Origin of the sequence: Leuconostoc rapi (assembly GCF_016908715.1) — a bacterium.
In the GTDB taxonomy this organism is placed as follows: Bacteria; Bacillota; Bacilli; order Lactobacillales; family Lactobacillaceae; genus Leuconostoc; species Leuconostoc rapi.
The window spans coordinates 1-115,343 of the sequence record NZ_JAFBEK010000006.1 but is presented as its reverse complement, the minus strand read 5'-3'; the positions used below and the strand labels follow the sequence as shown (position 1 = coordinate 115,343).

The following is a 115,343-nucleotide window of genomic DNA, read 5'->3' as shown; positions in this document are numbered from 1 at the left end:
ACATCTTTGTTTTCCAAGGTTCTGAAATTAACGATACAAACAACCCTGTAACAGTTAACGACAAACCCTTAACATTGAAATCAGCTTCTGAAATTGAAGCTGCTCGTGGTGGTAACAATGCAGCTGCTGTCAAGGCATTAGCTGATGCACAAGCCAACTTGACAAACGTCAAGACAGCTAATGCTCAAAAGTTAGCTGATGTACGCACAAACAACAAGCAAGCATTAGACAACATCAACACGAAGTATGCCAAGATTGTTGCCGACATTACAACATCTCACGATGCAACAGTGGCTAACAATGCAAAGTCATATGCTAGTGACGTTGCTCGCATTAAGCAACTCGCAACCGCACAACATGATGAGAATGCCACAAAGTTAGCCGAAACATTGGCAACACTAAAGGACAATTATGATGCCAAGTTAGCCAACATCAAAGATGTACCGGCTGACGAACTAGCAGCCAAGAAAGCAACAGACAAGGCAAAGTTTGAACAAAGCCAAGTCCAAGAATTAGCCGCCTTCAAGGCCAACCAAGCAAAAGCTGAAAGTGCCTTAGAAACAAAGTTAGCTAATGAATTAGCATCATTCAAGGCACAATTAGATGCTGATGTCGCAAGTAAAGCAGAAACAGGAGCCAAGAATCTTGACGCCTTAAAGGCATCAAATGACAAGGCATACAACGATTTAGTTGCGACCAACGCCCAAGCATTATCAAACTTGAAGACATCAAATGCCAAGAGTTATGCCAAGGCACAAGCTGACAGTCAAGCCTACTTAGATAGTATCAATCCAGCAAATGCAAAGCCTGAAACGCCTAATAAGCCTTCAGACAAGCCAACGACGGATACGCCTGACGACACTAAGACGCCTGTGAAGACAGGTGATGAGGGGGATTCTGGTTCAGTTGGATCAATGACATTAGATGAATACTATGCAAAGCTTAAAGAAACAGCCATCAAGCCAACAACAGGCGCAAGTAATAGTTCAGCTAAGCCATCAACGAACCAACAAACGTCAACTAACACTGACAATAAGACACAAGCTTACTTTGATCGACTTATTCAGTTAGATAAATCAACCCCGTCAGTTGGTGGTTCAAACCAGACAACTAATAAACAGGCTAATGTGACAACAACAGTTGCTAAAAATCAATATAACGATCATGTTGTCTATGATGCAAGCGCCAAAGTGCTGAACACGATAACAACGGCTCAACACAAAAATAGTATAGCGACCTTACCTAGCAATGGCACTGTTTCACATGTGACACAATCATCCGTTGCTTTGCCAAAGACAGGGGTGGAATCATCGTCCAAGTCACTTGCTGTATTAATCAGTATGGTTGGTTTACTCGGTATATCCGTCTATGTACCAAAGCATATGAAAAATAAACGAGTATAACGTCGGCTTGAGGGCTTCGTTGTTTAGCGTATTAAAATTATAAACACTAAAAATATTATGTTGTACGGTTTTGATTTCTAGATATATAGTAGAGAAAATCAAAATAGGCAACATAATATTTTGTTATTTAATAGTATTATTGTTTTGAATGTTAAAAAGATTTTGATTAACGTTAATATTTATATTATAATAACTAACGTATTGTTTTTAATAAAAAAAGTAATGATAGGGAGAAAATAGATGGCAACAAAGAAAGAATGGACAGAATATTTTGAACTTATCAATGATCGTCAGCCTAACGCAGAAGAGGTTTTGGCGGCGATTGAAAGTGGCGAGATTTCAGTGCACACCAATGATACCCAAACCAATAGCAAAGCGCCTAAAGCAGAATTGTCTGAGGATGCCAATCGCGTATACACGAATGCCAAGCAACATGCAGGTAATTATTGGACGTGGATTAAGCCAATCCTAGCGCATCCGAGTGAACAAATTCATGTCAATGGCAATATTTTCTTATGGTTAACCTTTGCTATTGCAACGATTACAGGTGCCTTTTCATTTTCAAATGTTGTGCGACGAGGTCTTAATACTGCTTACCAATCGTATTCATCATTTAGTGGTAGTGAGGCTACCACAGTCCGTCAACAATTAAGCTCATTCAACACGCAATTATTTTTCTATGCGGTTGTTATATTTGCTATTTTGTATTTAGCTGCTATACCCGGTTTGTTATTGATCAATAGACAAGCTTTTGACCTCAAGACAAACGTATTAAAATACTTAAAGTGGTTTGCACCATTAGCTTTGATTAACATCATTGGTGCTATTTTATCATTTTTAGTACCTATTCCATCGCTTTCTATCTCATCAATAGATGATGTTTCATCAATCATGCAAACTATTTTTAGCTCATTTGGCATTATAGCAGCGGTTATTGTGATTGGTATTGCGATCTTAACTAGTGGACAACAATTTATGGTGACCGAAGCGCATCAAGGGAAGCAAAAAATAGATGCCATTTGGTTAGTATTAGGTCAGTGGATCATTACGATTATCGTTATTGGTATTGAATTGAAGTTTATTATCGGACCATTACTAGAGACATTATCAAAATCAATTGGAAATGTGTGAGGTGAGATAAAATTAACATGGATCAGAAAAAAGTTTGGTTAGCTGCATTTAAAGCCGCTAACCATCGTAACCCAACAATAGAAGAGGTCAGCAAAGCCGCAGAACAGGGTTTTGTTTTACCAAATGATGACGTAACAAAAACAAGTCAGGCCGATGAGACAGTAGCGCCAGCCACACCTTTAGTGACACCAGCAATAGCATGGCGTGAAAAGTTTAAATCAGACAATGGGCGTGAACCTAGTCTTGATGAAGTACGTGACGCAAAGCAAAGTGGTTTTCAAAGTACGACACCATTAGCACAGCCAACATCGGAACCTGTGAATGCAGTACCAAGAACACCAATGGCAAAAGGTAAGAAAATTGCCTTGACTGTTGGTATTGTCGTTGTCGCTATTATTATCGGCCTCTTTATTTGGGGTAATAAGTATTATGCTAAGACAGCCACAGCCAACCGCACGTTAACGGTATTGAAGTCTGGCAGTGCAACAAAATATGCTAAAAATATTGTATGGTCTGATACTAAGAAGGCGATTAAATCAAATGAATTGGCCCCATTTGTTGATTACATGAATGATGATAGTTGGTCAAAACAACGTCAAAATAATGTCTATGATCAATTGATGTCTGGTGCAAGTACAGATGGTTATGCTTTCACGCAGGTCGGCAAACATTTCTTGTTCTTCCCTGATTATAAGCTAACAATCAAGCCAGTTGATTTTGATGTCGCAACCAATAATAAAGATATTACGCTCAAAATGAATGGTAAAACAATTGGCACATCTGATTCTGATAGCTATTCAAAACCTTTAAAGAGACAAGTAAGTGGTTTATATAAATTTACTGCTACCGGAAAAATTAATGGGCAAGATGTTGCAACAAGTGATGAACGGCCAATCAGCAGTAACACCAATGTTAACTTAGCCATTGATATGATTAGTTTTGATGTGAATTCAAACTTAATGTCAGGTGATCTATACATTGGTAATACGAAGATTGATACGTTGAAAGATGGGCTATTGCAAGTTAAAAATATGCCAATTAGCAAGGGCGCAACAGCCTACGTTGAAGCTAAATTTGGTGATCAAACAATCAGATCAAGTAAAATGAGCTTGAAGGATTTGTATGATGGCGAGAGTATTGACTTAGATGCGAAGGGCTTGATGACTGAAAGTGACGCTGATAATACGATTTCATCTATGTACAATGCGTTAGGTTCTTACGCATCCGATGAAGAAGACAGTGATAGCTTGACAATGTTTAAAAATGGTGCCAACAATAAGGCTTATCAAGATTATAAGCAGATGATTCGCCATAATTTACATGATGCTAAACGTAATGCTGACTCTGTGTCATTTAACACGCCAGATGTGAAGTCTGTTAAGCAAACAAGTCTGACGACAGCAGATGCGGTTTACCAAGTTAAGACTGATTTTTATTATGCTTCAGATACCGATAAAGATGGTGATACATCTGGTGATTTGACGCAAACGTTCGAATTAACTGCGCATTTAGTTTATGACAAACGAAGTGATACATGGCAGATTGATTCGATTGATCCTGATCAAAAGAAAATTTCAGAAGATAGTACAGTCGACTAAAAAATGACCCAATACATACAGTATTGGGTCATTTTTATTTCACTTGACTGGAAATCGTGACTTTAGCAGTTTTATAATCGATTTGAATGCCTGGTTGGACATTGAAAATCCAGTAGTTGAAGTTCAATGTCTTGCCATTGTCTTGAACTGATTTAGCCATATAATGCACGCCACGTGCCAAGCGGTCGTCACCAATATAAAGTGGGGTCACTTGCGCACGGATTTTTATATTTGGGTGTTTTTTTATGGCGTTACGAATATCATCTTCAGGAACGAGTTGACCAGGATAAGCATTTTGTACACGGGTACCAGTTGTCATATTTTCAGTCACCATCGTTGGCATACCAAAGAATTGATAACCGACAATGTGTGATTTGTTCCATAGTGCTTGCTTGCCGTTGCCTAGTTTGACATTAGGATTATTATGATAACCACCAACCCACTTTTGACCATCAAAGCGATCGTTGATGAACCAACCTGAGGGACGGACATCATAGCCAATTCTTTCTGGACGCGCAGTTACTTTGCTGATAGCGGATTGGCTAGCCACAAAGTTGCCTTGTTGTGAGCGGCCTTGATTATCAAGTGGGGATAAACTAAGACCATCAACAGGGCGTAATTTTGAAGCTTGTGATGGAAATGTTTGTGTCAATTCTGCCTGTGTGAAAGTCGCTTGATTATTATTGATATGGACAATGTCACCATCTAGTGTGCCATCCCATTTCAAATTTAAGAGTGCTTGATTATTTGTAGCGGTTGCTTTGGCATACTTTGATGTTGGCACGGACGTTTCATGAGTAGGTTGCTGACTTTGCCAAAAATAAAAACCAAATAGAGCAATGACGATAATTAAAGATAATAATTTATTTTGTGGGGATTGTTTGCGTTTATAGGTTCGTTTTCTTGCCATATTTATTCTCCGTATCAAATCTTTTAAAATCATACCATTTTTAACACAAAATAAAAACCAGACCATGCTGTTTAATTAGCATGACCTAGGTTGATTAAATCATTTTGACAAATCCCATTCTGCTTTAAATTGTTCGAGGAAATCAAGCATGAATTGATGACGACTGACAGCAATTTGACGTGCAGTTTCAGTGTTTAAACGGTCTTTGATCAGTAATAATTTTTCATAAAAGTGATTAATTGTTGTACTATCATCGTTACGATATTGCGCTTTATTTTTCGCAATGCGCGGGGCAATATTTGGATCATATAAGATACGGTTTTTGACAGCGCCATAAGTAATTGCACGTGTGACGGCAATCGCACCAACAGCTTCTAATCGATCGGCGTCTTGTACGATTTGACCATTGATATCAAGTGGCTTGGCCTGACCCTCAAGTGATTTTGACCAAGACATGTTGTCAATGATTTCAATAATACGATCAATCGTATTTTGCGAAATTTCAAGTGACTGTAAAAAACGAATGAGGTTTTCTTTGGCAGCTAAGGCTTCGGATTCAGTTTCAAACAGTTTATCATCATAAACATCATGTAACAATGCAGCAGCGTGAACGATAAAAGGATCAGCGCTTGGTTCATTGCGTAAAATTTTGTCAGCTAAAGCAACAACGCGGTCAATATGGTCAACGCTATGACCTGAGTTATCTTTAGCAAGTGCTTTTTGCATATAATCCGTTAATTGTGCTATTTGTGTCATTTGAATTTCCCCAATTATCAATAATTGTTGTTACTCGCTTACTCTACCAGTTTTAATGCTTAAAGGAAAGGTCTAAAATTGTCTCATGTTCGTTATGACGGTTTAATTTCAGAGAAAAACTATGAAAAACACGTAAACTTCGTTATAATTATCTTATAAACTAGGCCTCATATGGCAGGAACACGTATCATTAATTGATGACGTGATAGAAAGAGAGACTCATATGTCAGAACCAAACAACATCCTTTTTAACACAGCTAATCTTACAGATTCAGCAGTCGTTTATGATAAATTCTCAAAAGCGGAACAACAATTTTCTGTAAAGAAAGATAAAACTTTCTATATTACGACACCAATTTATTACCCTTCCGGTAAGTTACAACTTGGCAATACTTATACAACAGTATTAGCAGACGCAGCTGCACGGTATCATCGTTTGCTTGGCGAAGATGTTCATTTTTTGACAGGTACAGATGAGCACGGTCTTAAAATACAACAAAAAGCTCAAGCTGCAGGTATATCTGAGATTGATTATTTAGATGGTATGGCTGAAGGTATCAAAAAACTTTGGTCACTGATGGATATTTCATATGATGATTTTATTCGTACAACAGAAGATCGTCATGAAAAAGCGGTTCAAAAAATATTTACAACGCTTCTTGAAAATGATGATATTTATAAAGGAGAGTATGAAGGCTGGTATTCTGTTTCTGATGAAGAATACTTCACAGAATCACAATTAGCTGAAGTATTCCGTGATGAAGCTGGCAATATGATTGGTGGTAAGGCACCATCAGGACATGAAGTTGAACTAGTCAAGGAGGAGGCATACTTCTTCAAGATGAGTAAGTATGCTGATTGGTTGTTAGAATATTACAAGTCACACCCAGAATTTATTCAACCAGAAGCACGTATGAATGAAATGATTAATAATTTCATTGCACCAGGGTTGGAAGATTTAGCGGTTACGCGAGCATCTGTGGATTGGGGGATTCCTGTTCCAGGTGATGAAAAACATGTGATTTATGTTTGGATTGATGCCTTGTCTAACTATATTACAGCACTTGGCTATGAGTCAGACAATACGGAAGCATTCAAAAAATTCTGGCCAGCAAATGTTCAATTGGTTGGTAAAGAAATTGTTCGTTTCCACACGATTTATTGGCCAATTATGCTACATGCGCTTGGTCTTGAATTGCCTAAATCTGTCATTGGTCATGGTTGGCTAGTGATGAAGGATGGTAAGATGTCTAAGTCTAAGGGAAATGTGATTTATCCTGAAGTGCTAGAAGCACGTTATGGTTTAGATGCTGTCCGGTACTACTTATTACGTGCGATGCCTTTTGGCAATGATGGCGTCTTTACACCAGAAGATTTTGTGGCACGTGTTAATTTTGATTTAGCCAATGATTTGGGTAACTTGTTAAATCGAACTGTTGCAATGATTAATAAGTATGAGGGCGGCATTGTCCCTCAACTACAAACTGGTCAAACTGACTTTGACGAAGATCTTGTGCGTACGGTAGAAGAAGCTATCGTATCTTATAACCAGAATTTCCAGGAAATGCGCACAGCTGATGCTTTAGAGAATGTTTGGATAATTATCAGACGTGCTAACAAGTACATTGATGAAACACAACCATGGGTACTAGCTAAAGACGAGACACAAAAAGCTGTGTTGTCAAATGTTATGGCACATTTAGCCGGTGCTTTGCGTATTGTGGCTGTACTGCTACAACCAGTGTTAACACAAGCACCACGTAAAATATACGAACAACTTGGTTTTGAGTATCCTGAAAACGGCGTACGCATTGCTGGATTAACATTTGGGCAGTTGCCAACTGGTGGCACAGTTGTCAAAAAGGGTGAGCCTATTTTCCCTCGTCAAAATGTTGAAGAAGAAGTAACCTTTATTTCTGGTTTGGTGTCCAAAGACACTAAAGGTAAGGGCCGCGCTGTAAAAGAAGAAGCCAAAAAAACAGCAGTCACTGAGGAACCAGCACGTGATTTGATTACTTATGATGATTTTGCAAAAGTTGAGATTCTAGCTGCTAAAATTATAGCGGGTGAAATTGTTGAAAAATCTGAAAAGCTGTTAAAATTCACACTTGATGACGGTTCAGGTAAGCCAAGACAAATTTTGTCAGGTATTCGTAAGTGGTATGCTGACCCATCTGAACTGGTTGGTAAGACAGTAGCTATCGTGGCTAATATGAAGCCACGCAAAATGGCTGGTGAACTATCAGAAGGCATGATTCTGTCAGCCGAAAAAAATGATATTGTGACAGTAACCATTTTGCCAGATTCAATAGCAGCAGGCTCTGGTATTGAATGAAACCTGTTCGTATACTGGTTTCAAGTAGTCGCAAATATCAAATAGGTTGAATCAAAAGAATTAAACCTGGTGATATAAAGTTTACTAATTCACAACCAGAAAAGCGCACTAAGCAATATCACTTGTTCTATAATGATTATCTTGTTAAAATAACCTGATTCTGAGTGCCATTCACAAGTGATAAGCTGAACGATATGTGCTATTCATATTCGCCCAGTGGCTGAGTTTGTGCTATAATATGGTTGTTGACAAAAGTCAAAAACAAAATCTTTGGAGGATCTAAACACATGACTGTTAAGATTGGTATTAACGGATTTGGACGTATTGGCCGTTTGGCTTTCCGTCGTATCCTTGAATTATCAGATAAGGCTTCAGATATTGAAGTTGTTGCAATCAACGATTTAACTAGTCCTGATATGTTGGCATACTTGTTGAAGTATGACTCAATTCATGGTACTTTACAAGCTGAAGTTTCATCAGATGACACTGGCATCATTGTTAACGGCAAGCACTATTCAGTTTATGCAGAACGTAACGCTGCAGATTTGAAGTGGGTTGCTAATGATGGCGTTGACTATGTATTAGAAGCTACTGGTTTCTATACATCAGCCGAAAAGTCACAAGCACATTTGGATGCTGGTGCTAAGAAAGTACTTGTTTCAGCACCAGCCGGTGCTGTACCAACAGTTGTTTATGGTGTTAACCAAGACATCTTAACTGCAGATGACACAATTGTTTCTGCTGGTTCATGCACAACGCAATCATTGGCACCAATGGCTAATGCATTGAACAAGGAATTCGGTGTTAAAGCTGGAACAATGACAACAGTGCACGCTTATACAGCTTCTCAAGCTTTGCAAGATGCACCTAAGTCAGGATTTGCTAAGCGTCAACAAAATCGTGCTGCAGCAAATACAACATTGCCACACTCATCAGGTGCTGCCAAGGCTATCGGCTTGGTTATCCCTGAATTGGATGGTCGTTTGCAAGGACACGCATTCCGTGTACCTGTTATCGATGGTTCAGTAACTGAATTAACAGCAACTTTGGACAAAGAAGTCACTGTTGATGAAGTGAACGCAGCAATGAAGAAGTACGAATCGGAATCATTTGGTTACAATGGTGATGGTCTTGTATCAACAGATATCATTGGCGACACACACGGAACAGTATTCGACCCAACACAAACTGAAATCACTACTGGTAACGGTTCACAATTGGTTAAGATTTCTGCTTGGTATGATAACGAATACGGTTTCACTTCAAACATGATCCGTACATTGTTGCACTTTGCTACTTTGTAAAAAATAGATTTAATGAGTTTTTACTCATTAATCCTAATTCATTCCAGTCTGCTTCGGCAGGCTTTTTTTTTGCTTACAAACTTTTTTGTGTCATATATGATATACTTTATACAGTTATTTGAAAGAGGTTTTGCCGTGAAAGTTGCATTTTCATCAGACAATCATTTTGATTTAAATAAAATAGATGTTAAACGTGCAATGCATATACAAGCGTTGTATTTATTAAATCACGACATTAATTTGTATGTTATTGCCGGTGATTTATTTAATGATTTTAATAAATCACTCGCATTTGCGCGTGACATGCAAGATGTTCTGGGTGACAAAGTGCTGATACGTTTTATTGCTGGTAATCATGATATGGGGAACGGTGTGACCTATGAAGAGCTCGAAAGCGATATTGACCCACTCTATTTCCACAATAAATTTATTGATTTGACACCAACCGTCAGGTTAATTGGTAACAATGGTTGGTACAACTATGATTTTGTTGGCGATGATTATACAGAAGCGCAAATTCAAAGCTTTAAGAAATCATTTTGGTACGATCGTCGAATTAAACAACCTGTTTCGGATAAAGAACGTTTTAATCGTAATATGACTCAAATAAAGTCGCAATTAAACAAAGCTGATCACAAACAAACAGTGGTTGTGTCACACTTTGTACCAAGAATTGATTATATCAAGCGGTTTCCTAACGGTCTGTCGCGTTTAGATATGGCAAACGCACTATTAGGTAGTAAACAATTTGGCCAAATACTAGATCATTCCTATACGATTGACACGATTACAGGGCATCTGCATTTGCATCCAGCACCACTAAAAGTGGGGAACAATACGTATTATAATGCGGCTGTTGGTTATAACACCGCACGCGTACACGAATGGGCAAGCGATGATTTTATAACAGAGTGGCAAAATCATTTGGTAATATTAGAATTTTAAGATGCTGGCAACGGCGTTTTTTTTATTGCTTTTTTAAAATTAGTTTGACTATCGAAATAAATCATGAGATAATTTTGTTATTATATATTTCGATAGTCGAAGTATTAGACGAAAGGAAATGTGTTTGGCAAGCATTCGTATCACGACTGATCCATCTACTGCCAAGCACGCTTATACATTATGCCAGTGCTTACAACAACAGAAATTATGGCCCTTATCCCAAACCGTTATCCTATTCTTTATATGGATTACGTTGAGGAAATGGTGCCTGATGAATCAATTGTTGCGGTTAAAAACGTAACAATTAACGAACAGTTTTTCCAAGGACATTTCCCAGGAAATCCTGTCATGCCAGGTGTGCTTATTATTGAATCATTAGCACAAGCTGCTTCTATATTAATTTTATCATCACCACAATTTAAGGGTAAGACAGCCTACATGACAGGCATTGATAATGCTAAATTTAAAAAGATGGTTGTGCCTGGAGATGTCTTAAAACTACATGTTTCCTTTGGCAAGCTACGTTCAAACATGGGGAGTGTTATCGTTGAAGCTAAAGTTGATGGCAAAACAGCAACATCTGCTGAATTGATGTTTGTTGTTTCACCAGATGAAACAGAATGAACGAACCATTATTAGAAGATTTTGAAGAATTAAATAATGAACTTGTTTCCGTGTTTAATAATGTGATGTGGATAGAAGAAGCTGCCTTGAAGCAAAGTTATTTTTCAGATATTACATTAAAGGATATGCATACAATTGATGCGATATCTATGTATTCTGAAAAAAGTGCTTCGCAAGTAGCTAAAATAATTCACTTGACGCCAAGTGCCATGACAACTGCTATTGATCGATTGGTTGATAAGGGGTACATTGAAAGACGACGTTCTAATACAGATCGTCGTGTTGTCCGCTTGGGTTTAACGCATAAAGGACGCGTTGTTTATCGTGCACATCAAGGCTTTCATCGTGATTTAACACACAACCTTCTGGACAATATGCAACCATCAGAAGCTGAAACAGTCAAACGGGCAATTCATAATTTAGTGAGCTATTTAGCAAATGTCATTAAACAATAAAGGGGAGCTATGGAAAAGTTAAAAATTGTGGCGTCAGCGCGACAACTTCCAGAGCAGCAAGTTACGAATCAAACATTGAGTCAAATCATGGATACTAATGACGATTGGATCTTTAGTCGTACAGGAATTCATCAACGACACATTGTGACCAATGAAAACACCAGTGATTTAGCAATAAAAGTAGCTACGCAACTACTTAATAAAACAGGGATTGCAGCTGAAACATTAGATTTTATTATCGTCAGTACGATGTCACCAGATAGTTTATCACCAAGTACTGCAGCTATTGTGCAAGGCGCCATTGGTGCTAATAATGCGTTCGCATTTGATTTGAGCGCAGCTTGTTCAGGTTTTGTTTACGGCATGAGCGTGGCTTCTGGTTTGTTATCTACAAGGTACCATCGTGGTATGGTTATTGGCGCAGAGGTATTATCTAAATTAGTGGATTGGCAAGATCGTACCACAGCGGTATTGTTTGGTGATGGCGCGGCAGGCGTACTTGTCGAGACAACACAAGATCATGTTGGGTTACTGGCAGAAGAACTTCAAACGTTTGGTAACAAAGGAGATAATCTCATTGCAGGTCGATTTGCCAACAAAAATCCATTTGCTGGTGAGATTAGTCCTGAAGATCCATATTTCCATCAAAATGGTCGTGAAGTTTATAGTTTTGCGACACGTGAAGTGCCGAATGTTCTACAAGTTGCATTAGATAAGGCAAATGTTTCGGCAGATGATGTTGATTATTACTTATTGCATCAGGCTAATGCGCGTATTGTATCTTCAATCGCTAAGCGTTTTGGCCAACCGGCAGATAAATTTCCAACAAACATGGCCACAAACGGTAATACGAGTGCAGCAAGTGTTGGTTTATTGTATGATGAACTTGTTGCTTCTGGTCAAGTACATGCGGGCCAAACCATTGCGTTCGTTGGTTTTGGTGGTGGCTTGACAGTTGGTGCGCAAATTTTTAAAATTTAATTTCCCGGTGTAGACGGCTGCACCGTAAAAATCTAACGAAAATACATAATACAAGAATAGTAGGAGAATAAAGTTATGACAGATGCAGAAATTTTTGACAAAGTTAAAGAAATATTGGTTGATCAATTTGATTTAGAAGAAAATGAAGTGACTTTAACAACAGATTTGACAAACGATATTGATGCAGATTCATTGGATTTGTTTGAAGTTTTGAACCGTGTTGAAGATGATTTTGACATTAAGTTGGCTGTTGCAGAAAACATTAAGACAACACAAGACTTGGTTGACAAGGTTAAGGAACAATTGGCAGCTTAAATGTTACATGTGATCAGTCATTGGTCACGTACATAGTTTATTTAAAGGAAAAAAGATGGCAACTAACGTAGATAACCCAATTTTTAAAAAATTAGGCATGAAGTATCCCATTGTTGAGGGTGGTATGACTTGGGCTGGGACAGGCGCCTTGGCTGCTGCGGTTTCTGAAGGTGGCGGTCTGGGATTTATTGGTACCGGCTACTGGCATGGTGAAGATGTGCGTAAAGAAATTCAGCGTGTTAAGTCACTCACAGACAAACCATTTGGTGTTAATGTGATGCTACTTAGTCGTCATATTCGCGAAGTCTTTGATGTTATTATTGAAGAAGGTGTTGCAGTTGTAGCTACCGGCGCTGGCGATCCGTCACCGTTTTTAGACGAATTACATGCTGCTGGTATTATTGTTATGCCGGTTGTGCCTTCTGTTTCATTAGCTCAAATGATGGAAAAAAAGGGTGTTGATGCCGTTATTGCTGAAGGTATGGAATCTGGTGGTCATATTGGTATGTTAACGACCATGACTTTAGTGCCACAAGTTGTTGATGCTGTTAATATTCCAGTGATTGCTGCAGGTGGTATTGGTGATGGTCGTGGTGTTGCTGCAGCATTTATGTTAGGCGCAGCAGGTGCTCAAATGGGTACGCGGTTCTTAACGGCAACTGAATCTGAAGTGCATGACAATTTCAAAGCTAAAATTATTAAAGCTAAGGATATTGATACGATTGTAACTGGTAACATCATGGGTAACCGTGCACGTGTATTAAAGAACAAAATGGCTAGAAATTTTGTTAAAAATGAAGTGAATGAGTTACAAAAAGAAAAGCCCGATGCAGCAGCTATTGAAGCACTTGAATCAGGAACATTGCGTCGTGCTGTCCAAGAAGGCGACAAAGAAGGTGGCGCTTTCATGGCCGGTCAAGTATCTGGTATGATTAAAGATGAAAAACCAGCAGCTGATATTTTGTCGGATATATGGACACAAGCAACTGACTTGATGGGAATTGAAAATAAAACACTGTCATAATAACCGACAATCGTCGGTTTGATTGTAAGTAGATAGTATATGGGGTTTAATTAATATGAAACTAGGTATCTTATTTAGTGGTCAAGGTGCACAACAAGCTGGCATGGGTTTCGATCTGTATCAGGCCTTACCAGAATATAAAGCAACAGTTGATCAGGCTTCCAACATTTTAGGGTATGATTTACAAGCGGTTGCTAACGATGAGAATAAGATCAAACAAACAGCTTACGCACAACCTGCTATTTTAACAATGAGTCAAGCAATAATTAATGCGTTAGGTACTGCCTTACCAGCACCAGTAGCTGGGTTAGGGTTGAGCTTAGGCGAATATTCGGCTTTGTCAGCTAGCGGTGCCTTAACATTTGATCAAGCTGTAGCGATTATTAAGGATCGTGGTATCTACATGCAATCAGTTGGGGATGCTAATCCAGGTAAGATGGTCGCTGTTATGGGTGATAATCAAAAACTTGTTGAAGACGTCTTGTCTGATTTACAATTAGAAGGTAAACGTGTCTATCCAGCTAATTATAATACTTTTGCACAGTTGGTTATTGGTGGCGTAGCAGCTGATGTGGACATTGCAGTTGATGCATTGACTGTAGCTGGTATAAAGCGCATGGTAGAATTACCAGTATCAGGGGCATTTCACACGCCGTTGCTAAAAGATGCAGCATTACAGTTAACAACGCGTTTAGCTGGTGAAACATTCAATAACATGACATACCCAGTATATTCAAATACTACAGGTGAGTTGTTCACACCAGAGACATTGTTTGATACATTGACAAAACAAATTATTTCACCAACTTATTTTGCACAAGCCATGCAAAAGATGTTAGATGCTGGTGTTGATACTTTCTTAGAGATTGGGCCATCAGAAACACTGGTCAAATTTGCTAAAAAAATTGCGCCAAAAGAAGTTAAGCGCTATGCGATTACTGATTTAGATAGCTTTAACGCCGTACGTGATATCTTGCTAACGGAAGGAAAGGAAGTTTAACATGACGGATTTTACAAATAAAACAGTCTTAGTGACTGGTTCATCGCGAGGCATTGGACTCGCAATTGCAAAAGCTTTTGACGCTGCTGGTGCAAATTTAATTTTGCACGCACGGTCAGAAATCAAACCGGAAGTATTGGCTGAGTTCCAACAAACGCCACAAACATTGCAATTTGATATTACTGATGCAGACGTTGCAGAAGAAAATATTAAAGCATTGTATAAGCAAGAAGGATTCACTGGAATTGATGTATTGGTCAATAATGCTGGTATCACAAAGGATCAGTTAGCCATGGCAATGTCCCCTGCTGATTTTGCTAGTGTTGTGAATGTTAATTTGAACGGCACTTTCAATGTGACACAACCTATCTTCAAAAAAATGATTCGCCAAAAACATGGTGCGATTGTTAATTTAAGCTCAGTCGTTGGTTTGATGGGAAATATGGGTCAGGTCAATTATGCAGCTTCAAAGGCCGGTATTATTGGTTTTACAAAGTCTTTGGCAAAAGAAGGTGCACGTCGTGGTATTCGCGTGAATGCGATTGCGCCAGGCATGATTGTGTCTGACATGACAGCAGTATTGCCAGAAGCTACACAAGCTGATATTTTGAAGAATATCCCGTTGTCACGTTTCGGTGAGGCCAGTGAAGTTGCTGAAGCCGTATTATTCTTAGCTGATAGTGCTTATATCACAGGTCAAACACTGACTGTTGATGGCGGCCTATATATTTAATTAAAGGAGAAACATATGTCACGAGTAGTAATCACTGGACTTGGTGCAGTTACACCACTTGGAAATGATACAGAAACATTTTTGAATGGTATCTTTAACGAAGAAATCGGTATCAAGCCTATTACAAAATTTGATGCTTCAGAAACAGGCATTACAGTTGCTGGTCAAGTAGATGGTTTTGATGCAGCTAAGCGTGTTGGCAAAAGAGACGCGCGTAAGTTAGATTTGTTTTCTCAATATGCGATTGATGCTGCGGACCAAGCATTGGAAAACGCTGGATTAAAATCACCAGAAGGTTCAGAAAATCCAACGACTGTTGAAGATCCTAATCGTTTTGGGGTCATCTTGGGAAATGGTATTGGTGGTTTGACAACAATCCAAGAACAAGTTATTAAAATGCATGACAAGGGGCCACAACGTGTTAGTCCGTTGTTTGTACCAGAATCAATTCCTAACATGGTGTCTGGTAACGTATCAATTCGTTTTGGTGCCAAGGGTGTTAACTATACAATTGTTACAGCATGTGCTTCAGCAACGAATGCCATTGGCGAAGCTTTCTGGCGTATTCAATCAGGTAAAGCAGATGTTATGCTAACTGGTGGTGCAGAAGCGACTGTCAATGAGATTGGTATTGCAGGTTTCGCTGCATTAACTGCGTTATCAACAGAAGAAAATCCTGCTGAGGCCTCAAAGCCATTTGATAAAAACCGTCATGGTTTCGTTCTTGGTGAGGGGTCTGGTATACTGGTTATCGAAAGTTTGGAACATGCACAAGCGCGTGGTGCAAATATTTTAGCTGAAGTAGTGGGTTATGGTTCATCATCTGATGCTTACCACATGACATCACCAACGCCTGACGGCGAAGGTGCTGCACGTGCATTGGTAGATGCCCTGACAGATGCTGACTTAAAGCCAGAACAAATTTCATATATCAATGCCCATGGTACAGCAACTGGGGCTAATGATTCAGGTGAAGCACACGCCATAGCAACTGTCTTTGGTGCAAATTCATTACCAGTTTCATCAACAAAAGGTATGACAGGACACCTATTGGGTGCCGCGGGTGCTATTGAAGCTTTGATTTCAGTTGGCGCATTAACACGTGGCGAATTACCTGTCAATGTAGGTGTTGATGAACAAGATGATGACACACGTGTTATCAATTTGGTTACCAAAGAAACGAAGCATCAAGCACCAGAATATGTTTTGAGTGCGAATTATGGTTTCGGTGGTCATAACGCTGCTGTTATTTTCAAAAATTGGCACAATGAGGCTTAATCCATGAGTTTAAATATTAATGAAATCCATGAGTTAATGAACGATGTAGAGAATAGTTCATTACGCGAATTTAAAATAATTGATGGTGATTTTAGTTTACATTTGTCAAAAAATGAAAACCCAGCAATGGTTAACACATCAATTTCAACGCCAACTGCACCAGCACCAGTAACGGCTGACGCACCATCTGCAGATCATCCTCTGGCGCAACCAGCCAATGATGGCGTAGAAATCGTTGCGCCAATGGTTGGCACAGTTTATCTCCAACCAAAACCTGAGGCACCAATGTTTAAAGCGGTGGGAGACAAGGTTACTGTTGGTGAAACGGTTGCCGTTATTGAAGCCATGAAATTGATGACAGAGATTCATAGTGATGTTGCAGGAACAGTTTCAAAAATTCTTGTTGAGAATGAAGAAGTTGTTGATTACAATAAACCTTTGTATATTATTGAAAAAGATTAAAACATGCGGACTTTCCGCGTACATATTTGAAGAGGAGGAGCGCAAAAAATAATGTGGCGTCATATATTGTTTTTTGCCTAAATGAAAATGACCGTATTAAATACCCAACAAATTATGGAGATCATACCGCATCGTTATCCAATGCTGATGCTAGATACAGTTGAGGAACTAGTTCCCGGTGAAAAGGTTGTCGCTTTTAAGAATATCTCAATTAACGAAGAAATCTTCCAAGGGCATTTTCCAGGAAATCCAACATTTCCTGGTGCGTTAACTGTTGAAGCATTAGCGCAAGCTGGTGCTGTTGCCTTATTGTCATTACCTGAGTACAAAGGGAAAACTGCCTACTTTGGTGGGATTAAAAAGGCACGTTATCGCCAAATGGTACGTCCAGGTGATCGTCTAAAACTAGAAGTGACAATTGAACGCCTTCGTGGACCAATTGGTACAGGTAAAGGGATTGTTTGGATTGGTGACAAAAAGGCAACAACTGCGGAACTAACATTCATCATTGGAGATTAACTGTGTTTAAAAAAGTATTGGTTGCAAATCGTGGTGAAATCGCGGTACGCATTATTCGGACGTTAAAAGAAATGGGTATCGCATCAGTTGCTATTTATTCAACAGCTGATAAGGATAGCTTGCATGTGCAAATTGCTGATGAGGCAATTTCAGTAGGCGGTCCTAAGCCAAAAGATTCTTATTTAAATATGAAAAACATATTGAGTGCAGCGTTGCTTTCTGGTGCTGAGGCCATTCATCCTGGTTACGGCTTTTTAGCAGAAAATGCTTTATTTGCTGAAATGGTTGGTGAAGTAGGCATTAAGTGGATTGGCCCACGCCCAGAAACAATTGAACTCATGGGTAATAAGGCAAATGCGCGTGAAGAAATGCGGCGTGCTGGCGTTCCAGTTATTCCGGGTTCTGATGGCTTTATTCGCGACTTTGATGAAGCTAAGGAAGTTGCAGACCGCATCGGTTATCCACTACTCCTAAAAGCTGCCGCTGGCGGCGGTGGTAAGGGTATGCGATTTGTGTACGGTGAAGATGAACTGTCTGATAAATTTGACGACGCACAAAATGAAGCACGGTCTTCTTTTGGTGATGATCACATGTATATTGAAAAAGTCATGGAACGTGTGCGTCATATTGAAATGCAAGTATTTCGTGATGACAATGGCCATGTTGTTTATTTGCCAGAACGTAATTGTTCGTTACAGAGAAATAATCAGAAGGTTATGGAAGAATCGCCAGCTACAGGTGTAACACCTGAAATGCGTGCACATTTGGGTGATATTGTCACTCGCGCAGCGCAAGCATTACGTTATGTAAATACTGGAACGATTGAGTTTTTGCAAGATCGTAATGGCGATTTTTACTTCATGGAGATGAATACGCGTATTCAAGTTGAACATCCAGTTTCTGAAATGGTAACCGGATTGGATTTAATTAAACTACAAATTTCTGTAGCTGCGGGTGAGGATTTACCTGTTTCACAAAAGGATGTTGCAGTTCAAGGACACTCAATTGAGATTCGTTTGACGGCAGAAAAACCTGAGAAAAACTTTGCGCCAAGTGCCGGTACGGTAGAATTTGTGTTCTTACCAACTGGTGGCCCTGGTATTCGTATCGATTCAGCAATGTTTAATGGTGATAAGATACAACCATTTTACGATTCAATGATTGGTAAACTAATTGTACATGGCGCTGATCGTGTGCAGGCAATGGCTAAAATTTATCGTATTGTTGATGAAACAGTTATCCGTGGTGTTGAGACGAGTCGTAGCTTTCAAAAAGCGCTATTAGCTGATCCTCAGGTTCAGCGTGGCGATTTTGATACACGTTACTTAGAAACTGAATTTTTACCACGTTGGGTGCAAAGCTTACCAAGCGGTGAATAAATATATACCGCGTATGGTGACATATGCGGTATTGTTGTGTTAAGGATGCCATGAGTATCTTTAATTTACTATGAATAATGAGGAGGCATATGTTAACTGTTTAATAATTGTTCTTCAGTATAGGCTGTGTTTTTGATTTGACATCGACGCAGTTAATGACCTTAAACAGTTAATAGAATACTAATTATGGATTTATATGATAATCAAAAATCAACCTCGCGAATTAAACGTGACGCCTCGGTTAATGACCGTATCCCGGATGGTTTGTTCTTAGCTTGCCCATATTGTGGTGTACAGCTTTATAATAAACAATTAGGACGTTATCGTGTGTGTGCGCACTGTGGTTATGGTTTCCGTTTGCAAGCCCGTGAGCGAATTGAATTACTGACGCAGTCGTTTGAAGAGATGGATTCAGAAATTGAGATGACAGCGCCAGACTTTCCAGGATATGCTGAAAAATTAGAACGGGCTAAATCACAAACTGGTCTGGGTGAATCTGTACTAACAGGTCTTGCAACAATTGAAGATGAAAAAGTAGCGCTTGGCGTGATGGATTCATATTTCATGATGGGTTCTTTGGGCACAATGACTGGTGAAAAAATTACGCGGTTATTTGAGTATGCAACAAATCGTTCGTTACCTGTTGTCTTATTCACAGCTTCTGGTGGTGCTCGAATGCAAGAAGGTATTAATTCTTTGATGCAAATGGCTAAAGTGTCAGCAGCTGTTGCAGCCCACCAAGAAGCAGGACTATTATACTTGGTTGTTCTAACTGATCCAACGACGGGTGGCGTAACAGCAAGTTTTGCTATGCAAGGGGATGTTACTTTCGCTGAACCGCATGCATTGGTTGGTTTTGCGGGTGCTCGCGTTATTGAATCAACAATTCATGAAAAACTACCAAAAGATTTTCAACGTGTTGAAACGTTACTAGAAAATGGTTTTGTGGATCAAATTGTACCACGAGCTGAACTTAACAAAATGATTGCAAGGGTGGTCAAGTTGCATCACGTGAGGGAGGTTTAAAATGGCAGTAAATATTGGATTGAAATTATTTAAGCGAGAGTTAACACCGTCCGAGGTTGTGAAAAAATCTCGAGAAGATAGGTTTTTGGCTCGCGAAATTATTGATGGTATTTTTACAGATTTCGTTGAATTACATGGTGATCGGTTGAGCGGTGATGATTCATCTGTGATCGGTGGCATTGCTGCTTTAAATGGTACGCCAGTGACAGTTATTGTCATTGATAAAGGTATTGATATTCACGATAAGCTGAGCAAACGAAATGGGTCACCTGAACCTTGGGGTTATCGAAAAGCACAGCGTTTGATGCAACAAGCAAATAAGTTCCACCGACCTATTGTGACGTTTATTAACACACCAGGTGCTTTTCCAGGAAAAACTGCTGAAGCACAAGGTCAAGGCGAAGCAATCGCGCAATCTATTTTAAAATCTATGAAGCTGACGGTGCCGATGATTGCGATTATCTACGGCGAGGCCGGTTCCGGTGGTGCATTAGCTTTAGCAGCCAGCGACCAAGTTTGGATGTTCCAGAATGCGACCTATTCAATTTTGTCACCAGAAGGTTTTGCGTCAATTTTGTGGAAAGATAGCAAACGTTCTGATGAAGCAGCAGCAGTTATGGGGCTAACGCCAAAGGATTTGTTGGGAAAAAATGTCATTGAATATATTATTCCAGAATCGCGTAATCATCCACGTGTGTTTAATTTAATTCGTAAGCGCCTTGATGATGAGTTTAGAACATTAAATACATTAACACCTCAGGAGTTGGTAAAACAACGACGTGCCCGCTTTAGAGCGTTTTGATGTGTTATAATAGATTGTGAGCTGATTAATTTTCGAATAAAATACATAGAACCATTGTATTTTTATTTTTGGGGTCGTTCTTGGAATTCGACAGGTCGTTTAGGGCATGGACTGCGTTTCGCCAACCGGGCGTAAAAACGGGCAGACTTTTTAACTGCAAAAAATGAAAACTCTTTCGCAATCGCTGCTTAAAACACAGTGATGCGTAACTTAATCTTGGTCTCTGACATCTGAGGTTAGGTCATAAAAGGTCAGATCGCGTATGATTTTACATCTGGAGAGCATACGTTAACTTAATCAGATTAGTGGTTAGTAGCTGCCTGGCGTTGTGGCGTAACTAATCATGAAATTTAAATGACAACACTATAAGCGTAGAGGTTCATGTACCGGGCGGTTTGGACAGGGGTTCGAATCCCCTCGGCTCCACTAAGCATTTCATGGCGTTGCATCAGGTTTCAAAAACCTTGATGTAGCGCCTTTTCTTATGAAAAACGTTGCACTGTATTTCATAGCATTTCACACAAAATGGGAAACTTTTAACACAATAAAACCCCGAAAGTTGGTTTAACTTTCGGGGTACACATCATGGTTTTATAATTTTAAATAATATGGACGCGATATAGGATATTAGCGATTACAATAAGAGTCTATTTAATTTTTTTCATTTTGAAGGGCGAAGTTAGTTACACTAAATGAAGTTATTTTGATCGTATGACTTCTGAATTTGTAACATAGTTAGTTTAAAATAAGTACGGAAATTGATAAATATGTAGCGAATAGTAACCATAATAAGTAAGGGACTAATAGTAGTTTAATGCGTCGTTTATCTATCCAGATAATAGCAATAACCAAAATATCCATTACTACGATCATTATTGTAGCTAACAAAAAATTTGAAAACGAGAAGAATACAACAGTCCAAAATATATTTAGTGCTAGTTGCACATACATATAGGTGTAGAGTGTTTGTCGATTGTTCTTCACAAAACTGAGGTTAGCACAATAAATGCCAAGTAAAATATAGAGTAGGCCCCATGCTGGACCAAACAGCCATTTTGGTGGTGCTAGTGGTGGTAAATTAAACGTGCCATATATGTCGCCTATTGACACACCACGTATCCATGTCACACTGAATGATGATAGCGTGCCAAGAATTAAAATAACTGCAATAAAGGCTATAGCTTTTATTGTGACAGAACTTTTCTTCATGTTAAAACTCCTTGTTTAATTTCAATGTACTAATAAATTATATATTGCTAAAAATAGTATTAATTTGTGCATTTATTTTCTCAGAATGATGCTGTTTTTGTAAGTTTCATTCCGTATTTTCAGAAAGTAAATTAGTTATCTTCATCAATATCTGGGCGCCGTATAATCACAATCTTTTTATCTAATGTTACTGTTATTCCTTGTTCAAAGTAGCCGCTAGATTCAACTGTAGCCTCATTCTCGCTAACTTTTAGCATGATTAGGGGGCCGCCTCTAAAGTTATCTGAAGTATCTCCAATAGCTATATTGCCTTGGTCATTATCCATAACGATTGTGTTTTCAGGCAAGACTAGTTGCCAACCATAAGCCACTGTTTGCGTCTTATTTTTTTGAGTATATTCGGCCATGCTTAATTCTCCTAATAGTTTTATTGAGTAGGTGTCATGCTGTTAAAGTGTTTCTGCACGTACACACGAATTGTTTTGAGTGCTTTTTATTTTAACGTATGTACCATAAAACTTATAATACCAATGACTAATAAAATACTACCAATGTACTTTTGATAGTTTTGAAGTGGACTTTGTTTTTTTGAAGCTCTAATTAATGAAAGACCAGTGAGTAAAAAAATAATTTGTAGCACTGTGCTCATGTTTTATCCTTTGTCATGATTTTATCGTTGTTCTGTATGTTATGCGATATGAGTATTTGAATAAAGTAATTTAAGTAAACGTAAAATATTATCTAACAAAATAACATCCGACAATCAAAACAGCATAACGTTACTAATCGATAAATGGCAATAAGATTGTAACTTGTTCAGTTATTAGGTATACTATTTAGTAAGTCAAAGCTGGGAGAAGTATCTTGGTAACAATTATTTATTGGATCGTTATGTTAACATTGATTGTCACAGGTGTTATTACAGGGTATCGCAGTTATCGTTATGCAAATTTAAAATTACATTGGTATACTTACCTCTTATATGTTGCTATATTTTTGTGCTGGATAACTGTCAGACCACAACTGAATGTTAACTTCGTATTAAATCTAAGTTCTGTTTTAGCAGTATTATATTTAATTACCACAATGCAGCGCCAATCGTAGGAACGGACATAAAAAGCGACCTCAAGGGTTCACATCGGGGGTCGCTTTTTATGTTGTCCACATATCCTGTTGGAAACCAGCAAGTTATGAATATCATTTTAATCATAATCTGCAATTACAATGATCTATGTGACAACTCACTAGTTTTTCCTAATAGAATTTGTTCAACCTCAGTGGCAAACAGACTTCTTGGAATAGAACGTAAATGATTGAAATAAGGGATTCTTCGTAACTTGTAAACCATCAAACCTGGTAAATAGGAAGATAACCGAGCATGATCGAAAATAATGCCAGGGTAAACCATAAACGCTCGTTGCGCTAATTTAGCTGCTGCCATTTGTTCGACAGTTGATTTAGCGTTTAAATAAGGTTTCATGAAAAAAGGACCCGTATTAGCCGAAATAAATAGAAAATTTGGGCGCTTTTCTTCTAATAAAACATCTATAATCTGCTTAGCTGGTGCAACACTATTATTCTGGTATGATTGATGCTTCAATGGATTGGGAAATAAAATACCAACTGCATCAATAACCCAATCAGCATCAGAGACAATGGTGCGCCACTGTGTAGGGTCGCTCAAGTCAACGGCATGGTATGTTGTGGCGTCTTGGTTTGCAGGCGAAAATGCATGACGGGATATGCTGTGAACGTCGAATAATTTCGAAGAGAGATGTTTAATTAAACCTTGACCGACAAAGCCAGTCCCCCCGACGATAACGATTTTTTGTTGCGTTGATTTGTCCATGTGGTTGCCTCTCTGTTCAGTCAGTGGCATGTCAATTAATGCTACCGTTATTGTTATTGTATCAAAAAGATGACGTAATATAAATGACTACCTTAAAGCGTGCAAAAACTAAGTTATTAAAGCTGGCTTAAGAACTAAAAAATTAGTTGTGTCACGCATCATTTTTAAGTATTCTAAGTGAAACAAGAACATATTGCCTCATAAGTAAGGAGAACATGATGATTGATAAGCAAACTTTTTCTGATATTGAGCGTGAGGCCATGCATGAGCGTGCACTAGAACTACGTCAATCAAAAAATACAGAAGCGGATGTTTTAGATAAAATTGCTGAAATGCCTGCGAATGAGGCATTTCTGGCGATGGCGATTCATCGCATAGTCAAAGAAGTCGCACCAAAATTAAAACCAAAAACTTGGTATTCAATGCCTGCTTATGCAAATGATCAAGGTAAAGTGGTATTGTTTTTTCAATCGGCATCTAAATTCAAGTCTCGTTATTCAACACTTGGCTTTAACGATACAGCGCACTTAGATTCCGAGGATTTTTGGGCAACATCTTTTGCAATACGTGAAATGACAACAGAGGTTGAACAACAAATCAGATGTTTAATTAAAAAAAGTATCAGTTGACTAACAAATACTAATTATTTGTTTTTATCTACTTCTTCAAAATGGCCATCAAACGTGCTGTCCGTTGTCTGGTTTTTGGGTGGTTTTGTAAAATTTTTTCTAATCCAAAAGGCTAATATGATTAATATCAAAACACCAACAACAGCAAAGAAATTTTTGATAACAAACGTGACTAATAGTACCAGAATGATTGCTAATATTAATCTAGAAACGACACCAAATGTATTAAAGAAAAGCGCTGCTAAAAAATAAATAATGAGAAACAAAATTAAAAGGGTAATAAAAAGTAAATTAAGCATATGGAAAGCCTCCGTTATTTAGTTAATGATTGGGAAAATTATAATAGATTAGTCGCTTTTTGAGTATTTGCAAAATGTAGTTTAGCGTAGTGACGCAATGGTTTACCTTGTCTCAATAGTTCTGCAGCGACCTTATCGACTTCGCGACCAGCACCGATAGGTAAGATAATGCCAGCTTCCTGACTTAAAGAAGCCATAGAATCTAGCTCAACGACTCGTGCTAAGATCGAAGCAGCTGCGACGCTAAGATGATGCTGTTCGCCTTTTGTTGTGAAATAAACATTTTGGCGAATAACTTGTGGCTGTTTGGCACGTTGTAAATAGTTAAAATAGGTACTTTCTTGTGCGAACTGATCGATAAGAATACCGTCAGGGCGTGTCGGACTTATTTTTTCCAATACCTTACCAAGGACAAAATTGTGAGAAATTGCTTTAAGCTGATTCACATTATTAGTTGGCTGCAATTGATTATACTTCTCGGGCATTAAATTAACAACATGGTGAGGTAAACGGGCAATAATTTCTGGTGCAATTTGTCTCATTTTGTCATCAGTTAATGTTTTGGAATCAGCAATACCTAATTGTCGTACCCAATCAAGGTCTTTTTGAGACACAAAAACAGCTGCAGTGGTGAGTGGCCCAAAATAAGCACCAGCACCTACCTCGTCAGAACCAATGACAGACCAATTCGAAAAACCATCAGGTAAGTTAGCACCAGAACGAGTGACTGGTTTATGATTAGGCTGAATTGTTTTCGGTTTGACAGGTTGCCAAAGTGCGGCTTCTTGTGAGAATCCCGGACCTTGAAACATCACTTTGCCAGATCGGTAGCCAGTAATTGTGGCGTTCACATTTTTAGCTGAAAAAACGGCACCGGCAGGTAGTGACAGTGTCTGATTTTTAGCATAATAGTTAACCATTTTTTGAAGTATTGTAGGTGTCACTTGTATAACTGTTTGCATATACTAAGTATATCAGTTTTTGTTATCGGAAATATGGTGTATAATTGATTAAATATACTAAGGGAAAAAACGATGGTTATTCAAAACGAGAAAAAACACTTTAAAGCTAATTTAGCTGGTAAAGACTATACAATTTCAGGACATGCGACATTACCACATGTCAAGGCAACTGAAACAATTTTCAACAAACAATGGCAGCAGATTAAAACTGTCGCGCCAAACTTATCGCCAAATGATCAAGCCGTGTTATTAACTTTTAACACGCTCTCTGATCAGTTATACAAACAGGCGGAAATTGACAAATTACAAGCGCAAGTTTCAGCATTACAAGATGCTTTGGAACAAGAGAAAAAAGAACAAAAATCCAATTTGAAACGTGGGGCTAAGAGTGCAATTGGTTCAATCATTGATGATGCCAAAAATGAAAGCCAAGCGCGCGCAACTGATAAATTATTTAAGCAAGGAACACATGTATGATATTACTGATTATTGGCTTTATTTTTATATTAAGCTGGATTATTTCTGGGTACCGTCACGGTTTCGTTAATGGTCTGCTGCGTTTGGCACTTTGGTTTATTGTTTGGTATATTGCTATTAAATTTTCCAGACCAGTTGGTGCTGTGTTAACTCAGTTTGTGGATGGCCAATTTGTTCGCACGAGTGTGCCTCAACATGTGGTTAATCAGGGGTCACAATTTTTGGCTTCTGGTTTAGTCTTTAGTTTACTGATTATGCTCGGCGGTGCAGTCAGTCATTATGTTTTACGCTCATTAAAAATTATTCGTCATATACCATTATTAGGATGGGTTGATGGCGCACTTGGCGCTTTTTTGTATGGTGCAATTGGTGCAGTCATTGCTTTTTTTGCTTTAGAAATATTGTCAGTTGTGCCCAATGTTTGGATACAAGATCAGTTTTTAAATACACCAGAGCTAAACCAGTTACTTGATCATGCACCTTTTTTTGCGCAACAAATATACCAGTGGTGGCTATAACAATTAGCAGCTTAAGATTGTAATATGTAGGTGTTGGAGCCCACAAAAATAATGAACAAAAAAGTATTAAAAACCTTAGAATACGATAAGATTAAGTTACAATTACGCCAATTTTTGTCAACACCTGTTGGCTTACGAGAAGCAGAGAACTTATATCCCGAAACAAATATTGAGACAATTAACTATTGGCTGCTTGAAACAGCTGATGGTGTTTTAATTGATCGCTTGAAGGGCGGCATTATACTGACAAAACTAGCTGATATTACACCGCATCTTAAGCGATTAAATATTAGTGCCAGTTTAAGTGCAACTGAATTATCAGAAATTAGCAATGTTTTGCGAAATACCAATAGCGTTGTTAATTTTTTTGCTCAGATGAGAGATGAAACAATTGGTGAGTCGCTACAAGTATTACCAGAACAAGCGGATCGTTTAGTTGCATTGCCTGATGTCACACGCCAAATACAACAAGCTATTGATGTCACTGGCCGTATTAATGATGAGGCTTCTTTTGATTTGAAGGCTATTCGTGGCAAAATTACAGGTCATGAACAAGCTGTTAAAAATAAAATGCAAGCCTATACCAGAGGAAAATCGGCACAATATTTAAGTGACCCAATTGTGACAATTCGTAGCGATCGGTATGTTTTGCCAGTTAAAGCGGAGTATCGCAATCAGTTTGGCGGCGTTGTGCATGATCAAAGCCAAACAGGGCAAACACTTTATATTGAACCTCAAGTTGTTGTTGAGCTTAATAATAAATTAAGTGAGTTACGGGTGAAAGAGCAAGCTGAAGAGCAACGTGTGTTACAAGACTTATCTGCCATGTTGGTGCCTTATACCGTTGAATTATCGCAAAATGTGACTATTTTAGGTCATTTTGATTTTGTTAATGCTAAAGCACGATTGGCTGCGCGGTTGGATGCTATGCAACCAATTGTTAATATGACTAATTTTGTTGATTTACAACAAGCATGGCATCCGCTGTTGGATAAAAATATTGCTGTTGCCAATGATATTGCTCTAGGAGAAGACTATAAAGCTATTATAATCACAGGACCAAACACTGGTGGTAAAACAATTACGATTAAAACGTTAGGCTTATTACAATTGATGGCCCAGTCTGGTTTGTTTATTACGACAAAGCGCCCTTCAACTGTTGGCGTTTTTAATGAGGTCTTTGCTGATATTGGAGATGAACAGTCAATTGAACAAAGTTTATCTACATTTAGCTCACATATGGCAAATATTGTATCGATGATCGACCAGATTGATAGTCGGACTCTGGTTATTTTTGATGAACTTGGCGCAGGAACAGATCCATCTGAAGGTGCTGCATTGGCTATGGCAATTTTGGACAAAGTGGCTAGTTTAGGTGGTTATGTTATTGCAACGACACATTACCCAGAGTTAAAACTCTATGGTTACAATCGACCTGAAACGTTAAACGCATCTATGGTTTTTGATGTTGAGACATTGCGTCCAACCTATCAATTCCTAATGGGCGTGCCAGGACAATCAAACGCATTAGCAATTGCCAAAAGGTTAGGTTTAGGAGCAGATGTCATTGGTGCAGCAACGTCACTTACTGATAAATCAGACCAAGATCTAAATCATATGATTCTTGATTTAGTGACACAACGCGATGCGGTTAAAAAACATAATTTAGAATTAGAATTACGTTTAAAAACAACAAAAGAACAGTCGGAAGCATTATCCGAAGAGCATCGACAACTGGAACAAAAAAGGGCACGCATTATTTTGGATGCTAAAAATGATGCCAATCATATTGTGGCCGCAACAAAAAAGCAGGCTGACCAGTTAATATCAGAAATTCGCAAAGAACGCTTAAATGCTGGTCAGCAAGCTGGCAAATTAAGTGAGCAAGATCTACAGGCCAAAAAAGGACAATTAGATAAACTGAAACAAAACGGTAGTTTAGAAAAGAACAAGGTTCTCCAAAAAGCTAAACGTGCTAAAGCATTAGCTGTTGGGGATGAAATTGTGGTAAAGTCATACAACCAGCAAGGTATCTTAGTTAAACAGCACAGTAATGGCCAATGGGAAGTTGAAATGGGCATATTAAAGATGTTAGTTGATGATGATGACATTGTCAAAACTGAGGCGACGGCTAAGGCACAACAGGTCAAAACGAAACAAAAAAGACAAAAAGTGACTAAGACGAATATAGCAGGTGGCTCATCACGTCGCACGGCTAGCGCAAGTTTGGATTTGCGAGGTGTACGCTATGAGGCTGCTATAGCCGAACTTGATCGTTATCTAGATACTGCTGTTTTGGCAAATCTTGGTGCCGTAGAGATTATTCATGGCAAAGGGACTGGTGCATTACGAAAGGGTGTAACAGAATTTCTGCGTTCAGACAGACGTGTCAAATCATTTCATTTTGCAAACGCAAATGCTGGCGGAGACGGCGCAACAATTGCTGAACTCACTTAATTAATAAAAAGTAGAAGACGTTATCCATACGTCTTCTACTTTTTTGTCACGAATATAAGCTGTTTTTTGTGTTACGAAGAAGCATACAGATGTAATGTGGTAAAATTATTAATAGCAACAAGGCTAAAAATGAGTCGATCAGTTATTATTTTAAAATGACAACTATAAATATCAGGGGGCTATGGTATCATATGCCAGAATTACCAGAAGTTGAAACAGTACGTCGTGGTTTAGAAAAATTGATTATCGGTAACCAAATTAAACAGATTAAGTTGCCATATCCCAAAGTAATTACAGGTGATTCACAAGCCTTTGTAACGGGCGTTTTAAATGCGACATTTAAAGCAATTGATCGTCGGGGGAAGTATTTATTGATACGGCTATCTAATGGTCATACAATTGTGTCACACTTGAGAATGGAAGGACAATATTCAGTTGAACCACTTGGTACATCACCTTATAAACACACAGAAATCATCTTTGAATTAGATGATCAGCGCGCCGTTTTTTACAATGATACGCGCCGGTTCGGTCGTATGGTACTGACTACTACAGATCACGAAGCAGTTGAAGTCCAGTCTCTTGGAAAGTTGGGACCAGAACCGACCGACATGTCACTAACATTGGCCTATATGGTAGATATTTTTTCACGTTCCAAAAAACCGGTTAAAAGTTTTTTGTTAGATCAAAATAAAATCGCCGGTATTGGTAATATTTATGCAGATGAGGTATTATGGCAGAGCAAAATCCATCCAGAAACGCCAGCAAATGAATTGTCTGAAATCGAACTCGCAACCTTGCGTCAAAATATTATCAGTGAGATGAAAATGGCCATTAAAAATCATGGCACAACTGTGCACAGCTTTAGCAATGTATTTGGTGAGGTTGGTCAATTTCAAAATAAGTTAGAGGCTTACGGTCGCGTTGGTCAGCCATGCCTCCGTTGTGGTGAGCCGTTGGTAAAAATAAAAGTAGGTCAACGAGGCACAACATACTGTCCTGTTTGCCAAGTAAAGTATTCTAGGAGAACTAATGAAGTCAGTGGAACCAATTAGTATTAGTGGTGTTAAGCGTGAGGCACGTGCATTGTATCATGGGCGTTTTAAAGCTGCAATTAAGATTAATCTCATCCCCATCGTCACGACAGTTTTAACGATGTTGGCTACGGCAATACTTGTCTACTCAATTTTTACAAATCTTTCGGTTACTAGCGATGTCTCAGTTGACAATACAGATAGTAGTTCAACCCAAATCTATTCTGTTTTAAGAAGTATCTTGAGTGACGCCGTGCAGTTACTCTTTTTGTGGACGAGCAGTTGGACGTTAATTGATTGGTATGAAAACCCTAAGGCTACACCAAGCTTAAGGGACAGTTTTCAAATCTTCAGACGTGGAAATGTTTGGCATACTTTGCTGCTCGCAATCGTGCAAAATATGTTGCTTTTCTTATGGACGTTGGTATTTATTGTTCCAGGTATAATCAAAATTTTTTCTTATTCTCAAACTTACTTTGCTTATAAAATTGATATTGAAAATCATGCAAGGCAACCACAACTAACAGATTATATAACCGTTAGTCGTCGGATAATGGCCGGCCGTAAGTGGGAGTTGTTTTTGTTAGAATTAAGCTTTATAGGCTGGCACTTGTTAGGAATACTTACTGCTGGAGTGGCTTACATTTACGTGGTGCCTTACTTGAATGCAACACGAGTGGCTTATTCACGACATTTATTCACTTTGGCAATGACAGAAAGTGTGGCAAAATAATATGTTGATTGTTGGGTTAACTGGCGGGATTGCTACTGGGAAATCGACTGTTAGTAGGACATTACGAGAGGCTGGTTTTCCTGTTGTTGACGCGGATGTTGTGGCACGTGAAGTAGTTGAACCAGGGACACGAACATTAGAAAAAATCAAATTAGCTTTTGGACCGGATATCATTGAAAATGGGATGTTGAATCGTGCTAAATTGGGGCGCATTGTTTTTGGTAACCAGGCTGAATTGACACGATTAAATACAATTATGCAGCCAGCCATTCGTTCAACGATGTTGGATAAAATTGCTTTTTGGCGAACACAGCAAGTCCCTATTTTAATTATCGATATGCCACTCTTGTTTGAACGTGGTTACGATAAGAAAGATATAATCGATAAAATTGTTGTCGTTCATACGACCGAAGCCATTCAAAAATCCCGTTTGGAAACACGGGATGGGTTAGACAGTACTCAGGCTCAAAATCGCATGAAGTCCCAGATACCAACAGCTGACAAAATTGCTGGTGCTGATTATATTTTGGACAATAATGGTGATAAAATGTCTTTAGCAGTACAAATTGAAAAGTTGATAATAGAATTAAAGGAACTTGCACCAAAATATGACACAAAATGACGATACAATTGAATTTCATGCAACAGCGGGTGCCTTTTTTCAGGCTGATCATTTAATTACGCCTGATGATTTATCTCGTGTTTTTAATTTGTACTTACCGTTTATTGGTGCAACCAGCTATGCATTGTATCACTTATTAGTGAATGAATTGCCTTTTAATCATGAACAACTTAAACGACAAGATCATAACTTCATTATTGATAGTTTGAATATTAGTTTACCCAATTTTGTTAAATGCCGCCGCCGTTTGGAAGCTGCTGGACTAATGAAAACGGTTTATGAAAAAGATGCTATGGGTGAAGTTTATGGTTATCGATTATTAACACCCTTGGCATCTGATAAGTTTTTTAAAGAACAATTGTTGTCAGGCCTGCTGTATAAATTTGTTGGCGAAGAGCGTTATTTAATACTCGAAAAGCGTTACGGTATACAAGGGCAAGAACAACTCTCCGGTAAAAATATTTCAGCAAGATTTTTACAGGTTTTCCAAAATAAAAATGATCTAAGCGTACCGAAAACACCATTAGTTTATCAAGAGGCGACGATACAACCAGACGAAACGACCTTTAAGTTTGACGACTTTACAGAGATGATTCGTGGCACGCGTGTAGCTACAATTGAAAAACATCGTAATTTTTTAGTTGCCATGCACATAACATATGGTGTTGATGAGATTACCCTTGCAGGATTTGTAAATCAAAGTATCACACTAGATACACATGAAATTAATGAACAAGAGGTGCAGCGTTTGTTGAGACAACAAGTGACACGCAATGTTTCTGTCAATAAAGTGTCTCCTGAACCGCAACAAGCACAAAATGTACCCGAAATTAAAAATACTGAAGCCCGCGCTTTGATTGAAATAGCTAGTACGACAAACGCGCAAGACTTTTTAGGATATGTGAAAACAACGCTCAAAAGTGGTTTGGTACTCAAAAAAGAACGTGATTTGGTAGATTATTTAATAGCACAAAGTACGCTAACAATGCCAGTTGTGAATATTTTAGTACATTATGTCTTAATTGGTTTACAAAATGATAGTTTAAAAGCTGCTTTGGTGACAACAATTGCTGATTCATGGACGCAAAATAGGGTCGATACACCTGAAAAAGCATTGATTCAGATTCAGCAACGTCAAAAGGCCAATCAGGAGCGCCAAGAGAAACGATTTAGTCGTCACGCGAAACCTGAAAAAACGACGCCGAAATTTGTAACTAAGCCAAGTACCAGTAATGATACGATATCAAATGTAACCGTTGAAACTGACAGTGCCGCTGCTGCTTTAGCAAAGCTGAAGAATATAAAGACGAAAAACTAATATGCAAAATTTAGCAGAAGTATTAAAAAAAATACAACAAAAGTATCCCAAAATTGAAGAAACACAGTTAGCTGATGTTGTGCAGCAGATTGCAGATGATGAAGATGTGCGTCTTTTTTGGGAAACGCATCAAAATGAACTACGTCAAGACGCATTTCAATTAAAAATGATGGATCTTCATGAATTTGTACAACAAAAGCAGCGATTGGCTCGTGGGGAAAAACCACTTTATCCAGGTTATTATCCACAACTGGCTATTGAAAAGGGTTATCCTCATGTCCGTTATGTTGCTGATGAATCTACGAAGTTGCAACTCATGCAAGCGGAAAAACTAACATCATATAAAATGCCAAAGGCCATTCGTGATGCTGATTTACAAACTATTTCAGTTGATTCAGGTCGAGCGAGTGTTGTCACTGCCATTGTAGATATTTTGACACGTTTACTTGAAAACAATGAGACCTATGTTCGTGGCCTTTATTTGTATGGTCAATTTGGTGTTGGAAAAACATATCTTATGGGTGCACTAGCCAATGCTTTGGCAGCTAATAGCATTGGGGTGATGCTTGTTCATTTTCCATCTTTTGCAGTTGATTTAAAGAACACGATTGGTAAAGATAATGCCAATCGTGAGCGGTTAGTTAATCAAGCCAAAACCTCACCCGTTTTGATTATAGATGATTTAGGGGCTGAAAATTTAAGTATGTGGATTCGTGATGATATTCTCGGTGTTATTTTAGAATATCGTATGCAAAATGAGTTAACGACGTTCATAACCTCAAATTTTGATATGGATGAGATGGAGAAATACTTATCTGAAACACGTGATGACCGTGATCCTGGAAAAGCTGCACGATTAATGCAACGTATTAAATTTCTCACACAACTTGCCGAAGTCAGCGGTAAAAATCGACGGTTAGAGCATTGACGTTTATTAAAAAAACAAAAAAATATTGGCTTATTGTTTTAGTAGTGATGTTATCTTGGTTTTTTTTACGTCATGATGCAGTATTGTATACCAATCCAGTTGGACAAGTGGTGCACGTCAGTGACAAGGTAACTCAAAAGGTAACCGACGAACATAATAATTCAGATGTGATTCGAACGCAGGTGCTAACCGTTCGATTGTTGAATCGTCGTGGGACAATCAAACTATCAAATACTTATGCACAGTCTCAAGTTATTTCTAATCAATATCGCGTTGGTGACCAATTACTTCTGGAAAACATTGACAACAATATGCATATTTTATCGCTAAAACGAGATGCCGTTGTAGGTGCGTTAGCAATGTTGCTTGTGGGATTACTAGTTATTTATAGTAAGTGGCGTGCGACCAGCTGGTTATTGCTAAGTATGTTGATTAATATTGGTTTATTTGGTATCGCTGTTGTTTTGAATGTACACGTAAAAAATGTCAATGTTTTTTTGCTGTTTAGTGTATTGGCTATATTATTTGCTACAGCTAGTTTGGCGCTTGTGTTAGGTAAAACGCTACAAATGGGGATTACACTATTAACGACATTAACGACAACTGTACTGACAATTGGCCTATTGGTAGCTGTTTTGCGGTTAACAAATAATGCGGGAGTTCATTTTGAAACGATGTCATATGTCACGCAAGTGCCAGTAACATTATTTATGGCGCAGACGATTATCGGTGTTTTAGGTGCTGTGATGGATGAAGCCGCAGATATCGTGGCTATGCAATTTGGCATGCAACGTGAAAATGCGACGCGGCAATTTTCTGACTATTGGCACGCAGGTATGTCAGTTGGTCGTGATATTATGGGGACATTGATTAATGTGCTATTTATGATATTTATCGCGGAAACCTTGCCAATGGTGTTTTTGATGTTACGCAATGGCAACCATTGGACTTATATTATGGATCAAATTATGAATTTAGGCATTCTGCAGACAGTAATTTCTGGTATTGGCATTGTTTTAGCAGTTCCTGTGACTAGTGCATTGGTTGGCTGGATAATGTCAAGGAAGGTGGGCACAAAATGAACGCAATTGGTCTGCTAGTGATGATTTTATTCGTACTCATGGTTTTTGTTGGTAAAGGCCAAGGCGTGAAGGCATTTGTAGGGTTGGTATGTAATTTTCTGGCTATTTTTATATTAATGATTTTGATTAATTGGCAGTTTAATCCGTATATTGTGACAAGTATTATGAGTTTGATTATTTTATCTGTCGCGATTTATTTGGGGGCTGATAATACCAATGTCACAAATATTGCATTTAAAACCAGTGTCATTGTAGTGGCGATTATCATGATTTTGACAATTATCATTCAGTATTTTGGTCAGTTTCAGGGCTTTACAACGGAAAACTCGGAAGAACTAGAGGGACTCTCCTTAACGGTAGGGCTATCATTTAGTCATATTGCAATGATTGCGATGGTTATTTCTGTTCTGGGGGCAGTCGCCGAGGCATCTATGGCAATATCTGCAGATTTAACAGAAGTCATTGAGCGGACACCAAATATGACGAGCATGAGATTATATGCTCATTCACGTATCATTGGTGGGCAAATATTAGGCACGGCGATTAATACATTGTTTTTCGGCGTGTTGGGCGCCAACATTCCTCTGTTAATTTGGTTTGTGCGCTTACGCTATCCTATTGCTATGTTTGTTAATGCAAAATTATTGATGGTAGAAGTTGTGACAATGTTACTGGGAATGTTAGGGATTCTATTAAGTATCTGGGTAGCTAGTTGGTTAGTTGTACGAACGCATGTTAAACAACAAAAAGTGGTGATAAAAAATGAAAGAAACATTTAATCTCATTGAAGAGATCACAAGGAATGATGGTTCAATTTATTTTGAACTGGGAAATATTACACATAATGGTCGTTCGGAATATGCTGCAGAGCATGGCTATATTAAAAGTGTCCGGATTTTAAAAATGAATATAGCACGATCTGCTGCAGTTGAATCCTTGGAAAACTATATTAATACACACTATGATTTGTTGCCGTTAGAATATGATGGTTGGGAAGAATGGCAACGGACACCAGAAATGTCCGAACATATGACGCAAATTTTATTGGAAAATAAATTGGCTTAGGAACCTTATTTGGTCTTCGTTAAATTGTAAGGTATAATAAGGTTAGTGAATTCTGAAAGGAGACTTATTCTGTTATTGGCTTGTACGATTCATTGATAACAGAGTAGGCAAAAATATATGCGTTCAGTATTTAATCAACCCGAAGCGGTCGTTCTTGCTTCCAAGCATCTCACAGACGGCACGGGCAATTTAAGATGGATATATCGTGAATTAGCCCCCACACTACCACAAGACACTGGTTGGTTATTGTTTGCGGATAATGATACAGCCAAGTGGAATGAAAATTCTGATAATTTTGTACCTATTGTTATTCAAACGGCATTGGCCATCGAATCAAGTTTAGAAAATGTCTTAGATTTACCCTATGGCACCGATTTGATGTTAGATAAGCGGGTAAATACAACAGGTTGGTGGGATCCTAAAACCCATACACCTGTTTGGTTATCTGACGGGACAGTGCAACCAAACATTACGGTTTCAGATGGTCAAGTCGTCGAAAATAAGGAAAATTAACAAAGTGTTTGTAATTTGAGTGATTTTCACATATAATTATAAACGTTGTGATGTTTGAAAAAATAACAAGCTGTTATTGGCTATTAATCACAGGTTATCTTGTTTGGTTAATGAAACACAACAATGGTGTTTATAATGGTAATATAGCCAAGTGGTAAGGCAACGGTCTGCAAAACCGTCATCGCCGGTTCGACTCCGGTTATTACCTCTAAAAAAGCAAAGGATTTATGATCAAATTTGATCATAAATCCTTTGCTTTTTAATTTAATTGCTGTAGTGTTTGGCGTGTATATATACCAAGGCGCAAGTTTTTCGAAATTTTTTTAATATTTGTTTGCCACACAAGATATTGTTGGCGATCAATTTGTTTTAATTCGCTTGCTAGGTCATCTAAATTATTAATAACGAATCCAATATGATGCGCCATAATCAATTGACCCAGTGCGCTTTGGGACCAAGCAATTAATGGTAATTCGGCACGTAAGTACAAGCTTGCTTTATGTGGTGCGTTGTATTTTGTATAGGTTTGATAGGTTTTGTCATCAAAATCATTGTCCCAGATTAGACCAAAACCATCATGTAAATAAGATACGATTTGATCAGGATCAAAATTACCTTGATAGTCAATTGTAGTTGGTAAACTGATGTGCTGCCATTTTTTTGGTTTTGAACCAAAAAGTGTTAAATGAGGGCCTGTATATGTTTGTAACCATGGTGATTTTTGAAAGGTGCCGGCAAAGTTAATGCGCTGGCTGAACTGTGCCGCTGGAACAGGGTCACTAAGATAATCAAATAAGGGTTGAATAATAAATTGGCTTGTAATGCCTGCTGTCTGTAAACGCGTTTTCATAGTTTCAGAATGAACAATAATGGTGTCATATTGGTTCAACACGTCAAATTCCCAAGTGTTAGTTTTGATTAAACGCAAGGGTTCAATGTCGTGAATTAAAACAGCAGATCGTATGTTATTTTGGCGCAATTTGGTTGCAAAGGCACTTTCTAAGTCAGCGCTCATATAAGTTGGAAATTGGTGGAGCACAAGGTCGTTTGACTGAACAGGTGCTAGCCAATCATTAATGTGTTCTAGACGGATGTTATCGCTATATCGTGTATCATTATAACGTTGAATTGGTAATGCTGTCCAACCAGAAGCAACGGCAATTTTAGCGTAGTCCGATTTTGCTTTTAATGCACCTAAAGGCATCCAAGGTTCAATTGTATGGGTTATAAATTGTGTCATAAACATATTCTACCAAAATCCGAACCATATTTGAAAAAAACTTAAAAATAACGAACTAAAAATAAAATAAAACAATATTATTCGTGTTTATCGTGTTATTTTAATGATTTTATCATGGTTCTGGGTTTTAAATAGCGCATAATAAAGGTATAAATTTGAGAGGAGAAGCATAGGTGATTTTTAGGCGCCTATGCACAACATCATTATGCAGCGTTCAGCACAGATTGGTATTGGTATTTTAGCAATTGCGGTTATTGGTGGTGGTATTTACGCAACAACCCGAGGTGGCAAACAGGCTACTAATAAGAATAATTATACGGTCGCATTAGTAACAGATAGTGGGGGTGTTGATGATCGTTCGTTTAACCAATCAGCGTGGTCTGGATTAAAAGCCTATGGAAAAAATAGCCAACTTAAACAAGGTACAAAGGGTTTTAATTACTTCCAGAGCACAGATGCATCAGATATTAAAACAAACCTTCAAACAGCTGTAAAAGGTGGCTATAAGTTAGTTTACGGTGTCGGATTTACTGCAGCACCAGCAATGACAACAGTTGCTAAGGCAAACCCAAAAACAAGTTTTGCGATTATTGATGCTGTTGTGCCTGAGAAAAACGTTGCTTCTTTGATGTTCAAGTCAGAACAATCTTCATATTTAGCAGGAGTGGCTGCCGCAAAGCAAACGAAATCGCATACGATTGGTTTTATTGGCGGTATACACGGAGATATTATTGATACTTTTGAAGCTGGATTTAAAGCAGGTGCAAAAGCAACTGACCCTAATATTAAAATAGTGACACAATACGCTGACTCATTCGCAGATGCGGCTAAAGGTAAGACGATTGCAGCTTCAATGATAGCTGGTGGTGCTGACGTTATTTTCCAAGCTGCAGGTGGCACGGGTTCTGGGGTTTTTTCTGAAGCAAAGGCGACAAATCAAAATTTAACAGCTGATTCAGATAAAAAGGTTTGGATTATTGGTGTGGATATGGACCAAAAGCAAGACGGTGAATATACGGCAAAAAATAATGATAAGTCTAATTTCACACTTGTATCAGCTATTAAACGCGTTGATAACGCCGTTAAGGAATTATCAACACAAGGCCGTGATGGTAAGTTCCAGGGTGGTAAGACAATCACCTATGGTCTGAAAGAAAAAAGTGTTGATTTAGCTAAAGATTCGGCCTCGAGTGAGGTATGGTCAGCAGTTAAAACGGCGCAGAAGAAAATTATTTCCGGTGACATTAAGGTACCAGTACATCCTTAAGCCGTTGTATGGTATATCATACACATGAAAGCTATGTTAAAAAAGCTAACATGAATTTGATCCTTTCTCAGTACTTTCTGATAGAATGAAGCTATTATGAAAAAAACAAGAAAATTTTTGTTAGTCGTTGTACTGACCGCTTTAACTATGTTTGGTCTGACTATTGACGCACATGCCGCCAAGGTGCCAAATTACGTTATTACGACTGATGCAACGTATCCACCTTTTGATTTTCAAGATAAAAATAATCAATATACAGGCATTGATCAAGAAATTCTGAAAACAATTGCTAAGCGAGAGGGCTTTACCTATACATTAAAGCCTATGAGTTTTAACGCTGCCACGCAATCGGTTTCATCTGGACAAGCAGATGGTGTTATTGCCGGCATGTCGATCACTGATGAACGTAAAGCAGTGTTTGATTTTGGTACGCCTTATTATCGGTCAGGTATTGGCTGGGCTGTTAAAAAAGGGTCAAGTATTAAATCATTAAGTGATTTAAAAGATCAAACAGTGGCGATAAAAACAGGGACATCTGGCGCAGATTATGCCCTATCTATTCAAAAAAAATATGGTTTTAAAGTCACTTATTTTAATGATTCAGATACACTTTATAACGACGTTATTAATGGTAATGCTCAAGCGACATTTGGCGATTTACCAGTCATTCAATACGCTGTCAAAAACGGTACGCAGTTAAAAGTCATGAATGCCAAATCACCTATTCAAGCAGGTTGGTATGGTTTTGGTGTTCAAAAGGGGAAAAACGCACAGTTACTCAAGTCATTTAACAAGGGTTTTGCTGCCATTAAAAATGACGGCACATATGACAAAATTGTTGCTAAGTACTTAGGGGCAAGCGCTGCAACTTTTACTGGCGATAAAAAAGCTAATAATTCCGTGATTGGTATCTTAAAAGCCAATGACAGCGCATTTCTAAAGGGCTTGTGGCAAACTTTACTCTTGACTATTGTTGCAATTATCTTGGCTTCGGTGTGGGGTATTTTACTCGGAGTCATGGGTGTTAGTCAGAATGCTGGTTTGCGTGGCTTATCTACGACACTGATTTATATTTTCCGTGGCCTACCACTGATGGTACTAGCATTCTTTATCTACATTGGTTTGCCTAGCGTTATTGGTATGAAGATACCGGCATTCACTGCTGGGCTCGTGACATTAATTTTGAATGAGGGTGCTTATACGGGTGCATTTGTTCGTGGTGGTTTTGAGGCGGTGGATCGTGGCCAAATGGAAGCAGCACGGTCATTAGGATTATCCTATGGTAAATCTATGCGGAAAGTCATTGTGCCGCAAGGGTTAAAAATAATGATTCCAAGTTTCATTAACCAGTTTATTATTACGCTGAAAGATACATCTATTTTATCAGCAATTGGTATTTTAGAGTTAACACAAACAGGTTCGCTGATTGTTTCTCGTAACTCGCAAGGTTTTCGTGTCTGGGCAATAGTAGCTGTGATATACTTGATTGTGATTACGTTACTGACATGGTTGAGTAACTGGGTAGAAAAGAGGACGCGTGCATGACTGAGGCACAAAATAAAGTAAAAGTACATGTTGAAAAAGTTAATAAATCATACGGTGAGAACCACGTCTTACGTGATATTTCCATAGATATTGCTGCAAATGAAGTCGTTGTTATGATTGGCCCCTCAGGATCAGGAAAATCAACATTTTTGCGCATGTTAAATCAGTTAGAAACGCCTGATAATGGCACAATTGTCGTAGATGGCTTTGATATTTCGGACAAATCAACTGATATTAATAAAGTCCGCGAAAATATTGGTATGGTATTTCAAAACTTTAACTTATTTAATAACTATACGGTTTTAGAAAATATTATGTTAGCACCGGTTGAATTAGGTAAAATGGACAAGGCTGCGGCTGAAAAAAAGGCCCGTGAATTGCTCGATGTTGTTAATTTGGCGGACAAAGCAGATGTATCAGTAAATTCTTTATCTGGTGGACAAAAGCAACGCATCGCTATCGCTCGTGCTTTGGCCATGTCACCAGATGTGATGCTGTTTGATGAACCAACATCAGCATTAGATCCTGAAATGGTTGGTGATGTTCTGGAAGTTATGAAGAACTTGGCAGGCACAGGCATGACCATGATTATTGTGACACATGAAATGGGCTTTGCTAAACAAGTTGCCGACCGTGTTGTATTTTTTGAATCTGGTAAAATTCAAGAGTCTGGGACACCAGAACAAATATTTAATGCACCAAAAAATGCACGTTTGCAAGAATTCTTAAGCAAGATTATGCATGCATAGTTTAATGTGACGTGATAGGAATAATTTAGGTGTGTTCAACCATTTAAAAAGCCGGCCACATGGTCGACTTTTTTATGGCGTATAGGCAGTAGAAAGAGGGGAGAATTTTATCAACATGTTTAAAAAATATTTACTGGGATTAGTTGCACTGGTTGCTTTATTGACCTTTGTTCCGACTGCCAAAGCAGCGGAACCACATTATATTATCACAACTGATGCGACTTACGCGCCTTTTACATTTCAAGATAAAAACAATAATTATGTGGGTATTGAACAAGATACCATGGCGGCAGTTGCTAAACGAGAAGGCTTTACATATACCATGCGGCCAATGAGCTTTAACTCTGCGGCACAACTCGTGTCTAATGGTCAAGCAGATGGTATTATTGCGGGTATGTCTATTACACCTGAACGTCGCGAAGTCTATGATTTTTCGACACCATATTATAAAACAGGGGTTGCTTGGATTGTTAAAAAGCATAGTAAGATTAAATCTTTGGCTGATTTAAAGGGTCAAACGGTTGCATTGAAAACTGGGACGGCTGCTTCAGAATATGGGAAGTCCTTGCAATCAAAATATGGTTTTAAGATCAAGTATTTTAATGATACTGATACAATGTATAATGATGTTTCAGTCGGTAATTCTGCAGCAACATTTGAAGATATGCCAGTGATACAATATGCAATTAAAAATGGTATGTCTTTAACAGTAATGAATGCTAATAACCCAGGTAATGCTGGATCTTACGGCTTCGCTGTTGAAAAAGGTCAGAACAAGGCCCTTCTTGCTTCATTTAATAGGGGATTTGCCGCTATTAAAAAAGATGGTAGCTATGATAAAATTGTAACCAAATATTTAGGTGCTAAGCAGGCGACTTTTTCAGGAAGTAAAAAAGACAATAGTTCGATTTTAGGCATCCTAAAATCGAACCAAAACGCTTTACTAAAGGGTCTGTGGCAAACAATTAAATTAACTGTTATAGCTATTGTATTAGCTTCTTTGTGGGGAGTTTTACTTGGTGTGTTGGGTATTAGTGAGTTTAAGTGGGTTCGCGGTATTTCAACGACGATTATTTATTTGTTCCGTGGGTTACCTTTGATGGTTTTGGCATTTTTCATTTATATTGGCTTGCCTGGCGTGACAGGAATTAAAATTCCCGCCTTTACGGCAGGTATCATCACTTTGATTTTAAATGAGGGTGCCTACACTGGTGCTTTCGTACGTGGCGGTTTTGAGGCAGTAGATCGTGGTCAGATGGAAGCAGCACGATCATTAGGTTTACCGTATGGTCATGCCATGCGTAAAGTCATTATGCCACAAGGTTTACGCATTATGGTGCCAAGTTTTATTAATCAATTTATCATTACGCTGAAAGATACGTCTATTTTATCAGCGATTGGCTTGTTAGAATTAACTCAAACAGGTACGTTAATCGTTGCTCGTAATTCACAAGGATTCCGTGTCTGGGCGATTATTGCAATCATTTACCTGATTGTCATTACGCTGTTAACTTGGTTAAGCAACTGGGTAGAAAATAAAATAAAGTAATTTCGTCAAAAGCACGTCTAATTCGTATAATGAATTGGAGGTGCTTTTATGATTATTGCGCTTAATCAGGATAGAAAATATATTCTTGCAACAGAAGCTAATAAACAACAACAATTCTTATGTCCTGGGTGCCAAGAGAGAGTCATCCTTAGAAGTGGAGAAATTAATCAAAAACATTTTGCACATCAAAATAATTCTAATTGTGCGACTTTTTCAGAGAATGAAACGGCACAGCATTTATCAGGAAAATTACAGTTAGCAAGTAAATTACAACCGTATGGCGAAATTGTCATTGAAGCCGTCTTGCCTGAAATCAATCAACGACCTGATATTCTCATTAAACGAAAGGAAAAGTATATTGCAATTGAATATCAATGCAGCCCTATTTCACAAAAAAGACTTGATGAACGAAATGCAGGCTATAAGAGTCAAAATATTCATGTTGTTTGGTTGTTGGGGCAAAACTATTTTGTTAAAAATATGACACAAAAAACTATTTTTAAATTTTTAGCGCAAAATAGTATCCGTTTTTATTTACCTGATATTGGCAAATTCGTATATCGTACAAACTTTGTGAAATATGATTTTGAACGCGTACGGTATACAGAAAAATATAGTGAACAGTTAAGTCATCCCAAACAAATCGCACAAATAGTGACAACAAACACGCAAAAGCAAATCTATAAGTTACAACATCTTGTGTTTCAAAAGCGTGTGGATGAAAAACTGGTACGGTATCTTTATGAAAGTGGGCGGTTACTCTTAACTGCGCCGGTCTGGATTCATCAAGGAAATACTTTTGGGTTACTTATTCCTAATTGGCATTGGCGCTTATTGATGGTGTTAATGATTGAACATGTTGGGGTCGGGCATGTTGTTCATCAACAATATATCATTATGAAATTAACCCAATATTTACGGGGGGATGTGGCGTTCAAATATGAGCAAATCGCCTTAATAATATTCGATCTAGAACAGCGCAATATTATTTTTAAAAAAGGGCAATATATACTAGTTCGCCAATTATTGACATGGTACCCTTCATTACAAGAAAAACTAGGTAAAGTGAGAAAATAGTGATAAAATGAAGTAACATATCGTTAAAAGGAGAAATATCAGTACGGCGGATAGTTTACATATCCCAGTACTGAATATCAAAACTATGGCACAACTATTACGTAATGAAGTACCTGAAAAATTAACTTGGGATTTAAGCACTATTTTTGTGTCTGATGAACAATGGGAAATCGCCTTTAGTACAATACAACAAGATTTAAAAGAGTTAAAACAATTTGTGGGCCATGTTGGTGATTCTGCAACGATACTTCAAGACGCTTTAGAAGCCGATCTTAAGATAGAACGTCAGTTAGAAAAGGTTTATGTGTACGCACATCAAATTTACGACCAGGACACGACTAATCAAACGTATGCGGCTTTTAATACTCGGGTACAGGGGCTTTGGGCAGAAGTCAGCGAAGCAACAGCTTATTTTCAGCCAGAGGTCTTAAATATATCAGATGATACTTTGGCACGCTTTTTAACAACAGAGGGCTTGCAACCATATACACATTTGTTTGAGACGTTACAAGCACAAAAACCACATACATTACCCGCAGATCAAGAAGGATTGCTAGCAGGAGTGAGTGATATTCTCAGTGCATCAGAAAATACATTTGGTGTGCTAGACAATTCTGACATGACATTTGCTGATGTGCACACAGAAGATGGTGAAATTGTACCTTTAACTAATGGATTGTACAGTTTATTGCTTGAATCTAAGTCACGTAATTTGCGTCGTGAAGCCTTTGAAACTTTGTATGATAGTTATATTAAGCTGCAAAATACGTTTGCATCAACATTGTCGTCACATGTTAAGGGACATAACTTTTTAGCAAAAGTACGTCATTATAATTCTGCACGTGAAGCAGCTATTTTACCGCACAGCTTGCCAACATCTGTTTTTGAGACGTTAAGGCAAACAGTAGATGAAAATCTACCACTGTTACATCGATTTGTTGCTTTACGTCGAAAGATACTAGGCGTTGAAGATGTTCATTCTTATGATTTATATGTGCCGTTGGTCGATGAGGTTGAATTTGAAGTGACATATGATCGTGCGAAAGAAATTGTCCTGGCTGCATTGGCGCCATTAGGTCAAGACTATCTTGAAATTGTTCAAAAAGCATTTGATGAGCGTTGGATTGACGTCGTAGAAAACAAAGGGAAACGCTCAGGTGCTTATTCAAGTGGCACTTATGATACAAAGCCATTTATTTTATTAAATTGGCAAAATAATTTGAATAATGTCTATACGTTAGCCCATGAAATGGGGCATTCGGTGCATTCTTATATGACACGTCATCAACAAGCTTATCATTACGGTGACTATCCGATTTTTCTTGCAGAAATTGCTTCTACAACGAATGAAAGCCTATTAACTGATTATTTGCTCAAAACAAATGATGATCCTAAGTTTCAAGCTTATGTTTTGAATCAGTATCTTGACGGCTTTAAAGGGACGGTATTTCGTCAAACGCAATTTGCAGAATTTGAAGACTGGATTCATGAGCAAAGTGCTGCAGGAGAAGCCCTAACTGCCGATAAAATGAGTACTTACTATGCGGCTTTGAATCAACGATACTATGGGCCAGATTTGTTCCCAGATGAAGAAATAGCCTACGAATGGACGCGTATACCACATTTTTATTATAATTATTATGTTTATCAGTATGCAACTGGAGAAGCAGCAGCAACAACATTAGCCGACCGTATTATTAACAATAATGGCGCAGAAGCTTACAAAACTTATTTGAAGGCAGGGTCTTCTGATTATCCACTAAATATTATTTCACGCGCTGGTGTAGATATGAATCGATCTGATTATTTAAAACAGGCCTTTAGCGTTTTTGAATCACGTCTTGATCAATTAGAAAAGTTATTAGTAAAATAATTGAAATTTAATAGTTTACATGGAAAATAATCTAATTTTAAGAAAATATAATAATCAAAGTGTTTTTTTTAAAAAACACGATTTTATGAAATGGATCGACAACAAATGATGACTAAAAAAACTGCGCCACGTGAACTAGTGACTGTTGCCTTAGAGGCACTTGATCACACTTATACACCGTATTCTCATTTTCCAGTCGGTGCTGCACTATTGACGGCATCTGGCGAAATATTTAAAGGCATAAATATTGAAAATGTGTCATTTGGTTTAACAAACTGCGCGGAACGTACAGCAATTTTTAGTGCAATTGCGGCAGGAAACCAACAATTTGAAGGGTTGGTAATTGCTGGTCGGACAGATGAACCCATCGCGCCATGTGGTGCCTGTCGGCAAGTAATGGTTGAATTCTTTGATCCGAAAATGCCCATTTGGCTGATTAATGATTCAGGCAAAGAAATTCAAACGAATATCGCTGAATTAATGCCAGGATCATTCAGTATATTGAAATAAAAAATATTAGAGGAGGAATCATGAAAAAAGTATTAGTGTTTGAAGGTATTACACAATCTGTTGTGACATATCTCGAGTCGAATCATATTGAAGTGATTATCAATAAGCAGCAAGAGGTAAGTGACTTTACGGACTATCCAGATGTTGATGGTATGATATTGATGATGCATCCTGTCGCAGATGCCATCATGTCAAAGTTGCCACAACTCAAGATTATTGCGCGTTTTGGTGTTGGGTATGATAATGTTAATTTAGAAGATGCCTCTGCACATCATATTGTGGTTACAAATACACCAGGTGCTAATGCAACAGCCGTTGCAGAAACAGCAGTTATGCACATGCTGATGGCAGGTCGTGCATTTTATCAACAACGGCAAAGTATTACTGAAACCCTAGGCAATGTACCAATTAGTCAGGAAATAACTAACAAAACAATCGGGATTATTGGCTTTGGTGCTATTGGGCAAAAAATAGACGAATTACTAACTGGTTTTAATGTTAACGTTTTGGCCTATGCACGACATGATAAACTGGTTAAAAATGGGCACATGGCCACATTAGAAGAAATTTATACAGAATCTGATTTTATCGTTTTGGCGTTACCCTCTACACCAAAAACGTATCATATGATCAATGCTGATGTTTTTGAGAAAATGAAAACAAACGCTGTCTTGGTTAACATTGCTCGTGGATCCGTTGTGGACGAACAGGCACTAATAACTGCGCTTAAGTTGGGTACGATTGCTGGTGCTGGTTTGGATGTTGTTGAAAATGAGCCTATTGCCAGTAACAATGAGTTGTTGGCATTGCCCAATGTTTTTGTAACGCCGCACGTTGCAGCTAAATCGCGTGAGGCGTTTGATAAAGTGGGGCTTGTCGCAGCTCAAGAAGTTGTACGTGTTTTAAATAATGAAGCGCCACATTTTAAAGTGAATGATTAAAAATAAAATATCCCCAAACATCAAATCAAGATGTTTGGGGATATTTTTTTAAATCATTCTGGTATGTGTAATTTAACGGGTAAGACATTGTTTGATAGCGCTGGTTCATTATTGATTTCATTGAAAAGTGTATCAATTAAACGTTGAGCAGCTTCATGGATGGGCTGGATAATTGTTGGTAGGTCCGGATGAAGTAATTGCACAATGGGCGAACCATCATAGCCAACAACGTTCACGTCCTCTGGTACACGTAAATTAGCTTTACGAAGTGCATTTTGAAGTTGAATGGCCATCATATCGTTAAAGGCGAAGATGCCATCAATTTTATTGTCAACAACAATATCAACAATAGCTTGCATATCGCCACCGTTGGATACAAGGTTTGAATCGAAATCAAATGTTGTTAAATGACTTTTGTTGGACGTTGCTTCGGTAAATCCTTGATACCGCTTTGCAGTGGGTGAATTGGAATTATCATCATCACGTAGCATTAATATGTTTTTTGCACCAGTTGATACAAGGTACTCGCCAAGGAGATGACCACCGCGATAATTATCTTCAGAAACGATTGGAATCGTATCTGAAAGGTAACGATCATATGAAACAATAGGCAAGAAACTGTCTTTGTAACTGTCAATATTTGGATTGTGAGAAGAAGTAATAATTCCTTCAACTTGGTTAGCAGCTAACATTTGCAAATATTGCTGTTCTTTTTCAATATCATTTGAGCTTGTGGCAATAATAACTTTGTAGCCTTTTGCAAATAGCAGTTCTTCAATTTCAGCTACTAAAGCTGTGAAAAAAGGGTTTTCAATATTAGGAAAAATCAATCCAATAAACTGTGAGGATTTTCCTTGCAATGAACGCGCCATAGCATTAGGTTGATAGCGTAGTTCACGCATTGCTGCGTGAACTTTATCAATTGTTTTTTGACTTAATGAACCGTAACTGTTAATCACACGTGATACTGTTGTTACTGAAACGCCAGCTAATTCAGCGACGTCACTTAGTTTTGCAACCATAATAGGCCTCCATACTGTTGGAGATAATAATCTCTAGATTTTTGCTTTCATTCTATACCATTATACACTGTTTTTAGTTATATTTTTGGAATGTTTTGATTTTCCTGAATAGCGCTTGACAAATAAAAATGTAAGGTTTAGTATTGTCCATGTAAGTTACAGTAATCACAAACAGAAAAAGGAGATTATCATGGAAGCATTAGTATTAACAGGCATCAAGTCGCTAGAGTTACAAGACATTAACCAACCAGAAGTTAAACCAAACGAGGTCAAGATTCATACAGCCTTTGCAGGTATTTGTGGTACAGATCATGCCTTGTACGCTGGTTTGCCTGGTTCAGCACCAGCCGTTCCTCCCATCGTTTTGGGACATGAAAATTCAGGTGTTGTCGCTGAAATCGGTTCAGCAGTTACAAATGTTAAAGTGGGTGATCGCGTAACAGTAGATCCTAACATTTATTGTGGACAATGCAAGTACTGCCGTACAGGACGTCCAGAATTATGCGAAAACTTATCAGCTGTTGGGGTTACACGTGATGGTGGTTTTGAAGAATACTTTACAGCACCAGCCTCAGTTGTTTATCCAATTCCTGATAACGTATCATTGAAGTCAGCTGCTGTTGTTGAACCCATTTCATGTGCCGTTCATGGTATTCAATTGCTTAAGGTAACACCTTATCAAAAGGCGTTGGTTATTGGTGATGGCTTCATGGGTGAATTGTTCGTACAAATTTTGCAAGCATATGGTATCCACCAAGTTGATTTGGCTGGTATTGTTGATGAAAAGCTTGCAATGAACAAGGAAAAGTTTGGTGCTAAAAATATCTTCAACACAAAGAACGGTGACAAAATTCCTGATGCTGAATATGATGTTGTCATTGAAGCTGTAGGTATGCCACAAACACAAGAAGCAGCTATTGAAGCAGCCGCACGTGGCGGACAAGTGTTGATGTTTGGTGTCGGTGGTCCTGATGCTAAGTTTGAAATGAATACTTATGAAGTCTTCCAAAAGCAATTAACAATCCAAGGATCATTTATCAATCCGAATGCGTTTGAAGATTCATTGGCATTGTTGTCATCTGGTAAATTAGATGTTGAATCATTGATGTCACATGAATTGGACTATAACACAGTTGATGACTTCGTAAATGGTAAATTAGGCGTTGTTTCAAAGGCTGTTGTTAAGGTTGGTGGAGAAGAGGCATAATCGAATGAACGCTAAAAACGTAACACAGGGTGCGACTGTAAATCGTGGTCGTACGCTTACGATTAGCGCTTCCTTATCATATTTTGTTTTTTCTTTGATAATCAACGCGGCAGGTAATGTGCTTACAGTCGTTACCAGTCAAAAAATTCACCCAACTTTTTTAGGTTCAGCATATTGGACAGCCGCACAGGCTGGCTTCAATAAGGCAGTCTTTCAAGGATCTAATGGCACACTTGGTTGGATATTCTTCATCGTAGGTGTATTGATTGCTATATTGAATGTGTTTTTACAAGGATACTTTAACTGGAAAAAGTTTGTTGGGAATATTGCCTTCATGGTACCGTTCTCACTGCTAATTAGTTTTTTTGCTAGTGCGTTTTCCCAAGTGTTACCAGAGTCACATAGTGTTTTGGTCACAGTAATATATACGTTATTGAATTTCTTAGGTGTTGTCATGATTGGTCTAGCAATATCAATTTATCAACGGACTAATTTAATCTTGCATCCAGCAGATGATTTAATGCAAATCTTACGATTTAAGTATTTCAAGGGTGCTGCTGCAAAAGCCATGTGGGCATCTTACATTCCACCAACAATTATTGGTATTGTCGCAATTATTATCTTGCCTGATTTTTCAAATTATGGTTTAGGCACAATATTTGCCTTTCTATTCCAAGGTGGTATCACTGGGTGGGGTGATAAGTATATCTTCCCTAACTTGAAACATCAAGGTATTTAGTTAGAACTTAAAGGCGTGAAACATAACAGTTTCGGTCTTTGTGAATGTCAGTATAGGAGCATAATATGTCATTTTCAGATTATTATTCAGGTGTGCAACACATTGGTATTCCAACAAAAGATTTAGCTACCGCTGAAGCTTTTTGGACAAAACTTGGTTTTAATAAGACCGGCGACTTTCCAGTTGGAAATGTTATCTTTATGAAGCGTGACAATCTTGTGATTGAAACGTGGCAACAAGACGAAGTAGCTGGACAACCTGGTGCCATTAACCATATTTCGATGGATACAACAGATGCAGATGCAGCCTTTGCTGCAGCAAAGGCTGAAGGTTTCAAGCTAATTGATTCAGAAGTACAACATTTAGCCTTTTGGGAAAAAGGCATTAAGTTCTTCAACGTTGAGGGGCCAGATGCTGTGATTGTTGAATTTTGTGAAATCGTAAAATAAATATCTTTTCAAACCTCGTAGATTTATTATTACGAGGTTTTTTGTTTGTTCTAGTGATTATCCATTCTAAATTATTTGACACTTGATGCATAATTATGTAAAAAATAAATTTTCATAAAAAAATTCTGAAGAGCGCTTGACATATGTAATCATAATCGATTACACTGGAATGTAAGCGCTTCATAAATTTTAAATAATAAACAGATTTACGAGTGTGTAAAATAAATGCTATCATTCAAGTATTGCTGTTTTTTCAGGTAATATGGGTTTGATAACGTATCAGAAAAGAGAAAAAATGGGATTATTAGGTGCAATTGAAGCAGGTGGAACAAAGTTTGTTGTGGCAGTCGCGGATGAAAATTACAATATTGTCGCACGTTCGGCTTTTCCAACGCTGGACGGTGAAAAAACATTAGATCAAGTCATCGCGTTTTTTGATCAATTTGATAATATTGATGCGATTGGTATTGCAGCATTCGGGCCAATTGATATTGTTACTAACTCTAAAACATATGGCTATGTCTTAGCTACACCTAAGCATGGTTGGTCAGGTTATGACTTTTTGGGACGTATGAAGGCATGGCGCGATATTCCTTATTTCTGGACAACAGATGTTAACGGTGCTGGATGGGCGGAATTTGAAACCGGCGCTGCAAAAGATGTTAACAACATGGTTTATTTGACAGTTGGTACTGGTGTGGGCGCTGGGATTGTTTCTGGTGGTCATCTAGTGAGTGGTTACGGACATCCTGAGGCAGGACATATCTTCCTACAAAAGCATCCAGAAGACACGTATGAAGGTCATTGCCCATTCCACGGGGACAACTGTTTAGAAGGACTGGCTGCTGGACCAGCGATTGAAGCACGTTGGCAAATGAGCGCTAAAGAAATACCAGCTGACCACTTAGCTTGGAAGATTGAAGCTTATTATTTGGCACAAGCTGCACTAGATTACACGATGATCCTGCGTCCTGAAAAAATTGTATTTGGCGGTGGCGTTTCTCATCGAGAAGACCTGTTTCCACTTATTCGTGAAAGCTTTGCTAAGCAAATGAGTGATTATTTGGAAGTGCCAGATTTAGACGATTATATTGTACCCGTAGCAAATGGTGATAATGCTGGTATCTTGGGTTGCTTCTACCTTGCTAAGACGCTCATTTAACTTGCTTACTTTTTGTCCATAGAACGGTTTTGTGTTAGTATTAACGTATATATCATTTCGAGGACAAAAAATATGGCAAAATTGGCAGAACAAACAGACGATTTACTTTGCGAAAATTTTACAAGGACATTTCAAATTCTTGGACGAAAATGGAATGGTCTCATTATAGAAACACTACTCATAGGTGGGGCTAAGCGTTTTTTAGAAATTTCACGTGCAATTCCAGTCTGCTCAGACCGTGTGTTAGTAGAGCGATTGAAAGAATTAGAAGCAGTGAACATCGTTAATCGCGTGACTTACGAAGACTCTAGCTTAATTGAATACAAGCTAACACCTGCTGGTGAGGCAATGCGACCTATGATGGCGGCCATACATGAGTGGTCTGATAAATTTAACAATAGCGAACCAGTAAAATAAAAATATTGAAGACAGAGACGATAGGGCATGATATACTAACAGTATAGTCATAACGTATCGTTTTTTAATAGACGGCATACGACGGATTATTATTAGAATTATATATTTTAAGCACAGAGAATGACCTAGTAATTGCATGCTTGATTCAGCGAATGGTATATTTTTGGTGAAAGTATCATAGTAAAGCGTTCAAAGAATTTCAGTCAGGAGTGTTTGGCTTAATTGCCAACGGCAGACGACGTTATCGTCATTAAAGCTGGTGTAAACCAGAAAATTGGGTGGTACCACGGTTATTAACGTCCCATGTTATCTTTTTGATAGCATGGGATTTTTTTATGAATTAGTCATGATATTCAGGAGTTGAAAGGAAATAATTATGAGCTTAGTTGAAGATCTCACGGCGCTAAAAGCAACAGCGATTGAAAGAATTAATACTGTTGGCGTAGATATTGAATCATTACGGGTAAGTTTGTTAGGCAGAAAAGGTGAGTTAACAAACTTACTTAAGGGTATGAAGAATGTACCCGCTCAAGAACGCAAAACAGTTGGTGAAATTGGTAATGATGTACGTCAAACAATTACTAATTTGTTAGCCGAAAAAAAAGCAGCCGAAGAAGTTGCAAAATTAAATCAACAATTAGCATCTGAAACAATTGATGTGACATTACCTGGCAGCTCACATGCTGTTGGACAACCGCATGTTTTGCAACAAATCATTGATGAAATTGAACAACATTTTCTTGGTTTAGGTTTTAAAATTATTGATGATACAGTTGATTCACCAGAAGTTGAAACAGATGAATATAATTTTGAACGAGAAAATTTGCCTAAAGATCATCCAGCACGCGATATGCAAGACACATTTTATATCACACCAGAAATCTTAATGCGTACACAGACATCACCCGTACAGTCACGTTCACTTGAAAAACATGATTTTTCAAAAGGACCTTTGAAAATGATTGCACCTGGGAAAGTGTACCGTCGTGATACTGATGATGCTACGCATTCTCATCAGTTTCATCAAGTTGAGGGGATGGTTGTTGGTGAAAATATTACAATGGCTGATTTGAAGGGTACGTTACTTTCGATTATGCAAGCATTGTTTGGTGAAAAACACCAAATCCGTATGAGACCATCTTATTTTCCATTTACTGAGCCTTCTGTCGAAGTTGACGTTTCGTGGAATGAAGTCACCCCAGATATGAAACCAGAAGATATTGAATGGATTGAAGTGCTGGGTGCCGGTATGACACATCCAAATGTGTTAAGGATGGATGGCATTGATCCTGAAAAATATTCTGCTTTCGCTTTTGGCTTAGGACCAGACCGGTTTGCTATGCTAAAGTATGGCGTGGATGATATTCGCCAATTCTATCTCAATGACATACGATTCTTATCGCAATTTAATCGGAAAGGAAACTGAAAATGAAAACAAGTTTGACATGGCTGAATGAATATCTAAATAACACCATTAATTTGGAACCAGCAGCTGTAGCGGATTTAGCAGAGCAAGTGGAACGAACGAGTGTTGAAATTAATGAGAGCACAACGATTGCAAAAGGACAAGACGGTCTTATCGTGGCACAAGTTATGCAGGTTCAACCCCATCCTGATTCTGATCATATGGTGATAGCACAAGTGAATGTTGGCACATCTGATCTCGTGCAAGTTGTTACGGGGGCACCTAATATTGCAGAAGGGCAGCTAGTGATTTTGGCAACCGTTGGTGCACATATTATCAAGCATGATACAGGTGAGTTGGTGACGTTAGAAAAAGTAACATTACGTGGTCAAGATTCTTATGGCATGTTAGTTGCCTTACAAGAGATTGGTTTTGACAACAAGATTGCACCCAAAAATTTTGAAGATGGTATACACATTTTTTCTGAACAAGATCATGTTAAACCAGGGGATGATGCACTTGTAGTTTTGGGAATGAATGAACCTGTTTTAGATACAGATTTAACACCTAATCGTGCAGATATGTTATCGATGATCGGCACTGCCTACGAGTTTGGGGCGATGCTTAAGCAAAAAGTCACGGTGCCTGATTTTGATTTGGTGGAGTATGAGTCTTTAGCCAGCGAGCAAGTAACCGTTACATTGGATGATGATTCATTAGCACCTAAATACGCATTACGCGTGATAAACAATGTGACAGTGACGGATTCACCACTTTGGTTACAAAAGCGATTATGGAACGCAGGCATGCGACCAATTAATAATATTGTTGACATTACGAATTACATGATGTTGATGTACGGTCAGCCAATACACGCTTTTGATTTAGATAAATTAACGCATCATGAATTACATATTCGTCGTGCAAAAAAAGATGAGCAATTAGTGACCTTAGATGAGCAAACACGTCAATTACGATCAGGTGAAGATATTGTGATTGCAACCGTTGACGAGCCTTTGATGTTAGCAGGCGTTATGGGTGGGAAAAGTTCTGAGGTTGACCGACAAACTAAACACATTGTGCTAGAAAGTGCAGTATTTAATCCTAGTCTTGTTCGTGCAACAGCACGTCGTCACAACTTACATTCAGAGGCATCATCACGTTTTGAACGCGGTGTCAATTGGGACAATACATTGACAGCACTAGATCATGCTGCGCAATTGTCAGATGAATTGGCAGGTGGACAGGTTGCTAGAGGGCAAGTAGTAGCGTCAAATATTCAGCGCTCAACTAAGACAATCGCGCTGTCAACACAACGGGTTAATCAAATTCTAGGAACAGCGTTGACCTTAAGTGATATAACAGCGATTCTAGATCAACTATCTTTTGACTATCAAACGCATGACGATTATGCTGAAGTAATTTTGCCAGCACGCCGTCCGGATATGGGCATTACAGCTGATCTCATTGAAGAAATCGCACGGTTGTATGGTTATGATAACCTGCCTGTGACATTGCCATATGGGCCAACAACGCCTGGTCAATTAACACAACAACAACGCCAAATACGTGCTAGCCGGCGTATTATGGAAAGTCTGGGTCTGAACCAAGCTATTTCTTATGTGTTGACGACGCCAGAAAAGGCACAACAATTTGCTGAAAATACAACAGCAAAGCTATTAACGTTAGACTATCCAATGAGCTCAGATCGTACCACTGCACGTCAAAACTTATTAGCAGGTTTGCTTGAAGATGTGGCCTATAATGTGAATCACTTTGTTCGTGATATTGCACTTTACGAACAAGGACGTGTTTTTATAGCAAATGAAAAGAATGAATTACCCACTGAAATGGAACATATTGCTGGTATTTTAACTGGTAATTATGCAAACTCGACTTGGCAAGCACTGAAAACAGATCGACCGGTTGATTTCTATGATATCAAGGGCATTGTCTCAGACTATTTGAATCAAATAGGTGTTAATCATGTGACCTATGTCGCAACTGATCGTCATGTTAACATGCATCCAGGACAGACGGCCGATATATATGCTGGTGAGGTGTATCTTGGTTTTGTTGGTCAAATACACCCACTAATTACTAAAGCTCAAAAGTTATCGTCAGTTTTTGGATTTGAGTTAAATTTGTTTGCTGTGATGTCTAATTCAGAACTTGATGTACACTATCATAAGGTTTCACGTTTTCCTCAGATGAGTCGTGATGCCGCGCTATTAGTTGACGCAGATATTAAGCATGCAACTATTGAATCACTAATCGCGCAAGTCTCGGGTGATAAACTAGTCAATATTAAGTTATTTGATGTCTATAAAGGGGATAAACTACCTTCTGGGAAAAAGTCATTAGCCTACACACTAACCTATCAAGATAACGATGGGACATTGCTAGAAGCAGAGGTCAACGCGGATTTTGAAAAGGTAACAACTGCCTTGATTAACGAACTTCATGTGGAGATTCGTTAATCTAATTTCTAATTTAATTTGAGTTACAGCCATTTTCACTGTATAATTGAATTTGGACTATAACTTTTACAAGGAAAATTCATGGCTAAAATAATTGTACGCGGTGGCAAACGCCTCCATGGTGAGGTCACAATCGGTGGCGCAAAAAATTCGACAGTAGCATTAATACCGGCTGCTATTTTGGCCGACACACCGGTCAAATTTGACACGGTGCCACAGATTTTGGATGTTAAAAATTTGCAGTTGATTTTGAACGCAATGAATGTGCAGTCAACTTTTGCAAATGGTAATCTAGACATCGATCCAACACATATTACAGAGAGTGATTTACCAAGTGGTGCAATCAAGTCCTTACGTGCCTCATATTATTTTATGGGTGCGCTTTTGGGTCGTTTTAACCGTGCAACCGTCACATTCCCTGGTGGTGATAATTTAGGCAGGCGTCCTATTGATCAACACATCAAGGGATTTGAAGCGCTTGGTGCGACAGTTACTGAAAGTAATGATATTATTCATATTGATGCAACAGAACATGGGTTAATAGGTGCACGAATTGCATTAGATACTGTGTCTGTGGGTGCGACAATTAATATTATTTTGGCCGCTGTGCGTGCAAAGGGTCAAACAGTGATCGAAAATGCGGCACGTGAACCAGAAATTATTGATATCGCAACATTTTTAAATAATATGGGTGCCAATGTGCGAGGCGCAGGGACAGATACGATTCGAATTGCTGGTGTACCGAGTCTTAAAGCGCGTAATACACATACTGTTATTCCAGATCGTATTGAAGCGGGTACTTACATGAGTATGGCAGCTGCATTTGGTGACGGTGTGACAATTAAAAATGTGATCCCAGAACATTTGGAATCATATACATCAAAATTGATTGAAATGGGTGTTAATTTAGACATCGGTGAAGATACGATTCATGTATACAAATCAGATGATCTGAAACCAGTCAATATTAAAACGATGCCATATCCTGGATTTGCGACAGATTTACAACAACCAATCACGCCGTTATTGTTGATGGCTTCTGGTGAGAGTAGTATTAACGATACAATCTATCCAAAACGTGTTAAACATGTTGCAGAATTGAGGAGAATGGGTGGGGATATTGATTCTGATAAGCCAGGCCACATTCGCGTTAATCATTCACCTAGATTAGTTGGAACAGATGTCGAGGCAGCTGAAATTAGAGCAGGTGCGGCCTTAATCATTGCAGCTATAATGGCCGAAGGAAAGACAATCATTAATGACGCCGATCATATTTTAAGAGGCTACGATCGCATTCAAAATAAGTTAACGACATTAGGTGCTGATATTACAATTGAGGGCATTGACCTTATTAACTTAATGCCATGACTAGGTATCTCTGAAGTTGTTGCAATTTAATATGCGTTATGCTAAGATATACTAGTTATATACTGACTCTGTTACAGAAGTATCAGGGCGCTAAGGAGAATTTATTATGCAAGCAGAAATCCATCCAAAATATCAAAAGGTCGTCTTCCTTGATGCTTCAACAGGTAAGAAGTTTTTGTCAGCTTCAACTGTAACATCAAATGACACAACTGATTTTGAAGGTACAGAATATCCTGTTATTCGTATGGATATTACATCAGATTCACATCCATTTTACACGGGTAAGCAAAAGTTTACGCAAGCAGATGGTGCGGTCGACAAGTTCAACAAGAAATTCGCTGGATTTGGCTTCAAAAACAACGAAGAACAATAATATACTTCGTTTTTATAAAAGCGTTCACTTTGGTGAACGCTTTTATTGTTAAATTATAATGAAAGAGAATATCGCAAGTGATAAATAATTTGTTATTGTGGATGCTATATTATCCCCGTTGAGACCGATGAATTGACAAAATTTACCATTGCATATGTATTGAAATTATGGCACGGACAATTATTCCAGTTAAACTACATGAAAAAATAGTGGCAGAAGTTAATGATATACGAATTGATGGCATGGGAATCGTGAATATCACACCATCATATCCATTATATATAGCAGATGCTATTCCAGGTGAAAAAATAGTATTAGAAGTGACGCAAGTTGATAAGTTTTCTGGCTATGCTCAAGTGCTCGAACGTTTAAATGTGTCCAATAAACGCCAAGATAGCCAGCGTCAATATTTAATCGATGCAGGAACAGCACCACTAGTGAACTTAAAATATCAGGCACAACTTGAATTAAAACAAATGCAAATTCAACGTTTGTTTGATCAACGTGGTATAGTGAGCACCGTTGATTCAACTGTTGGTATGAATGAACCGTCGTATTACCGTAATAAAACAATTGTCCCACTTAAATGGCAAGGCGGTCATTTAACAAGTGGTTTTTATCGTCGTGGAAGCCATGAGTTAGTACCCATGACAGATTATTTTGTGAATGATGCTAACATTGACAAGGCTATTACTACGGTGCGTGATATATTAGAAAAATACGATATTAGCGCTTTTGACCCAGATACTGGGCAAGGTGCTATGCGTTATATTATGATTCGTCGGGGTTTTTACTCGCATGAGCTAATGGTGGTACTCGTATCCAATCATGAGACGATTAAATTTGAAGAAAATATTATCGCTGATATTTGTCAACAGTTACCCGATTTAACGAGCTTGATTTTTAATTATAGTCCTAAAAAAGAATATGTTTTGTTAAGTCCGAATAATAGAACGCTTTGGGGACTATCCGCTATTCATGATACATTATTGGGGTATAATTTTGTTATTGGTCCAAATTCCTTTTATCAAGTCAATCCACAGATGACAGAGAAATTGTATGAGCTAGCTGCTCAGAAGGCTAATCTCAAAACAACTGATGTTGTTATTGATGCGTATTCAGGGATTGGAACAATTGGCATCACCGTTGCTAATCAGGTTAAACAGGTGCTGGGTGTAGAAGTTGTGCCAGGTGCTGTCGCAGATGCGCAACTGAATATTAAGGCTAATAAAATCAAAAACGTGACGTATATTTTAGCAGATGCACCGGAGCAGTTTAAACGTTGGCAAGACGCTGGGCTTAAACCAGATGTTGTTTTTGTTGATCCACCACGACGAGGACTAACGAGTCAACTCATCCAAGCAACAGTTGATATGGGACCAGATCGTTTGGTTTACATTAGTTGTAATCCAGTTACTTTAGCGCGCGATGCAGCTGAAATTTTAGAACAAGGGTATCATCTTAATGGCACGATTCTACCAGTAGATCAGTTCCCACAAACGTCACATATTGAAAGCATTACAGTATTTAAGAAAAATTCTTGATACAATGTAATTATCATTAATGCACTAATGATAATTAGTTGAGCGCGTATGTTACACAGTCGCGGTTAAACTTTTGACATAGTAGTGCTGTTATTTTGGAGTATAAATGAATTATTCAATGAAAACAATAGGCACTATTTTAAGTGCTACGACACAAGGTAATGATCAAATTAAGGTAACAGGTGTGGCGTTTAATTCTCGAGATGTCAAGACTGGTGATTTATTTGTTGCACTAGTTGCTGATAGTGATGGTCATCGATATCTACAAGATGCCCTAGATAGAGGCGCAACAGCCGTTTTAGTTGATGATAACCATGCCATCAGTGAGGCGCTACCTGCAATTATAGTCAAGGATACCCTAAAAGCCTTACAGCAACTTGCTAGCTATCATAGACAACAAATTAACCCTAAAGTAATTGCCATTACAGGATCTAATGGTAAAACCACAACGAAAGATATGACATCGGCGATTGTCTCAACGGGATTTAAAACATTTAAAACACCAGATAACTTCAATAATGAAATTGGTGTCCCAATGACTTTGTTAACCATGTCAAAGGAAACAGAGGTATTAGTTGTTGAACTTGGCATGGATCGTCCTGGGCAGCTCACTATGTTATCTCAATTAGTTCAACCAGATGTTGCAATTATTACCATGATAGGTGAAGCACATATTGAATTTTTTAAAACACGCGCAAACATTGCCAAGGCAAAATTAGAAATTACAAGTGGTTTGAAGGCTGAAGGCGTATTGTTTATTCCCTTTGATGAGCCACTTTTGACACAAGCTGTTGTCACTCAAAAAGTGGTGCGGTTTGGACAAGATATTGGTGCTGTGGAAACAGCATCTGATCATACAAATTTTGTCTACCAAAATACTCGATTTGCAATTCCTTTAATTGGTGGGTATAATATTATGAATGCGCTCGCAGCGATTTCAGCGGGTATCTTATTACATATTGATTTAAAAAATGCCGTACAGGCGCTACAAACATTTGATTTGACAAAAAATCGCACAGAACGGCTCGTTACTGCTCGCGGCGTGATTTTGATTAGTGATGTCTATAATTCAAATCCGACAGCAGTGGCAGCAGTTTTGGCGACTTTAAAAGCAATACCAGCACAACATAAGTATGTTGTGCTGGGTGATATGTTAGAATTAGGCGAACAGGCAAATGAATTGCATGCTGGTTTAGGGCAAAAAGTATTGGATGCCAATGTTGACGGTGTTTATTTAGTCGGTGACTTATTCAATCAGAATATGGCACCAATTTTAAAGACACAATTCAAATCATCGGATGTGCATCAATATACAACCGACCAATTAGCCGAATTGACCTTGGATTTACAAACGTTAGGTGAGGCGGGCGATGTGATCTTGTTAAAAGCAAGTCACGGAATCCATCTTGAAAACGTTGTTAACGCATTGATAGAATAATTTTTGTATTGGGGATGCAAAGATGAAACGTACACAACATCATCAAATCACGTATCATACTTGGAGATGCCTTGCTTTATGGGTGATTTTGCTTGTTATGTTAGGTACTGGCAGCGTGTATATCGTCAAACACTTGACGATGAACCGGTCAAGAGTTGTGAAAAAAAGTAAGCAACCAATTTCGCGTAATAATGAGAAGAATGACCTTGATAAGGATATCTTTTTAAAAAACGATGAGCTAGCAGTTAGCCTGAACACGCAACTAAAAGATTCTGGGTATATTGGCACCGCTTTAATTGTTCATCATAACCGTGTTATTTTGCAACAAGGTTTTGGTTATGCGGATAAGGAGCAGAACCGTTTGAATAATGCGCAATCCGTCTATCAAATTGCGTCCATTCAAAAGGGCTTTACTGCCACGCTAGTGATGCAGCAGGTCCGTGCGGGAAAAATAAGTCTCGAAACACCTTTGAGTCGATATTATCCTAATATACCTAATGCGGAGAATATCACTATTCAACAGATGTTGACAATGACTAGCGGGCTGACGCAAAAGGTAAGTGCCAAAACGTTTACATCGGAAGCTGCTAATGTTCAATTTGATGCGGATCATGTATCGTTGTTAGCATCAAATAATTGGTCTTACCAGGCGGTTAATTATCGTTTGTTAGCTGGTATTTTGATGCAAATTACGCATAAAACATATTCAGAATTGTTTAATGATTTTTTCAATAAGCATCACCACCTGAATGTGTCTGACTATAAAACGTTCGTAACCAATTCACATCGAACAATTGGTTACAAAACCACTGATTATAGTCAGTTCAACACAGATAATTCTGTTGCCTATGCTACCGAGACAGGTACTGGCAACATGGCAATGACAACAGGTATGCTATATCGTTATTATCGCTTATTGTCAGATCATAAGTTGTTGGATGTGCAGGAATTAAATGCTATGTGGCGCCCCGCCGATGGTATGAAGTATGCAAGTGGTTTGTATCATTATGGTGACTACAACACCGGCCATGGTGTTATTATGGGGTTTGAATCCACAATAGTAGCGACAAATAATGGTCAGGATGCAGTGATTTTATTGAGTAACGAACATGCAAAAGGTGCTGCTTGGCAGCCATTGGCTAAGGCACTTTTTGAACAAATGACAGCGATTAAAATTGTGAAGTAACTTGTTAATCGTTTACGCGCCAAAGAGCGCAGAGGAGAAAAATTTTGAAGTTTAGTGAATTAGGTTTGTCACAGGATATTTTAGATGCTATTACAACACATGGTTATGTGGAAGCAACGCCAATCCAAGAAAAGACAATTCCGTTAACTTTGTCTGGTAGAGATGTTATTGGACAAGCGCAAACAGGAACTGGTAAAACAGCAGCTTTCGGTTTGCCAATATTAGAACATATTGATTTAAACAATAAAAATATACAAGCATTAATTGTATCACCAACTCGTGAATTAGCTATTCAAACAGCCGATGAATTAAAGAAATTGGGTCATGATAAGCACGTTGATGTACAGGTTGTCTTTGGTGGCTCTGACATTCGTCGCCAAATCCAAAATCTGAAGTCACATCCTCAAATTCTTGTTGGTACACCGGGTCGTTTACTTGACCATATCAACCGTAAGACCGTTAAAATTGATAACGTGAAGACGTTAGTATTGGACGAAGCTGATGAGATGTTGAACATGGGCTTCTTGGAAGATATTGAGTCAATCATTAAGAACACACCTGCTGATCGTCAAACATTACTATTTTCAGCAACGATGCCACCAGCAATTAAGCGCATCGGTGTTAAGTTCATGACGAACCCAGAGCATATTCAAATTGAAGCCAAAGAATTAACAACTGATTTAGTTGATCAATACTTTGTTCGCATGCGCGAAAATGAAAAATTTGATACCATGACACGTATTTTTGATGTACAAGCACCAAAATTGGCGATCGTCTTTGGTCGTACAAAGCGTCGTGTTGAAGAATTATCACGCGGATTAGAAGCACGTGGATATCATGCAGCTGGTCTGCATGGTGATTTGACACAACAAATGCGTTCACGTGTCTTGGCGCAATTTAAATCACATGAAATCAATATACTAGTTGCAACTGATGTGGCAGCACGTGGATTGGATGTTAAGGACGTTTCTCACGTTTATAACTTTGATATTCCACAAGATCCTGAATCATACGTTCACCGTATCGGACGTACTGGGCGTGCTGGAGCAAAGGGTGTGTCTGTCACACTTGTAGCGCCAAATGAAATGGATTACTTACGTGCTGTTGAAGACTTAACTAAAAAGCGTATGACAGCATTAGAACCAGCTTCTTTGCAAGAAGCACGTGTTGGTAAAATTAAAAATGCTGCGGGCGAAGTTGATCAAATTGTTAACGCTGTAGACGTTAAAGACATTCAATCAGAAGTTGATAAGTTGACGTCAAAGTATTCATCTGAGCAATTAGCAGCTGCACTATTATCTTCTGTTGCCGATTTAGAAAAACAAAACACACCTGTCGAGATTACGCGTGAACGTCCATTACCACGTCGTCGTGGCGGTGGTGGTGGTTCACGTAATGGCGGTGGTGATCGTCGTCGTGGCGGCAATGGTGGCGGCGGTTATCGTGGTAATCGCGATCGTCGCGGCAATGGCGAATCATCACGTAACGGTGGTGGACAACGTCGTTCAGGACGTGATGGTGGCTCTTCTGCTGCAAGTAGCGAACGTCGTTTTGGTGACTATAAGCGTCGTGATGGCCGTTCTACTGAACGTCATTCAAACGGCGGCGCACCGCGCCAACGTCGTGAATTTACTGTACGTGAAAAAGATTAATTATATTAGTGTTGTTTAGTGGCTATTCAATTGAGGGTCGATTTGTCATCAATTGAAGTGGTGAAATTAGGCATATCATAGTTAAATACACACGATGAAACCGTCCAAAACAAAATTTGGATGGTTTTTCGTTATAATTATAACTAGTAAATTATGGAGCAAGTTAATGAAAACAGTTGAAGAGGCAATCCAGTTTATACACAGTCGACCAAAGGGCGGCAAAAAAGAGTCAATGGATCGGATGTATGATTTACTCGGTGCTTTAGATAATCCTCAAAATAAATTACCACCAGCTATTCACATAACAGGAACAAATGGTAAAGGATCAGTGTCTACCATGGTAAGTAATATTTTGCGTGTGGCGGGGTATCAAACTGGTCTATATATGTCACCATACATTACTGATTTTCGGGAGCGGATACAAATCAATAATCAATTGATTTCTAAAACGGATCTAGTGACCACCACAAAAGAGGTGGCTGAATGCTTGAAAATATTAGATAAACAGTTAACGCCAGATATACCCACTGAGTTTGAGGTATTAACGGCTATTATGTTGACCTACTTTTCAAAACAACAATTAGATGCCATGGTTATCGAGGTGGGGATTGGTGGTCAATTAGATTCAACTAATGTGATGAAACGGACAAAAGTGGCAGTTATTACTAGTGTTGGTTTGGATCATCAAGCTTTGTTAGGCCATACAATCGCGGAAATTGCTTGGCAAAAAGCAGGAATTATTCAAGATGATAGCTCAGTGGTTATTGGTGATCTACCTGAAGAGGCACAATTAGTCGTTGCTAGTCGTTCAAAAAGCCCTTTGTTGAGAGGAAAAATTGGTGTATTTGAGCAAGGCTTACCGGGTCATTACCAAATTCAAAATACTGCAACGGCTGTGGCAGCGGTTAGTGCATTTGATAGTAGAATTACGCCTGAACAAATCAGTAAAGGCCTGGGCGATAGTCAACTGGCAGCCCGTTTTGAACGTGTTAAGCCTGGTGTGCTAATTGATGGCGCACACAATGCCCAAGGCTTAAAGAAATTATATGAATCTCTTAATACAAAATCTTACCAAGAAAAAACGATCACCTTAATTATTGGTAGCTTGATGGACAAAAACGTGGTATTGGAGTTTGATGAAATTATAAAGAATCGCCGATTTCAAATGATATTGGTGCCGTTTGTTGGCCCAAATGGACGTCACAGTTTGGATATTGATTCTGTTGCCAAAAAATATGGCGTCTCGACTGCGCCTAGTTGGCGTGAAGCTTACCATCAAACTAAGACTGATATTGTAGTTTTTACTGGCTCATTATATTTTGTTAGTCAGGTACGAGGAAAGATATGAAACAATTAGATAAAAAATTATCCCCACGTTTAATTTTAAGTGTTTTAGCTATTGGCTTGTTGGGATTTTCAGATATTATGCTAGAAACAGCATTAAATGTGAGTTTTCCACAACTTATGGTCGAATTTAATGTGACATCTAGCACAGTGCAATGGTTGACGTCAGGCGTTATCTTACTCACAAGTATGGTCGTTATTCTATCACCATGGCTGAAAAAACGATTTACCAATAGAAGTCAATTTATGGTAGCGACAGTCATTTCTATTATTGGTGTTTTAATCGACGCGTTAAGTGGTGATTTTGGTTTGACATTGTTTGGTCGTTTATTACAAGGTATTGGTGGCGGTGTCGGGTTACCCTTGATGTATAATGTCATCTTTGAACAGGTGCCCGAAAGTAAACGAGGGTCAATGGTAGGATTGGGATCATTAATCATTTCGTTTGCGCCAGCCCTCGGCCCAGCGTTTGGTGGCTACTTAACTCAAAATTTTGGTTGGCATACAGTTTTTTGGGTGGTTTTACCCGTACAAATTGGTTCATTGGTTCTTGGTTGGTTTACGATCCGTCAGGTGTCAATTTTGACTAAGGAAAAGTTAGATATCATCGGTTGGCTGCTTTTGAGCGTTTTTTTCGTAGCGGGTATTTTTGTAATTGAACGCATCAGTACACATGGCCTTGTAAATACGGTGAGCGTTGCGCTATTAATACTCATGTTTGGTGGCATTGCTGGTTATCTTTTCTATGCTCGAAAGGCTAAGAATCCACTCTTGAACCCAGATATTTTTAAGTTTAACGTGTTTTCGTTAAGTATTGTCGCTTCTTTTATCATCCAGGTTGTGAACTTGACCTTTAATTACGCGGTACCTATGGCACTGCAAATTGTATTACTTAAAAATTCTCAAGTTGCTGGGTTAGCGTTATTACCTGGTGCAGTAGGTTATGCGCTAATGGCAATTATTTCAGGTCGAATGTACGACCGTTATGGCGCAAAATTGCCACTTACTATTGGTTTGATGCTAATGATTACTGGAACAGTTTTGATGGCGACATTACCGATTAGTTTGTATGGCATGACCATTAGTTTTATGGTTATACAGTTAGGCGCTGGTTTTTGGTTTGGTAATAACATGACACATGCCGTTAGTCATGTACCGGCTCATTATCAAAGCGCCGGAAATTCAATTTTTGCAGCCACAAATAATTATTCAGCCGCGGTGGGTATCGCACTGGCAGCTGGCATTATTGCAACTTTTCAAAACCATGCCAGTGCAGTGGGTAAATTAGTTTCATCAACTCATCTCGGCACGACTTGGTTATTTAGAACAGACGTTGTTTTGATTGTATTAGCCGCATGTTTATCAATTCGTGTTTTACTGACTGTGAAAAAGCAGTCGTAATCACGTATCATCTTTACAGAGGTGAAACATGACTTTAAATGACCAAATTAAAAAATATTATGCCGTTTTTGGTAAAAATGGGGAAAAAGCTGTACATGATTTACGACGTTATTTTCCAAACGATTATGATTTAAATGAAATAACCCATGATGTTGGAGAAGACTTTATAGCACAGAATCCGACACATAATAAAGCGTTGTTAATTGGTGTTGCTATTGGGAAAAGTATTGCTGTTGCAACACGCCCAAAATTATTAAGCGCTAAATTTTCTGAAGAAATTGGCGATTATGCACAACGTAAGTTAGGGCATCTGTCTCAAGAACAGTTATGCATTGCGCTACTTGATGCACAACTCAATGTTATTGGTTGGGAAACCGTATTTGTGGGAACTCTGACACACGTTCAAGCATCGCCTCGTGAAATTTTTCAACGTGTTTTGCAAGCAAATGCGCTAGGATTTATGATTATACACAATCATCCAAGTGGCAATCTCAAACCGTCAGATGCGGATATCCAATTTAGCCAACGCTTGAAAGTTTTGGGTGAACAAATGTCGTCACCAATGTTTGATTCCTTCATTGTCACAAGCGATAGTTATTGGAGTATGTCGGAAAATAATCAATTAAAAGGTGTTGTATGATTTTAATGACTTTATTGGTTATAGCCAATAAAGTTTTTTTGTACTAAAGTTATAAGCGCCAATGAGGAATATTATGCTAAAGTGAGCAAGAAAACCAATATTGAAAAAAGAATACGGATGATTAAATGGCGAGCTGATACTCTGCCATTTAACACAAGGGCATTGCTTATTGCAGTCAAAATTAACATGATTAAGCCGATGACGAGCCATCCAAGATGCAAAATTGACAGGTATAGTATTGTGATGGCAAATATATTGAAAAACGTGAGCCAAGCAGGTAGTTGCTTATGAGCCGAAAATAGAGCTACACTTGTTAATGTTGCATAGAGAAAAATTAAAATTGAAACAGTCATTGAATTACCGCCTTTTTGTGTTATATTTATTGAAACATAGGGGGTTGACCCCCGCGCAAGGAGAAATTATGTTCTTGAAGACATTTTTGACCAAAACAGAGGCAACAAAAGACACTGTTCGATTTTATATAGAGCAAGGATTATTAACGCCGTCTAAAAAAGCAGGAAAGTACAATTTCACAGATCAAACAGTCGACGATTATCAAGAGATTATTGCGCTTAAAAAGATGGGATTATCAATAACAATTATTAAAATAATCAAAAAAATGCATGATGAGCATTGCGGGACCTCTGAACAGCGGCAACAAAATATTGCCATTATAGATGAAGCATTAGATGCCGTTGCCACTGAATTGGCTGTCTTAGATGACAGAAAGCAAAGTTTAATTGCAGTGAAAGCGCAATTGGAGACAACGATTTAATTAAATTATTATCGGGATATGTTCGTCATACTTTTTTTGTTATGAGAAAACTGGTAAAATGGAATGGACTGAAATTGCACAATAAACGAGGGAAAAATGACAAATAAAAAACCAGCAGTATGGTATGAACACCTCCATACTGAAAAACATACAGGTGCACGTCGTGGTCGTATTCATACGCCGCATGGGACCTTTGAAACACCAATGTTCATGCCTGTTGGCACACAAGGTGCAGTAAAAGGTGTGGGTACACGAGAGCTAAAAGATATTGGTTCGCAATTTATTTTAAGTAATACTTATCATCTATGGGTACGTCCAGGAGATGAACTGATTGCTCAAGCTGGTGGGTTACATAAGTATATGGGATGGGATCAGGCGATTTTAACAGATTCGGGTGGTTTCCAAGTGTTCTCATTGTCTGATGCGCGCAAGCTGCAAGAAGAAGGCGTGACTTTCCAGAATCACGTTAATGGGGATAAAATGTTTTTATCACCTGAAGTCGCCATGCGTATCCAAAATAACTTAGGCTCTGATGTCATGATGCAACTTGACGAAGCCATCCCATATTTTGAAACATATGATTATATCAAAAATTCAATGCAACGCTCTTTACGATGGGCCGAGCGAGCACAAGTTGCACATAAAAATCCAGATTCACAAGGCCTATTTGGTATTGTCCAAGGTGCTGGATTTAAAGCGCTACGTACAGAATCAGCAAATGGTTTAGTCAGCATGGATTTGCCAGGTTATGCTGTTGGTGGTTTGTCTGTTGGCGAGTCGAAGCTTGAAATGAATCGCGTTCTAGATTTTACAATGCCATTGTTACCCGAAGACAAGCCGAGATATTTGATGGGTGTCGCTGCGCCAGATTCATTAATAGATGGCGTGATTCGTGGTGTGGATATGTTTGACTCTGTTTTGCCAACGCGTATCGCGCGTAAAGGTACATTAATGACACGACGTGGCCGTGTTGTTATTAAAAATTCAAAGTACAAAAACGATTTCACACCATTAGATCCAGATTTGAGTTATTATTCACCAAATCAAATTAGGACAACACAGTTTGGTAATCAAGCACAATTTGATAACCCAGCATACAATCCCTTTGAAAACTTAACACGTTCTTATTTGCATCATTTGTTTAATGCTAATGAAATATTGGGCGCACAATTAGCTTCACAACATAACTTGCGTTTTCTATTGCAATTTATGGAAGATATGCGAACAGCTATTGAAAATGATGAATTACTGGAATTTCGCGAGACAGTCATGGAAGAGTATGGTTATAATAAACCAAATGCGCGTTTATTTTAAATTAATAAACAATAGTTTGATATAATTAAAGTAGAATGTTTGTCAAAAATAGGCAAACATAGTTAAGAAAGTAGGAAATCGTTATTATGAATATCAATTTAATTCTCCCAATCGTTGTTATTGTTGGTATGTTGTGGTTTATGAGCCGTCAACAGAAAAAACAACGTGCCGCACAAGAAGAACGTCAAAATAGTTTAGAACAAGGCTCAGAGGTGGTGACAATTGGTGGTTTGCATGCTGTTGTGGAAAGCGTAGATCATGTTAATAAAACAGTTGACCTCAATGCGGAAGGTGTTATCCTAACATATGATGCAGCAGCTATTCGAACAATTAAGCCAAAAATTAACCCAACAGATTCTAAACCAGCTGTTGAAGATTTGAAGCCTGCTGATAATGAAGACAAAGAAGAGACAGTTGAAAAAATCACTGTTGATTCCGATAAGCCTTCAGAAAAATAAATTGCTTAAGAGCTGTAGTAGCTCTTTTTTAGTAGAAACAACTAATATGACTTACAAATAATGTCAAATTAACAAGGTGTGATTTATTATAAAATTAATGAGTATATGGTTGTGCGTGCACCTATGATAAAAGTCGTGTATGATAAGAATAACGATTTTTTAGTAGAAGGAGGAAAGCGTTTGTTTAGGATGACAATCATCTAAGGTAATTGTTAACTATCAAATGCAAAATATTATTATGCCAATGCACGAATTTTTTATGGGGATGAATCAACTAGAACTCATTAACCGCGCACCCGGTTTCTTTAAATATCAGCCACATAATGTTGCCGCACATTCTTGGAAAGTGACACAGATTGCGCAATTCTTAGCCGATGTTGAGTCACAAAACGGCGCAAAAATTAATTGGCAGTCTGTCTATGAAAAAGCGTTAAACCATGATTATACTGAACGATTTATTGGTGATATTAAAACCCCTGTCAAGTATGCAACGTCAACATTACGCTCTATGCTTGCTGATGTTGAGGATTCAATGACCGAGAATTTCATTAAAACAGAAATTCCTCGTCAATTTCAGTCGGCTTATACACGTCGTCTAGGTGAAGGTAAAGATGGTAGTATTGAGGGACAAATATTATCGATAGCCGATAAAGTTGATCTGATGTATGAAGCATATGGAGAGTTGGAAAAATTCAATCCAGAACCGGTGTTTGTTAATATTTTTCAAAGTAGTTTGGAGGCGTTATCTGAGTTTAAACATATGGCAAGTGTTAAGTATATTGCGACAGACATTCTACCAGACATATTTGCCGAAGATTTTATTAATAAAGATTTGTTATACGATCTAGCCAAGAGTTTATTACCAGATTTTGCCGCAGCTGAAAATAACTAGCGCACATAAATTTATTAAGTAAGTGAGAATATATGTCAGAAAAAAATTATATTGCAAGAATGCGTGATAAAGTTGGCCATGAGGGTATGATTTTTGTGTCCGCATATGGTATATTATGGAACGATAGGCATGACGCTATTTTATTAGAAAAACGATGGGATTCTGAAACAGGTTGGGGATTTCCGGGTGGTTATTTAGAATATGGTGATTCGCCAATGCAAGCTGTTGTGCGGGAATTTAAAGAAGAGACGGGCTTAGATATTGAGGTCGTTCGCATGCTCGGTTTATCGACGAATATGACTGATAAAAACTCATGGGGCGATGCGCAAGAAACAATAGGCCTCGGTTTTGAAGTTAGGCAAGTCGGTGGTACCATGAAAAAAGATGGCACGGAAACATTGGATTTGCAATTTGTACCTGTCAATCCTGAGCCACAGATGTTTGTGCCACAGGCACAAGAAACACTACATCGCGTTTTGACAGAAAATGCATTAAGTGACAAACCTTGGCTGCGTGAACATGGTCAGTAAAGCAAAACAATAATTGAAAGAGAGACAATATGGCATTTTTAGAGCTTAAAAATATCAAAAAATCATACTATTTAGGTAAAGAGGAATTTCCAGTTTTAAATGGTATTGATTTATCATTTGATAAAGGAGAATTTGTTTCTATTCTAGGTGAATCTGGCGGTGGTAAATCCACATTAATGAATATTATTGGTGGGTTAGATCGTAATTTTGAAGGTCAAGTAAATATTAACAATGACAAACTTGATCATAAACAAGAGAAAAAGCTGGATATTTATCGCCGAGAAACAATTGGCTATATTTTTCAAAGTTTTAATTTGATTAATTATCAAACAAACTTAGAAAACGTTGAAACAAGTTTGAATATGACAACGTTGTCGGCTTCCGAACGCAAAGAGCGAGCAAAAGCGTTATTAAATAAAGTTGGGTTAGCTGAACATATCAATAAGTACCCATCGCAATTGTCAGGTGGTCAAAAACAACGTGTCGCGATTGCACGTGCGTTAGCCTCTGATCCGGATATTATGATTGCTGATGAACCAACGGGTGCATTGGATTCGGTGAATACGACAGAAGTGCTTGAATTACTTAAACAAATTGCCCAAGAAGGTAAGCTTGTCATTGTGGTCACGCATTCCCAGGCTGTTGCAGAATATGGTACGCGTATTTTGCACATGGCTGATGGTAAAATCGATGAAGAAAGATTTTTAAAAGATGCCTTTATGGTGCCGGCTGGCACAGAACGATTAAAATCAAGACCATTAAAAACTGCGTCAATTTGGGATATGGCTTTTGATCATTTGAAATATAAAAAGCTCCAAAACTTCTTAATTGTTTTAGGATCCGCAATTGGCGTATTTTCAGTGATTTTGTTTCTTGGTTTAGGTAACGGCATCAAGGGCTATATTGCAGATCAAGTTGATTCCTTAGTGAACCCAAATTATCAGTCAGTTGTTCGAAACACAACAAAGGATAAAAAAGCTAGTGCCACAGAGCGTATGCAAGCATCAAGGCAAGCTATGGCAACAGACTATGCGTCAACAGTTATGGATAGTGCTATGTTGCAACGACTGGAAAGTGTTAAAGGCGTTGACAAAGTACATGCTGGGGGTGTTTTCAATAATGCCGTCTTTACCTACGGTAATGTTAAATCACAACCCGTACAATTACAGTCATGGACACCGCAATTTTCCGAAAAAACAATTAAGAATGGTCACCAAGCCAAAGATGGTGAAGTGCTTATTGATCGAGAATACGCTAAAAAGATTCAAAGTAATTATAAAGCTCTGATTGGTAAAACAATCGCGTTTACTTATATGGCTTTTGATTCGGAAAATAAGCCAGTATTGATTTCGACGTCAGCAAAAATTTCTGGAATAACTGATGGTGGGCAGTCAGGTGCCTTATTTATTCAAAATTGGTCAACGATTCAAAAAGATCTAAAGAAAAATAAGGCTGTTTCTGACGCGAACTATGTTTCTGTTGAAATTAACGATACAAAAGCAGTAAAAGAGACGATGAAACGTATTAATCATCTACAAAGTAACGGGATGCAAACTTTTGCTGGTATCTCAATGGATGACATTTTAAGTACGGTAAATACGATCACAAGTTTGGCTACTTATGTGCTAGCAGCAATTGCCGGTATATCGTTAGTTGTTTCAGCTATTATGATTATTGTCACAACATATATGTCTGTTTCAGAGCGAACACGTGAAATTGGTGTTCTTCGCGCACTTGGTGCCAGAGCTAAAGACATTCGTGGATTATTTACAAATGAGGCCTTGCTAATGGGTATTATTTCAGCAATCTTGGGTATTGTCATGGCTTATATAGCACAAAATGTGATGAATATAGCGCTAAACGGTCTCATCCATTTCAGTATTGTTCAAATTTCTATTGGTAATGTTATCTTTGCAGTAATTATTTCATTAGTTATTGCTCTCATTGCTAGTTTTGTCCCATCTCGACGTGCGGCAAAGCTCAACACAATTGATGCTTTAGCAGCAGATTAAAATGATGCAATTGGGTTAGAATTAAAAACGCATTTTGCGTTTTTTTTGTTAAAAAATAAGTTATATGACATTGATTTGATATAATAATACTTGCTATTGTGTGTTGTTTAGCATACTATAGTATAGATTTTAAATTCAGTCGTTTAAAGAGGAGTTAGTCATGCAAATTTTAAAGGAACATGCGAAGCCATATCTCCGCGATATTATGTTTTCGATTATCGCAGTGATTGTTATGGCAGGCGCATCGCTTTGGCAACCACGTTTGTTGCAAAGTGTCATGCAAGCAATTATCTCTGACAATCAAGATCAGGTTATGACGTATGGTGTGCAATTGATTATTTTGGCTGTGATTGGTTTAATCGCAGGTGTCATCAATACGATCTTTGCAGCAAAAGTGTCGCAAAGCATTGCCGCAGATATACGTGCACATGAATATCAAAAAATTCAATCATTTTCATTTAGTGACATTGAAAAATTTTCAGCTGGTAACTTGGTTGTCCGTATGACCAACGATGTCAATCAAGTACAACAACTTGTTATGATGGTGCTGCAATCATTAACGCGTATCCCGATACTATTTGTTGGTGCGTTTATTTTGGCTTTGATTACTTTACCACGCTTGTGGTGGATAGTTATTTTAATGGTTATCTTAATCGTATTGTCTTCTCAGGTTGTTTTTAAACAAATGGGTAAATATTTTGCCAAAATTCAAAACCTCATTGATAAAACAAATACATTAGCAAAAGAAAATCTACAAGGTGTTCGGGTCGTTAAGTCATTTAATCAGGAAGAAAATGAAACACAACGTTTCACGGATAACTCAAATGATTTAACGCGTGTCACAACAATGATTGGTTATCTATTTTCAATTATGATTCCAATGTTTATGTTGATTTCTTATATGGCCATTGGTGCTGCTTTGCTATTTGTAGGGCGTGGTGTTGTCCAACATCCTAATGATTTGGCAGCAATTACATCATTTATATCGTACCTGATGCAAATATTTTTCGCCATTATGATTGGCGGCATGATGTCAACATTTGCCTCGCGAGGTTTTGTCTCGTTGGGACGTATTAAGGCAGTGCTTGACACAGTGTCTGAATTAACCTATCGTTCTGATGCACCTGAAGTCAATTTGACTGGGGATGTTTCTTTTGAGAATGTTTCTTTCACTTATCCAGGTGATAATCAACCAGCTCTTGAAAATATATCTTTTCAAGTTAAAGCAGGTGAGATGATTGGTATTGTTGGCGCCACTGGTTCTGGGAAATCAACTTTGGCGCAGCTTATTCCACGATTATATGATCCCACTGTTGGCGAGGTCAGTGTTGGTGGGACTAATCTCAAGGCAGTTAACGAGAAATCGTTGCGGTCAGCCGTTTCTTTTGTGTTACAACGTGCTATTTTATTTAGCGGTAAAATTTCCGATAATTTACGCCAAGGGAAAAAAGATGCTAATCATGATGACTTTAACAAGGCTGCTGAAATTGCACAAGCGGCCGAGTTTGTTAATCAATATGATGATGGCTTTGAACATCAAGTTGAGGAGCGATCAGCTAATTTTTCAGGTGGCCAGAAGCAACGCCTATCTATTGCTCGTGGTGTTGTAGGCGCGCCTAAAATTTTGATTTTAGATGATTCAACTTCTGCTTTAGATGCCCGTTCTGAAAAATTGGTTCAAGAGGCATTGGATAAAGAATTATCTGGCACAACTATTTTTGTGATTGCTGAAAAAATAAGTTCCGTTATTCATGCAGATCGCATATTTGTACTTGATCAAGGTAAATTAGTAGGTATGGGGACGCATGATGAGCTCTTAAAAGCATCCCCAGTGTATTCTGAAATCTATGAAACGCAAAAAGCGAAGGGGGGCAACTAACCATGAAAGACATCAAACGTGCCATTAAATATTTCGCTAGCTATTTGAAACGTTATTGGGTGAGTTTAACTTTTGTCGTTATTGTCACAGTTGTTTCGACTTATTTTCAAGTAAAAGCACCAACATATATGGGAAAGGCGATTACAGAATTAGCGACATATTTGGGCCAGTACATGAATCCTGCAACGCATGCGATGGCAAGTAAGACGCCATTTTATAATGCTCTGATAGCTATGATTATATTTTTTGCGCTGACTGCAGTGACAATGTTCATTTCGAGTTTCATCTCGTCACGTATCTCGGCACAAGCTTCAGGTCGCATGCGTATTGGTCTATTTGGTAAATTACAACGCATGACTATCAAATATTTTGACACACACCAAGATGGGGAAATACTATCTTTATTCACATCGGATTTAGATAATATTTTCAATGCCATGAACCAGGCAATTTTTCAGTTATTGTCACAGTTTGCGTTATTTGTCGGTATTGTTTGGATGATGTTCAATCAAAATACGAAATTAGCTTGGGTAACAATGGCCTCAACACCCATTGCCATTGTTGTGGCATGGTTTATTATTTCACGAGCACGTCGTTTTATTGATGCGCAACAAGATGCAACTGGTACTATGAATGGCTATATTAACGAGCAAATAAATGGTGAGAAAATTATCATTACGCAAGGGCTGCAAGCAGAATCTATCGCAGGCTTTATCCCACATAACGAAAAAGTTAAGGAAGCAACATTTAAAGGACAAGTATATTCTGGTATGTTGTTCCCGCTGATGCAGGGCTTATCTTTGCTCAATTTAGCCATTGTTATTTTCTTTGGATCATGGTTGGTCGTTTCAGAGGGTATGGATAAGGCAGTAGGATTAGGTTTGATAGTTGTCTTTGTTAATTATTCACAACAGTATTATCAACCAATCACACAAATTACGTCAATTTATAACATGCTACAGTTAGCAGTTACAGGTGCGCGACGTTTGTCAGAAGTTCATGAACAAAATGAAGAAGCGAGTCCTGAAAATGGTAAAAAAATGACGGCTGTTCAATCGGGCGTGACATTGGAAAATGTCCATTTTGGATACAATACTGAAAAAGAAATATTGCATGGCGTCTCTATTGATGTTAAAAAAGGCGAAATGGTCGCTTTGGTTGGGCCTACCGGTTCAGGGAAAACAACAGTCATGAACTTATTGAACAGATTTTATGATGTTAATGAGGGAGCGGTTAAATTTGACAATGTTGATGTACGCGATTTAGATTTGAAATCATTACGTGATCACGTGGGGATTGTTCTGCAGGATTCAGTTTTGTTTAGTGGTACAGTTGGCGATAATATTAAGTTTGGCAAACCAGAGGCGACAGATGATGAAATGATTGATGCGGCTAAACAGGCTAATATTCATGCGTTTATTATGTCTTTACCAGATGGTTATGAAACAAGCGTTGATGATGAAAATTCAGTATTTTCGACTGGACAAAAGCAATTACTTTCTATTGCTCGAACAATTTTAACTAATCCGGCATTTCTAATTTTGGATGAGGCAACTTCAAACGTTGATACCGTGACAGAAGCACGCATTCAGGCTGCGATGGATAATGTGATTGCAGGGAGAACAAGTTTCGTGATTGCACACCGTTTGAAAACAATATTAGGCGCTAACAAAATTGTTGTGCTCAAGGATGGTCAAGTTATTGAGCAAGGATCTCATGAATCATTAATAGCTGAAGGTGGCTTTTATTCTGAGTTGTATCATAATCAAATGGTATTTGATTAAAATAGTGAATTAGCGTGTCTCTTGAAATTAAATTTTTAAGAGATGCGCTGATTTTAGTTATGTGACGATAGGATTGCTCTTTATCGCTTTCTAGTACTTCGGCCTAATATTAATTTATGTTATAATAGCAGTATTGCCATTATCGGTTTTTCTTTAATGTTCATATAAACTTTGGAGGACACAATGAATATTGGTCTCTTTACGGATACGTATTTCCCGCAAGTTAGTGGGGTTTCGACATCCATTAAAACTTTAAAAGAAGCATTAGAGGCACAAGGACATCAAGTTTATATTTTTACCTCGACTGATCCCAAAGTGCCTAAAAATAGATTTGAACCGCATGTTTACCGATTTTCTAGCGTACCTTATGTTGGGTTTAAAGACAGAAGGTTAGCTTTTCGTGGTTTGATACAGGCTGTTGAAATTGCGAAATCGATTCAACTTGATATTGTGCATACGCAAACAGAATTTTCATTGGGGTTACTTGGTAAGTTTGTTGCCCGTCAACTAAAAATTCCAGCGATCCATACGTATCACACGATGTATGAAGATTATACGCATTATGTAGCTAAGGGATTATTGATTGGCCCAAAGGGTGTTGGCACGCTAATGAAAGCTTATATGCTAGGCATGTCCGGTGTGATTGCACCATCCCAATTGGTACAAGAAACGCTGATTAGATATGGCATTAAGGCGCCCATACGTGTTATTCCAACCGGCGTGTCATTGCCAAATCCAAGTGTTGCTCATCAGGATTTGCGAGAAAAATACGGATTCAAACCGTGTCAACCGGTCATCTTATCACTTGGACGGTTAGCCTTTGAGAAAAATGTTGCTTTAACAATTTCTGCTTTTTCTGAATTATTACAAACATATCCAGAGGCAAGATTAGTCATTGCTGGAGATGGCCCTGCGAGAAAATCACTAGAGGAACAAGTTGCTGAGTTGGCATTAGAAGATCAGGTCATTTTTGCCGGCATGGTAAACCATGATGATATTACAGACTATTACCAAATGAGCAACGTTTTTGTCAGTTCGTCTGATACTGAAACGCAAGGGCTAACATTCATAGAAGCTATGGCCGCAGATCGACCATTTGTCGCTATACATTCACCGTATTTAGATAATTTGGTAGACCATGACGCAATTGGTATGCTCGTTTCAGATTATGATGAGTTCTTATCCGGCATTGAGACTTATGTACAACGCCAGTTAACACGAGATGACACGTTGGTGCGAGCGGGTAAAATGAAGGATGTTGATGCAGCCACATTTGCCAGTCGTGTATTAGATTTCTACGAATTGATTTTAGCTGATTATCATGAAACTGACGTATCCGAAGATGAGTATCCAACTGCTGATGAAGTAGGTTATATGAAACGTATCTTACGTAATCCGTTTAGGAGAAATTAATTGAAAGTTTTACTTTATTTTGAAAATCAAAACTTAATTGCTAAATCAGGGATCGGTCGCGCGTTGAAATTACAACAAGAGGCTTTATCGTACACAGATGTCGAGGTGACAACTGATCCTAAATGTTTAGATTATGATATCCTACATATTAATACATATGGTATCAATAGCCATCATATGATTAATAAAGCCCGTAAAATGGGCAAGAAGGTTGTTTATCATGGCCATTCTACTTATGAGGATTTTAGAAACTCATTTACTGGTTCAAACATCATAGCACCCTTTTTTAAACGGTATCTGGTATCACTATACCAAAAGGCCGATGCTTTAATTACGCCGACACCATATTCAAAAAAATTATTACGTGGCTATCATTTGAAACAACCTATAACACCAATATCTAATGGAATTCCATTAGATAAATATAACTCAGATGATGATAAAATTAAGCAATTTCGTCACTATTTTGATTTATCTGACAATCAAAAAGTGGTTATTAGTGTCGGACTATTTTTTGAGCGAAAGGGAATTTTGGATTTTGTTGAATTAGCTAAACGGCACCCAGAGTTTATTTTTATTTGGTTTGGTTATACAGATTTGAGGTTAGTCCCTCAAAAAATTAGACGTCTTGTTAAAGAGAATCATCTTCATAATCTTATCTTTCCAGGCTATATTACAGGGGATGTTATTCAAGGAGCCTACCAAGGAGCCAATCTTTTTTTGTATCCTTCATATGAGGAAACAGAGGGCATTGTTGTTTTAGAGGCATTGGCTTCGAAGCAACGTATATTAGTGCGAGATATTCCAGTGTACAATCCTTGGCTAAAAGATGGTATTAATAGCTATCAAGCAAAAAATATCGATGATTTCGACGATAAAATGGTGCAGATACTCAATGATGAGTTACCAGATTTAGTTGATGCGGGGTATCAGCTGGCGGTGGCACGAAACTTACCAGAAATTGGGCAGCAGTTAAAACAGGTTTATGAAGAAGTGATGGTGTGATAGCCGCCTGTTAGGGGGAATAATGTCAAGAACTAACAAAATATCAGCGATAATCGTCGCAATTTTGACTGCAATTGTCATATATTTTTTAACAAATGAATTACGTGGTAAGGGTGAGCAGTTGACATCAGCGCTTAAACACCTAGATTGGCGTTGGTTATTTTTTGGCTTTTTGATGATGATTTTGTCAATTTTCTTAGAATCAGCAGTCACTTACGCTATGTTAAATAAGACCGACCGCAAAAAAACTACAATTGTATCCTTACTACGTGTACCCTTACTGAATTTATTAGGAACGGGCGTGACCCCTTTTGCTACCGGCGGACAACCGGCGCAATTATTCGGTATGGCGAGAGCTGGCATTGAAGCCGGGCGCGCGCTGTCCGTTATCTTAATGAAATTTCTAGTATACCAGGTTGTAGTAGTCATATTTTTTATCGTTGCTTATTTTTCGGCCGAACATTTTATTTATGCACAAGTGGATCCAACTTTTGCACAATTTATCCCTGTTGCAATTGCTATTCATGCGTTTGTGATTGTAGGGATTATACTGGTCATGTTTTGGCCAGCATTAACGTTACGATTAGTTGATTTTTTATCACCGTTAGTCCGTCGATTTATGTCACAAGAGCGTCATCGCAGGGTAATAACAACAACGAAACGGAAAATTGATAATTTTCATAGAGAATCTCGTCGTGTGATTAGCAGTTGGGACGCTTTAATAGTTGCAAGTATCCTTACAATTTTACAGCTGGTTGTTTTCTATATGATTCCATATTTTGTCATTCGTGCGTTTGGTTATGAAAGTGTTAATCCATGGCTAATCATCACTATGAATATTATGATTGTAATGGTCATTTCATTGTTTCCTATTCCAGGTGGTGTTGGCGGTGCAGAGTTGAGTTTTCAGTTGCTTTTTTCACCCTTTGTTAAGAATCCGGCCACGATGATTCTGGTGATTCTGTTATGGCGTTTAATTACATATTATTTTGGCTTATTTGCGGGTATTATTGCCTATATGGTCCCTGCTAGAAGCTCAAAGAGAGGCAAAAATGTCACTTGAAAAAAAGCAAGATACAAGTAGTTTGAAGCAAATTTTAAGCCGATTGCGTGCTATGATTGATTCAGACGATAATCAATACCAAACACGTCGATTTGACGCGTTTGGTATTGAAGCGGTCCGTGTTGATTACGATCAATTAACTGGTATTTGGACTGTTCATGAACATCGTGAAGTTCGTCAATTTCAATTTGACGATATCGATTTAGTTGCTATTGAAATCTATGACGTATTACATGATCTTAGATTAATATTTTAAGTGTACAATCAATGGTAGTGTCTAATGAGCTGATTTTGTTCTTAAAATTAGTGCACGAAAATAACTGTAATATTTTGCCATTATAAACATAACATTATGAAGGAAAACAATATGCTAAACCTCCTAAAGAAAGTAACGAACCTAAAAATACTCTGGCGAAAAGTTAAGCAAACAATGGATACGTCAGCACCGTTGGTGTGGTTTTTTGTTCTAAACGTCGTTTTAGTTTGGTTTAAAACCTTTGTGAATTATCATATGAATTTTAACCTTGGTGCAGAGGGGTCTGTTCAACAGTTTTTGCTGTTTTTAAACCCTATCCCAACAGCAATCATCTTTTTGAGCATTGCGTTATATTTTCGAGGTGCGTTAAGTTATTGGATTGCTATTGCCTTTAACTTTATCCAATCATTATGGTTATTTGCAAATATTTTGTATTATCGCGAATTTTCTGATTTTTTATCCATGGGTATTTTAGGCTCGGGTAGTTCTACAGGTAACAATTTGGGCAAATCTATTGCGGCTATTATTCACTGGTCAGATTATATGATTTTTTTAGATATTGTTATTTTAGTGCTATTGGTAGTCTTCAAACAACTCACAATAGATCGCAAAGGCGTTCAAAAACGATTTGCAATTTTGACAACTGTGCTGGGTGTTGTATTGATGTTAGTAGATTATGGCATTGCATCAACCGATCGCACAGGTCTATTAACGCGTTCATTTGATAATAATTATATTGTTAAATACTTAGGTCTTAATGAGTATGCAGTGTTTAATGCTGTGCAAACATATAATCAGACTGAAAGTCGCAAGCGTGCTAAACCAGCTGACCTTGATAAGATTAAGCAATTTGTGTCACAACAAAAACTACCGGACAATATTCAATATTATGGTACCCAAAAAGGAAAAAATGTGTTTATGATTCATTTGGAATCATTTCAACAATTTTTAATTGACTATAAGGTTGACGGTAGGGAGGTCACGCCAAACTTGAATAAATTTTATCATGATCAAAATACGTTAAGTTTTGATAATTTTTATAATCAAGTTGGTCAAGGAAAAACATCAGATGCTGAAATGATGCAAGAAAATTCTTTGTATGGCTTGTCGACTGGCTCTGCCATGGTGAAGTACGGGACTAATAATACATTTGAATCCTTACCAGCCATTTTAAATCAACGGGGCTATACAACGGCTGCCTTTCATGGCGACGTAGCGAGTTTCTGGAATAGAGATAATACCTATAAATCCTTTGGATATAATTATTTCTTTTCAAAAGCTTATTATCCAAATGCCAATAAACCAAGTTTTAATGTTGGATATGGGTTGAAAGATAAAATTTTCTTACAAGATAGTGCAAAGTATATTGAGCAATTGCCACAACCGTTTTATGCTAAATTATTGACGGTAACAAACCACTATCCTTATGATCTTGATAAGGATAATATTGATTTTCCAGCAACAACAACTGGTGACAAAACAGTTGACGGTTATGTACAAACAGCTCATTATCTAGATCAGTCTTTTGCTGAATTAACTGATTACTTAAAAAAAGCTGGTCTGTATGATAATTCAGTATTTGTCTTATATGGTGATCATTATGGTATTTCTGAAAATCATCAGCCAGCTATTGCCAAATTATTAGGCAAGGATAAGGTCACAAATTATGATTTAGCTCAATTTCAAAAAGTGCCTTTCATGATTCATGCGAATGGTTTGAAAGGCGGCATTGATCACACTTATGGTGGTGAAATTGACATGTTACCGACACTATTAGACCTTCTAGGTGTACCTGATGATCAGCTGACAATGTTTGGTCGCGATATGTTGTCTACGAAATACGAAGGGGTTGTGCCATTCCGTGATGGGGATTGGGTAACGCCGACCTATATGAAGTATAATAATCAATATTTCAATACCAAAACAGGAGAACAAGTGACCTTAGAAACAGATGATGATTTAAAGAAAACCGCTGCTGAAACACAAACCTATGTTGATAAGGTGCTAGCTTATTCTGATTCTGTAATTACCGGTGACTTATTACGTTTTGATACCTCACGTGCTGACTTTCATAAAGTGAACAAAAAAGAGTTCGATTATAAAAAAAGTGTGGGGTTAGCTAAATTACGTGAAGCGCAAAAGACAAATCCATCCAGTGTTTTGGCTAAGAATAATAATAAATCAACGATTGATTTATATAAAACAGATGCGCCAGAACTTAATAGTTCTACTCATACGAATGATGATGCAAATACGTCATCTAAATAAAACGAGCAAACAATAGAACGTTTGTTCGTTTTATTGTATAATAATATTAAAGTATATTAAGGAAGAACACTATGCGTGAAAATGTGACTAATCATGAGTTTGAAGTTGTTTCAAAATATCAACCCACAGGTGACCAACCGCAGGCAATTAGTCAATTAGTAAGTGGTATTAACGCGGGCGTAAAAGAGCAAATCTTGCTGGGCGCAACAGGCACAGGCAAAACATTTACGATCTCTAATGTCATTAAGAGTGTCAAGAAACCCACGTTGGTATTGAGTCACAATAAAACATTGGCTGGGCAGCTTTATAGTGAATTAAAAGAATTTTTTCCAAACAATGCGGTTGAATATTTTGTATCCTATTATGATTATTATCAACCAGAAGCATATGTGCCAAGTTCCGATACATTTATTGAGAAAGATTCAGCTGTCAATGATGAGATTGATCAACTACGTAACTCAGCAACGAGCTCTCTGCTGTCACGTAATGACGTCATTGTTGTGGCATCAGTGAGTTCGATTTTTGGTTTAGGCGACCCACATCAGTACCAAGAGCACGTCATTAATTTGCGTGTAGGCAACGAATATGGGCGTGATCAATTGATGCGCGATTTAATTGATGTTCAATTTACACGAAATGACATTGATTTCCATCGAGGCACTTTTCGTGTGCGTGGGGATGTGATGGAGATTTTTCCAGCGTCTGAAGATGAAATGGCGCTACGTATTGAATTTTTTGGTGATGAAATTGATCGTATTCGTGAAATTAATTCGTTAACTGGAGAAACATCTTCAGAACGGGATTTCGTTGCCATTTATCCAGCAAAACATTTTATGACCGATGATGATCAAATGCGTATAGCGTTAACGGGTATAAAACAGGAAATGCTAGCCCAAGTGGCGTTATTTGAATCAGAAGGTAAACTAATCGAAGCTCAGCGGATCAAGCAACGTACAGAGTATGATTTATCAATGCTTGAGGAGATGGGATTTGTTGGCGGTATTGAAAATTATTCTCGCTGGATGGATGGTCGTCAACCAGGAGAGCCACCATTTACATTACTTGACTTTTTCCCAGATGATTTCTTGATTGTGGCTGATGAAAGTCACGTAACCATGCCACAGGTTCGAGGTATGTTTAATGGTGATAAAGCGCGTAAAGAAACACTGGTTAACTATGGTTTTAGATTGCCATCTGCTTTAGATAATCGACCATTAAAATTGCCAGAATTTGAGAAGCATGTGAACCAAATTATTTATATGTCAGCAACACCAGGTGATTATGAACTAGAGCGTGTGACTGAAAACCATGTGGCTCAGCAAATTATTCGACCAACGGGACTGCTTGATCCAGAGATTGAGGTGCGTCCTGTCATGGGGCAAATTGATGATCTTGTTGGCGAAATTAATCAACGTGCAAGTAAAAATGAACGTGTTTTTATCACAACACTTACTAAACGTATGGCAGAAGACTTAACAGATTATTTAAAAAATGTTGGTATCAAGGTGGCATATTTGCATGCAGATATCAAGACGCTTGAACGTACAGAAATTATACGTGATCTTCGATTAGGAAAATATGATGTCTTAATTGGTATCAATTTGTTGCGAGAAGGTATTGATGTACCGGAAGTTTCATTAGTAGCTATATTAGATGCTGACAAAGAAGGTTTCTTACGTAATCCACGATCGTTAATTCAAACAATTGGCCGTGCCGCACGAAATGCTAATGGGCATGTGATTATGTATGCTGACAAGGTGACAAGATCTATGCAGGCTGCTATTGATGAAACGGCACGACGTCGAGAAATTCAATTGCAATATAATAGTAAAAATGGCATCACGCCAACAACAATAAAAAAGGAAATTCGCGACTTAATTTCTGTTCGTAAAGACTCTGCTGATGGGCAGGCAACGGTTGATTTGACGCAAATTGCATTTAAAGATTTGCCTAAAGATGAGCAACAAAATATTATCGCTAATATGGAAGGCCAAATGAAAGCTGCGGCGAAATCTTTAGACTTTGAAGAGGCAGCACAATTAAGAGATAGTGTGATGGAATTAAAAGCGGTTTTGTAGATTGATGGCTGGTGTATGAGGGTTTAACAACCCATATTGACGACAAAATTGTTATAATGAAATTAATTACAAAAAAATGAGATAAGGATTTGTGTTTGTAGCATATACAGTAACAAGCCAGCTCTACGCGAATGCTTTGTTACTGTTGTATGATGGCAAACGATTTAAATATATGGCAAAAACTAATATTGAAATACGTGGCGCGCGCGTCCAAAATTTAAAAAATATTGATGTAGATATCCCTAAAGACAAATTAACGGTTGTGACTGGGTTATCAGGATCTGGAAAGTCGTCACTTGCCTTTGATACGCTTTATGCTGAAGGACAACGACGCTACGTTGAAAGTCTTTCATCATACGCGCGTCAGTTTTTAGGTCAAATGGATAAGCCAGATGTTGACTCTATTGATGGGCTATCGCCAGCTATCTCTATTGATCAAAAGACGACCTCTAATAATCCGCGTTCTACTGTAGGTACTGTTACTGAAATTAATGATTATTTCCGATTACTTTATGCGCGTGTTGGTCGGCCAGACGACCCTAAAGATGGCACCAAAATTATGATGACTGTTGATCAGATGATAACCTATATTTTCGATCATTTAGCGTTTGGCGTTCGATTATTAGTGTTTGCGCCTATCATTACAGAAAAACGTGGTTCTCATGAAACGGCTTTTGAAAACATGAGAAAGCAAGGCTATATACGCGCTCGTGTTGATGGGGAAGTTCTCGAGCTTGATACGCAGGATTTAAAATTAGATAAAAATAAGGCACATGATATCGAAGTAATGATTGATCGTATTGTATTGCGTGATGACTCGCGTTCACGCCTTTACGACTCAATTGAAGCAGCTGTAAGGCTAACAGGCGGTTTAGTTCAGTTAGATGTTGTGACACGTGAAGGTGAAGGATCAGTTGCGCCGCTTAAATTTTCTGATCATTACTTAGGCAAGTTAAAGGATTTTCGTGTTGGTCGTTTAGAACCTAGACTGTTTAGTTTTAACGCCCCTTTGGGTGCATGTCCAGTCTGTCAAGGTATCGGTGTAACACGGGAAGTGGATATTGATTTAGTTGTACCAGATGAGTCTAAAACGTTACGTGAGGGGGCTATTGCGCCTTGGAATCCGATATCATCTAATTATTATCCAGAAATGCTACGTCAGTTTTCAGATCAAAACGGCATTGACTTAGATACACCGTTTGAGTCATTGCCCAAATCTCAGCGTGATTTAATTCTTGATGGTTCAGGAAATCAAGATTTTCATTTTCATTACCAAAATGATTTTGGTGGCGTTCGTGATGTCGATATTCCTTTTGAAGGCGTCATTAACAATGTTGCGCGACGTTTTAATGAAACAAATTCTGATTACACACGTGACCAAATGTCTAAATACATGACAGAGTTGACTTGCCAATCTTGCCATGGTTACCGTCTCAATTCAGCGGCACTATCAGTTAAAATTAATGGTCATCACATTGGTGAAGTGTCTGAAATGCCAGTTGATCAAGAGTTAGCATTTTTTGATGATGTTAAACTCGGAGAACAAGACACAGCAATTGCGACACCAATTCTTAAAGAAATCAAAGATCGTTTAGGCTTCTTAGAGAGTGTCGGTTTAAAATATCTGACCTTGTCACGCGCGGCACGTACACTTTCGGGTGGTGAATCACAAAGAATTCGTTTAGCGACTCAAATTGGGTCTAATTTGTCTGGTGTATTGTATGTATTAGATGAACCATCAATTGGCTTACACCAAAGAGATAACGATATGTTGCTAGAATCAATGCATCGCATGCGTGATTTGGGGAATACATTAGTCGTTGTTGAACATGATGAAGATACGATGTTAGCAGCAGATTACTTAATTGATGTTGGACCTGGTGCTGGTGAATTAGGTGGCGAAATTGTTGCAACAGGGACACCAGCAATCGTCGCAAAAAATAAACACTCATTGACTGGTCAATATCTTTCAGGTGAAAAATTTATTCCTGTACCAACGAATCGTCGCAAAGGTAACGGTAATTTTATCACACTTAAAGGTGCCAAAGAAAATAACCTTAAAAATGTTACTGTAAAATTTCCGTTAGGTAAGTTTGTGGCAGTAACAGGTGTTTCTGGATCAGGAAAATCAACACTTGTTAATCAAATCTTAAAACGAGCTCTAAAACAAAAAATTAATAATAATTCAGAAAAGCCTGGGAAATACAGAAGCATTGAAGGCGTCGACAACATCGAACAAGTCGTTGATATCGATCAAGCACCGATCGGACGAACGCCACGTTCTAACCCAGCCACTTATACAGGGGTATTTGATGATATTCGTGATTTGTTTGCGCAAACTAACGAAGCTAAAATGAGAGGATATAATAAGGGGCGTTTTTCGTTTAACACAAAAGGTGGACGTTGCGAAAACTGTCGCGGTGATGGTGTTATTAAGATAGAAATGAACTTTCTACCAGATGTATATGTCACATGTGAAGTGTGCCATGGCACTCGTTATAATTCTGAAACTTTAGAGGTGTTGTATAAAAATTTGAATATTTCTCAAATTTTAGATATGTCAGCTTCTGATGCATTAGCATTTTTTGCACCAATTCCCAAAATTGCGCGTAAGTTACAAACAATTAATGATGTTGGGTTAGGTTATATCAGATTAGGTCAATCTGCTACAACATTGTCCGGTGGTGAGGCCCAACGCATGAAGTTAGCCTCAGAATTGCATCGACGTACAAACGGTAAAACCATGTATATTTTAGATGAACCAACAACTGGCTTACATGTTGATGATATTGCTCGCTTGTTGATTGTTTTACAACGATTGGTTGAATCAGGAAATACTGTGATTGTTATTGAACATAATTTGGATGTAATTAAATCTGCCGACTGGCTTATTGACATGGGTCCAGAAGGCGGTGAAGGTGGTGGGAATGTTTTGGTATCTGGAACGCCCGAAAAAGTTACAAAGAGTGAAAAATCATATACTGGTAAATATTTAAAAGCAATTATGGCAAGAGATGTTGTCCGTGCTAATGCGCAAGGGTAGGGGATGCTTTTATTGCGTGATTTTTAAATAACTCACCAACGAAATATCTGGTAAAATTAGAATAGAATCGTAGTTAAAAATACTACAGAAAGTGAAAAGACGTTAATGATCGCGTACCTATTTGCAATAGGTTAGTCGTCATGAAACCGTTTTAAAATGGTTCAATGTCTATTTAATATGCCAAACAAACCCAAAATTGTTATTATCGGAGGTGGATCAGGTCTACCAGTTATTATTAAACCACTTGTGACAAAAAATATTGATCTAACAGCAATTGTGACGGTAGCAGACGACGGTGGGTCTAGCGGTCTATTGCGAAACTACATCAACATTGTGCCACCGGGTGATATACGTAATATACTTGTAGCGATGTCTAATGTTGATCCAGCAATTACTCAGGTTATGCAATATCGTTTTGAAGCAAAAGACGATTTTTTTGCTAAGCACGCTGTTGGTAATTTGATTATTGCCGCGATGACAGAGATGCATGGGAGCATTTTTGATGCCGTGCAGCATTTAGCGCGATTTATGCGCGTTCGTGGCCGAATTTACCCAGTTTCTAATGAACCATTAGTATTACATGCCGAATTTAAAGATGGCGATATAATGGCTGGAGAGGCGGAAATTACACATGCGCACAAAACTATTGATCATGTATGGGTAACTGGAGATGAGCCTGGAGAAGAACCAAAAGCAGCACCAGAAGTAGTAGCGGCTATTTTAAACGCTGATATGATTGTTTATGGGCCGGGTAGCCTATTTACCTCTATCCTGCCAAATGTTGTTGTACCTGAGGTTAATGAGGCGCTACGTCAGACTAAAGCAAAACAAGTCTATATTTCAAATATCATGACCCAAAAAGGTGAGACTGATGCCTATACAGATGCTCAGCATTTGTTAGCATTAAATGCTCATATTGGTTCGCCGGTGATTGACTATGTTATTGCTAATAATGCTGAAGTACCCGAGGATTTCGTTGATTTTCAAAAATGGGATGAAATTTCTAACCAAGTAAAATTAGATGAACCAGCTGTTAGTGTTCAAGGCGCGATACAAATTCCAGGAGATTTTTTACAGCTGCGTGATGCAGGTGCCTTTCATGATGGTGAAAAGATAATGGCAGAGTTATTGCAAATTTTGGAGCAGAATTAATGTCATACGCAGCGGATGTGAAAAAAGAATTAACAGGGTTACTTGTTCATAATGGCAACGCAAAGGCAGAGCTATCAGCATTAATGCGGATGAACGGGGTGAGCACATTAGGATTTGATCAGACTGTCTCTGTGCGTACTGAAAATGCTGCGATTGCACGTCGTATATATACACTACTGACGCAAAATTACGCAGATATCATTGTTGAGGTAACAGTTGCAGATCATAACCATATTTCGCAACATAAATCATACGGTGTGTTACTCAAAACACAAGTCAATGAGGTAATGGCCGATTTGGGTGTTGATCCTTTTGGTTTACACCCTGAAATACCGTCCCGTATTTTAAACCAAGTTGATAAAAGGCGTTCTTTTTTGCGGGGCGCTTTTTTAGCAGCTGGGTCTGTCAATTCCCCAGAAAAAGCAAATTATCATCTAGAAATTTATACGAGCCATGAAGAACTTGCTGAACAGTTGCTGATTATTATGAAAGAATTTAACTTACCGGCTAAAATAACTGATCGGGCAGGCGGATATATCGTTTACTTGAAACGTGCTGAAAAAATTGTTGATTTTTTGTCTACTATTGGTGCCACACAGACAATGTTGCGTTTTGAAGATATTCGTATGATGCGTGATATGCGAAATTCTGTTAATCGTATGACGAATGCAGAAATGGCTAATATTCAAAAAACGGCAGATGCTGCTAACAAACAAGTACAACAAATTTTATTTATTGCCAATGCAATTGGCGATTTAGACTTATTACCACCAAAAATACGGGACATTGCTAAGGCGCGGCTAGAGTTCCCAGATGATTCCCTATCTGAGTTAGGAGATCGGTTGGATATTAGTAAGTCTGGGGCAAACCACCGTATGCGGAAATTAAAAGAACTGGCACAAATGATTAAAGATGGGGCTATTTATGATTTAAGTAAGTTATAAAATAAATTTTAGCACTCTTGTCGTCTTTGTGCTAAAATAGTATTAAGTTGACAGACAAGCATGTTTGTCAATCCACCTAACACGACTAAACTATATGCTGTATGCCAGCGTTCGCAATACTAATTATGGCTTGATGCCTATAGGGTAGTTGATGTTAGGTATTCTAAAATTAAAGGAGCCTAACAATTATGTGGCCAGGAGTTATTGAACAAACAGCCAATGGACGAGAAAGTTATGATTTACCTTCACGTTTGTTAAAAGATCGTATTATTTTGGTTCAAGGTGAAGTCGAAGACAGTATGGCAACGTCAATTGTTGCCCAATTATTGTTTTTGGAAGCTCAAGATCCAACCAAAGAAATTTCAATGTACATTAATTCACCAGGAGGATCTGTGACAGCAGGCCTCTCAATTACAGATACAATGAACTTTATTAAGGCACCAGTAACAACAATCGTTATGGGATTGGCCGCTTCAATGGGAACAATTATTGCAAGTTCCGGAGAAAAGGGACATCGCTTTATGTTACCTAATGCGGAGTACCTCATTCATCAACCAATGGGTGGCGCAGTGGGTGGTACCCAACAAACTGATATGGCAATTATTGCCGAACAGCTAACTAAAACACGTGCTAAGTTGAATAAGATTTTAGCCGATGCATCAGATAAAGATTTGGAAACAATTGCCCATGACACAGAACGTGATAATTGGATGAGTGCTGAAGAAACTTTAGAGTATGGCTTCATTGATGGTATTTTGTCAAAAGCCGGTGAAAAACCTGTCATAAAAAAGTAAGACTAATTTCTATAAAAAAGTAAGACTAATTTCTATAAAAATGAAATCTTATTGTATAGTAAAAGTAAGTTCTGAGTGAGTTATATCATGTCAGAACTTTTTTATATCATATTAAGAAAAACTGTTTGTAATTTTTTTGGTGATTAACGTGCAAATATGCACAAAATGGGGTAAAATTAAAGGGCAATATAAAATTTGGAGGATATTATGAAGATTTATGCTTACGGCATTCGTGATGATGAAAAGCCATCACTTGAGGATTGGAAATCAGCACACCCAGACGTTGAGGTTGATTACACGCAAGAATTGTTGACACCTGAGACTGCTACTTTAGCTGAAGGCGCCGACTCGGCTGTTGTTTACCAACAATTGGACTATACTCGCGAAACATTGACGGCTTTAGCAAAAGCTGGTGTGACAAACTTATCATTACGTAACGTGGGAACAGATAATATTGATTTCGAAGCAGCAAAGGAATTTAATTTTAATATCTCAAATGTACCAGTTTATTCACCCAACGCGATTGCTGAACATTCAATGATTCAATTATCACGTTTGTTACGTCGCACAAAGGCACTTGACGCTAAAATTGCTAAGCATGATTTGCGTTGGGCACCAACAATTGGACGCGAAATGCGTATGCAAACAGTTGGTGTTATTGGTACGGGTCATATTGGCCGTGTGGCCATCAACATTTTGCAGGGCTTTGGCGCTAAAGTGGTCGCTTATGATAAGTTCCCAAATGCGGAATTACAAGCTGAAGGTTTGTATGTTGATTCATTGGATGACTTATATGCACAAGCTGATGCCGTTTCCTTATATGTTCCTGGTGTTCCTGAAAATCATCATATGATCGATGCCGCCGCCATTGCTAAAATGAAGGACGGCGTTGTCATCATGAACGCATCACGTGGTAACTTGGTAGATATTGATGCAGTTATTGCTGGTTTAGATTCAGGCAAAATATCAGACTTTGGTATGGATGTTTATGAAGAAGAAGTTGGTTTGTTCAATGAAGATTGGTCAGGCAAAGAATTCCCTGATGCTAAAATAGCAGATTTGATTTCGCGTGAAAATGTATTAGTCACACCACATACGGCATTTTACACAACAAAAGCTGTGCTTGAAATGGTCCATCAGTCAATGGATGCGGCTGTTGCATTTGCTAATGGTGAGACACCAGCAATTGCTGTTAAGTACTAATAGCGGTAGTTTGAGCTTTATTATTGAAACTTAGATAATCCGTACGCGAATGATTAATAAGGGAAAATTATGAGTATTAAGGCAAATGGCCAAAAGTGGGCTACGAAAGAATCACAAGTTGTGCGCAATGAAGAATATGCTCGCAAAGCTTCAGAGAATATACCGGACACGTTTAACGGTACAACAGAATTAAAATTAAAAGATTTCTTTTTTAAAGTATTATCAGGATCTGCACAGGGTATTTTGATAGGTGTTTTGCCTTCAGCTGTGATGAAGTACATTATTCAGTACTCTGGGTTAGGTACCACAACATTTGGTGCTAACCTAAGCGCAATACTAACATTATTCACTTCGTTAATTCCATTTTTGATTGGTATGGCAGTTGCTCTGCAATTTAAAATGAAAAGTTTGGATGTCGGTGTTGTAGCCATTGCGACTATGGTTGCCTCAGGGTCAATTAAGTGGGCACAAGCACCTATTGGCTTTGCAAACCCTGTCACTGGTATCAAGTCAGTTGCCCCAGCCAACGTATACATTGCAAGTGGTGCTGGTGATGTTATTAACGCCATGATTGTTGCGGCTATTGCTGTATGGGTAACTTGGTTAGTTTCTCGTTATCTACAGGGATTTGGCTCTGTTGCTATTATTTTGAGCCCAATTATTGTGGGTGGCGGCGTTGGCCTATTTGGGAAGACAATCGCCCCATTTGTCGGGGATGTGACAACTTGGATCGGTAAACTTGTAGAAACATTTACGACTCTAGCGCCCGTCCCAATGGCTATGTTGATTGCTATGGCGTTCTCTATTATTATTATCACACCTGTATCAACTGTTGGAATTGCTTTGGCAATTTCTTTATCAGGTATTGGTTCAGGCGCTGCAGCAATGGGTGTTGTTGCGACAACCATTGTGTTATTAATTAACTCATGGCGCGTGAATAAGCCTGGTGTTACAGTCGCAATTGCATTAGGTGCGATGAAGGGGATGATGCCATCAGTATTCGCAAAACCTATCACAATGTTACCATTCTTACTTACAGCAGCAATTTCTGGAATACCAGTTGCGTTGCTTAATATCCAAGGGACACCCACAACAGCCGGATTTGGTTATATTGGTTTAGTTTCACCAATTCAATCAATGGTTAAGGATCCGGCTGTACTACCAACTGTGATGAACCACTTTATTAATCCTATAGTAGCAGTTGTCGCTTGGTTGATTGTACCAATTATTGCTGGATTCATCGCGCAATATGTATTTAGTAAATTATTGAAACTGTATCAACCATCAGACTTTAAACAAGATTTATAAAAATAGAATGACATTGAAAACAGCTGGTTATTGTGACGAGTTGTTTTTTATTTGGTATAAAGTCAGTTAATTTAAATAATTAAACAAATACCTAACATTTGTATATGATATTGGTTTTGTACTTGTTTTTGTTATATTATGTTATCTTAGTGTAATGTTAATCAAGGACAATAGTTTTCATGATGTTAAAGAGAATAATAATTACAAATGTTACTATTTCTGCAGTTACCTTAGCGGTATTGGGAATTCAACTTGGTGTTGTTAACCAATCAACGGACGCAGCGGCATTGAATGAGAAGGTTACTATTCAGGCAGCTGATTCAGCAGTTCAATCATTATCAAACGTTGACTCGCTAGAACAGCAAGCCGCAGTCTCCAAATTGGTAAATCTGGAAAGATCGGTTGATAAATCAATTACGCAGTCGATACAACCGACTTCTGAAGAATTAAAACCAAACGTTGTCGAAAAAGTGGCTACAGATGATTTGTCAGTGAATCAAATTTCAGAAAAAAATGAAGAGACTCAGGTCGCAGTGACGGCATCTGCATCTAGTGCAAATGTTGTTACAGATGATACAACCGTTGCAACAAAAGCTAGGGCGCAAAGTCAGCCAGTGGCGGTGGCGCCAACATCAGATATTAATTGGTTAATTACCCATGAGAGCCATGGTGATACACAGGCTCGTAATGGTGATTATTATGGTATTGGTCAATTGTCTGAAGCATACTATGCAAAATATGTTCCAGGTCAAGACTATCGTAATAATTATAATGTTCAATTGGATGCCATGCAGCAATATATTACTGAACGTTATGGTTCGGTCGATCATGCAATTGCACATTGGCAACAAAATAATTGGTATTAATACTAACTATTTGCATTATACGTGAGACTAAGCATTGCAATAACTCATAATTTTAAAATATACACTGTGCAAAGTGGAAATGACTGCTTATACGTGACAAGCGTACGAGAAGAATTAACTGGGCACATGTGTGTTTTTTTATGAGTTTTTGTCATGACATATTTTTTAAAATCATACTGGTTTTAAAAAATACGTCATTGTAGTGTATAATAAGATAGAATAAAAAAATTGGATGATGGTATTAATGCGCTTAGAGCACTTTACGCCAACCTATATGGTTGAACGAATATATGATTTAACAGTTGAAGATTTAAAAGCGCACGGTATTCGGGCGGTGTTAGCAGATTTAGACAACACGTTGCTTGCATGGAATAATCCTGAGGGAACACCTGAACTGCAAAAATGGTTGTCAGATTTGCGTAACGGAAACATTGAGGTGATTGTGGTATCCAACAACACAACCAAACGTGTTGCCAAAGCCGTCAAGCCCCTCGGCGTTGAATTTGTCTCGTGGTCACTTAAACCGTTGCCTCGTGGTATTTTGCATGTGCTGAGAACACAACATCTAAAACGATCAGAAGTCATCATGGTGGGAGATCAAATGCTCACTGATGTTTGGGCAGCACATGGTGCTGGTGTGCGTAGCGTATTGGTGCAACGGTTAATCGCATCAGATATGTGGCAAACATGGTTAAATCGTAGCATTGAAAAGCAAATTAAAAAAATCGTGTTTAAAGCACATCCACAGTTAAAATGGGAGAAATCACTACGTGACAACTGAAATAACGGACGCATATGTCCAAGAACAATTACATGAAGGTTTACGGTGCATTGGGTGTGGCGCAACAATGCAAATAGATGATCCAGAGAAAGCTGGATATTTACCAATGGCCGCGCTGAAAAAATCTATTGACAGCGAAGCACTATTTTGCAGACGTTGTTTTCGCTTACGTCATTACAATGAAATTCAGCCTGTCGAGTTGACAGACGCAGATTTTGCTAATTTATTGCATCAAATTTCAGACACACGTGCCCTAATTGTCTATGTTATTGACGCTTTTGATGTGACAGGATCGGAAATTTCTGGTTTACCCCGCTTTGTTGGTCAGGATAACCCTATTTTGGTTGTGGCAAATAAGGTAGATTTGTTGCCTAGATTACTCAATAAAAACCGCTTGAAAAACTGGTTACAGGCTGAGTTAAAAACACAGGGAATTAAACCAATTGATATCTTTTTGACGTCTGCCAAACATCCACAAAATCTCGATGACTTGTTAGATACAATAGATCATTTTCGTGAAGGACGGGATGTATATGTTGTTGGCGTAACCAATGTTGGTAAGTCAACGTTGATTAACCAAATCATCAAGGCAGGGACGGGTGTTCAGGATTTGATTACAACTTCTCGATTCCCTGGAACAACGTTAGATCGTATTGAGATACCGCTTGCTGATGGTAAAAAATTGATCGACACGCCAGGTATTATTAAGCGTGATCAGATGGCCCATATCTTAACCGACAAAGATTTAAAATTTGCGTTACCAAAAAATGAAATCAAACCACGTACTTACCAGTTAAATCCAGAACAAACTATTTTTATTGGTGGTTTGGCACGTTTTGATTTTGAACTTGGTCAGCGAATAGCCGTGACAGCTTATTTTGAAAATAATTTAAATTTGCATCGAACGAAATTATCGGGCGCAGATGATTTTTATGATCGACATGCTGGCGAACTATTGGCTCCTTCGCCTTACGGCACAAAAACTGATCTCATCAAACACGAATTTAGTATTACCGAAGACAGTGATATTGTGTTTGCGGGGCTAGGTTGGATTTCTATTCCTGCTGGTGTTAAAGTCGCTGGTTGGGCACCAAAGGGCGTTTCCGTCCTCATTCGAAAGGCAATGATTTAATGTTACAACTTACAGGTAAGCAGAAACGCTTTTTGCGTTCACAAGCAAACACATTATCACCTATTTTTTCTGTTGGTAAAAATGGTTTAACGCAAGTTTGGGTTGATGAGCTTGTGTTAGCCATATCAAAACGTGAATTAGTTAAAATTAGTTTACAACAAAGTACTGATGAATCAGCAAAAGATGTTGCGGCATTTATTCAAGCGCATTCTGATATCACAGTTGCCCAAACTATTGGACGTACATTAGTATTGTTTTTACCAGCTCAAGAAGATAAATATAAAAGAATTTCAGTTGAATTAGCTAAAATTTAATTTAAGGCGGTTATATCAATGAATGGTGTGTATACAAAGTCAACTCAAGCACAATCCCAAGTACAGCTAAATCCTGTTAAAAAGCGAATTGGCATTTTTGGTGGGACATTTAATCCACCACATATCGGTCAACTCGTTTTAGCAGAAACGGTCGGGAAGCAACTGGGCCTAGAAAAAGTTTTTTGGATGCCAAACGCACAACCAATTGATGGGACGCATGCTAGCGCTATTGAGCCAGCATATCGGTTGCAACTTGTTAAAAGTGCAATTGCCGGGAACCCATTTTTTGATATAGAGTTGATTGAGGTACGAAATGGTGGTAAATCATATACATACCAGACAATGCGTGAACTTGTTGAAACACATCCCGAAAATGACTATTACTTTATTATTGGTGGTGAAAAAGTTAAAAATTTGCCCACATGGGATCATATTGAGGAGTTGACACGTTTGGTAACTTTTGTGGCTGGCGTTCATGGTAATCAAGAAAAACATTCAGATTATCCTATGTTATGGTGCGATGTGCCTGATATTCGTATTTCATCATCAGACATTAGAACAAAAATCAGACTTAATCAAAGTGTCAACTACTTAGTACCCGAACGTGAAGCATGTTTTATGGCAGAATATAATTTGTATCGAGGATTATATGACTAAATATTTTGATGGTAGTATTGAAGAACTAGAACAACGCGTAGCAACAAAATTGTCGGATTATCGTTATCAACACAGTTTACGTGTTCGTGATTATGCCAAAAAACTCGCCAGTAAAAACGGCGTGGATGTTGAACAGGCTGAAGTTGCGGCATTGGTACACGACTATGCCAAAGAACGAACGGATGAAGAGTTTTTAGCTGTCATTCAAAACAAGCATATGGATCCTGACTTGGCCAAATGGGGTAATTATATTTGGCATGGTGTTGTCGGTGCAGAAATCATTCATGATGAGTTGGGGATTGATGATAGGCATATTCTCAATGCAGTCAGAGAACATACAACGGGTGCAGGATCAGACATGACGTTATTATCCCAAGTGCTATTTATGGCTGACTATTTAGAAATTGGTCGCACATTTCCCGGTGTTGAGAAAGCCCGTCAAATAACAGACCAGTCGCTTGCTGCAGGGGTTAGGTATCAAATTGTTCACACTGTTTTGAGATTAGTTCAAAAAGAAACAGCTATTTATCCTAAAAGTATTACAACGTATAATTATTGGCTCCGACAGGCGTAATTATAAGAATTGAATTGGAAAGTAAAGGACAAAATTTTGACAATAGCATTAAATGTAAAAGAAGTACTAGAAACAGCTATTAAGGCAGTAGATAGTAAAAAAGCCAACCATATTGTCGCACTTGATATGCGACAAGTTAGCCTGATGGCTGATTATTTTGTGATTGCTGATGCGGCTTCTAACCGACAAGTACAGGCCATTGTAACAGAGGTAAAAGACAAAGTCTTGGCAGCAGGTGGACAAGTTAAATTAATCGAAGGCTTTCAAACAGCCGATTGGGTGTTGATTGACTTGGGCGATGTCATTGTGCATATTTTTTCAACCGAGCAACGTGATTTTTACAACTTAGAGCGCTTATGGCATGATGCCCCTTACTTAGATTTAACGAGGTTTCTTGTGACAGATTAATAAGAGATGAGCTGTTGCCCATCTCTTTTTCTGTTAAAATAATAATATGGCTAACAAAAATATAAAAGAAAATTATTCAACATTTGCTGAAAAATACGATACACTATTTAATGATGAGTTGTATCAAGATTGGGCAAATTTTGTTGTAGATAATACACAAGCAGGCCGTGTGCTGGATCTTGGTGGCGGTGCTGGCAGATTGGCTGTTTTATTGGCACAGCGGCATTATCAAGTTGACATTTTAGATTTATCTTCTGAAATGCTGTCATTAGCGCAGACACATGCTTTTGATGCTGGCGTTGATATTAGTTTGATTCAGGCGGACATGCGAGAATGGTCTGACTGGCAAGCTGAGTATCCGACAATAGTGAGTTTTGCAGATGCGTTAAATTATTTACCTAATCTTGTCGATTTTAGGGCAGCAATTGGTCAAGTATATGATCATCTTGAAACAGGCGGCCAGTTTTTGTTTGATGTTATCACGCCGTATCAAGTCAATATATTGTATGATAATTATTATTATAATAACGATGATGATGAAGACAATATTTTTATGTGGACAAGTTATGCTGGGGAACCGGCTGATAGTGTCGATCATGATTTAAAATTTTTTGTTTATGACGAAAAAAAAGATGGATTTAAAATTTTACGTGAAATTCATCATGAGCAAACCTATTCATTGGCCACTTATCAACGTGAACTTGAAGTCGCTGGTTTTAAAAATATTAGCGTATCAGCTGATTTTGGAAAGCAAGCAGTTAATGATAAAACACAACGGTGGTTTTTTAAGGCGGTGAAATCATGAAAGCGGTTGGCTTGGTAACGGAGTATAATCCGTTTCATAATGGACACATATATCATATACAACAGGCAAAAAAAATAACAGGGGCTGATGTGGTAGTCGTTGTTATGTCAGGAAACTTTGTACAACGCGGCGAACCAGCCTTATTTGATAAATGGACGCGAGCTAAAGCAGCGTTAGAAAATGGTGTTGATTTAGTTGTAGAATTGCCAACTTTTTTTGCAGTCCAACCCAGTCATTTGTTTGCTGAAGGTGCAGTCAAATTACTATCAGCACTAGGTGTGCATGATATGGTGTTTGGTAGTGAGCATGCTGATATTGATTTTTTAGAATTAGCCAACCAAGCACCTAGTGTTGAACAGGGTCGTGGTGTGCAGGACAAAAATCAAACGTTTGCGAGTGCTTATGCAGCAGAGCTAGAAGCGAGAACTGGTTTTAAATTAACAGATCCTAATGATATTTTAGCATTTAGTTATGCTAAGGCAGTAATTAAGCTAGGCGTGGAGATGAAGCTACACCCCATTCAACGTGTAGCAGCAGGCTATCATGATCAGACTGTTGTAACTGGTCAAAAGATAGCATCAGCATCATCTATTCGTCTGGCATTACATAAAGGTAAGCTAGAAAAAATTCAAGACGTTGTACCAGCCGCCACTTTGCAAGCCCTTGATGATGGCACTCATACGATTAACTTTGAAGAGCGGTTTTGGCCATTATTAAAATATCGTTTGATGACGGATACAGTTGGTCAATTAGGACAAGTCTATCAGATGGCAGAAGGGCTAGAACACCGGTTGACGGCTATAGCGTTAGGTGAGCCTGGTCCGAAGAGTTATCAGAGTTTTATAAAATCAATTAAATCAAAGCGTTATACATTTGCACGTATGCAACGCACACTATTTTATACCTTACTTAATGTTAAAGTTGACCAAATGCAAGCCGCTATGAAAGACCCATATTTAAGAATTTTAGGTTTTACAGATGATGGACAAAAGTACTTAAATGAAATTAAAAAAACAGTGTCATTACCATTAATCAGTAAAGTTGACCAAAACTTAGCTAAAGCTAATTTGCGTTTGGATTACAAGGCAGGCAAGCTATGGCAAATGTTAGCAAATCACTCGGAGCAACAAGATGTGACACGCAAACCAATTTATATTAAAAACAACGAACCTCGTGTTAGTCGTGAGATGATACCAGGTGATTAACTGACATAACCTAGGGAGAAAAGATGAAATTTAATAAAAATCAACTTCAAAAGTATCGACAAAATCCATTAAATCTTGATACGACATTAGAATTGGAAGCAGTAGCCAAAGAAAGATTTCCAACAACCGTACTAGCTTTATCAGGTTTACACGTGATAGGTCGTATACGCTATGATGAAAATGACGATATTTTACTGCAAGCAAAGGTAACAGGAAACATCACAGTGCCTTCTTCGAGATCATTGGCACCAGTTATTCGGGAAATTGACTTAAACTTTGATGAACGTTATATCGAAGATGACAAACGATTGGCGGATTTTGAAGAAACTGAGCCTGTTTTTGTATTAGAAAATGACACATTAAATGTTGATGAAGCTATTCTTGATAATGTGATTGCAGAATTGCCGTTACAAATTTTGACACCAGAAGAAATTGAAAGCGATCAGTTACCTGCTGGAAAAGATTGGCATGTCATTAGCGAAAAAGCCTTTGAAAATGAGAAAAAAAAGGCTGATAAAATTGATTTAGATCCTAGAATGGCTAAATTAGATGATTTTTTCAAAAAATGAGAAAATACTTGCAAAATTTTAGGAATTACTCTAAAATATAGAGAAGTGATAAGAAATATAATCGGAAATACCAATTCAAATATTGAGGATAACTAATGAGTAAAGTATTGATTGTTGAAGATGAAGAAAATTTAGCAAAATTTGTTGGACTGGAACTAAAACACGAAGGTTATGAAGTTGAAACTGTTTTAGATGGTCGTGCAGGGCTAGATGCAGCGCTGGCAAATAACTATGATGTTATTTTGCTTGATTTAATGTTACCTGAATTAAATGGTTTAGAGGTGGCTCGCCGCTTGCGTGAATCTAAAAAGACACCTATCATAATGATGACAGCACGTGATTCAGTGATTGATCGCATTTCTGGTTTAGATTATGGCGCAGACGATTACTTGGTTAAGCCATTTGCGATTGAAGAACTATTAGCACGCATTCGTTCACTGCTCCGTCGTATTGCGATTGAGACTGAGTCAAATGATAAGCATCGTGCGATTATTAATTTTAAAGATTTGCGCATCGAGAAAGAAAACCGTATTGCTCGCCGTGACAATCAAATTATCAACTTAACAAAACGTGAATATGATTTATTATTGACGTTAGTTGAAAACATTAATGTTGTGCAGTCACGTGAACAATTGTTAAAAGAAGTTTGGGGTTTTGATTCAGAAGTTGAGACCAACGTTGTCGATGTTTATATTCGTTACTTGCGTAATAAGATCGATGACCCAGAAAGCAAGGCATCATATATCCAAACCGTTCGTGGTACTGGATACGTTATGCGTAGCTAATGAGAAATTATGTCTAAAGAAACTAACAAAACTAAAAAAACAGCACACCGTTTTTCATTAAGCTGGAAGCTTTCATTGGGGATGGCGTCTGGTTTTTTTGTTATATTTATTATTTTTGAAGTGATTATATCTGAATTGATTAAACAGTATTTTGGTGACATCCCAGATACGTTATATCAGTGGCTGTGGTTGACTGTATTCTTGGGTGGTAGTGCTGTTTTTGTATTTTCATTTATTTTAACACGTTATATTCTAAGACCGGTCAAGTCGATTGAGACAACCATTGAAGCATTACAAGATGACCCTATGACAAATGTACGTGCTAAGAAAACACATGCAAACGATGAGTTTTCTGATTTAACGACTGTTTTGAATCGCATGATTGATCGTCTACAAAACTTGATTGGTGCGCAGCAACAATTTGTATCTGATGTTTCTCATGAATTACGAACACCCGTAACCATTGTGAAGGGACATATGGATCTCCTTAACAGGTGGGGGAAAGACGAACCAGAAGTTTTAGATGATTCAATTAAGTCGTCGTTAGCAGAGATGCAGCGTATGGAAACATTGATTAATGAAATGCTTAATTTAACACGGGCAGAGCAGATTCCAATAGAAAATATCCAAGAAGTGACTGAAATAGGTGGTTTAGTTCATAGAGTATTCGATAATTTTAAATTAATTCACCCGGATTTTATTTTTACTTTTGACGATGACTTAAGCCAAAGTGCGAATGTTAAAGTTCGTCAGGATCACATGGAACAAATTTTAATTATTCTTGCCGATAACGCGGTGAAATATTCATTAGATCGGCGAGAAATTCATTTTGCACTGTCACAAACGCCTAATCGGGTTGAAATCGGGGTACAAGACTTTGGTGAAGGTCTATCAAGTGAGGATGCGCAACGGGTGTTTGATCGCTTTTATCGCGTCGATAAAGCGCGTTCACGTGCTAAGGGTGGCAATGGCTTGGGATTAAGCATTGCCCAACGTCTGGTTGAAGCCTATGGCGGCGAAATTACCCTTGAGAGTGCATTAGGATCTGGATCAGCGTTTACAATTAGATTGCCTTTATACAAAGAGAAAACAGATGAAGAAAAGTTATCAGATTAAAGTGTATGGCCGTGTACAAGGTGTTGGTTTTCGTTGGTTCACTCAAAATTTGGCACAGGAATATCATATTGTAGGCTGGGTTCAAAATAAAAATGATGGCACGGTTGACATGAAGATACAGGGTGATGCCATTGATGTCACTAGTTTTCTTGAAAAATTAAAACAAGGGCCCGGTCCGTATAGTCATGTTGAAAAAATTATTAAACAGTCAATTGCATTGTTTGAGTCGAATAATTTTGCTATTAGGTAAGAAATCTTGGTATAATGGAACTCTGTAATAACCAGGAGAAAAAATAAACTCATGAAACAAGTAAAGCGTATTTTAACAACGGCTTTTGTCATTTTAGATATTATCTTAATTACCGGTGGATATGATCAACATAGTAAAATGTATCGGTGGATAGGACATCCGTTGGCTGATATTATGGCTAATATTGCTCAATTTATTGGTGGCGTTAACGGTATTGGTTGGGCTATCATTATCATCACAGTTATTTTGCGCCTTGTATTGTTGCCATTCTTCTTAAACCAACAGATTAATACAACGATTAATCAAATCAAAATGCAAACACTGAAGCCAGAGATTGATAAACTACAAGCTTTAACGCGAAAAGCAGGCACAACTCAAGAACAACAACAGGCCAGCATGGCTATGATGTCGTTGTATCGTGAAAATGATGTGAGCGTTATCGGTGGTATATCATTTTTGACAATGGCAATGCAATTGCCAATTTTCTCAGGATTGTATTCAGCCATTTTGCACGCACCAGCCCTACAAGGCGCCACATTTTTAAGTTTTGACCTTGGAAAACCACAAATTATATTTGCAATTGCAGCTGGTGTTGTTTATTTAATACAAGCTTGGCTTGCTATGCAGCATATGCCTGAGGAACAAAAGAAAACATCAGCCGCGATGATTTTTATTAGCCCTGTTATGATTTTTGTTTTTGCAATGATTGCAAGCGGTGCTATTGGACTTTACTTTGTTATTGGTGGTCTGTTTGCTTTGCTACAAACATTGATACAACATTTTCAGAGACCAGGTCTTGAAAAACGCGTGGCACGAGAATTTAAAATTAAAAAAACAGCTGATGATTTGATGTCTGAAAGCGCTAATACCGCTAAGGCAGCAGTGTCAGTTGAACAAAATAAAGTTGTCACTGAAAATATGTCAAATAAGAAGCAACGTAATGCTGGAAAGCAACAACGTTAATTGTTTAAGTACGTCAAAATGTTTGACGTACTTTTGTCAGTTCTGATAAGGAACAGAAAGAATTCAAACTATGGATCGCATTTTATCAAATCAAAACAGTCGTGTTAAGGCATGGAAAAAACTTGCAACAAAAAAAGGACGTCAAGAAAATCGGACTTACTTATTGGATGGTTGGCATTTAGTTGAGGAAGCAATTAAAGCAAGTGCTAAATTTCATGCAGTGATGGCTACCGAAGAACAAATGGCAACGCATTTGCCAGACGTTCCTCATGGTGTACCCGCGTTTGAAATCAGTGATGAAGTAGCTAAACATATTGCCGGCACAAATACACCCCAAGGTATATTTGCAGAAATTTCTTTACCGGACAAAACATTTGATCCAACTTATGTGCATGATGGTGCTTGGTTGTTGCTTGACAACATACAAGATCCTGGAAATGTTGGAACATTGGTACGAACAGCTGATGCCGCTGGATTTAAGGGTGTTGTCTTTGGTGAAGGAACGGCTGATGCTTATTCACCCAAAGTTGTACGTGCGATGCAGGGATCACAATTTCATTTAGAAGTATTGAATGGTGATTTAAATGAATGGGCTGACGCACTTACTGCCAACAACTTGTCGGTTTATGGCTCACAGTTAAATGAGGCGGCGCAATCATACCGTACTATTGACCCAAGCACACAATTTGCTTTAATCGTGGGTAACGAGGGGCAAGGCATGTCAAGTGAATTAGCTGAAAAAACAACCACAAATTTGTATATTCCTATTCAAGGTCAAGCTGAGAGTTTGAATGTTGCTATTGCTGGTGGTATTTTAATGTTTAGTTTAGCTGCAGGTAATTAATTCGCGTAGCATAAATGTTTTTGTGCAAGCAAGATGTTTATTTGCTATAATGAGTATTAAAGATTTAAAGTAGAGGTTATGACTGTGGAACAAACACTTATTGTTGCTTTGATTGTCGTGGGTATTTTGCTTATTGTGACAGTCATGATGCAGCCAAGTAAGCAACAAGATGCATTATCGGCATTGTCAGGTGGTGCTGGTGACTTGTTCGCGGAACGTAAGTCGCGTGGATTTGAAGCTGTTATGCGCCGTGCAACTGCCATTCTTGGTGGCTTGTGGTTTATTATTGGCTTTGCGTTGATGTACTTATCAGCACATTAAAAAACTATAGTGGTCAGTTTGCTCTTTTTGTAGACTGACTTTTTATTTGGAAAAAATTAGAAAGAATAATTAAATGGAAATTGAACAATTAAAATCTCAAATTAATGGCTTTTTAAAAGCTAACCGTGAACAACGATTCACGGCACAAAATATGGCTGACGGATTACGAATGAATTCGGCTGCTGAATATCAACAAATTGTTAATGCGATGAATGCATTAGTTCGTCAAGGGGATATCTTAGACGACAATGGTCAATATGCTTATAATGTTAATGCAGGATTTGTGTTGGGTGAGTATAGGGCAAATGATAAAGGATTCGGTTTTGTTAAGTATGATACCGAATTGCCTGACTTTTTTATCAATCCTGAAAACACGTTACAAGCGATGCAAGGGGATAAAGTCCGTGTTTCAACATTGAAACCGTCACCATCACCAGATCGTGGCCCTGAGGGTAAAGTAGAAGAAATTATTGAGCACGCCTATGAACGTATTGTTGGGACTTTTTCATTGGGTTCCGAAGCTAACAATATGATTGGGGAACTAAAAATCAGTGACAAAAAAGCCATGAGTTTCAAGGTTTTGGTGAATTCAGATGGTCTGACACCTAATGATGGTCAAGTCGTAGTAGCCGAAGTCACACGCTTTCCTGATAAAATACATCCGCGTGAGTTGGTTGCTAGTGTCGTAGAGTCATTAGGTTATAAAGATGATCCTGGCATGGATATACTACAGATTGTACGTTCAAAAAAAGTACCAAGTGAATTTCCACAAGAGGTACTAGATGATGCAGCACAAATTTTGGTTGATGTGCCCAAATCAGATTGGGCAGGTCGCGAAGATATTACTGAACAAACACTTGTCACAATTGATGGTGCTGACACAAAAGACATTGATGATGCGGTAGTTGTTTGGAAGTTAGATAATGGAAATTATCATTTAGGTGTCCATATTGCGGATGTATCACATTATGTCACTGAGGGTTCAACCATTGATACCGAAGCTTATACGCGTGGTACGTCTGTTTATTTGACGGATCGTGTTATTCCAATGTTACCACGTAATATTTCTAATGGTATCGCATCGCTAAATCCAAATGTTGTGCGTTTAGCGATGTCAGCAGAAATGGAAATCGATAAGCAAGGGCAAGTGGTAAACCATCGATTGCATACTTCAGTGATGAAATCGCATGCACGTATGACCTATGATGCAGTTAACAAAATCTTAGAAGGGGATGTTTTCGTTCAGGAAGAATACGCACAACTAACCCCAATGTTTAAGGTCATGGGTGAGTTACACGAAATTTTGTATAAAAAGCGGCAAGCTCGAGGTGCCATTGAATTTGATGCACCAGAGGCGCAAATCATTGTAGATGAACAAGGCAAGGCAGTCGATATTCAATTACGTGAACGTGGAACGGCTGAGCGTGTGATTGAATCCTTCATGTTAACGGCCAACGAAACAGTTGCTGAACATTTTGACAAAATGGCAGTGCCATTTTTGTATCGTATTCATGAATCTCCTGATGAAGAGCGCGCAAAATCTTTCTTCGAGTTTTCAAAGGCCTTAGGACACCCGGTTTATGGCGATCCTAGTAAGGTGACACCGCTTATGTTACAAAAGTTGATGGCTGATGTAGCTGGTGATCCCACTGAACAAATGATTTCTACGATGATGCTTCGCGCCATGAAGCAAGCCAAATATTCACCAGATCCAGTCGGACATTTTGGTCTGGGCGCAAAGTATTACACGCATTTTACCTCTCCGATTCGTCGTTATCCTGACTTAACGGTACATCGTTTAATCAAATGGTACGAAAAACATGGTTATGGTATTGACGCCCAAGAAAAATATGCTGGTAAATTAGCACAAATTGGTGTTGACACGAGCACGCGAGAACGTCGAGCCATCGACACAGAACGTGATGTGGATGCTTTGAAGAAGGCTGAATACATGATGGACAAAGTTGGTCTTGAGTTTAATGGTGTGATTAATTCAGCATTGAAATTTGGGTTGTTTATTAGTTTGGAAAACACAGTTGAGGGATTGGTTCATATTTCAAACTTAACAGATGATCATTATGAATACGATGAGTCACATGCTGCGTTAATTGGTCGGTCAAAGCATCGCATTTTCCAAATTGGACAAAAAGTTCGTGTAAAGGTTTTGCGCGTTAATAAAGACGAACGTACAGTCGATTTCATGTTAATTGATATAGAAAGTACACCAACAACGGAAATTAGAGTAGCAACAAAGTCACATGGTAAGTTTGGCACTGGCCGCAATAGAGATGAGCGTCGTAAAAATGAACGACGTGGCAAGTCAGAGGGGCCAAGACAAAAGCGAGGGCCTTTAGATGCCAAACAAGGGCAAAAGCGGGACTCAAAACGCAATTTTTAATTTTGAATCTGATATGTTGCAACATGCTGATGGGGGCTAAGAGATTATGGCCAAGAAAAAACAAATTACAGATAAATATCTTGCACAAAATCGCAAAGCGCGATTTAATTATGCGATTGCAGAGACGTTTGAAGCCGGACTTTCTTTAACCGGAACAGAAATTAAATCGGTACGTAGTGGGCAAATAACTATTGGGGATGGTTTTGTCACAATTCATGATGGTAATGCAATATTAACAAATGTCAATATTGCGTCTTATGAACAAGGCAATCAATTTAACGTCGATCCAATACGCTCACGCCAGCTATTATTGCATAAGCATGAAATTGCGACACTTGGTAAAGCTGCGTCGGAGGCAGGTGTCACTATTGTCCCACTAAAAGTTTATTTAAAACATGGCTTTGCTAAGGTGTTAATTGGCGTTGGACGTGGTAAAAAAAGATATGATAAACGTGAAGATATTAAACGACGTGATCAAGAACGTGAGTTGAGAAGGCGTTTAAAAAATTAAAAGCCAAACGGCTTTTTTTGTTTGACGTTATCGATGTTTATAGATATACTTAATATATGTGAAGTAAGTAAATTTCACAAGCTGAAAGGAAAGAAGCTCATGGTAGTGACAATCATTTCGGTGCTCTTCGCAATTGTAATTAGCCTCATTGTTGGTTATTTTGTTCGTCTGTCATACGACAAGAAACAAATTACCACAACAAAGGAAATTGCAGCTAACATTCTTGAACAAGCAAACAAAGAAGCTAAAAGTTTAACACGTGCAGCAAAGACTGATGCTAAGGAAATGTCGCAAGATTATCGTAATCAAGTGGACATAGACTTTAAGGAACGTCAGTCCCAACTGCAGCAACAAAAACAACGGCTTGAAGACCGTGTCTTGAACCTCGATAAAAAAGACGCGGCCTTGAATCAGCGTGATGCACAGCTGATTCAAAAAGAGAACCAAGTACAAACTAGGTTAGATGATGCTAGCCAAAAACAGTTAGTAGCAGATGATTTGGTAGCGTCTCAAAAGGATAAACTCGAAGAAATTGCGCAGTTGACGCCGAATGACGCTAAAACACAGATTTTAAGCAAAACGAAACAAAGTTTGGTTCGGCAACGTGCGGCCTTAGTTAAAGAGGCAGAAGAAGACGCAACAAGCGAAGCAGAACGGCGAGCACGTAATATCATCGTGCAAGCAATTCAGCGGTCGGCGGCTGATGCTGTAGCAGATATTACGGTATCTGTCGTGCACTTGCCAAGTGAAGACATGAAGGGCCGAATTATTGGTCGTGAAGGTCGTAATATTCGCACATTAGAATCGTTGACAGGTATTGATTTAATTATTGATGATACGCCGGAATCGGTTGTTTTAAGCGGATTTGACCCTATTCGACGAGAAATTGCCAAAATGGCGTTGGATGCTTTAGTAGCAGATGGACGAATCAATCCTTCTCGTATTGAAGAGATGGTTGAGAAGGCACGTCGGCAAATTGATGAAACAATACGAGTAAAGGGTGAAGAAGCTGTCTTTGAATTAGGACTACGTGGTCTTCACCCAGACTTAATCAAAATGATTGGTCGTATGAATTATAGAACGTCATATGGTCAAAATGTGCTGCAACATTCAATCGAGGTCGCAAAACTTGCGGGAATGATGGCAGCAGAGCTTAAAATGGATGTCGCGCTTGCGAAGCGCGCCGGATTAATACATGATATCGGTAAGGCAGTTGATGCCGAAGTTGAAGGCTCCCATGTGGAGCTAGGTGTACGTTTAGCTGAAAAGTTTAACGAAAAACCTATCGTTATCAATGCAATTGCTTCACATCACGGTGATGTTGAATCAATTTCACCAATTTCAGAATTGGTAACTGCTGCGGATGCAATCAGTGCTGCAAGGCCTGGTGCACGTAGTGAATCACTTGAAAATTATGTTCAGCGCTTGAAAGATTTGGAAGCTATAGCTAACCATTATGATGGTGTAGAAGCAACATATGCTATTCAAGCAGGTCGTGAGGTACGTGTGATTGTTGAACCAACAAAGTTAACAGACCTACAAGCCACGGTGCTTGCGCATGATATTAAGTCAGATATAGAGGAAAAACTCGAATATCCTGGTCATGTTAAAGTGACAGTTATACGTGAAACACGTGCCACTGATTATGCACATTAATTATAAAAGTTACTCATTGAGTAACTTTTTTTGTTATAATTAAATTATACGATGCTAGGACTTTTTTCATATAAAGTGAATGGAGTGATATATGATATAAGTTTGGGTATGATCTTAAAAAGGAGGCGTTTATGGAACCAGGACAATTAGCACTAATTATTTTTGCTGTAGCTTTTCTACTTTTAGTAGTGTTCATAGGCATATTTTTACTCAGGTTGACACGTTCCCTAGATATTATCACAACTGATGTTGATAGTATCGCTCGTTCTAGTAATGAGATTTTGGGAAATGCCAATACATTATTAAACGATATTAATGGAAAAGTTAGGGTTTTGGATCCAACAGTGCAAGCTGTTGCAGATTTGTCAGTAACTGTTTCACAACTCAACGCATCCGTTCAAAGTGTAACTAATAAATTTTCAACGGCTAAAGCGGCAACAAGTTTTGGTGCGAGTGGCGTGGCTGCAGCAGTTGCAAAACAAGCGGCAAAGACGGCCATGCATAAGTATAAGACCAGAAAACCATCTAAAAAGGAGACTAAGTAATGTCAAAAGTAAAAGGATTTTTAGCAGGTATATTAGCAGGAGCGGCAGCCGTTGCGGCCTTTAAGGCGCTACCAAAAGAAAAGCAAAATGAACTAAAAGCAAGGGCTAATGAAACTGGTGAATTATTACGCGATAAAGCCTACGATGTAGCTTATTCGGCTGCTGATATCGCCGGAGATGTCACAGAAAAAGCAAAAGACAAAGCTTCTGAATTAAAAGCGAAAAGCCAAGAAAAATATGGTGAGCATATTGATTCAGCTACTGATCAGGTGAAACACCTTGCAGACCAAGCCTCTCCTTATGTTGATAAGGCGAAAGATTTTGCAGCTACTTATGTTGATAAGGCACATGAATCCTTAGATGATTTACGTGAAAAGTTCAATAATGAGGATATTGAACTGACGCAAGATGAATTGACGTTAGAGGAAGCTTTAAAAGATTTATCTGAGGAAGCTGCGGAAAGCGCTGAGGATGTAACTGAAACAGCGACAGATGCTATTGACAAGGCAAAAGAGGGAGCAGCAAAAAAAGCTGACCAAGTTGTCAATGATGTCACAAAGAAGGTTGATGAAACCAAAGAAACACTTTAATAAATAAATCATGCAGGTACTAAAGTGCTATCAGTATCTGCTTTTTTATATTATAGAATGACCATAATTAATTAAAAGGAGTGGCGTTTAATAATGAGTATGGGTCCGCCCATAGCAGCGCATTATTTTACGCTTTAAAAACATGGCTAAAGAAAAATTTGACGCAACAGCTTTTTTATCATCACTATTTCACTATGCGCACGATTTTAATTTTAATCACATTATCTTTGATGCAAATCGTTATAAAATTTCTGTTAATTTAGTACGTAAATCCGCAACATATGGCAATGCAGAAATGTTTTATGTTGCAGCCGATGTCAAAGAATTTGCACCAGTTATGTCTGCTGTAAATAGATCTATTGAAATTGCTGAACTAGAGGGCACACAGCAAGCTAGTGTTAAAACAGGCAATTTAGCCCGTGGGGAACAGGTGTTTCAGTTCAAATTACGTGAATTTGGTAACGGTAAGTATAGTTTAGATTTGAGTATTTAATAACGATTAAAGAGAGGAAGCATGCATCACGATGCATTGCATTTAGAATAATGAAGCAAGGAAAATCAGCTCAAATAAAAAAAATAAGACAGGTTCAGAGAAAACAAAAGCTAGTTTCAAAGAACAAGTTGCCGGAATTTAACTATAATGACTTTGCTGGATTCTTACGGGCACGCTTCTACCTCACGCATATTGACAAATATAGTCAGGAAACATTTGAAGTTGCATCATTTTTCTTGGACGATGTTATTGCGATGATGGTTAACCATAATTTTACGCAATTTACCAGCAATGAACGTGCCACCGTCAAATTAAATGAGGTGATGCAAGCAACATTAGTTAATAGTGATGACCGTGATTGGCGATATTTTGTGTTATTGGTACCCGTGTTGTATGATATGCAACAATTTCTTTTAAAAGAAGGCAATGTTAGCGCGCGTTTTGTCGTTCAAACCTCTAGTTTTGATATTAACTTCTGGCGTATGATTGTACGGACAGTACTAGCGCTTAACTTTTTTAAGTGGCAAGGCAAAGATGTTGCTGAGTTAATGAAAAGTTCTAACGCGATAGATGAATTGCAATTTAAGTTTTTGTTAGAAAATGAACAAGATGATGATTTTAATTTATCTGTTATTGAAGAAACATTTCGAGGAACTAAGGTCAAGATCAAGCCATTAATCGAAAACGTTGGTGCAACGCAAATACCTGAATTAAAACCTGAAATCTTAAATCAAGAGATGGTCGTTTCGGAAAAGTATTTACATCAATTTAAAGAGGCGTCCGTTAAGGGGGTAGTTAGTGACAATGTTACAAATATGCTGTCTGCTTTCCACGAAGGTATTGTAGAAATGTTTCATGTGACGCATGAGTTATGGGATGCTGAGATATTAAATCATTTTGCAATGTCATATTTACTTGATTACTGGGAACCATCATGGGATAGTTTAGATGGCATTGGTGGTGAGGTAAAATCTTATTTGACGTTTTTAAGCCAGAAGGGTGCATTAAAAGGGTTAGGAAATATCCTCAAAGGCACAACTGACATTGATCGATATATAGATATCAGTGCCTTAAATTACCTATTGTCACAACTTGATTCGGAAAAAATAAATAAGTTAGCATAAATAAATAGCGTATCAAACATGTTCTGAAGTCTTACGGGTTGTTTGATACGCTATAAGTATTATAAATGTCTGATCGTGCCAGGTAGTACGATTGTCATTGAGTGTGTTTTGGGAGATTGTACCAAAATTTCACCTTTGTTGTTTTGATAGACATAACCGTAAATATTGGCAACATCCTCACTTAACAAGGAATTATTAATTTGAATTGTGACAGGTGATTTAGTATTTAATGCAATTTCTAATCGCGCAATTAGGTCATCTGCTGAAAGTTGTTGTTTCAAAGGTACTTGTCTTTTGGGTGTTGTCAATTTGTTCAGTAAAACGGTGATATGGTGCATGTATGAGTCCATTGGATGGTGTGTGAGATAATTTTGCATCAGGATACTCCTTGAGTGATTCGTTATTTATATCATACGAACAAATGTTTGAAAAAGCAAATAATAAGAAAATCCTTTACCAATTCTTGATGATTCATTTCACGAAATATGGCTGTTAAATCAGTAAATACGCCTTGAATATCTAATGAATATTCAAGGGGAACAAATATTCATTAGCACTAAGATATTAAATCACCATTGAAACTTGTAGTGAAAGTGGGTATAATATTATCATTAGTACATAAAGAGGAAAAGTGATGACACAGCGGGGTTTACTGATTGTGCTGTCTGGCCCTTCAGGAGTTGGTAAGGGTACAGTACGCAAGGCTATTTTTGAAGAAGAGGGTATTGATTTTCAATACTCAATTTCAGCTACGACACGTCAACCACGCGTTGGCGAAGTAGATGGCGAAGACTATTTCTTTGTTTCACATGAAGCATTTGAAGAAAAAATTTCAAATGGTGATATGTTAGAATATGCGCAGTACGTTAATAATTATTATGGTACACCAAAAAGCTTTATTGATGAAACATTAGCAAGTGGTCGAGATGTATTTCTTGAAATTGATGTACAAGGTGCACTACAAGTAAAGTCAAAGATGCCTGAGGGTGTTTATATCTTTTTGACACCACCAAATTTGACGAATTTGCGTGAAAGACTAGTTGGTCGTGGTACGGATTCACAAGAAACGATCGAAAAACGTGTGACAGCTGCACGTGATGAGTTAAAGCAGATGATTAATTACGATTATGCAGTTGAAAATGATCGTGTCGTCTATGCAGTGGATCGTATTAAAGCAATTATTACAGCTGAACGTTTACGTGTCACACGTGTTTTTGAAAAAACACTATAAGGAGAATAACGATGTTACTTTACCCATCAGTTGATAAATTACTAGAAAAAGTTGATTCACGTTACAAGTTAATTGCTTTGGGAGCAAAGCGAGCACGTGAATTGGATGCCGGGTTACCAGCAACCAGAGAAAATTTCAACTCTAACAAGTCCGTTGGACGTGCACTTGAAGAAATTGAAAATGGGGATGTTATCATCGACCCAGAACTAGAAGACCAAGTATAATTGAATGAACCACATAATTTAAAACACCAATGACTAAAAGGTGTTTTTCTATTGATTAAAACAGTATGGTTTTAGAAGGAGTAAAGTAATGACAGATTATCCACAAAAAGATGCTTTAGTATATAACGGGCCAGTTGCAACATTTAAAACAAATCAAGGCGACATTAAGGTTAAATTATTTGCTGATATTGCGCCAAAGACGGTTGAAAATTTTACTACACATGCTAAAAATGGTTATTATGATAATGGCATCTTTCACCGCGTTATTCGTGATTTTATGATACAAGGTGGCGATCCTGACGGTACAGGTATGGGCGGTCAAAGTATTTGGGGTAGTAGCTTTGAAGATGAATTTTCTGATAAGTTATTGAATATTCGTGGTGCATTGTCTATGGCAAATGCGGGTCCTCATACAAACGGATCGCAGTTCTTTATTGTACAAGCTGAAGAAACGCCATGGCTAAACGGTAAGCACACGGTATTTGGACAAGTTATTGAAGGACTAGATATTGTTGATAAAATTGCTAAGGTTAGCGTTGACATGTCTGATAAGCCACGTCAAAGTGTTGAAGTTCATACGATTGAAATTGCAGACTAAAGGTCTGCTTTTTTGTTATAATGAAAATGAGGAATTAATTATGACATATCACATCGGTCAAGAATTAGAAGGAAAAATTACTGGTATCCAGCCCTACGGTGCATTTGTGGTACTAAATGATCATACACAAGGCTTGATTCATATCTCAGAATGCAAGTCTGGAATTGTACAGGATTTAAAAGACGAGTTGCGTATCGGTAAAAAAGTTAAGGTGACTGTTTTAGATATTGAACAATATACTGGTAAAATAAGTTTATCTTTACGTCAAGACAACATGCCGTTAGCAAAGAAATTACCTAAAAATTTAAGTTTGAGAAAATATTTTTGGACGAATAACCACCTTGATTATGGCTTTGAATCGATTGCCGCTCATCGTGATGAGTGGGTCGATGAAGCATTAAAACGTATTGCAAAATAAAGGAGCAACCATGTCATTAATTGCAGCAACTGCTATTTCACTAAAGGGCGATTTACCATATTTTCTAGTAAAGCATGATGCAGAAGGGTATCATTTTTTTACAGCTAAAATGCACCGCCATAATCATGATACTTCATTAGGCGCGGTTTTACGTGAATTTAAAAAACTTGGTCCAATTAATTTTGATCAGTGGCGTTTAGGTGAACTCACAAGCGTTAATTATGAAGGTACATTGATGTCTATGTATTCATTTGATGTGCCAGATATGAAAATAATTGAAGAGGCTATAAATAATCAGTTAGAATTTGTACCCGCAAACAAACTCCACAGCTTATTAGAGACGCTACAAACAACAGAATTTGTGAGCTTTGAAGAATAATTGAAAAAAATTCAGAAAAGTGTTGACTTATTTTGAAAAGCGCGTATAGTATTAATAGTTGTCCAATACGCGAGGCGAAAGAGGCAATTAATTCAAGAAGATCTGAGAAGAGATTGAAAAGAAGTAGTTGACAAAGGGAACTGAGCGTGGTAAGATAATATA

General features: G+C 38.2%; 115 protein-coding genes, 1 tRNA gene and 1 other RNA gene (1 of these 117 running past the window's edge). 106 read left to right on the top strand and 11 right to left on the bottom strand.

Annotated features, from left to right (window positions below; genetic code table 11):
• The 3 genes from JOD28_RS07060 to JOD28_RS07050 all read left to right on the top strand — a co-directional run.
• Positions 1 to 1,403, top strand: partial view of an SEC10/PgrA surface exclusion domain-containing protein gene (locus tag JOD28_RS07060; RefSeq protein ID WP_204770125.1) — the final stretch only. The gene continues 1,519 nt to the left of window position 1, outside the view; only the last 1,403 of its 2,922 coding nucleotides appear in the window; the start codon falls outside the window, past its left edge; it ends in the stop codon at positions 1,401 to 1,403.
• A 240-nt stretch (positions 1,404 to 1,643) separates the two neighbouring features.
• On the top strand, positions 1,644 to 2,534 hold the full coding sequence (locus JOD28_RS07055) for a hypothetical protein (RefSeq protein WP_204770124.1): 891 nt from the start codon (positions 1,644 to 1,646) through the stop codon (positions 2,532 to 2,534).
• 17 nt (positions 2,535 to 2,551) lie between these two features.
• Positions 2,552 to 4,132 (top strand): zinc ribbon domain-containing protein, encoded by a 1,581-nt coding sequence (locus tag JOD28_RS07050; RefSeq protein ID WP_204770123.1) that lies wholly within the window; start codon positions 2,552 to 2,554, stop codon positions 4,130 to 4,132.
• A gap of 34 nt (positions 4,133 to 4,166) precedes the next feature.
• Here JOD28_RS07050 and JOD28_RS07045 read toward each other — a convergent pair whose 3' ends face one another.
• Both JOD28_RS07045 and JOD28_RS07040 read right to left on the bottom strand, forming a co-directional pair.
• Positions 4,167 to 5,042: a DNA/RNA non-specific endonuclease gene (locus JOD28_RS07045; RefSeq protein WP_204770122.1), complete on the bottom strand. Its 876-nt coding sequence runs from the start codon at positions 5,040 to 5,042 to the stop codon at positions 4,167 to 4,169.
• 99 nt (positions 5,043 to 5,141) lie between these two features.
• Positions 5,142 to 5,798 carry an HD domain-containing protein gene (locus JOD28_RS07040; RefSeq protein WP_204770121.1) on the bottom strand — a complete coding sequence of 219 codons (657 nt, stop codon included), beginning with the start codon at positions 5,796 to 5,798 and terminating at the stop codon, positions 5,142 to 5,144.
• 223 nt (positions 5,799 to 6,021) lie between these two features.
• Between JOD28_RS07040 and metG the strand changes: the two genes are divergently transcribed.
• The 17 genes from metG (at position 6,022) to ssrA (ending at position 21,409) form a co-directional block, all read left to right on the top strand.
• Entirely contained in the window at positions 6,022 to 8,133 is a 2,112-nt protein-coding gene (metG, locus tag JOD28_RS07035; RefSeq protein ID WP_204770120.1) for a methionine--tRNA ligase, read from the top strand.
• Positions 8,134 to 8,420: 287 nt separating this feature from the next.
• The gene (gene gap / locus JOD28_RS07030; RefSeq protein WP_013103185.1) at positions 8,421 to 9,437 is read left to right on the top strand and encodes a type I glyceraldehyde-3-phosphate dehydrogenase; all 1,017 of its coding nucleotides are present in this window, start codon (positions 8,421 to 8,423) and stop codon (positions 9,435 to 9,437) included.
• A gap of 135 nt (positions 9,438 to 9,572) precedes the next feature.
• On the top strand, positions 9,573 to 10,382 hold the full coding sequence (locus JOD28_RS07025) for a metallophosphoesterase (protein WP_204770119.1): 810 nt from the start codon (positions 9,573 to 9,575) through the stop codon (positions 10,380 to 10,382).
• A gap of 180 nt (positions 10,383 to 10,562) precedes the next feature.
• Positions 10,563 to 11,006: a 3-hydroxyacyl-ACP dehydratase FabZ gene (gene fabZ, locus JOD28_RS07020; RefSeq protein ID WP_041762829.1), complete on the top strand. Its 444-nt coding sequence runs from the start codon at positions 10,563 to 10,565 to the stop codon at positions 11,004 to 11,006.
• The gene (locus JOD28_RS07015) at positions 11,003 to 11,461 is read left to right on the top strand and encodes a MarR family winged helix-turn-helix transcriptional regulator (RefSeq protein WP_204770118.1); all 459 of its coding nucleotides are present in this window, start codon (positions 11,003 to 11,005) and stop codon (positions 11,459 to 11,461) included. The genes fabZ (JOD28_RS07020) and JOD28_RS07015 overlap by 4 nt, the downstream gene beginning before the upstream one ends.
• Before the next feature lie 9 nt (positions 11,462 to 11,470).
• Positions 11,471 to 12,442, top strand: coding sequence for a beta-ketoacyl-ACP synthase III (locus JOD28_RS07010; RefSeq protein WP_204770117.1), 972 nt, complete (start codon positions 11,471 to 11,473; stop codon positions 12,440 to 12,442).
• Positions 12,443 to 12,517: 75 nt separating this feature from the next.
• The gene (locus JOD28_RS07005; protein ID WP_013103190.1) at positions 12,518 to 12,757 is read left to right on the top strand and encodes an acyl carrier protein; all 240 of its coding nucleotides are present in this window, start codon (positions 12,518 to 12,520) and stop codon (positions 12,755 to 12,757) included.
• A 55-nt stretch (positions 12,758 to 12,812) separates the two neighbouring features.
• Positions 12,813 to 13,781 (top strand): nitronate monooxygenase, encoded by a 969-nt coding sequence (locus JOD28_RS07000; RefSeq protein WP_204770116.1) that lies wholly within the window; start codon positions 12,813 to 12,815, stop codon positions 13,779 to 13,781.
• A 55-nt stretch (positions 13,782 to 13,836) separates the two neighbouring features.
• Positions 13,837 to 14,781 (top strand): ACP S-malonyltransferase, encoded by a 945-nt coding sequence (locus JOD28_RS06995; RefSeq protein WP_204770115.1) that lies wholly within the window; start codon positions 13,837 to 13,839, stop codon positions 14,779 to 14,781.
• A 1-nt stretch (position 14,782) separates the two neighbouring features.
• Positions 14,783 to 15,514 carry a beta-ketoacyl-ACP reductase gene (locus JOD28_RS06990; RefSeq protein WP_204770114.1) on the top strand — a complete coding sequence of 244 codons (732 nt, stop codon included), beginning with the start codon at positions 14,783 to 14,785 and terminating at the stop codon, positions 15,512 to 15,514.
• Between the two features lie 15 nt (positions 15,515 to 15,529).
• Complete coding sequence (fabF, locus tag JOD28_RS06985; RefSeq protein WP_204770113.1) at positions 15,530 to 16,792, top strand: beta-ketoacyl-ACP synthase II; 1,263 nt, start codon at positions 15,530 to 15,532, stop codon at positions 16,790 to 16,792.
• A gap of 3 nt (positions 16,793 to 16,795) precedes the next feature.
• Positions 16,796 to 17,254, top strand: a complete 459-nt coding sequence (accB, locus tag JOD28_RS06980) for an acetyl-CoA carboxylase biotin carboxyl carrier protein (protein ID WP_204770112.1) — start codon at positions 16,796 to 16,798, stop codon at positions 17,252 to 17,254.
• An 87-nt stretch (positions 17,255 to 17,341) separates the two neighbouring features.
• Positions 17,342 to 17,773 (top strand): 3-hydroxyacyl-ACP dehydratase FabZ, encoded by a 432-nt coding sequence (fabZ, locus tag JOD28_RS06975; protein ID WP_204770111.1) that lies wholly within the window; start codon positions 17,342 to 17,344, stop codon positions 17,771 to 17,773.
• Positions 17,774 to 17,775: 2 nt separating this feature from the next.
• A complete protein-coding gene (locus JOD28_RS06970) occupies positions 17,776 to 19,152 on the top strand; it encodes an acetyl-CoA carboxylase biotin carboxylase subunit (protein WP_204770110.1) in 1,377 nt (458 codons plus the stop codon).
• A gap of 186 nt (positions 19,153 to 19,338) precedes the next feature.
• Positions 19,339 to 20,178, top strand: coding sequence for an acetyl-CoA carboxylase carboxyltransferase subunit beta (locus JOD28_RS06965; protein WP_204770109.1), 840 nt, complete (start codon positions 19,339 to 19,341; stop codon positions 20,176 to 20,178).
• 1 nt (position 20,179) lies between these two features.
• Entirely contained in the window at positions 20,180 to 20,980 is an 801-nt protein-coding gene (accA, locus tag JOD28_RS06960) for a carboxyltransferase subunit alpha (protein ID WP_204770108.1), read from the top strand.
• Positions 20,981 to 21,050: 70 nt separating this feature from the next.
• Positions 21,051 to 21,409, top strand: a transfer-messenger RNA (tmRNA) gene (gene ssrA, locus JOD28_RS06955).
• Between the two features lie 306 nt (positions 21,410 to 21,715).
• Here the strand turns inward: ssrA and JOD28_RS06950 are convergent.
• The 3 genes from JOD28_RS06950 to JOD28_RS06940 form a co-directional block, all read right to left on the bottom strand.
• Positions 21,716 to 22,189 (bottom strand): TspO/MBR family protein, encoded by a 474-nt coding sequence (locus JOD28_RS06950; protein ID WP_204770107.1) that lies wholly within the window; start codon positions 22,187 to 22,189, stop codon positions 21,716 to 21,718.
• 131 nt (positions 22,190 to 22,320) lie between these two features.
• Entirely contained in the window at positions 22,321 to 22,596 is a 276-nt protein-coding gene (locus JOD28_RS06945) for a hypothetical protein (RefSeq protein ID WP_204770106.1), read from the bottom strand.
• Positions 22,597 to 23,408: 812 nt separating this feature from the next.
• Entirely contained in the window at positions 23,409 to 24,038 is a 630-nt protein-coding gene (locus tag JOD28_RS06940) for an NAD-dependent epimerase/dehydratase family protein (RefSeq protein WP_204770105.1), read from the bottom strand.
• Positions 24,039 to 24,256: 218 nt separating this feature from the next.
• Here JOD28_RS06940 and JOD28_RS06935 point away from each other — a divergent pair, with 218 nt between their 5' ends.
• Positions 24,257 to 24,667, top strand: a complete 411-nt coding sequence (locus JOD28_RS06935) for a hypothetical protein (protein WP_204770104.1) — start codon at positions 24,257 to 24,259, stop codon at positions 24,665 to 24,667.
• 14 nt (positions 24,668 to 24,681) lie between these two features.
• Here JOD28_RS06935 and JOD28_RS06930 read toward each other — a convergent pair whose 3' ends face one another.
• Both JOD28_RS06930 and rnhC read right to left on the bottom strand, forming a co-directional pair.
• Positions 24,682 to 24,966: an AFWIR motif membrane protein gene (locus tag JOD28_RS06930; RefSeq protein WP_204770103.1), complete on the bottom strand. Its 285-nt coding sequence runs from the start codon at positions 24,964 to 24,966 to the stop codon at positions 24,682 to 24,684.
• Between the two features lie 38 nt (positions 24,967 to 25,004).
• Complete coding sequence (gene rnhC / locus JOD28_RS06925; protein WP_204770102.1) at positions 25,005 to 25,928, bottom strand: ribonuclease HIII; 924 nt, start codon at positions 25,926 to 25,928, stop codon at positions 25,005 to 25,007.
• 72 nt (positions 25,929 to 26,000) lie between these two features.
• On the opposite strand from rnhC, the gene zapA reads away from it, so the two are divergent.
• The 13 genes from zapA (at position 26,001) to JOD28_RS06860 (ending at position 36,883) form a co-directional block, all read left to right on the top strand.
• A complete protein-coding gene (zapA, locus tag JOD28_RS06920; RefSeq protein ID WP_204770101.1) occupies positions 26,001 to 26,405 on the top strand; it encodes a cell division protein ZapA in 405 nt (134 codons plus the stop codon).
• Positions 26,402 to 26,923 carry a CvpA family protein gene (locus JOD28_RS06915; RefSeq protein WP_204770100.1) on the top strand — a complete coding sequence of 174 codons (522 nt, stop codon included), beginning with the start codon at positions 26,402 to 26,404 and terminating at the stop codon, positions 26,921 to 26,923. Before zapA ends, JOD28_RS06915 begins: the two co-directional genes overlap by 4 nt.
• A gap of 51 nt (positions 26,924 to 26,974) precedes the next feature.
• Positions 26,975 to 29,380: an endonuclease MutS2 gene (locus JOD28_RS06910; RefSeq protein WP_204770099.1), complete on the top strand. Its 2,406-nt coding sequence runs from the start codon at positions 26,975 to 26,977 to the stop codon at positions 29,378 to 29,380.
• Between the two features lie 191 nt (positions 29,381 to 29,571).
• Positions 29,572 to 30,435 (top strand): bifunctional DNA-formamidopyrimidine glycosylase/DNA-(apurinic or apyrimidinic site) lyase, encoded by an 864-nt coding sequence (gene mutM, locus JOD28_RS06905; RefSeq protein WP_204770098.1) that lies wholly within the window; start codon positions 29,572 to 29,574, stop codon positions 30,433 to 30,435.
• Positions 30,413 to 31,147: a DUF975 family protein gene (locus JOD28_RS06900; RefSeq protein WP_204770097.1), complete on the top strand. Its 735-nt coding sequence runs from the start codon at positions 30,413 to 30,415 to the stop codon at positions 31,145 to 31,147. The genes mutM and JOD28_RS06900 overlap by 23 nt, the downstream gene beginning before the upstream one ends.
• Before the next feature lies 1 nt (position 31,148).
• Entirely contained in the window at positions 31,149 to 31,769 is a 621-nt protein-coding gene (gene coaE, locus JOD28_RS06895) for a dephospho-CoA kinase (protein ID WP_204770132.1), read from the top strand.
• Positions 31,756 to 33,087 (top strand): replication initiation and membrane attachment family protein, encoded by a 1,332-nt coding sequence (locus tag JOD28_RS06890; protein WP_204770096.1) that lies wholly within the window; start codon positions 31,756 to 31,758, stop codon positions 33,085 to 33,087. Before coaE ends, JOD28_RS06890 begins: the two co-directional genes overlap by 14 nt.
• A gap of 1 nt (position 33,088) precedes the next feature.
• Positions 33,089 to 34,015, top strand: a complete 927-nt coding sequence (gene dnaI / locus JOD28_RS06885; protein WP_204770095.1) for a primosomal protein DnaI — start codon at positions 33,089 to 33,091, stop codon at positions 34,013 to 34,015.
• Positions 34,012 to 35,097: a YibE/F family protein gene (locus tag JOD28_RS06880; protein WP_204770094.1), complete on the top strand. Its 1,086-nt coding sequence runs from the start codon at positions 34,012 to 34,014 to the stop codon at positions 35,095 to 35,097. Before dnaI ends, JOD28_RS06880 begins: the two co-directional genes overlap by 4 nt.
• The gene (locus tag JOD28_RS06875) at positions 35,094 to 35,876 is read left to right on the top strand and encodes a YibE/F family protein (protein ID WP_204770093.1); all 783 of its coding nucleotides are present in this window, start codon (positions 35,094 to 35,096) and stop codon (positions 35,874 to 35,876) included. Before JOD28_RS06880 ends, JOD28_RS06875 begins: the two co-directional genes overlap by 4 nt.
• A complete protein-coding gene (locus tag JOD28_RS06870; RefSeq protein WP_204770092.1) occupies positions 35,860 to 36,162 on the top strand; it encodes a hypothetical protein in 303 nt (100 codons plus the stop codon). The genes JOD28_RS06875 and JOD28_RS06870 overlap by 17 nt, the downstream gene beginning before the upstream one ends.
• Positions 36,163 to 36,279: 117 nt before the next feature.
• Positions 36,280 to 36,675 (top strand): DUF2185 domain-containing protein, encoded by a 396-nt coding sequence (locus JOD28_RS06865; protein WP_204770091.1) that lies wholly within the window; start codon positions 36,280 to 36,282, stop codon positions 36,673 to 36,675.
• A 137-nt stretch (positions 36,676 to 36,812) separates the two neighbouring features.
• A tRNA-Cys gene (locus JOD28_RS06860) sits at positions 36,813 to 36,883 on the top strand.
• 51 nt (positions 36,884 to 36,934) lie between these two features.
• On the opposite strand, the gene JOD28_RS06855 is transcribed toward JOD28_RS06860, so the two are convergent.
• Entirely contained in the window at positions 36,935 to 37,915 is a 981-nt protein-coding gene (locus JOD28_RS06855) for a sugar transferase (protein WP_204770090.1), read from the bottom strand.
• Positions 37,916 to 38,120: 205 nt separating this feature from the next.
• On the opposite strand from JOD28_RS06855, the gene JOD28_RS06850 reads away from it, so the two are divergent.
• From JOD28_RS06850 to JOD28_RS06815, 8 genes are all read left to right on the top strand, one after another.
• On the top strand, positions 38,121 to 39,182 hold the full coding sequence (locus JOD28_RS06850; RefSeq protein WP_204770131.1) for a BMP family lipoprotein: 1,062 nt from the start codon (positions 38,121 to 38,123) through the stop codon (positions 39,180 to 39,182).
• 96 nt (positions 39,183 to 39,278) lie between these two features.
• Positions 39,279 to 40,727, top strand: a complete 1,449-nt coding sequence (locus JOD28_RS06845) for an ABC transporter substrate-binding protein/permease (protein ID WP_204770089.1) — start codon at positions 39,279 to 39,281, stop codon at positions 40,725 to 40,727.
• Positions 40,724 to 41,476: an amino acid ABC transporter ATP-binding protein gene (locus tag JOD28_RS06840; RefSeq protein ID WP_204770088.1), complete on the top strand. Its 753-nt coding sequence runs from the start codon at positions 40,724 to 40,726 to the stop codon at positions 41,474 to 41,476. Before JOD28_RS06845 ends, JOD28_RS06840 begins: the two co-directional genes overlap by 4 nt.
• Positions 41,477 to 41,591: 115 nt before the next feature.
• Positions 41,592 to 43,025 (top strand): ABC transporter substrate-binding protein/permease, encoded by a 1,434-nt coding sequence (locus tag JOD28_RS06835; RefSeq protein ID WP_204770087.1) that lies wholly within the window; start codon positions 41,592 to 41,594, stop codon positions 43,023 to 43,025.
• Between the two features lie 48 nt (positions 43,026 to 43,073).
• Complete coding sequence (locus tag JOD28_RS06830; RefSeq protein ID WP_204770086.1) at positions 43,074 to 44,102, top strand: competence protein CoiA; 1,029 nt, start codon at positions 43,074 to 43,076, stop codon at positions 44,100 to 44,102.
• Positions 44,103 to 44,187: 85 nt separating this feature from the next.
• Complete coding sequence (pepF, locus tag JOD28_RS06825) at positions 44,188 to 45,975, top strand: oligoendopeptidase F (RefSeq protein ID WP_204770085.1); 1,788 nt, start codon at positions 44,188 to 44,190, stop codon at positions 45,973 to 45,975.
• A 105-nt stretch (positions 45,976 to 46,080) separates the two neighbouring features.
• Positions 46,081 to 46,485 (top strand): cytidine deaminase, encoded by a 405-nt coding sequence (locus JOD28_RS06820; protein WP_373306169.1) that lies wholly within the window; start codon positions 46,081 to 46,083, stop codon positions 46,483 to 46,485.
• 20 nt (positions 46,486 to 46,505) lie between these two features.
• Positions 46,506 to 47,426 (top strand): phosphoglycerate dehydrogenase, encoded by a 921-nt coding sequence (locus tag JOD28_RS06815; RefSeq protein WP_204770084.1) that lies wholly within the window; start codon positions 46,506 to 46,508, stop codon positions 47,424 to 47,426.
• 53 nt (positions 47,427 to 47,479) lie between these two features.
• On the opposite strand, the gene JOD28_RS06810 is transcribed toward JOD28_RS06815, so the two are convergent.
• Complete coding sequence (locus JOD28_RS06810) at positions 47,480 to 48,448, bottom strand: LacI family DNA-binding transcriptional regulator (RefSeq protein WP_204770083.1); 969 nt, start codon at positions 48,446 to 48,448, stop codon at positions 47,480 to 47,482.
• Positions 48,449 to 48,638: 190 nt separating this feature from the next.
• Here JOD28_RS06810 and JOD28_RS06805 point away from each other — a divergent pair, with 190 nt between their 5' ends.
• The 16 genes from JOD28_RS06805 (at position 48,639) to JOD28_RS06730 (ending at position 67,253) form a co-directional block, all read left to right on the top strand.
• Positions 48,639 to 49,655 (top strand): zinc-dependent alcohol dehydrogenase family protein, encoded by a 1,017-nt coding sequence (locus JOD28_RS06805; RefSeq protein ID WP_204770082.1) that lies wholly within the window; start codon positions 48,639 to 48,641, stop codon positions 49,653 to 49,655.
• Positions 49,656 to 49,659: 4 nt separating this feature from the next.
• The gene (locus JOD28_RS06800; protein WP_204770081.1) at positions 49,660 to 50,394 is read left to right on the top strand and encodes a DUF6198 family protein; all 735 of its coding nucleotides are present in this window, start codon (positions 49,660 to 49,662) and stop codon (positions 50,392 to 50,394) included.
• A gap of 65 nt (positions 50,395 to 50,459) precedes the next feature.
• Complete coding sequence (locus JOD28_RS06795) at positions 50,460 to 50,843, top strand: VOC family protein (RefSeq protein WP_204770080.1); 384 nt, start codon at positions 50,460 to 50,462, stop codon at positions 50,841 to 50,843.
• A 295-nt stretch (positions 50,844 to 51,138) separates the two neighbouring features.
• Positions 51,139 to 52,005 (top strand): ROK family protein, encoded by an 867-nt coding sequence (locus JOD28_RS06790; protein WP_204770079.1) that lies wholly within the window; start codon positions 51,139 to 51,141, stop codon positions 52,003 to 52,005.
• 72 nt (positions 52,006 to 52,077) lie between these two features.
• Positions 52,078 to 52,422 carry a winged helix-turn-helix transcriptional regulator gene (locus tag JOD28_RS06785; RefSeq protein ID WP_204770078.1) on the top strand — a complete coding sequence of 115 codons (345 nt, stop codon included), beginning with the start codon at positions 52,078 to 52,080 and terminating at the stop codon, positions 52,420 to 52,422.
• A 376-nt stretch (positions 52,423 to 52,798) separates the two neighbouring features.
• The gene (gene pheS / locus JOD28_RS06780; RefSeq protein WP_204770077.1) at positions 52,799 to 53,848 is read left to right on the top strand and encodes a phenylalanine--tRNA ligase subunit alpha; all 1,050 of its coding nucleotides are present in this window, start codon (positions 52,799 to 52,801) and stop codon (positions 53,846 to 53,848) included.
• A gap of 2 nt (positions 53,849 to 53,850) precedes the next feature.
• Entirely contained in the window at positions 53,851 to 56,307 is a 2,457-nt protein-coding gene (gene pheT, locus JOD28_RS06775) for a phenylalanine--tRNA ligase subunit beta (protein ID WP_204770076.1), read from the top strand.
• 81 nt (positions 56,308 to 56,388) lie between these two features.
• Positions 56,389 to 57,675 (top strand): UDP-N-acetylglucosamine 1-carboxyvinyltransferase, encoded by a 1,287-nt coding sequence (locus JOD28_RS06770; protein ID WP_204770075.1) that lies wholly within the window; start codon positions 56,389 to 56,391, stop codon positions 57,673 to 57,675.
• A gap of 106 nt (positions 57,676 to 57,781) precedes the next feature.
• Positions 57,782 to 58,048 (top strand): type B 50S ribosomal protein L31, encoded by a 267-nt coding sequence (locus JOD28_RS06765; RefSeq protein ID WP_204770074.1) that lies wholly within the window; start codon positions 57,782 to 57,784, stop codon positions 58,046 to 58,048.
• A gap of 167 nt (positions 58,049 to 58,215) precedes the next feature.
• On the top strand, positions 58,216 to 59,592 hold the full coding sequence (gene rlmD / locus JOD28_RS06760) for a 23S rRNA (uracil(1939)-C(5))-methyltransferase RlmD (RefSeq protein WP_204770073.1): 1,377 nt from the start codon (positions 58,216 to 58,218) through the stop codon (positions 59,590 to 59,592).
• Positions 59,593 to 59,698: 106 nt separating this feature from the next.
• Complete coding sequence (locus JOD28_RS06755; protein ID WP_204770072.1) at positions 59,699 to 61,030, top strand: UDP-N-acetylmuramoyl-tripeptide--D-alanyl-D-alanine ligase; 1,332 nt, start codon at positions 59,699 to 59,701, stop codon at positions 61,028 to 61,030.
• Between the two features lie 22 nt (positions 61,031 to 61,052).
• A complete protein-coding gene (locus tag JOD28_RS06750) occupies positions 61,053 to 62,216 on the top strand; it encodes a serine hydrolase domain-containing protein (RefSeq protein WP_204770071.1) in 1,164 nt (387 codons plus the stop codon).
• A gap of 44 nt (positions 62,217 to 62,260) precedes the next feature.
• Positions 62,261 to 63,868 carry a degradosome RNA helicase CshA gene (gene cshA / locus JOD28_RS06745; protein ID WP_204770070.1) on the top strand — a complete coding sequence of 536 codons (1,608 nt, stop codon included), beginning with the start codon at positions 62,261 to 62,263 and terminating at the stop codon, positions 63,866 to 63,868.
• A gap of 166 nt (positions 63,869 to 64,034) precedes the next feature.
• Positions 64,035 to 65,216 carry a bifunctional folylpolyglutamate synthase/dihydrofolate synthase gene (locus JOD28_RS06740; RefSeq protein WP_204770069.1) on the top strand — a complete coding sequence of 394 codons (1,182 nt, stop codon included), beginning with the start codon at positions 64,035 to 64,037 and terminating at the stop codon, positions 65,214 to 65,216.
• Positions 65,213 to 66,613, top strand: a complete 1,401-nt coding sequence (locus tag JOD28_RS06735) for an MFS transporter (protein ID WP_204770068.1) — start codon at positions 65,213 to 65,215, stop codon at positions 66,611 to 66,613. Before JOD28_RS06740 ends, JOD28_RS06735 begins: the two co-directional genes overlap by 4 nt.
• A gap of 28 nt (positions 66,614 to 66,641) precedes the next feature.
• On the top strand, positions 66,642 to 67,253 hold the full coding sequence (locus JOD28_RS06730) for a JAB domain-containing protein (RefSeq protein ID WP_204770067.1): 612 nt from the start codon (positions 66,642 to 66,644) through the stop codon (positions 67,251 to 67,253).
• A gap of 71 nt (positions 67,254 to 67,324) precedes the next feature.
• Here the strand turns inward: JOD28_RS06730 and JOD28_RS06725 are convergent, their stop codons facing one another.
• The gene (locus JOD28_RS06725; RefSeq protein WP_204770066.1) at positions 67,325 to 67,606 is read right to left on the bottom strand and encodes a queuine tRNA-ribosyltransferase; all 282 of its coding nucleotides are present in this window, start codon (positions 67,604 to 67,606) and stop codon (positions 67,325 to 67,327) included.
• A 68-nt stretch (positions 67,607 to 67,674) separates the two neighbouring features.
• Here JOD28_RS06725 and JOD28_RS06720 point away from each other — a divergent pair, with 68 nt between their 5' ends.
• The 43 genes from JOD28_RS06720 to JOD28_RS06510 all read left to right on the top strand — a co-directional run bounded on the left by JOD28_RS06720 (position 67,675) and on the right by JOD28_RS06510 (position 112,331).
• Positions 67,675 to 68,028, top strand: a complete 354-nt coding sequence (locus tag JOD28_RS06720) for a MerR family transcriptional regulator (RefSeq protein WP_204770065.1) — start codon at positions 67,675 to 67,677, stop codon at positions 68,026 to 68,028.
• A 96-nt stretch (positions 68,029 to 68,124) separates the two neighbouring features.
• Positions 68,125 to 69,342: a tRNA guanosine(34) transglycosylase Tgt gene (gene tgt, locus JOD28_RS06715; RefSeq protein WP_204770064.1), complete on the top strand. Its 1,218-nt coding sequence runs from the start codon at positions 68,125 to 68,127 to the stop codon at positions 69,340 to 69,342.
• A gap of 86 nt (positions 69,343 to 69,428) precedes the next feature.
• Complete coding sequence (gene yajC, locus JOD28_RS06710) at positions 69,429 to 69,800, top strand: preprotein translocase subunit YajC (protein WP_204770063.1); 372 nt, start codon at positions 69,429 to 69,431, stop codon at positions 69,798 to 69,800.
• A 238-nt stretch (positions 69,801 to 70,038) separates the two neighbouring features.
• Positions 70,039 to 70,692, top strand: coding sequence for a YfbR-like 5'-deoxynucleotidase (locus tag JOD28_RS06705; RefSeq protein ID WP_204770129.1), 654 nt, complete (start codon positions 70,039 to 70,041; stop codon positions 70,690 to 70,692).
• A 32-nt stretch (positions 70,693 to 70,724) separates the two neighbouring features.
• Positions 70,725 to 71,222 (top strand): NUDIX domain-containing protein, encoded by a 498-nt coding sequence (locus JOD28_RS06700; protein WP_204770062.1) that lies wholly within the window; start codon positions 70,725 to 70,727, stop codon positions 71,220 to 71,222.
• A gap of 29 nt (positions 71,223 to 71,251) precedes the next feature.
• Positions 71,252 to 73,234: an ABC transporter ATP-binding protein/permease gene (locus JOD28_RS06695; protein ID WP_204770061.1), complete on the top strand. Its 1,983-nt coding sequence runs from the start codon at positions 71,252 to 71,254 to the stop codon at positions 73,232 to 73,234.
• A 160-nt stretch (positions 73,235 to 73,394) separates the two neighbouring features.
• Positions 73,395 to 75,113 carry an ABC transporter ATP-binding protein gene (locus JOD28_RS06690; RefSeq protein ID WP_204770060.1) on the top strand — a complete coding sequence of 573 codons (1,719 nt, stop codon included), beginning with the start codon at positions 73,395 to 73,397 and terminating at the stop codon, positions 75,111 to 75,113.
• Between the two features lie 2 nt (positions 75,114 to 75,115).
• On the top strand, positions 75,116 to 76,897 hold the full coding sequence (locus JOD28_RS06685; protein WP_204770059.1) for an ABC transporter ATP-binding protein: 1,782 nt from the start codon (positions 75,116 to 75,118) through the stop codon (positions 76,895 to 76,897).
• A 183-nt stretch (positions 76,898 to 77,080) separates the two neighbouring features.
• Positions 77,081 to 78,310: a glycosyltransferase family 4 protein gene (locus JOD28_RS06680; RefSeq protein WP_204770058.1), complete on the top strand. Its 1,230-nt coding sequence runs from the start codon at positions 77,081 to 77,083 to the stop codon at positions 78,308 to 78,310.
• Positions 78,311 to 79,315: an LTA glycolipid anchor biosynthesis glycosyltransferase, IagA/BgsA family gene (locus JOD28_RS06675; protein ID WP_204770057.1), complete on the top strand. Its 1,005-nt coding sequence runs from the start codon at positions 78,311 to 78,313 to the stop codon at positions 79,313 to 79,315.
• A gap of 22 nt (positions 79,316 to 79,337) precedes the next feature.
• Positions 79,338 to 80,378, top strand: a complete 1,041-nt coding sequence (locus JOD28_RS06670; RefSeq protein ID WP_204770056.1) for a lysylphosphatidylglycerol synthase transmembrane domain-containing protein — start codon at positions 79,338 to 79,340, stop codon at positions 80,376 to 80,378.
• Positions 80,368 to 80,634, top strand: coding sequence for a YkuJ family protein (locus JOD28_RS06665; protein WP_204770055.1), 267 nt, complete (start codon positions 80,368 to 80,370; stop codon positions 80,632 to 80,634). The genes JOD28_RS06670 and JOD28_RS06665 overlap by 11 nt, the downstream gene beginning before the upstream one ends.
• 111 nt (positions 80,635 to 80,745) lie before the next feature.
• Positions 80,746 to 82,902, top strand: coding sequence for an LTA synthase family protein (locus JOD28_RS06660; RefSeq protein WP_204770054.1), 2,157 nt, complete (start codon positions 80,746 to 80,748; stop codon positions 82,900 to 82,902).
• 71 nt (positions 82,903 to 82,973) lie between these two features.
• Positions 82,974 to 84,980, top strand: a complete 2,007-nt coding sequence (gene uvrB / locus JOD28_RS06655) for an excinuclease ABC subunit UvrB (protein WP_204770053.1) — start codon at positions 82,974 to 82,976, stop codon at positions 84,978 to 84,980.
• A 172-nt stretch (positions 84,981 to 85,152) separates the two neighbouring features.
• Positions 85,153 to 88,023 carry an excinuclease ABC subunit UvrA gene (uvrA, locus tag JOD28_RS06650; RefSeq protein WP_204770052.1) on the top strand — a complete coding sequence of 957 codons (2,871 nt, stop codon included), beginning with the start codon at positions 85,153 to 85,155 and terminating at the stop codon, positions 88,021 to 88,023.
• A 177-nt stretch (positions 88,024 to 88,200) separates the two neighbouring features.
• Positions 88,201 to 89,175, top strand: a complete 975-nt coding sequence (locus JOD28_RS06645) for a gluconeogenesis factor YvcK family protein (RefSeq protein ID WP_204770051.1) — start codon at positions 88,201 to 88,203, stop codon at positions 89,173 to 89,175.
• Positions 89,175 to 90,119 carry a DNA-binding protein WhiA gene (whiA, locus tag JOD28_RS06640; protein ID WP_204770050.1) on the top strand — a complete coding sequence of 315 codons (945 nt, stop codon included), beginning with the start codon at positions 89,175 to 89,177 and terminating at the stop codon, positions 90,117 to 90,119. Before JOD28_RS06645 ends, whiA begins: the two co-directional genes overlap by 1 nt.
• Positions 90,120 to 90,307: 188 nt before the next feature.
• Positions 90,308 to 90,913 carry an ATP-dependent Clp protease proteolytic subunit gene (locus JOD28_RS06635; protein WP_204770049.1) on the top strand — a complete coding sequence of 202 codons (606 nt, stop codon included), beginning with the start codon at positions 90,308 to 90,310 and terminating at the stop codon, positions 90,911 to 90,913.
• A gap of 207 nt (positions 90,914 to 91,120) precedes the next feature.
• Entirely contained in the window at positions 91,121 to 92,116 is a 996-nt protein-coding gene (locus tag JOD28_RS06630; protein WP_204770048.1) for a D-2-hydroxyacid dehydrogenase, read from the top strand.
• Between the two features lie 69 nt (positions 92,117 to 92,185).
• Positions 92,186 to 93,424, top strand: a complete 1,239-nt coding sequence (locus JOD28_RS06625; RefSeq protein ID WP_204770047.1) for a PTS sugar transporter subunit IIC — start codon at positions 92,186 to 92,188, stop codon at positions 93,422 to 93,424.
• Between the two features lie 179 nt (positions 93,425 to 93,603).
• Positions 93,604 to 94,290 (top strand): aggregation-promoting factor C-terminal-like domain-containing protein, encoded by a 687-nt coding sequence (locus JOD28_RS06620; protein ID WP_204770046.1) that lies wholly within the window; start codon positions 93,604 to 93,606, stop codon positions 94,288 to 94,290.
• A 235-nt stretch (positions 94,291 to 94,525) separates the two neighbouring features.
• Complete coding sequence (locus JOD28_RS06615; protein WP_338087887.1) at positions 94,526 to 95,071, top strand: YqeG family HAD IIIA-type phosphatase; 546 nt, start codon at positions 94,526 to 94,528, stop codon at positions 95,069 to 95,071.
• Positions 95,061 to 96,203, top strand: coding sequence for a ribosome biogenesis GTPase YqeH (gene yqeH, locus JOD28_RS06610; protein ID WP_204770045.1), 1,143 nt, complete (start codon positions 95,061 to 95,063; stop codon positions 96,201 to 96,203). Before JOD28_RS06615 ends, yqeH begins: the two co-directional genes overlap by 11 nt.
• Positions 96,203 to 96,517, top strand: coding sequence for a YhbY family RNA-binding protein (locus tag JOD28_RS06605; RefSeq protein WP_204770044.1), 315 nt, complete (start codon positions 96,203 to 96,205; stop codon positions 96,515 to 96,517). Before yqeH ends, JOD28_RS06605 begins: the two co-directional genes overlap by 1 nt.
• A gap of 18 nt (positions 96,518 to 96,535) precedes the next feature.
• Entirely contained in the window at positions 96,536 to 97,174 is a 639-nt protein-coding gene (locus tag JOD28_RS06600; protein ID WP_204770043.1) for a nicotinate-nucleotide adenylyltransferase, read from the top strand.
• Positions 97,167 to 97,748, top strand: coding sequence for a bis(5'-nucleosyl)-tetraphosphatase (symmetrical) YqeK (gene yqeK / locus JOD28_RS06595; protein WP_204770042.1), 582 nt, complete (start codon positions 97,167 to 97,169; stop codon positions 97,746 to 97,748). Before JOD28_RS06600 ends, yqeK begins: the two co-directional genes overlap by 8 nt.
• Positions 97,749 to 97,784: 36 nt before the next feature.
• Entirely contained in the window at positions 97,785 to 98,156 is a 372-nt protein-coding gene (rsfS, locus tag JOD28_RS06590) for a ribosome silencing factor (RefSeq protein ID WP_204770041.1), read from the top strand.
• 46 nt (positions 98,157 to 98,202) lie between these two features.
• Positions 98,203 to 98,961 carry a class I SAM-dependent DNA methyltransferase gene (locus JOD28_RS06585; RefSeq protein WP_204770040.1) on the top strand — a complete coding sequence of 253 codons (759 nt, stop codon included), beginning with the start codon at positions 98,203 to 98,205 and terminating at the stop codon, positions 98,959 to 98,961.
• A complete protein-coding gene (locus JOD28_RS06580; protein ID WP_204770039.1) occupies positions 98,958 to 100,166 on the top strand; it encodes a nucleotidyltransferase in 1,209 nt (402 codons plus the stop codon). Before JOD28_RS06585 ends, JOD28_RS06580 begins: the two co-directional genes overlap by 4 nt.
• Positions 100,167 to 100,189: 23 nt before the next feature.
• A complete protein-coding gene (locus tag JOD28_RS06575; RefSeq protein WP_204770038.1) occupies positions 100,190 to 100,735 on the top strand; it encodes a DUF177 domain-containing protein in 546 nt (181 codons plus the stop codon).
• 95 nt (positions 100,736 to 100,830) lie between these two features.
• The gene (locus JOD28_RS06570; RefSeq protein WP_013103281.1) at positions 100,831 to 101,520 is read left to right on the top strand and encodes a response regulator transcription factor; all 690 of its coding nucleotides are present in this window, start codon (positions 100,831 to 100,833) and stop codon (positions 101,518 to 101,520) included.
• A 9-nt stretch (positions 101,521 to 101,529) separates the two neighbouring features.
• On the top strand, positions 101,530 to 102,636 hold the full coding sequence (locus JOD28_RS06565; RefSeq protein ID WP_204770037.1) for a sensor histidine kinase: 1,107 nt from the start codon (positions 101,530 to 101,532) through the stop codon (positions 102,634 to 102,636).
• Entirely contained in the window at positions 102,614 to 102,886 is a 273-nt protein-coding gene (locus JOD28_RS06560; protein ID WP_204770036.1) for an acylphosphatase, read from the top strand. The genes JOD28_RS06565 and JOD28_RS06560 overlap by 23 nt, the downstream gene beginning before the upstream one ends.
• Before the next feature lie 51 nt (positions 102,887 to 102,937).
• Positions 102,938 to 103,849: a membrane protein insertase YidC gene (yidC, locus tag JOD28_RS06555; protein ID WP_204770035.1), complete on the top strand. Its 912-nt coding sequence runs from the start codon at positions 102,938 to 102,940 to the stop codon at positions 103,847 to 103,849.
• A gap of 70 nt (positions 103,850 to 103,919) precedes the next feature.
• On the top strand, positions 103,920 to 104,693 hold the full coding sequence (locus JOD28_RS06550; protein WP_204770034.1) for a TrmH family RNA methyltransferase: 774 nt from the start codon (positions 103,920 to 103,922) through the stop codon (positions 104,691 to 104,693).
• An 84-nt stretch (positions 104,694 to 104,777) separates the two neighbouring features.
• The gene (secG, locus tag JOD28_RS06545) at positions 104,778 to 105,014 is read left to right on the top strand and encodes a preprotein translocase subunit SecG (RefSeq protein WP_308445800.1); all 237 of its coding nucleotides are present in this window, start codon (positions 104,778 to 104,780) and stop codon (positions 105,012 to 105,014) included.
• A gap of 73 nt (positions 105,015 to 105,087) precedes the next feature.
• On the top strand, positions 105,088 to 107,412 hold the full coding sequence (gene rnr, locus JOD28_RS06540) for a ribonuclease R (protein WP_204770032.1): 2,325 nt from the start codon (positions 105,088 to 105,090) through the stop codon (positions 107,410 to 107,412).
• A 46-nt stretch (positions 107,413 to 107,458) separates the two neighbouring features.
• Positions 107,459 to 107,923, top strand: coding sequence for an SsrA-binding protein SmpB (gene smpB, locus JOD28_RS06535; RefSeq protein ID WP_204770031.1), 465 nt, complete (start codon positions 107,459 to 107,461; stop codon positions 107,921 to 107,923).
• Positions 107,924 to 108,022: 99 nt separating this feature from the next.
• Complete coding sequence (rny, locus tag JOD28_RS06530; protein WP_204770030.1) at positions 108,023 to 109,579, top strand: ribonuclease Y; 1,557 nt, start codon at positions 108,023 to 108,025, stop codon at positions 109,577 to 109,579.
• Between the two features lie 131 nt (positions 109,580 to 109,710).
• The gene (locus JOD28_RS06525) at positions 109,711 to 110,124 is read left to right on the top strand and encodes a DUF948 domain-containing protein (RefSeq protein ID WP_204770029.1); all 414 of its coding nucleotides are present in this window, start codon (positions 109,711 to 109,713) and stop codon (positions 110,122 to 110,124) included.
• Positions 110,124 to 110,714: a YtxH domain-containing protein gene (locus JOD28_RS06520; RefSeq protein ID WP_204770028.1), complete on the top strand. Its 591-nt coding sequence runs from the start codon at positions 110,124 to 110,126 to the stop codon at positions 110,712 to 110,714. The genes JOD28_RS06525 and JOD28_RS06520 overlap by 1 nt, the downstream gene beginning before the upstream one ends.
• A 142-nt stretch (positions 110,715 to 110,856) precedes the next feature.
• Positions 110,857 to 111,207 (top strand): hypothetical protein, encoded by a 351-nt coding sequence (locus JOD28_RS06515; RefSeq protein ID WP_204770027.1) that lies wholly within the window; start codon positions 110,857 to 110,859, stop codon positions 111,205 to 111,207.
• Between the two features lie 50 nt (positions 111,208 to 111,257).
• Positions 111,258 to 112,331 carry a metaphase chromosome protein 1 gene (locus JOD28_RS06510; protein ID WP_204770026.1) on the top strand — a complete coding sequence of 358 codons (1,074 nt, stop codon included), beginning with the start codon at positions 111,258 to 111,260 and terminating at the stop codon, positions 112,329 to 112,331.
• Between the two features lie 59 nt (positions 112,332 to 112,390).
• On the opposite strand, the gene JOD28_RS06505 is transcribed toward JOD28_RS06510, so the two are convergent.
• Positions 112,391 to 112,708, bottom strand: a complete 318-nt coding sequence (locus JOD28_RS06505) for a hypothetical protein (protein ID WP_204770025.1) — start codon at positions 112,706 to 112,708, stop codon at positions 112,391 to 112,393.
• Between the two features lie 257 nt (positions 112,709 to 112,965).
• On the opposite strand from JOD28_RS06505, the gene gmk reads away from it, so the two are divergent.
• From gmk to JOD28_RS06480, 5 genes are all read left to right on the top strand, one after another.
• A complete protein-coding gene (gene gmk / locus JOD28_RS06500) occupies positions 112,966 to 113,562 on the top strand; it encodes a guanylate kinase (RefSeq protein ID WP_204770024.1) in 597 nt (198 codons plus the stop codon).
• Between the two features lie 11 nt (positions 113,563 to 113,573).
• Positions 113,574 to 113,786: a DNA-directed RNA polymerase subunit omega gene (rpoZ, locus tag JOD28_RS06495; RefSeq protein WP_204770023.1), complete on the top strand. Its 213-nt coding sequence runs from the start codon at positions 113,574 to 113,576 to the stop codon at positions 113,784 to 113,786.
• 88 nt (positions 113,787 to 113,874) lie between these two features.
• Entirely contained in the window at positions 113,875 to 114,384 is a 510-nt protein-coding gene (locus JOD28_RS06490; protein ID WP_204770022.1) for a peptidylprolyl isomerase, read from the top strand.
• A gap of 40 nt (positions 114,385 to 114,424) precedes the next feature.
• Entirely contained in the window at positions 114,425 to 114,802 is a 378-nt protein-coding gene (locus tag JOD28_RS06485) for a CvfD/Ygs/GSP13 family RNA-binding post-transcriptional regulator (protein WP_204770021.1), read from the top strand.
• Between the two features lie 10 nt (positions 114,803 to 114,812).
• Positions 114,813 to 115,181 carry a hypothetical protein gene (locus JOD28_RS06480; protein WP_204770020.1) on the top strand — a complete coding sequence of 123 codons (369 nt, stop codon included), beginning with the start codon at positions 114,813 to 114,815 and terminating at the stop codon, positions 115,179 to 115,181.
• The last annotated feature ends 162 nt before the right edge of the window (positions 115,182 to 115,343 follow it).

Coding starts and splice junctions, on each gene's coding strand:
- JOD28_RS07055 (WP_204770124.1), top strand. CDS start 1,644: ATGGCAACAAAGAAAGAATGGACAGAATATTTTGAACTTATCAATGAT.
- JOD28_RS07050 (WP_204770123.1), top strand. CDS start 2,552: ATGGATCAGAAAAAAGTTTGGTTAGCTGCATTTAAAGCCGCTAACCAT.
- JOD28_RS07045 (WP_204770122.1), bottom strand. CDS start 5,042: ATGGCAAGAAAACGAACCTATAAACGCAAACAATCCCCACAAAATAAA.
- JOD28_RS07040 (WP_204770121.1), bottom strand. CDS start 5,798: ATGACACAAATAGCACAATTAACGGATTATATGCAAAAAGCACTTGCT.
- metG (WP_204770120.1), top strand. CDS start 6,022: ATGTCAGAACCAAACAACATCCTTTTTAACACAGCTAATCTTACAGAT.
- gap (WP_013103185.1), top strand. CDS start 8,421: ATGACTGTTAAGATTGGTATTAACGGATTTGGACGTATTGGCCGTTTG.
- fabZ (WP_041762829.1), top strand. CDS start 10,563: ATGCCAGTGCTTACAACAACAGAAATTATGGCCCTTATCCCAAACCGT.
- JOD28_RS07015 (WP_204770118.1), top strand. CDS start 11,003: ATGAACGAACCATTATTAGAAGATTTTGAAGAATTAAATAATGAACTT.
- JOD28_RS07010 (WP_204770117.1), top strand. CDS start 11,471: ATGGAAAAGTTAAAAATTGTGGCGTCAGCGCGACAACTTCCAGAGCAG.
- JOD28_RS07005 (WP_013103190.1), top strand. CDS start 12,518: ATGACAGATGCAGAAATTTTTGACAAAGTTAAAGAAATATTGGTTGAT.
- JOD28_RS07000 (WP_204770116.1), top strand. CDS start 12,813: ATGGCAACTAACGTAGATAACCCAATTTTTAAAAAATTAGGCATGAAG.
- JOD28_RS06995 (WP_204770115.1), top strand. CDS start 13,837: ATGAAACTAGGTATCTTATTTAGTGGTCAAGGTGCACAACAAGCTGGC.
- JOD28_RS06990 (WP_204770114.1), top strand. CDS start 14,783: ATGACGGATTTTACAAATAAAACAGTCTTAGTGACTGGTTCATCGCGA.
- fabF (WP_204770113.1), top strand. CDS start 15,530: ATGTCACGAGTAGTAATCACTGGACTTGGTGCAGTTACACCACTTGGA.
- accB (WP_204770112.1), top strand. CDS start 16,796: ATGAGTTTAAATATTAATGAAATCCATGAGTTAATGAACGATGTAGAG.
- fabZ (WP_204770111.1), top strand. CDS start 17,342: ATGACCGTATTAAATACCCAACAAATTATGGAGATCATACCGCATCGT.
- JOD28_RS06965 (WP_204770109.1), top strand. CDS start 19,339: ATGGATTTATATGATAATCAAAAATCAACCTCGCGAATTAAACGTGAC.
- accA (WP_204770108.1), top strand. CDS start 20,180: ATGGCAGTAAATATTGGATTGAAATTATTTAAGCGAGAGTTAACACCG.
- JOD28_RS06950 (WP_204770107.1), bottom strand. CDS start 22,189: ATGAAGAAAAGTTCTGTCACAATAAAAGCTATAGCCTTTATTGCAGTT.
- JOD28_RS06945 (WP_204770106.1), bottom strand. CDS start 22,596: ATGGCCGAATATACTCAAAAAAATAAGACGCAAACAGTGGCTTATGGT.
- JOD28_RS06940 (WP_204770105.1), bottom strand. CDS start 24,038: ATGGACAAATCAACGCAACAAAAAATCGTTATCGTCGGGGGGACTGGC.
- JOD28_RS06935 (WP_204770104.1), top strand. CDS start 24,257: ATGATTGATAAGCAAACTTTTTCTGATATTGAGCGTGAGGCCATGCAT.
- JOD28_RS06930 (WP_204770103.1), bottom strand. CDS start 24,966: ATGCTTAATTTACTTTTTATTACCCTTTTAATTTTGTTTCTCATTATT.
- rnhC (WP_204770102.1), bottom strand. CDS start 25,928: ATGCAAACAGTTATACAAGTGACACCTACAATACTTCAAAAAATGGTT.
- zapA (WP_204770101.1), top strand. CDS start 26,001: ATGGTTATTCAAAACGAGAAAAAACACTTTAAAGCTAATTTAGCTGGT.
- JOD28_RS06915 (WP_204770100.1), top strand. CDS start 26,402: ATGATATTACTGATTATTGGCTTTATTTTTATATTAAGCTGGATTATT.
- JOD28_RS06910 (WP_204770099.1), top strand. CDS start 26,975: ATGAACAAAAAAGTATTAAAAACCTTAGAATACGATAAGATTAAGTTA.
- mutM (WP_204770098.1), top strand. CDS start 29,572: ATGCCAGAATTACCAGAAGTTGAAACAGTACGTCGTGGTTTAGAAAAA.
- JOD28_RS06900 (WP_204770097.1), top strand. CDS start 30,413: ATGAAGTCAGTGGAACCAATTAGTATTAGTGGTGTTAAGCGTGAGGCA.
- coaE (WP_204770132.1), top strand. CDS start 31,149: ATGTTGATTGTTGGGTTAACTGGCGGGATTGCTACTGGGAAATCGACT.
- JOD28_RS06890 (WP_204770096.1), top strand. CDS start 31,756: ATGACACAAAATGACGATACAATTGAATTTCATGCAACAGCGGGTGCC.
- dnaI (WP_204770095.1), top strand. CDS start 33,089: ATGCAAAATTTAGCAGAAGTATTAAAAAAAATACAACAAAAGTATCCC.
- JOD28_RS06875 (WP_204770093.1), top strand. CDS start 35,094: ATGAACGCAATTGGTCTGCTAGTGATGATTTTATTCGTACTCATGGTT.
- JOD28_RS06870 (WP_204770092.1), top strand. CDS start 35,860: ATGAAAGAAACATTTAATCTCATTGAAGAGATCACAAGGAATGATGGT.
- JOD28_RS06865 (WP_204770091.1), top strand. CDS start 36,280: ATGCGTTCAGTATTTAATCAACCCGAAGCGGTCGTTCTTGCTTCCAAG.
- JOD28_RS06855 (WP_204770090.1), bottom strand. CDS start 37,915: ATGACACAATTTATAACCCATACAATTGAACCTTGGATGCCTTTAGGT.
- JOD28_RS06850 (WP_204770131.1), top strand. CDS start 38,121: ATGCAGCGTTCAGCACAGATTGGTATTGGTATTTTAGCAATTGCGGTT.
- JOD28_RS06845 (WP_204770089.1), top strand. CDS start 39,279: ATGAAAAAAACAAGAAAATTTTTGTTAGTCGTTGTACTGACCGCTTTA.
- JOD28_RS06840 (WP_204770088.1), top strand. CDS start 40,724: ATGACTGAGGCACAAAATAAAGTAAAAGTACATGTTGAAAAAGTTAAT.
- JOD28_RS06835 (WP_204770087.1), top strand. CDS start 41,592: ATGTTTAAAAAATATTTACTGGGATTAGTTGCACTGGTTGCTTTATTG.
- JOD28_RS06830 (WP_204770086.1), top strand. CDS start 43,074: ATGATTATTGCGCTTAATCAGGATAGAAAATATATTCTTGCAACAGAA.
- pepF (WP_204770085.1), top strand. CDS start 44,188: ATGGCACAACTATTACGTAATGAAGTACCTGAAAAATTAACTTGGGAT.
- JOD28_RS06820 (WP_373306169.1), top strand. CDS start 46,081: ATGATGACTAAAAAAACTGCGCCACGTGAACTAGTGACTGTTGCCTTA.
- JOD28_RS06815 (WP_204770084.1), top strand. CDS start 46,506: ATGAAAAAAGTATTAGTGTTTGAAGGTATTACACAATCTGTTGTGACA.
- JOD28_RS06810 (WP_204770083.1), bottom strand. CDS start 48,448: ATGGTTGCAAAACTAAGTGACGTCGCTGAATTAGCTGGCGTTTCAGTA.
- JOD28_RS06805 (WP_204770082.1), top strand. CDS start 48,639: ATGGAAGCATTAGTATTAACAGGCATCAAGTCGCTAGAGTTACAAGAC.
- JOD28_RS06800 (WP_204770081.1), top strand. CDS start 49,660: ATGAACGCTAAAAACGTAACACAGGGTGCGACTGTAAATCGTGGTCGT.
- JOD28_RS06795 (WP_204770080.1), top strand. CDS start 50,460: ATGTCATTTTCAGATTATTATTCAGGTGTGCAACACATTGGTATTCCA.
- JOD28_RS06790 (WP_204770079.1), top strand. CDS start 51,139: ATGGGATTATTAGGTGCAATTGAAGCAGGTGGAACAAAGTTTGTTGTG.
- JOD28_RS06785 (WP_204770078.1), top strand. CDS start 52,078: ATGGCAAAATTGGCAGAACAAACAGACGATTTACTTTGCGAAAATTTT.
- pheS (WP_204770077.1), top strand. CDS start 52,799: ATGAGCTTAGTTGAAGATCTCACGGCGCTAAAAGCAACAGCGATTGAA.
- pheT (WP_204770076.1), top strand. CDS start 53,851: ATGAAAACAAGTTTGACATGGCTGAATGAATATCTAAATAACACCATT.
- JOD28_RS06770 (WP_204770075.1), top strand. CDS start 56,389: ATGGCTAAAATAATTGTACGCGGTGGCAAACGCCTCCATGGTGAGGTC.
- JOD28_RS06765 (WP_204770074.1), top strand. CDS start 57,782: ATGCAAGCAGAAATCCATCCAAAATATCAAAAGGTCGTCTTCCTTGAT.
- rlmD (WP_204770073.1), top strand. CDS start 58,216: ATGGCACGGACAATTATTCCAGTTAAACTACATGAAAAAATAGTGGCA.
- JOD28_RS06755 (WP_204770072.1), top strand. CDS start 59,699: ATGAATTATTCAATGAAAACAATAGGCACTATTTTAAGTGCTACGACA.
- JOD28_RS06750 (WP_204770071.1), top strand. CDS start 61,053: ATGAAACGTACACAACATCATCAAATCACGTATCATACTTGGAGATGC.
- JOD28_RS06740 (WP_204770069.1), top strand. CDS start 64,035: ATGAAAACAGTTGAAGAGGCAATCCAGTTTATACACAGTCGACCAAAG.
- JOD28_RS06735 (WP_204770068.1), top strand. CDS start 65,213: ATGAAACAATTAGATAAAAAATTATCCCCACGTTTAATTTTAAGTGTT.
- JOD28_RS06730 (WP_204770067.1), top strand. CDS start 66,642: ATGACTTTAAATGACCAAATTAAAAAATATTATGCCGTTTTTGGTAAA.
- JOD28_RS06725 (WP_204770066.1), bottom strand. CDS start 67,606: ATGACTGTTTCAATTTTAATTTTTCTCTATGCAACATTAACAAGTGTA.
- JOD28_RS06720 (WP_204770065.1), top strand. CDS start 67,675: ATGTTCTTGAAGACATTTTTGACCAAAACAGAGGCAACAAAAGACACT.
- tgt (WP_204770064.1), top strand. CDS start 68,125: ATGACAAATAAAAAACCAGCAGTATGGTATGAACACCTCCATACTGAA.
- yajC (WP_204770063.1), top strand. CDS start 69,429: ATGAATATCAATTTAATTCTCCCAATCGTTGTTATTGTTGGTATGTTG.
- JOD28_RS06705 (WP_204770129.1), top strand. CDS start 70,039: ATGCCAATGCACGAATTTTTTATGGGGATGAATCAACTAGAACTCATT.
- JOD28_RS06700 (WP_204770062.1), top strand. CDS start 70,725: ATGTCAGAAAAAAATTATATTGCAAGAATGCGTGATAAAGTTGGCCAT.
- JOD28_RS06695 (WP_204770061.1), top strand. CDS start 71,252: ATGGCATTTTTAGAGCTTAAAAATATCAAAAAATCATACTATTTAGGT.
- JOD28_RS06690 (WP_204770060.1), top strand. CDS start 73,395: ATGCAAATTTTAAAGGAACATGCGAAGCCATATCTCCGCGATATTATG.
- JOD28_RS06685 (WP_204770059.1), top strand. CDS start 75,116: ATGAAAGACATCAAACGTGCCATTAAATATTTCGCTAGCTATTTGAAA.
- JOD28_RS06680 (WP_204770058.1), top strand. CDS start 77,081: ATGAATATTGGTCTCTTTACGGATACGTATTTCCCGCAAGTTAGTGGG.
- JOD28_RS06670 (WP_204770056.1), top strand. CDS start 79,338: ATGTCAAGAACTAACAAAATATCAGCGATAATCGTCGCAATTTTGACT.
- JOD28_RS06665 (WP_204770055.1), top strand. CDS start 80,368: ATGTCACTTGAAAAAAAGCAAGATACAAGTAGTTTGAAGCAAATTTTA.
- JOD28_RS06660 (WP_204770054.1), top strand. CDS start 80,746: ATGCTAAACCTCCTAAAGAAAGTAACGAACCTAAAAATACTCTGGCGA.
- uvrB (WP_204770053.1), top strand. CDS start 82,974: ATGCGTGAAAATGTGACTAATCATGAGTTTGAAGTTGTTTCAAAATAT.
- uvrA (WP_204770052.1), top strand. CDS start 85,153: ATGGCAAAAACTAATATTGAAATACGTGGCGCGCGCGTCCAAAATTTA.
- JOD28_RS06645 (WP_204770051.1), top strand. CDS start 88,201: ATGCCAAACAAACCCAAAATTGTTATTATCGGAGGTGGATCAGGTCTA.
- whiA (WP_204770050.1), top strand. CDS start 89,175: ATGTCATACGCAGCGGATGTGAAAAAAGAATTAACAGGGTTACTTGTT.
- JOD28_RS06635 (WP_204770049.1), top strand. CDS start 90,308: ATGTGGCCAGGAGTTATTGAACAAACAGCCAATGGACGAGAAAGTTAT.
- JOD28_RS06630 (WP_204770048.1), top strand. CDS start 91,121: ATGAAGATTTATGCTTACGGCATTCGTGATGATGAAAAGCCATCACTT.
- JOD28_RS06625 (WP_204770047.1), top strand. CDS start 92,186: ATGAGTATTAAGGCAAATGGCCAAAAGTGGGCTACGAAAGAATCACAA.
- JOD28_RS06620 (WP_204770046.1), top strand. CDS start 93,604: ATGATGTTAAAGAGAATAATAATTACAAATGTTACTATTTCTGCAGTT.
- JOD28_RS06615 (WP_338087887.1), top strand. CDS start 94,526: ATGGTATTAATGCGCTTAGAGCACTTTACGCCAACCTATATGGTTGAA.
- JOD28_RS06605 (WP_204770044.1), top strand. CDS start 96,203: ATGTTACAACTTACAGGTAAGCAGAAACGCTTTTTGCGTTCACAAGCA.
- JOD28_RS06600 (WP_204770043.1), top strand. CDS start 96,536: ATGAATGGTGTGTATACAAAGTCAACTCAAGCACAATCCCAAGTACAG.
- yqeK (WP_204770042.1), top strand. CDS start 97,167: ATGACTAAATATTTTGATGGTAGTATTGAAGAACTAGAACAACGCGTA.
- JOD28_RS06585 (WP_204770040.1), top strand. CDS start 98,203: ATGGCTAACAAAAATATAAAAGAAAATTATTCAACATTTGCTGAAAAA.
- JOD28_RS06580 (WP_204770039.1), top strand. CDS start 98,958: ATGAAAGCGGTTGGCTTGGTAACGGAGTATAATCCGTTTCATAATGGA.
- JOD28_RS06575 (WP_204770038.1), top strand. CDS start 100,190: ATGAAATTTAATAAAAATCAACTTCAAAAGTATCGACAAAATCCATTA.
- JOD28_RS06570 (WP_013103281.1), top strand. CDS start 100,831: ATGAGTAAAGTATTGATTGTTGAAGATGAAGAAAATTTAGCAAAATTT.
- JOD28_RS06565 (WP_204770037.1), top strand. CDS start 101,530: ATGTCTAAAGAAACTAACAAAACTAAAAAAACAGCACACCGTTTTTCA.
- JOD28_RS06560 (WP_204770036.1), top strand. CDS start 102,614: ATGAAGAAAAGTTATCAGATTAAAGTGTATGGCCGTGTACAAGGTGTT.
- yidC (WP_204770035.1), top strand. CDS start 102,938: ATGAAACAAGTAAAGCGTATTTTAACAACGGCTTTTGTCATTTTAGAT.
- JOD28_RS06550 (WP_204770034.1), top strand. CDS start 103,920: ATGGATCGCATTTTATCAAATCAAAACAGTCGTGTTAAGGCATGGAAA.
- rnr (WP_204770032.1), top strand. CDS start 105,088: ATGGAAATTGAACAATTAAAATCTCAAATTAATGGCTTTTTAAAAGCT.
- smpB (WP_204770031.1), top strand. CDS start 107,459: ATGGCCAAGAAAAAACAAATTACAGATAAATATCTTGCACAAAATCGC.
- rny (WP_204770030.1), top strand. CDS start 108,023: ATGGTAGTGACAATCATTTCGGTGCTCTTCGCAATTGTAATTAGCCTC.
- JOD28_RS06525 (WP_204770029.1), top strand. CDS start 109,711: ATGGAACCAGGACAATTAGCACTAATTATTTTTGCTGTAGCTTTTCTA.
- JOD28_RS06520 (WP_204770028.1), top strand. CDS start 110,124: ATGTCAAAAGTAAAAGGATTTTTAGCAGGTATATTAGCAGGAGCGGCA.
- JOD28_RS06515 (WP_204770027.1), top strand. CDS start 110,857: ATGGCTAAAGAAAAATTTGACGCAACAGCTTTTTTATCATCACTATTT.
- JOD28_RS06510 (WP_204770026.1), top strand. CDS start 111,258: ATGAAGCAAGGAAAATCAGCTCAAATAAAAAAAATAAGACAGGTTCAG.
- JOD28_RS06505 (WP_204770025.1), bottom strand. CDS start 112,708: ATGCAAAATTATCTCACACACCATCCAATGGACTCATACATGCACCAT.
- gmk (WP_204770024.1), top strand. CDS start 112,966: ATGACACAGCGGGGTTTACTGATTGTGCTGTCTGGCCCTTCAGGAGTT.
- rpoZ (WP_204770023.1), top strand. CDS start 113,574: ATGTTACTTTACCCATCAGTTGATAAATTACTAGAAAAAGTTGATTCA.
- JOD28_RS06490 (WP_204770022.1), top strand. CDS start 113,875: ATGACAGATTATCCACAAAAAGATGCTTTAGTATATAACGGGCCAGTT.
- JOD28_RS06485 (WP_204770021.1), top strand. CDS start 114,425: ATGACATATCACATCGGTCAAGAATTAGAAGGAAAAATTACTGGTATC.
- JOD28_RS06480 (WP_204770020.1), top strand. CDS start 114,813: ATGTCATTAATTGCAGCAACTGCTATTTCACTAAAGGGCGATTTACCA.